Below are 115,343 nucleotides of genomic sequence, written 5' to 3'. Positions count from 1 at the left end.
TGGTTGCCAATTGTTTATGGAACTAGAGGTAATTAATCCGGAACATGAAGTACACGGTAAATTATTGCATAACGAAAGTAACAAACACGAAAGTATCTTTACATCTGTAAAAGTACAAGAAAACAACTCAGTGATGTTATCATCTCTTGCAGGAAGTACTCTTGGAGTTTGGGTTTCTCATGGTGAAGGAAAATTTAATTTACCACTAGCAGAAGAAAATTACAATATCGTATCTAAATATGCTTACGAAGGATATCCTGCAAACCCAAATGGTTCTGATTATAACACAGCAATGATGTGTGATAAAACAGGAAGACATTTAGTTATGATGCCACACATTGAGCGTTCTACTTTCCAATGGAACTGGGCGCACTATCCAAAAGACAGAAACGATGAAGTTTCTCCTTGGCATGAAGCGTTTGTAAATGCTAGAAAATGGATTGAGAAAATCTAATTTTTATACTCATACTAAAAAAAAGGTTGTCCGAAAAGTTATTTTCAGACAACCTTTTTTTTATTGAAATAATGTCATTTTTTTTTAATTATTGATAAAGAAAGTCCCAGCGGGACGTTATATTTATAGTAATTTTAATTGTAATCAAAAGAAACCCCATCGGGGTGGTATTTCATTAATTAGATGATTTCTATGCTTGTGCCAAAACCCATTGGACGTATATAGCAATCTAAAGAAAAACCAATATATCGCTACGCTGTAGCTTTTACCCAAACCCTCTTTAATTTACTATAAATATGATGCTCCGCTGGAGCAATTACCTATCATTCTTCTAAAACTTACAAAATAAACAAAGAGGTTGTCTGAAAAATTTAGACTCTTCTTTTTATTAAGTAAGACTACTCTCATACACAAAATTGAGCACTAAAAACACAACGAGTTAATTCTCAATACATCCCATTTTTGGTATAAAAAAGATAAAATTAGTACGCTGATTTTGTCTTTTTTTTTGACCTGATTTTATTAGTTTTGCCCTCCCGCATAAAAAATAGACTTATTTATTGTGCCCCGAAAACAAATAAAATTAATCCCTAAATACCATATTAATGAAAGTTAAAAACCTACTTTTTATCACACTTTTTCTTTGTTTAACAAACGTATATTCTCAAATTAAAACTGAAAAAATTACAGCTAAAAATCAAGAACGTTTCATTACTACTACAATCTCTTATCCTGTAAACGGAATTTATTTATATGATGGAAAAACGGAACCAATTGTTCAGTTAAATGCAAATGGAACTGGAATTTATCAATATGAAGATCTTACCAAGAAAAACATTACTTGGGGATTTGAATGTTCTGAAATTGGAATCCCTATATTTAAAGAAGGATTTGATAGTGCTTCATATTCTCTTTGGTACAAAACAAATGATAAAGAAGACAGCGAATGGATTTACGCGCAATTCTCTATTCATTTTAAGAAAAAGAAAATGTATATTTCTGGAGAGAGAGTAAAAGAATATGCTGAAGAAGTAAAGAAATAAATATTTCTGAATCATTAAAAAAATTAAGAAAGATTAAGCGATTTTAGATTGTAGATTTACGATTGTAGGTTTATGATTTATGATTTGGTGTTGGTAAAAAAGATTGTCATTTTTTGGAGGCTTCATATAACCGCAATCAAAAATCGTTACCCGAACCTGATCCTGAAATTTTGGGACAAAACAGGCGAAGCAATCTAAAATCCGTAATCTTTTTTTCTTAATTTAATTGCATTATTCTAAAAACAAGAAGCAATCTGGGGAAAACTTTAATCATAACTAACACAAAGGCGGTACTTTAAATCTGATGTCTAAATTTAGTTTTTTAAACAAATAATATCATTATCCTATTGTTAATTAGCAATATAAATAAAATAAAATATATCGCATAAAGAAATCGATTTCGTAATTTATATTAATTAGAATTAAAGTTTTCATATTTAATTTATTAAAAATAAAAATTAACGATAAATTTTATTAATTTGCGGTAAAATTCAATCTAAACGCCATGGTTACAATTACGAGACTTTTTGATTTTCCTTATTATCAGAAAGAAAAATATAATAAAAAAGATGCTTTAGTAACCAAACGTAATGGTGTTTGGGAAAAAACCTCTACTGAAGAATATATTGCAAAAGCCAATGCCGTTTCTCGCGCGTTATTACGTATGGGAGTTCAAAAAAATGATAAAATTGCTTTAATCACTTCTACTAATAGAACGGAATGGCATATCATGGACATTGGAGTTTTACAAACTGGAGCGCAAACCGTTCCTATTTACCCTACTATATCTGAGGAAGATTACGAATATGTTTTAAACCATAGTGGTAGTAGTTATTGTTTTGTATCTGATAAAGAAGTATTAGACAAAGTATTAGCTATTAAACAAAATGTACCTACATTAAAAGATGTTTTTACTTTTGATGAAATCGCTGGAGCCAAAAACTGGACTATTGTATTAGGCGAAGGTGCAGATGAAAGCAATCAGAATGAAGTTGAAGCAAGAAAAGACAGTATCGATACTGAAGATCTTGCTACGATAATATATACATCTGGAACAACTGGACGTCCTAAAGGTGTTATGCTTTCGCATAAAAACATCGTTTCGAATGTTCTGGACAGTGCTCCAAGAATTCCGTTTGACCCAGGAAATAGTGTAGCATTAAGCTTCCTTCCTATTTGTCATATTTTCGAAAGAATGATATTGTACATTTATCAATATTATGGTATTTCGGTATACTTTGGAGAATCAATTGATAAATTAAGCGATAACTTAAAAGAAGTTAGACCAAATGTAATTACAGCTGTTCCTAGACTTCTTGAAAAAGTATATGATAAAATTTATGCTAAAGGAGCTGAATTAACGGGAATCAAAAAGAAATTATTTTTCTGGGCTATCGATTTAGGTTTAAGATATGAGCCTTACGGAGCAAATGGTTTTTGGTATGAATTTCAATTAAAAATAGCACGTAAATTAATTTTCAGTAAATGGAAAGAAGGTTTAGGTGGTAATATAGATTTAATGGTTTCTGGAAGTGCCGCTTTACAAACAAGATTAACTCGCGTTTTTGCAGCAGCAGGAATACCTGTTATGGAAGGTTACGGTTTATCTGAAACTTCTCCTGTAATATCTGTAAACGATACTAGAAACAGAGGTTTTAAAATTGGAACTGTTGGAAAAGTAATTCGTAATGTAGAAGTTAAAATTGCCGAAGATGGAGAAATCCTTTGTAAAGGACCTAACGTTATGATGGGATACTACAAAGATGAAGAAAAAACTGCCGAAGCATTACAAAATGGATATTTCCATACAGGAGATATTGGTGAAATCGACAGCGAAGGTTTCCTTAAAATCACTGATCGTAAAAAAGAAATGTTCAAAACTTCGGGAGGAAAATATATTGCTCCTCAAATGATTGAGAACATGATGAAACAATCTCGTTTTATCGAACAAATAATGGTTATTGGTGAAGGCGAAAAAATGCCAGCTGCTTTTATCCAACCAAACTTTGAATTTGTAAAAGAATGGGCTAAAATTCACAAAATAGTTTTAGGAGATTCTAACAACGATATCATTACAAATGTTCAGGTAATTAAGCGTATTGATGAAGAAGTTGAAGCTGTAAATGAAAAATTTGGTCATTGGGAAAAAATCAAACGTTTTGAGCTTACTCCAGATGTTTGGTCTATCGATGGCGGACAATTAACTCCAACTTTAAAACTAAAACGTAAAATAATCAAAGAAATTTACGCGCCACTTTATAAGAAAATCTACGGCGAATAAAACATATTACCTAAAGAAGTAACGCGGATAACGCTGATTTACTAAAGTAAAGACGCTGATAAATACTGATTTTTAAAACTTGTAAAAAGAAAAAATCCGTTTTTATCAGCGTTTTCGCGTTAGCGAATCCGTATCATCCGCGTTCTATTTTTTAGACAATGCTAGCAATTTCAATAAATTTATCTATTTTTAAGATTCCGAATAATCCTAAAATAAAAATCATGAAAGTAAAAATCATCATTTGTTTCTTAAGCATTATGTTATTTTCTAATTGTAAAGAAATCAAAGAGGAAAATAAAGTAGACACAGTTAAAGCAAATTATTTAGATTTTTCTAAACGTGATAACCAACTTACCGGTGGAATTAAGATGATTCCGATTACTACTCCCAAAGGAAAATTTAAAGTATGGACAAAAACTGTTGGTAACAATCCTACGATAAAAGTTTTATTATTGCATGGTGGTCCAGGACTTACACATGAATTATACGAATGTTTTGATGGTTATTTTCCTAACGAAAGTATCGAATACATATATTACGATCAATTAGGCTCTTACTATAGCGACCAGCCTACCGATAGTAGTTTATGGACAAATGAACGTTTTGTAGAAGAGGTAGAACAAGTACGCATTGCATTAGGCTTGGACAATTCTAACTTTTATATTTTGGGTCAATCTTGGGGCGGAATCCTTGCTATGGAATATGCGCTAAAGTATCAAAAAAACTTAAAAGGTCTTATTATCTCTAACATGATGGCAAGTGTTCCTGAATATAATAAATATGCCAAAGATGTTCTGGCTCCGCAAATGGATCCAAAAGTATTAAAAGAGTTACAGGATATTGAAGCAAAGAATGATTTTGAAAATCCTAAATACAGCGAACTGCTTTTTAAAAATTATTACACACAACATATTTTAAGAATGCCTCTAGAGGAATGGCCAGAATCTATAAACAGATGTTTCAAACACATTAATCCAAGCGTATATGTGTATATGCAAGGTCCGAGTGAATTTGGGATAACTGGAAATGCTACATTAAAAAACTGGGATATAAAATCAAGATTAAAAACGATTACAGTTCCTACTTTATCTATTGGTTCTAAATACGATACTATGGATCCGGAACACATGAAATGGATTGCAAACGAAGTACAAAACGGGCGCTTTTTATTCTGTCCTAACGGAAGCCATCTTTCTCAATATGATGACCCTAAACATTATTTTCCTGGTGTAATCCAGTTCCTTAAAGATGTGGATAATGGGAGTTTTAAAAAAGGATAATCTATTTTAATTTTATTAGTATTCAATTAAAAGTTTTTTAGTATGTTTGTTTTGAGTTTAAGAAATACCTTGCTTTTCTTGTATAAAGAAAATGATGATGTTTCGTCATCGATGTAAGATTATTTAACATTCAGCACTACTTCTATCTTATGGATGAGAAAGGGTACTATACGTACAGTTTCGGTTCCACCTCCTCGAGATTAACTGTACGTATAGTACCCTTTCTCGGGAGTTGATAGACATAGTCCTTAGAAAATACGAAGGTTTTAAACTTTAAGCCCTATTGCTACAATAGGGCTTTTTAATGTAAAATAGCGATTGTAATATGTCTGAACAGCTTAGTAAACAACAAATTTATGATAGAATAAAAGCTACCTCAAAGGATAGCTACATATTAGAAGAAATGCAACGTTTAGGATTTTGGCAATCAGGATCTGAACCTACTCTATCTGAAATTCTAATTAATCAGGAAGCAAAGATTGAGAAGGAATTAAATGATCTTTTAGCACAAGACAGAAAGTTTAGCAATAAAGAAGCTATGGTTCTTGAAATGCGTAAAGCACGTATGAAAATTGCTAAAGAAAAAAGAGCAGAAACCAAATTAAACCAAGAGAAGAAAAGACTGGATAAAGCTGAAAATTGGAAATTATTGCAACAGCAACAAATTTTATATTTAGGGGAATCCGTATCTAGAGGTTTAAATGCTAAAGAAACCGATTCTACACTTTTAGAAAAATATAGTCTGCCTATTTATGAAGATGCATTAGCATTGGCCAAAAGCATGCAGATAGATTTAAAAGCATTACAATATCTTGCTTATAACAGAAAAGTTTCTAAAATCAATCATTACCATACATTTGAACTTGAAAAAAAATCAGGTGGTAAGCGCAAGATATCTGCTCCAAAACCAAAGCTAAAAGAAGTTCAAACCTGGATTTTAGAAAACATACTCCACAAAATACCTTATACTATAGAGGCGCATGGTTTTATAAAAGAGCGCTCTATTGTTACCAATGCAGAACCACACATTAACAAAGACATTGTTGTTAATGTAGATTTAAAAGATTTTTTCCCTACTGTAACTTATAAACGAGTAAAAGGATTGTTCCATAAAATGGGCTACTCTGAAGAACTCGCTACAATTTTAGGTTTATTATGCACCTACTCCGAGATTAATGAAACTACACTAGACGGAGTTACTTATTATGTACAATCTGGTGAACGCAAATTACCTCAGGGTTCTCCTGCAAGTCCTGCAATAAGTAATATGATTGTTTATAAAATGGATAAAAAAATTAATGGGTTAGCCAAAAAATTAAATTTTAGCTATACCCGTTATGCAGATGATATGAGTTTTTCGACTACTGAAAAAAATAGTCAAAATGTTTCCCGATTATTATATTATACTAAAAAAATTATTGAATCAGAAGGTTTTATAATTCATCCCGACAAAGTGCACGTAATGCGAAAAGGGATGCAACAAAAAGTTACTGGAGTTGTTGTAAATAAAAAACTAAATATAGATAGAATTCAATTACGAAAATTCCGTGCCCTACTACATAATATTGAAAAAAATGGATGGAAAGACCAACAATGGGGAAAAGCTATTCATCTAATTAATGCCATAGAAGGTTATATTAATTATGTATACATGGTGAATCCTGAAAAAGGAACGGCATTTAAACAAAATTTAAAAACCATTATAAAGAAACACGGTCAACCCAATATAGCAAAAACAAGTATTCCTGAAAAAGTAACCCCAATACCTGTTCCTGTTCTTGATGAAATAGAAGAAACAGTAACGGATCAAAAGCCAGAAAACTGGTGGAATATTTTTTAATTAATACCCTTTTCAATTATGAAATTAATTAAGCAGATTAAACTTTTCTATAAAGAAGGGAATTCAGATAAAGTATACGAAATAGACTTGTGTAGTATTGATGATACTAATTATGTAGTCAATTTTAGATATGGAAGAAGAGGTAGCGTTTTAAAAGATGGGACTAAAACTCCCGAATATGTTTCGGCCGATAAAGCACAAATCATTTTTGATAAACTTGAAAATGAGAAAAAAGTTAAAGGATACGCTTCAGAAATAGAAACATTAATCGACCTTCCTTCGTTAAAAAGTGTAGAACCTGATTCTATAAACGGTGTTATTCTTCAGCGTTTAGAAGATGCTGTAATGGGAAAACAAACTTTTAGTACAACTTGGAAAACCAGTCGCGTAATTTGGAAAGCGGGTTTATTAGATACTAAAGAAGCGATTCCTTATATCATTAAATTAGCCTCAAAAGGGGATGATTTACAAACCTATTCGGCTATTTGGGCTTTAATAAAGCTTAAATCAGATACTGCAGAAGAAGTTTTTAAATCGTATGCTTTACAAAACAAACAAAAAGAATATATAAGAAATCTGGCTCATGAGGGATTACTAGGAATCTTAAAAGAGGAGGAATTACAAAAACATATCTCAACAATTCTAGAGGCAATACCTCAAGAAGCTCGATATCATATTGATAAAAAAGATTTCGATTCGTTAATAATTTTTCTAAAAGAGGAACTAGAGAATAATTCTATCAATTATCTAACAGCTTTATACTTAGTTGCAAAATTTGATAGCAAATTACATGAAATTGTTATTTTTTTACTAGAAGCAGTTCCATTTAGACCTCCTTATTTTAAGCACATTAGAGCTATTTACAAACTAGCTCATATAAGAAACGATGCAGATGCAATTGCAGTTCTTGCTTATCGTTTTGAGAATGAGAACCCTATGTTCACAAGAACCGTTTCATTAGAAAGTGAATATGACAACTCTCAATTTATTACTGCTATAAATGAAAGAGTAAACATTGGGAAAGAACTTCGAGGGAAAAACAGTAAAATTGCATTCTCTAATTTTACCAAATTCTATTTTCAGAAAAATAGTCTTCGATTTTTAAAAGAAATGGATTCTGAAATGGATTCAAAAAAATACCTCAAGTTTGCTGTATCCATTTTATTAAAATACTCAGAAGATGATTATAGCAAAGCCGAAAAATCGCCTATAAACATCTATGGACAATACAATTATAATGATCAGAAATATTATTACACAGTAGTAGATTACCCTGAGTGTTCTAACTTGGCATTGTTATCTACAATCTTATTTGGGAATGACGAAAAACGAATTTTAACTTCAAAGATGAAATTCATTTTAAATCAGGAAGTATTCTCAAGCAAAAACTATTATTACGATTCAAATCAAGTAACTAAAGTAAGTAGTAAAGTAACTACTGAAAATAAAAATACTGCTGCAGACCAAAGTTCTAGCTCAGTATTAGATGTTGCCAAAAAGGCATTTTCAACTTTTTTTGGAAAGAAAGAAACAGAGAAAAAAACTCAAAGTCTTATCGTTCCTGAAGAACAAAAAACTATTGTAGAAAGTTCTACAAGCCGTTTAGAATTATTTCCAGAACATTGGGATGCTTTTCCTGAAGCTTATATTCAGCTTATAATGGAAGGGCAAATGAATATTATTCATGAGTTTGCTTATCATAATTTAAAGGCAAGAAATGACTATAATACTTTAATCAATCGTTTTGACGAAACAAGTATTTTAAATTTATTAAATAGTGATTTTACTATACCAAACAATTTAGGATTTGAAACAATTGTCCTGAAAAATGATGTTCTTTCTACTCAGGTTAGTTTTATTGCTGATGTGCTGAACTCTAAAACCGAGTCTGCAAGAAATTGGTCTAAAAACCATATTTTATCAAACACGGCACTATTTCTTAATGATATTGAATGTGTTGTAAAACTAATTTTTAATGAAGTTTCTGATTTAAAAACATGGATAACGAGCACTTTAGAGAACTTTGCATTTACGGAAGATAAAGCCAAAGTAATTACTGGAAAAGTAATCGTTGAACTACTTACGTTTGAAGAGTCTGATGCAAACAATGCATTAGCAACTCTTGCAATCGACAGACTTAAAAAAATTGCTACACCTCAACTCGAACAATTGAGTTGGGACATTGTAGCTCGCTTAATTTCATCGGATTTAAAAACTAATAATTTACTTGCCAGCAATATTTTAATTCTAAAATCCAAAAAAGTAGATTCTAAAGAAATTCCATTTTCATTAATTACTCTCTTTTTAGAAGATGAAAGTGCTGAAATTAGAAAAAATGGTATTCAGTTATTAAACAACTATCAGGAAGATTACTTATTAGCAAATAGTGACTCTTTGTTAGATTTATTTCATAATGAATACTCAGATGTTATTGAGTCAGTTCTAGAGCGTATTACACAATTAGGCAAATCAAATTCAGGTATAATCGGGGTTGCTCTTCCTAATGCGGTTTATGCAATGATTCGAAAAGAAAAGTTTGAAGATGCTCATTTAATCTTCAAAAAATTCATTCTTGAAGAAACAACCAATCATTGGGATACAGCATTACAACCACGAGATGTTATAAAATTGATTCATGCTAATTATAGAGAAAGTCAATTAACTGGTTATGAAATTTTGAAGAAATATTCTCGTAAAGATGATTTTACAATCCGCCAGATTATCTCTTTAGGAAACCATGAAATCTTAGCTATAAGACAATGGTGTTGGAATTATTTTGTGGATAAAAAAGAACGAATTCGAGCCGAAAGAAATAATGCTTTAGTAATACTAGATACAACTCGGGATGATACCAGAGCATTTGCATTTAATTTTTTCAAAACTGAATTTGATGAAACTGATTGGGATTTAGAATGTCTGATAAGCATTGTCGATTCTGTATTGCCAGCTGTAGAACAATTTGGAAAAGAAATAATTACCCGATATTTTAATCCAGATGATGGTGTAACTTATCTAACCAAATTAAGCCAGCATCCTAGCGTAAATATTCAGTTTTTTGTAACAAATTATCTAAACACGTATGCCACAGATAATCTTCCAAAGTTAAAAGAACTCGATTTCTATTTCCGTTCCGTATTAACCCGAGTACATAAAGCCAGAATTGCTAAACAGCGTATTTTTCAGTTTTTACATCAGGAAGGAAAAAAAAGCGAAGAAGCTGCAGTTTTTGTAACCCAAATTATCGACGAAGTTTCGGCTACAGTTGCCATACAAGATAAAGCAAATTGCATCTCTATTTTGACCGATTTAAAAATGCTTTATCCGCAATTGCATACCCATTTAATCCTTAAAAACTAAGTTATGTTATTTGATTATAAATATAGCGGAAGCACCATTGTAAATAACACCTCTACTAGTACTGGCATGAGTTTTTCGCCAGATACTTTGCGAGAACCTACTTTTTTTGTTGGAAAACTAAACCAAAAAATAGCTTTTAGAGAAGCTATTTCTGCGTTGCATGACGTAGTAATTTCTGATTTACGTTTTTTTCCAAAGGATAAGGAAGAATACAAATTATGGGCAGCAGAGCAAGAAAAGATATGGCTAAGTGAATATATGGCCGATTTTCAGATTGAAAATGTCCGTGCCCGTATTCAGGAATTAAAAGAAGAATTAAGTATCGTTCAAAAAGAAAAAAGAACAGTAATGGGACCTTTTAACAAAGCCAAAACTGCCTATTTTGATTATTTATATAAAAATGATAAAGATGCCTGGTACGTATTAGATCCAGTAATCACGGTACATCCTGATGAAGTCTTTTTTGAATGTTTCAGTAAAGACGAATCGTCTTATGGAAAATTAAGCTGTAATTATAATATATTCACAGAGATTAGTGACTTTAAATGTGGTACAACAAATATTGATTATTCAGAAGGATTATATAATGAATTCCAGAAAATAAGAAATTATAAAGAAACCGAATTTAAGATTGACCCTTCTGGTTTTGAAGCTAAAACAACAAATGAACAAGTCTATAAAGAGGTAAAAATAGATTTGCCTGATTCGTGGGTTAGAGGATTTTTACAAGTAAGTTCAGCAATGACTTTACCTGCAACAGTACTCAATTTACATCCTATGGATATTTTTAGCTTGTGCCAATATTTACGACGCTTCAAAGAAAAGAAAGGACCTAGAGCTTTACGATTTGTGCTAGAACCAGACAAACCTATTAAAGCAATATTCGAACCTTTGCATGACGAAATTACATTTCATCGTTCTATTTATCAAGGAAACGAATCTAAAACAATTCGTATCTGGGGAAGACGCCGTTTACTTATTTTAGAAAGACTAATTCCTGTAGCCCGAAACTTTAAAGTAGTTTTATTAGGATCTGGTTTACCTTCTTTTTTTATCGCCGACTTAGGCGATATGTCCTATACTTTAGGCTTGTCTGGATGGACTAAAAATGATTGGAGCACCGCAGGTAATTTTGATTTAATGGCACCAAGAAGTAATGTAGATTTATTTACTCAGGAAAAAGTTTTCAATGCATTAAAAGAAAATTGGCTTGATACATCTGATAATTTAGCTAAAAAGCTAAATCTTGATCCGTCTGTAGTTTCGGCATCATTAACCGCGTATACTCAGGCTGGACGAGTAATTTATGATTTAAACTTAGGAGTATATCGCGTGAGGGAATTGACTCAAGAACCTCTAAACATGAAGTCATTACGTTTTGCAAGCCCACAAGAAGAGATTGCCAATAATTACATAACCGAAAATAGAGTAAAAATAACTTCGGCTGCAAGTGCTGATCAATTACAAATTAAAGGAAAAGTAAGCGATAAAAACTTTACTTACAGTACTCTTGCAGTATTAGACAAAGATAACCGTCTTATTGAAGGGTTTTGTGAATGTTCTTTTTACAAATCAAATCAATTACGAAAAGGACCTTGTGAACATATTCTAGCAACCCGAATGGCATTGCAAACTAAAAAAGCTATATAATATAAAAACCACGAATATTACATTCGTGGTTTTCGTTTTTTAGATAATGAAGGTTTAGAAAAACTATCTAATCTTTTTCTTTGCTCCAAGCTTATACTTCATTACATCTTTTAGCACCAATTTATTATTTTTATTAAAATGTACTAATTCTGAAGCAACATCTGGATTTTTATCAATTCTATCTGCAACAATCTCATAGGCTATGTTTTTTATCATTCCTTGATTTTCCTCGTGTTTTGTAAATTCATGTTTTAACAAATGAAGAAATACTGGCGCATTTTCTGGAATAACTGTATTTTTATAAACATCATTTATTGCAATTGATAAGTCTTCAGCCGAATCAATGTTTACAAAATAATTATTTAGACATTTTCCAGCATCTTTATTCGTCTTCCAACCCTCCAAAAGGATTTCCTGAGCTTCAGTTACATCACCAATCTTATTTTTATAAACCAGCGAAGCTTTTATATATTGAAAATTCGTTTTGTAATTTTCTATAACTCTATTAAAATATTTATCGGCTTCTTTTTTGTCTTTAAGAATCACATATAAATCCCCAACTTTCTCATTGTCGTTTAGCTCTTTATAGATTTCAATTGCTTCTTTGTACGCATGACCTTTTTCATAACATGCCGCAGCTTTTTGTTTGTTCTTGCAATACTTTAAATAGATTGCCGCTGCTTCGGAATACAATTCTCCTTTTTCAAGAACTTCGGCTGCTTTTGGATAATTCTTTAATAATTTTAAATAAATGTGAGCCGCTTTCTGATACTCTCCTTTCTCAATAAATTCCTCAGCCAGTTTTTCATATTTACTTTGCAAAGTGCTGAATCGTTGAGAATCGACCATAAAAGATCCACCTGAAGCTGAATCTGAACCGCTTCCACTGGATGTTCCTTTTGACAAAAGTGCAATAATCAAAACGATTATAATTATGACAACTACACAGACAAAAAAAGTCTGAGCACTAAAACTCGATTTTCCAGAGCTGCAACTGCGAATACTAGATAGAAAGAACAAAAGAAAAATCAATCTAAAGATCATAGTTAAACCGTGACTTTGATTTGAGCTACCACTCTTTCTATCAAAAAAATCTCCAATTTTAGCAAAACCAGTCTGAAAAACATTTCCACCGGAACCAAACGAAAACTTCCCGTAATTATCGCCTCTCGAAGTTCCTAATGTATCAAGCGGAATCGCATATTGTAAAGCTAATTTTGGGTTCTTATCCAGAAAAGCCATAAACTTATCCATTTCTTTTTGGTTTCCTTTCATTACTTTTTGCATATCAAAAGGCATTTTCCCAATTATTTCTTCTTCTGAAGGTGGATTTTCAATGGTCTCTAAAATCTTTTCCTGATCTATCTCGACACGCATCGAAGTTATGAATTGCGGAATCGAAACCGTTTTTGACGGTTCTGTTATTTCGATTTCTTTTTGAATTGGCAACCGAAGTAAATCTACCCAGTTTACTTCTTCTTTTAATTCAACTAAACCAATTTCAGGATGCAAAAAATGATATTCTTCTGAAAACAAATTAGACCATTCATCTTCTGTTAATTCAGGTGTAATTAAAGTGTTTTCTGGAATAAATAACTTGTTTGCTGCCAATTGGTAAAAGTTATTTTTTCCAATCTCTGTAATTTTTATATTACTCTGATTAAAAACTAATAAGCAACCCAGTAATTCATTTGCGCGTATACTTGGAACTGGAAAAACAGCAATAGAATCAAGCGATAATCCGATGTTTTGCATTTCATGAAGCCATACTTCCGCTGAGGCACTTTTAATAAAAATGCCTCCTTTCGGAAAGGTGTTTTTTGTATTTATTCTTAATTTAAGCTCCATGAAGTGTGATATTCAAAATAAAAGGTTGAAAATATATTTCCAAAAACTGGTCAATTGCTATATTCTTTTGTTTAAATTCATTTGAAATAAAATATGGATTTCCTGTACATTCGTCCATCGAAACAATAGCAGTCTGTGTATTTAAAATAAAAGGAATATAAAACTTCTCGAGTCGCGTATCGCTACTATCAAAAATCAAAATTCCATCTTGATTGGTAATTTTACTACCATCCTTAGACTGAAAATATTGGGTTTCTATATAACAAACTGCTCCATTCATTTCGATTTCCATTTTCAATTTCTCCGCAGTCTCTTTTGTTGCATCTTTCAAAATAACACTAAATTGTCCATCGATAATTTCTTTAGCTTCTTTTAATGTTTTATCAGTATTCGTTTTTATTATTTGTACAACAGCCAAAGGAGATGTTCCTTTGTTTTTTAAAATAAGATTAACTTTTTCTTCAAATTTTATAGATAAATTTTCTAACTCTCTATATGAAAATCTATGCTCTTTTTTGAACTGCAAATCCTCAATACTATACCCATTAATTATCAAGCAATTACCATAAACTACAACACTTTCTACTTTTTTAATTACACTATATTTAACTCTACTATTTTTATAATTATTAATGAAAGAAGAATTTTCTTCAAGATTATTCCTAAAAGCTTGTCTTAGTTTTTCATCTCTCAATGCTGCTGAACGAAAATCGTTAGCAATCTGGTAAAAAACTGGCAAAAGGTCTATAACACCTCCTGCTAAATAAAAATCCTGATTATATTCAAATACTTTGAGAGATGTATCATTAATTTTTTTATCAAAATCTTTATAACTTTTTAATTCTTTAGTATTAAGATTTATGGTGCTAGCATAATGCATTAAATCATAATAATGATACCAAAGTATTTTCTCTCCTTCACTATTTGTTTTCATCGCAAAATTGCCATTCTTAAACGGAAGGTTAGAAGCTATTTTCACAAATCCCTTATCAAATCTATCATTAGAAAACATAAATAAATTACCATTTATGTACATATAAAACTCATTGTTATGAGTAAATATATTTTGGTAAGATCGCTCAACAGGATAAAGCAACGGCATACTTTCATCTCTTATTTCTTTAACTCTTTGCTTTTTGTTTGTATTATCTTTTTGCCATAACTCCTCCAACGGCATAATAATATGCTGCAACAGTTTCTTGCCTTTATTCTGATTTTTAAAAACATTAATATCCTGCATGCCTATTGCAAAAACATATTTTATATCATCAAAATACGTACTCATAGCATTTTGCATCGGAGCAAGCTTTAAACTTTCTTCTGATGAAAAAAGAAATACTTCCTGGTTTTTACTATTAATTTTATTTTCTGCAAAAAAAGAATCTAATCCTGCTGAACAGCTTAATTTACTACTAAGTTCAGTTAGAGAATTAATGACTTCGCTAACATTTTCAACTGAAACTTCCTTGTAATCTTCTCCAACTACATAAACCTGACATTCAATATCAGTTTTAGGATGTCTGGCAATTGCGATAGCCGAAGCAAAAGCTAAAACTTTAGGATTTCCCCAGTTTTTTAAGGTATTATCTATTAATAAAATACGTCTGAATTTATCTGCTTCTGGCGGCACTTCACGTTGAATATACAAGGCTTCGTTATTGGCAATTCTGGACATAAAAACATCATCATCATACGCAAATTCAGAAATTACGAGTTTATCAAAATCTCCTTTATTCGTTAAATCCGAAATCCCTCCAAGTGGTTGCTCACTCGGATGATTATGATGAAGCGGAATATTTAATCCTGACCAAAGTCGTTTAATAAGGCTTCCTACATGAAATGTTTTGTCTTCCTCAATAAGTTGGTCTACATAATCAGTTACGTTATCAGATAGATTTTTTTCTTCTAAAATTCCCTCATTCAACGCATCATTTAAATCGTCATGAGGAATGCTTTCCATCGCATCTAATATCGATTGAAGCGTTGGAAACTTAGCTTTTAGCAAAGCCAATGCCCTGAAATCTTTTCTAAAATTAGCCTCGTTGAATGGAATCTTTTCAGCTGTTTTTAATAAATAATGTTTATGATTATTATATTCTTCTAGAAGGTTTTTTGCTTTTTCTGATGAAACTCTGTTATGGCATTCATGAAAAATAGTCTGAAATAACCTCATCCTTTTTTCGCCAACTTTATATTCATTTGGTAAACTAGACAGTATTTTTAAAAAATCTATACTGGCACCCATTCTAAAGGATTGAGACTGCGGAAAAGCAGTTACTATATTCTTACTTTTTACCAAATTATGAATCATCTCAATTGCTTGCTCATTTTCTGGATTTGTAGCTACAATGGCCAACAGTAAAGTGCCAAATGGTGGAATACTATCATCTGAAAGGTATTCTAAAATTTCAAAAACAAATTTCTCGTAACCAATAGTTTGTCCATTAGGGATTGTTATTGTTTCAAAGACACTATCTTCAGATAATATTTTATTCTCCCATTCCCAGAAATAGTCTTCGTATGATTGAAAGTAGTTTAGAAATTCCATTTTTAATTTATGAAAAAGTTAAGCGAAATGAACTTATTGAAAGTTGTTTTATATGTGTTTTTGAAATAATTGAATAGCTATTATCTGTATTCCAGAGTATTATATTTTCTTCTGATGGATTTAATTTTTCCTGAAGTATTTTGATCAAAGCAAACCATTCAAAATTATACCCAGTTGGAATTAAAAAATTATTATCAATCCAATACGTAGTGCCTTTTATAGGCAATAAAGGACTCCCTATAATTAAGGCGCTTTTATCTATAACTACCCATTGTAAAGGTTCTAATCTATATTTTGGAGCCGACTCTATATACAGCTTCAACTCCTCGTAATCTACAAGCAAAGCAATAGCTTCTTTTATATCTTCCGAATGCTTTAAAACTATTTTGAGCTTTTGGTCTACGCCAAAAAAATTATGATTGAACTTAGGCAAAGAAACTGGTAATGCACGTAAAATTGGAGTCCACAATAATCCTGAAGGCAATTTTCTTGTAGGCAAAAGCTTTCCTTTTTCAAACAACAAATTGTCCTTTAATTCATATATCGTTTTATATGGAATTTGCTGGATTTCGGTTGTATCTATTTGCTCCAAAGAAAAGTCTTTAATCCAGATAGTATCTGTTTCAAAAGCCACTTTTAGATTATCCCAATGCCTAATTGATCCAAAAAAATCTTTGTGTTCTTTTTTAATTTCTAAAAAATACATATTAGATAGTTTGAAGTATTTTTTGCCACAACGATTCTATATGATCCTGAATATATTTTTTCTTTTCTGCATCTTTAATCCAATCGCAACGCGTTTGAATATATCGTAGTTTATCTTTAATTACATTTTGCTCTTCAAAAGAAAGATTTTCATCTTGCCATTTTTCAGTTAAGTAATTAACTTCTTTCATCACACTTTCGGCATCTGGAGTTTTGTTATACAAAGCTTGGGGATGTGACGAATCTGAATTATCTTTTTCGATAATCTGATTGATTATTCCTTCCAGAATTTCAATCTGTTCTTCGTTATCCCAAATGTATTTTAAAACCCATAAATCAGACAAAACTGCCTCGCTTCTACCACACATTAAAGCACTTGCGGCTATAAGATTCTGTAGTTTTACCGCACGTCTGTCTGATACTTTTATACCTGTATTTCTAAGGCTATGAATAATATCTACGTATTCATTTCTAATTGGAGTTAAATCTACCTTGCGACAAAGTTGTTGCAGTTCTCTAATTTCGTCGGCTGAAATTGTTGGTACTTCTCTAGTAGCATCACCTTCTAATTTCCATCCTGCCAATAATACTTCGTGCAATAAGTCTGGGGCAACATAATCACATTTTATACGAATTAAAAAACGGTCTAATAACGCATTTAATGATTCGTCTTCTGGCAAAACATTACTTGCACCCACAAACATAAGTGCTGGAAGCTTCTTAGTTTCTTTACCACGACGAAATATCTTTTCATTCAACGCCATTAATAAACTATTCAGAATTGCCGAGTTTGCATTAAAAATCTCATCGAGAAATACCATCGAAGCCTCTGGCATCATACCTTCGGTATTTGTAATCAATTCTCCCTCTTTAAGTTTACGAATATCAAAAGGTCCGAAAATTTCATTCGGTTCTGTAAAACGAGTCAAAAGATATTCGAAGTTTTTCCCGCCTTCAATCCCGTTAGACAATGCCCTGATGATAGCACTTTTTGCCGTTCCCGGAGGTCCTAACAAAAAGGCATTTTCTCTTGCCAATAATCCAATTCCTAACAAATCTATAATTTCATTCTTTCCAACAAAAGTGTCTTTAATATGCTTTAAAACAATATTTAATTTATCGGTAGTTTTCATTTACTTACTTCTATTTTTATTTTATTCGTATAATTTTATAATTGTGCCCAAAAGATTTTTCTATAATCTCCAAACCCTATTTCTAATTGTTTTTTTATAAAGTCAGATTCGGTAAATTTTATTGCTTTTCGTTGTACAATTCGGTCAATATAAAGCTGATGTAAACAGTCATTAGTATCAAGAATCTCAAAATCTATTTTTTGTATATCAACTTCAAATCCTATAGCCGAATAATGAAATCGAAATAAATGTTTTTCAAGAATAGGAATAACCAAATCCTCTGGATCAATCCTTTGCATTTCCATGATAATTTGCGGCAAAAAACGCAAACAAATATCTGCTGAAAGTATTGCTGATGCATCTAGTTTCCCGTTATAATCAGGTAAAAGCACTGCCAAATCATTACTATTATGTTCTCTATATAATAATAGTTGCGCTGCTAAATATACCGTTTTGGCTGCCCATAAAGCTGCTGCAGAATTAAATCTTGGAGCAATACCCGGATAATCTAAAATTTCCCTCTCATATTCGGTTTCCAAAAATGAAATAACATCTATCTCTTCTTCTTTGGAAATGGTAATTACTTTATCATACAAAATAACCTGTTCAATTGTTCTGAGATGATAAATAGTATCTAAAAAAGGTGTTTTCGTAGTATTCATTCTATTAAGTTAGTTTCTTTCTTTTTAAACTAATTATGACGTAAAATCTTAAGTCGGTAAATATATAATTAAATCCTCTCACTTATAAAAACAAAAGTAAAAACCACGAACTTTACATTCGTGGTTTCGTTTTTTAATCTATTAATAATTGGGTAACTGCAGCCGAATTAATCGCCCAATTTGTATCGTAAACCTCATCGGCATCTCGTGTTTCTACAATTTCCAAACCTTGCGCTTCGGCTTTAAGAACTAACAAACTTCCTATGTTCAATTTACTGTTCAGCTTAGATAATAGTGCTTTCACACCTTTATAATCTAATCCTTGTACTACCTGACCTCCAAAAGTCATCTCTAACCAAATGATTTCTCTTTTGGCTACATCCAAAACTCCAAAAACTAAACCTTTCGCAACATTTTGTGTCACTCGTACCTGATGATCTACACAAGATGGATCATAAGCAACTCCGGTTCTCTCGGATATTTTCATCGGGTGTTTACTATTCATCCAACCCACAATTAAATTTGGAGTTATACTTCCGTTACTATACGCATTACAAGTAAAGGTTACATATTTAGCTTTGGCTTTAGCCAATTCATCGATATTAATGTTGATATATTCTGCTGTACCTATTTTATTCGGAATACTTCTTATATCTCCACTATGCTTACAACCTGTAGTTACTAATCGGCTAAAAGAACAAATATCGGCACTATCTGCATAAGCAATATGACAGCTTAAATCCATATCCAGATGTTGGGCAGGTAAATCTTGACCCCATTGCATAAACAATCGTACTTCGTTACCCTCAATCGGGAAACGTGTCCCCATTAAAGCTACTGGTAAATCCTGAACGTTTTCACTTCTATCCCCTATCGCAACAGGAATATTAAACAATTGTGGATCTATATACATTGTCTTATTCTCATTTGCTACAGTAGCAAATCTCTTCTTCATTGCCAAGATACAAACATCCTCTATTTGCTTTTTCATCGCATTCAATTGCTCATCGGTATACAATGACAACAAACGATTTGGTTCGATTCTTTTATTAGTTCCTCCCAATGGTTTCACACTTCTTTGGATCGTTTTATCAAAATAATTTTGAGCATACATATTTAAAGTAAAAACCAAACGTGCTGGTACTTTATCTATAATTTCATTAAAATGTGCAATCGTTTCATCGGCTCCAAACCAAAGCATATTCGAAAATAACGAACGTGCAAATAATCCTGGTCGTTGTTTTAGCAAAGCAAAAGTTTTATCTGCATCTAATTTCAATCGAAAATGATTCAGATTTCCTTGCCAAACTTCGTAAGTCTGGTTATAGAAAGTATCCAATAAAACAGTCAATTTTTCGAAACCTTTTCTTTTGCTATATTCTGGTAAACGCAATGCTCGTATAAAACGAACCCACATTCCTCTTTTTGGATGCATGATTTCGCAAGCAGCATCGGCACTCATTTCAAGATTATTCAACCAATTGGCAACCATCAAACATTCTTTTCTGGAATATTTAAGTTTTAAATTCTCTTTGGCAGTTAGCTTAGACTGGGCACTATTATCCAAAAAATGAACCAAATGTTGGTTGTTTTTCTCCACTCTTTGTACAATAGTTTTTGGATCAATAATTTGCAATAAATTAGTTTTCTTGTACCATAAATATCTCAAAATATCTGTCGGCGTTTTAAAATATTGTGTTGCTTTTTCGGCTTGGCCTTGTTCAATTAATGCGTCTATAACAAGCATCAAAGTTTCTTTCATTGCAATAGCAACTTCTGGCAATGGCAAATACGTAATCGAAGTTTTTAAGCTTTCAACCTGAGTAGCGTCCAAAGCTGTTTTTGATGTTAATAACGAAGTAAAGAAATCATTCAGTTCTTTTTCCGACCATAATTCTAAAACTTTTAGTTTACTCCCTTGTCCGTAATTTTCAATTTTTCCAAATTCAAAAGGAGTTCCACAAAATGGACAACCATTATATCTCTCTAAAGGAAAAGTACCATTAGGAATAATATGTCCGCATTGCAAAGTGATTCCGTTACTAGATTTAAAAAGATTAGCAAACAAAGTCGCAACATGATCCATAACTGATTCTCCGGTAGGAACATTCCATTCTTTAACCAAAGGAGTCCAGTTTTTATTGGTTCCTAAAACTTCTTTTAAAATATCTAAAACATCAATTTTATAATTTGGATTTACATTATTTAAAGCATGTAATAACGATTCAGAAAAAGTGAATCCGAGTTTTGAAACATTAGCTACTAAAGCCAATGTAGTTCCTGATATTTTTTTAACATCATTCGCAATTAATTCTGTTGGAATAAAAATTGCGTTTTGACGTAAACTGATTTTTAATAATTCTTGTGTTTTCATTTTTTTCATTTTTAAAAATTTAGATAATTGTGTTTCTGGTTCTACCTAAAAGATTTTTGAAGTAAGAAACACTTGACCTTAAATTCGAGGATAATGGATTAACTAGTTCAAAGTGACAGTTTGGTGGGTTTCCCCAGAAGTAAGTTAATCTTGACCCTCAGTTGCATTAATGATAATTTTAAAACTTGTTCGGATTCGAGCCGAAATTGGCTGTCTTCTGAAGTAAGTTTTTATTAACCATAATTGTGGAGCAGGTGGGATTCGAACCCACGACACGGGCGTTAAAAATGCGAGAAGTAAGTTATGATTGACCTTTTAAGGATAATTTCAAAACTACCTGCTCTACCGCTGAGCTACTGCCCCATATTTTTATAAATGTATTAATCGATAATTGCCAAAGTATATCTTAAATGGTTATTGAAGTAACTTTAGACTTGACCTGATTAATGTATTTGTTTTATTTAAAAGAACGTGTTTTTATTTCTTGAGCAAATATTCAAATTATAGTGCGCAGTTATTCTGCGTAGCTAAAATATTTTTTTTCAAATATGTATTAATTTCTTATTCCTGATAAGATATTTTATCTCATAAATCTGATTTTTATTTGCGGAAGCATCTTTTTATTTATTGAAAACTAGTAAAATTCCTCATTCAATTACTTTATTACATTTCTTATTAAAAATTTACACTTGCTTAAAAATCAAGTATTTATACCTGATTATTTTTTAATTAAATTAACTATTTTTATTCGCTTTAAAAAAAAACTTCTGTAAATAAATGGTATACTCAAAAAAACAGAAAGTTGAATTATTAAAGTAAATCTATTTAATAACCTTTTAAAACTAGAAAATTATGAAAATGAAACCAACGTTATTTTACGAGTTTACAGGAGTAATTAATGACAAAAGTCCGCCCCTATTCTGTTCATGAATACAATAGAATATAAAAAAGTGATTAACCCCCAAATCAAACTATATGAAAAATTTATACAAAATTGCTCTATTTTGTGTATGCGGAATTACCTACTCGCAAACGCAAAAAGACATAGAAGTAATTCGATCTAACTCGAATGTAACTGAATTAGAATCGTTAAGTCAAAAATTTAGATCTGAAGCTGAGCAAAAAAAACAAAGAATCTTAAGCACAGCAAGAACCAATGGTTGGAGCACCTCTTTTACCAACAAAGACGGAACAACTAGCGAATTGATGGATATTAGTCCGGATGGAAAATCTCCAATTTATTATACTCCCGACAACGTAAATGCTGCCAAATCTACCCGAGCCAACTTTTTGAACTCTGGAGGCGGTTTAGGACTTAATCTTAACGGACAAACCATGACTGCTTATGTTTGGGATGGAGGAGCTACGCTTCCTACGCACAATGAGTTTGGAGGAAGAGTTACTATTGCCGATGGAGTTACAGTTATTGGTGGAGGTAACAATAGTCAACATGCAAATCATGTTACAGGTACTATTGTCGCTGCTGGATCTGTCGCTGCTGCAAAAGGAATGGCAAATCAGGCAAATGCAAGAACCAATGAATGGAATAATGATTTACCCGAAGCAACTACAGCTTCAACAAACGGAATGTTATTATCTAATCATTCATACGGATGGGGATTAAGAGATGCTTTCGGAAATGTTGTTATGGCTGCATGGCGATTTGGTACGTATGAAACAACTGCAAGAGATTGGGATAATGTAATGTACAATGCTCCATATTACTTACAGATAAAATCTGCTGGTAATGATGGGACTGATAACACTGCAAACACAAGCCCGTTAGGAGGTCCTGGCTATGATAAACTTACAGGTTTTTCGACCGCCAAAAATAATCTGGTTATTGCCAATGCAAATGATGCCGTTATAAGTACAACAGGAGTATTAACGAGTGTAACTATTAATACCTCTAGCAGTCAAGGTCCTACAGATGATTTAAGAATAAAACCTGACTTAACAGGAAACGGAACTGCAGTATATTCCACAGCTACACTTACTGCTACACCAACACCTTTAACGAATAGTAGTTATGGTAATGCCACAGGAACTTCTATGGCAGCTCCAAACGTTACAGGAACTTTACTCTTGTTGCAGCAACATTACAAAAACATTACAAACAATTTTATGCGTGCAGCAACGTTAAAAGGTTTGGCACTACATACGGCTGATGATGCCGGAACTACAGGTCCCGATGCTATTTTTGGCTGGGGTTTACTAAACGCAAAGTTTGCTGCCGAGACAATTACCAAAAACGGAACTAACTCTATTATTCAGGAGCATACTTTACCTACAGGATCTAGTTATAGTTTTAAAGTAGTTTCTGATGGTATAAATCCTCTTGTAGCTTCTATATCATGGACAGATCCTGCGGGTATAGCCTACTCTGGTAGCACGCCAAATATTGCTACAGCAAGATTAGTTAATGACTTAGATATACGAGTTACTAATGGATCTGGTACTTTTTTTCCTTACAGACTTACGTCGGCTACAACAAATGGATTAGGTGATAATACCAAAGATCCTTTTGAGCGCATTAGTATTAATGGAGCGGCTGGTATTTATACTGTTACTATTACGCATAAAGGAACATTGGTAAACGCGCTGCAAAAATATTCGGTAATCGTAACCGGAATTGCATTGCCTACTACCGATTTATACATAAAAGACAGACCTTACGATACTGGTGTACAACCAAACCCAGATCTAGGTCCTATGTGGATAAGCGATGATATCTGGGTAAGACAAAACATCGATGCCGGACTTGTACATCAAAATCCGGAATTTAAATTATCTTCTCCAAACGGAGTTTATATAAGAGTTTATAATAGAAGTACAAATACAAGTGCATCTGCAAAAGTAAGATTGTATTTTGCCAAAGCTTCTTCAGGATTAACGTGGCCTACTAATTTTGTGAACTTTAATATTGGCCCTATTAAATATGGAGATGAAATAGGAGAAGTAAGCATTCCGTCTATTCCTGCCGGAGGTAATACTATTGTAATGATTCCTTGGTATCCGCCAAATCCAGCAATATATCCTACTGACCAACATCATTTTTGTCTGGCTGCAAGAATAGAATCTCCTAATGATCCTATGGTTGGTGAATTAACAGGTGTAGGTATTGGTGTAAATACTAAAAGTAACAATAATATTGCCTGGAAAAATTTAAGTGTTTACAACTTAAATACAACCGATATTGTTCCTCCAACAACCGTATTTGTTAGAGGTATAAGATCTAAAACTGTAAATCTTAGATTTGTAGATAAAGGTTATAATGAGCAATTAAAAAATAACTTCTTTGATTTAGGCGGAGTAATAGAAGCTACTCTAGATGATAAGTTATTTGAAAGAGCTCAGGCAAATAATTCTTTTAAAGCTGTTGAGATTATTGGTAAAAATAAAATTCTGATAAGATCCAGAGAATCAGCAATTGCAAATTTACCTATTGATTTAGAAGAAACATTTGCAATAGCATTTGATTTTAGAGTTGCAACTGTCTTGCCTGCCGATGAACAAATCACAGTAGATTTTATTCAGGAAGATGCTCTAAAAGGGGAACTTGAAGGAGGAGAACGTTTTGCACTTGTAAGAGAAGGCAAACCAAACACTAAAGCAAATACGGCTCTAGCAACTGAAACTGCCGAATCCCGAATAATTACAATTTATCCTAATCCTACTAATGGAATATTTAAAATAAGTATTAATAGTGAGGAACAAGGAACTTTAAGAATAACTAACATTCATAACGTTGCTGTTTTCCAAGAAAAAACAAGCAAGAAAAAAGAATTTAGTGTGAATATAGCCAATCAAATTCCTGGAATTTATGTTGTTCAGTTTGTATCAAACAACGGAACTGTAACGACCAAGAAAATAATTAAAAACTAATTTCATATCAATTCATAAACCTAGATTAACTCAATTAAACGGAAAAACCACGAATGTACTATTCGTGGTTTTTTTATTTAATGTATAACATTGCATCTTTTTAATTATGCAAACACCAATGCAAAATTTTAGCGATATTCTTTGCATCATCAATACCTCGGTGATGTGTTCCTTCTAACGGAATATTCAATAACTGCAAAGCACCATTCATTCCGGTTGGCTTTTGTAAACCAAATTTCTCCGCAAAATGAACTTTTACATTAATATGCTCCTCTCCCATAGGATATGAAATACCAAAGGATTTACATTGTTTCATAAGCATATTAAGATCGTACTGACCGTAACTTGCCCAAGTATATAAATCAGGTTGATATTCGTCTGCTAATTTTTCAATCGCTTCTTCAAAGCTTACTCCATTTTTATCTAGTAAATTCTGAGTAATAGTGGTTAATTCTGTACAAAACGGACTCACACTGGAGCGTTGTGGTTTTATTAAAATACCCTGATTTTTAGTAATCGTCCCTGTTTGGGAATCCAAGACTGCTAATCCAATTTCAATAATTTCATTTTGCTGTCCTTTAGGGACTTCGCCTTGCCAACACGTGGCTTCTAAATCTATGATAATAATTTTATCTGTAGTTTTCATTTTTTCTTTTTTTAAATATTGCATTTAATTTTTCTAACACATAGAAACATGACTTTGCTTTACACTGCAAAAAAGACGTTTCACTTATTTTAAATAAACATAGTTACTATGCGAAAGAAATGTATTTATCTTAGACTCTCTTCTTTAAAAATAAAATTCTATGTCTCTATGTGATAGAAAAATTATCTGCTTTTTTATATTAATTAAATTTCTCTTTCATTTAAAAGAGTCTTTATTTCACGAAGATTTCCTTCAATTGACCAATAACGTTTCCGCTACCAGAAATGGTAATTTCTCCAATCTTATCAGCGATTTTTTCAACATATTCCATTTCTTTCAATTTCCACAACATCTCGTTTTCCTCCATCAACTTTGCTGTGTTTAACAAACTTCTTGTTGCGGCAGTTTCTTCTCTTCGCATAATGCTATTAGCTTGCGCTTTTTTCTCGGCAACCAAAACCTGGTTCATGATTTCTTTCATATCTCCTGGTAAGATTACATCTCGGATTCCAGCATCAGAAATCACCAATCCCAACTCATTGATTTTAGTTGTTACTTCATCCAAAATTGCATCGGCAATCGTATCTTTTTTGGCTAACAATTCGTCTAAGGTTAAACCTCCTACGAATGCTCTCAAAGCAAGTTGCATGGCAACATACAATTGTTTTTCAAAGTCTTTGTTATCGACCAAAGCTTTCATGATATCAACAACCTGGTATCTTACAAAGAAATTAATCCTCAATCCTGCTTTGTCTCTTGTCAATAATTCCTGTCCTGAAATTTCAACATGTTGTTGTCTTGCATCAACCGTTTTTACTTCGATAGTAATTGCATTATTCCAAAAATAATGAGTTCCTGCTCTTAATTCGGTTGTAAAAGTTCCGTTTACAAACAACAATGCTTTATCATTGCTGGCAACAATAAATTTTCTTGCGTACAACCTCAATTTAGCGTTCTCCAATAAATTCATTGGAATATTTTCGGTGATATAAATTTTAGATAAATCTACTTTAGTAAATTCATTTTTTACAACACCTTTCCAGAAAGCATATCTACCTGCGGTTAAAACTTCTTTAAAGTTACCGTTTACAAATTGCAATACAATTTCGTTATCGGCAACCTCAACTATTTCTAACATAGAAGCCAATACTTCATTTTGCAACAATATATTCAACTCGTATGGCGCTTGAAATGACAAGCCCATATCATAAATCATAACATTTTTATTGCCGAAAATCCAGTGAGAACCATCTTCTAATACTGCTCTCAATTTTCTATTTTCGAATACCAAACCTACTTGGTACGCATTAATTTTAATTCTATCTATCATTTTTATTTTTGTTTAAAGTTTTTTTGGTTTCATGTTTTCCAACCAGTAAAAAACTTAGTTATATTTTCTGTTTTCTTAAATCTATTCTCTTGCTTCTATTCTTTTCAAAATAAAAAAACTTCATTGTCTCTCTCCTCCGAGAAAAACGGACGAATAGTTTGTTATTTGCTAACTCCAATTGTTTTGCGATTCTATTTTGTGAAAGCGATTCTAAATTCTAAAAAAATCACTTAAACAATCAAACCGAAAAGAAAATGAGTCTTTCAAAACACATTACTATTCGCGCTGGTTTTATCATGAGCGTGAAATTTTGGACTTTACAATCCTAGTTTCACAGACAAAGACAAATCAGTTTTCTTTGGTTATGCATCTTTTTAAGAGTGATGCCCTCTAAACACAGATTTTCAGTCTGTTGACTACCAATTGTCTATCCGAATCTGAATTCGGCGCAGGATTCGAACCTGCAACTTTCTATTGTTCTACCTAACTGAACTATCGCATTACTGCGAATGGGATTCGAACCCATGACTGATAGAGTGAGATAGTTTTTTGGAAAACCATCAAAACCTCCAAATCAAGTTGCATAGAAAAACATAATACGCTTTCGCGAAAAGTTCTCTACAATGGTGCTATACAGAAACACACAACAAGACCTGTTTGATATTTTTAAAACCATAAACAATCTAGTCTATGGTTTTCATTATTTTTATTTAAAAGAACGTGTTTTTATTTCCTGAGCAAATATTCAAATCAGACTACGCAATTATTCTGCGTAGTACAAAATCTTATTTTATCCATTCAATTATAGTCGATAAATAGACTTGTCTTACTTCCTCAAATCGTGCTATATTAGGAATATGATTTACTTCTAACAAATATTTAGAACCATCTTTTGCAACGATATAATCATTCCCAATCATATCCATTTGCAAAGTATTTTTAATATGCAAAGTATCTGCAAGCAAATCAGGATCTACAGTCATAAAACCAGCATGATCAGGATGAATAGATTTTAACCAAGTATCACCTTCTAATTTAATTTGCCAATACGTATCACCTATCATCATTATACGAACAGCTTCTCCATCATAATAAGGTTCAGTAGTTGCTGTAAACTCACTTTCCCATTCTCCAGTAAAACGATGTTTGTTTTCGCCACAATGCCAATTTCCCCATTTAGCAACAGTATCTTCTGTAACATTTATAGAAGCTCCTGCACTTATAAATCCTCGAGGTGCGCTAAATCTTGAAAGAGATAAAGCTTTAACCAAACAAGGAATTTTAAATCGACAGTCGAGCATGGCAGCAGCATTAGGATAACAAGCACCTTTCCAGATGGCTAAACCGGAAATAAAATCAAAATCATTATCATAAATACCATAATAGACTACTTTATCTACTGGCAACATTCCTATACCATTTGCCTTTTCCATATAAAGGACTTCCTCTTTTACTATAATTTTTGGTATAGACTGATGCCAGATAATATGTCCTGAGTAACTTGCTTTTATAGTATCATATTCTTCTTGTTCAATACCTACTAAAGCAATTCTATTGTAATTTTGTTTCATGATTTTAATAATTTAATGTTGTTTATATTTTATTTTTTTAATCTGCCACGAGCCCACTAAGCCACTAAGTCTATTCTATTTTCTCTTGGCGACTTCGCGTCTTTGTGTGAAAATAATTTTGCGCATTATACTTTGTCAATCTCTCGCAAAGTCGCAGAGCCGCAAAGTTTTAAACTCTTTGAACCTTTGAACCTCTGCTCCTTTGAGAACCTTTGTGCCTTCGTGACAAAACTCTTTAAACTTCTTCTAATTTTAATCGTTTAATTCCAAAATCAGATTTTCTTAATTTACACATTCTACCATCTGAAATATGGTGAAAAACAATACCTTCAATATCATTCTCTGATAAGAACTCTCTTAAATCATCAAATGCTAAACTTGAAAAGTCAATCACTTCACTACCATGTTTAATTAAAGTATGTCTCTCTAAATTTTCAGGGTTACCTTGAACTTTGGGACCACATAATTCGTAAGTACCATCAGTTTTAGTTTCCAAATTATCAAAACCTTCAAAGAAAAATTTATCTTCAGATTTTGAGCGGTTACATTTTAACCAATGCGGATGATGTCCTGAAATTAAATCTGCATCTTGACAAGGAATAGCATCTACAGGAATTGCTCTACCTTTTTTCGCATCAAATCTTTTAAACAATTCTCCATTTATAATGGCGACTGCTGTACCGTCAAATTTTCTTGTCGCAATGGCATCTCCATTTATAACCCATATATTTTCGGCGTTAATCTTATCAATTACCCGTCCTAAATCATTCGAGTCTTTAGTAAATAGTGTACTTATCTTTTTCATCTTATATTAATTTAATTTGCCCTAAAGGCATTTAGTTTAAACAGTATCAATTCTTTTATTTGTACAGGAAGAGAGATTCGAACTCTCAGAATACTGATTCTAAGTCAGCCGCGTATACCATTCCGCCATTCCTGCATAATTGTTTTTATCTTAATGTAACCAAGGTTAAAAACTTAATTTTATTCTTTTCACTTTGCGTCTCTGCGTCTTTTCGAGAAAATAATTTTATACTTTGTCAATCTCTCGCAAAGACGCCAAGTCGCTAAGTTTAAAATCTTTGTCCCTTTGTTCCTTTGCTACTCTGTCCCTTTGAACCTTAAAAAAACTGTCTGAGAAGTAGGATTCGAACCTACGACCTCCCGCGTCCAAGGCGGGTAAACAACCACCGTTATCTTCTCAGTTATTTTGGGTGTTTTCGGGAATCGAACCCTGTTCTTCGGATTCACAGTCCGATATTTTACCAAATAAACTAAAAACACCATTTTTTATATTCTGCCTCGAAGCCACTAAGCTTTGATTCATTTTCTTTGCGACTTCGCGTCTTTGCGTGAAAATAATTTTGCGCATTATACTTTGTCAATCTCTCGCAAAGTCTCAGAGCGGCAAAGTTTTAAAACCTTTATTCCTTTGTACCTTTGCAACTCTCTGTACCTTTGAACCTCTGCACCTTCGAGAACCTTTAAAAAAATAGCGGCTCATACGGGAGTCGAACCCGTTTCTCCCGAGAGACAGTCGGGAAGGTTAGCCAGTAACCCCAATGAGCCAGTTCCTTCTAGAGAACACTTGTGATTTTGGAAGGGCTCGAACCTTCATTCAAGGTTAATCAACCTCCCTTCTACCAATTGAAATACAAAATCATTTAATTTTTGGGCATAAAAAAAGCACCCGATCAAAGGTGCTTCATAAGATTCAATAAGATATACCTATCCTATTGCCAGTATCTATGCACCTGTATTGTAATAAAACCAAGATCGAAACTCGGGTTTAGCAGTTGTACGTTATATGTGTGATGTTTGAAATCCATTTTATGTATTGTATTATATATTGAAATCATTGTTCTGGTTTGAAATTCGTTTTCCAGATTTTCTTCGGCAAAGATAAAGTCTAAAAAATCAATTATCCAAATCATTTTTTAATTTATTTTACTAACAATCAAATAGTTAAACCTAAATAAAATCCATAAAAATCCCTGTCCGCATACTTAGGCAGATTCTTAATTATATCAAATGACTGTCTCTCATTAGATTACTTTTCAAGATTATATTTCGCAATTAGGTTTAATCATTAAACATTTGATCCTTTATTTTTTTAATTATTTTTATTTAAAAGTCTATTTTCAATCCAATTATTAGCAAATTGAGCTGCATTTTTATCACATTAAGCTACCCTAATTGTCACATTGAGCGAAGTCGAAATGCTTTAAAACAAAAAAAGCGTCCCGATATCAGGACGCTTTTATATTTTTATGTTGAATTTGAAACTACAATTTACACTTCAATTCTATAAAATACATACCACATCCATAGCCTTTAGTAGGGTAAAATCCCTCTAAACGGTCGCTATTTTGTCTTAAAGACAGATTAATATGTAGATTTTTTATTTTCATTTCGAGGGCAAATGTAGGTCTTTTATTAATATAATTATATTTTAACACATAGAAACATAATTTTCAAAGTGTAAAAAAGACGTTTCACTCAAAATAAAGCGCATAGAACTATGCGGAAAAACCATGATTTTCTAAAAAACATCTTAAGTTTTAAATTTAAATCTATGTTTCTATGTGTTAAATATTACGCTAGGAATTACATTAAACGAATCATATCTATATAATTAGTCCTGAAATAATTATCATTCAGCTAACAATTTTAACCAAAATTTTCATTTAAAAACACCCTTTATGCTTTATTAATTTTATATTTTTGAGAGTATACAAATACAAGAATCTATAAATACAAGTCAATAAAATAGCATGAAAAAACACCTAAAATACATAGATGGAAATTCCGATAAGTTTTGGCAAATAGAAGTTACAGGATTTGAATTTGCAGTAACTTATGGTAAAAACGGAACTTCCGGAACATCCCAAACAAAGAGCTTCGCTACAGATGAAGAATGCCTGAGAGTTGCAAAAAAATTATTGGAAGAAAAAATAAAAAAAGGATATTCAGAAAATGGTGACGTTACCGTAGCTCCAAAACCAAAAACAGCTAAAAGCTCCAATTCTGATGAAGTTTTACAGGAATACGACAATATTATAAAATCTAAAAACATTGATTTAGTATTGCCATTTTTAAAGGAAAAATCAAAAGGTTATATTGAAGCTCTAAAAAAACATATCAAGAAAAATAGAAGGTTTTGGACACAATATGTAGATTTATCTAAAGAACCTGAATATCTCAAGAAAAATAAAACCAATAACAGTTGGGGATCTTCTTGGGGAACTCGCGGAGATCAAAAACAAAAAGAAATCATTACACTAAGCGCCATCGCATTATTCGATAAAGCAGATATTAATTCCTGGGATGAGGCTTTAAATCTACTTGACGAAATAGACGAAAAAAAACAGGTTTTGGATGTTTTGTTATGGGCAAAGCCAAATTGGTTGGGAGCTTTTATTTTGGATAAAATAAAAAAACAAGACTGGGTTGGTTTTAATTATCATACGCTACGTAAACTTGAGGAACACGATTTATTATCATTTAATCCTGAATTGTACGCTTTGACTCTGGCGGCGACTAATGAATGGCGCTCAAAGATGAAGTCTCGAAAATTCATTGAAAATTCATTAAATGACAAATTAACCTATCAAAGGGATATTCCAGAGTTGTTTAATTATGAAACAACTCTTCATAATAATTTCTTTAGAGATAATGATACTCAAAAACATGATGAATTCCAGACATGGGCAGTTATTTATAAATCTTTATTAGATGATAAAAAGATGGATCGCGCGTTTTTTATCGAAAATGCTATCCTGATTCAAACCAAAGAATGGAACAATAACCTAAAATCTTTTTTCAGAAAAAGAATAGAAGAATTTAATGTAACCGCTGATGAGCTTATTATCCATCAGGAGAATATATTCTCTTATTTGCATAATGCCTATCCACCTATAACAAGTTACGGAATTGAGCTTGTTAAGAAAATATATGAGCATCCGAAATTTAAAACAAAATCTTTTTTTGAATGGTTGGAACCTTTAATGATGCGTAGTGATTGCAAAGCTGCCATAAAAAGTGTGTTGCCTATTTTGGAAAAATTAAATAAATCGAATCCTAAATTAAACAAAAACATAACTTCGATTATTGCCGATGTTTTTGTAATCTCAGATTTGGCTTTACAAGAACGAGCGAGTAAGATAATTGTAAAAATTGCAACCGAAAAAGATGCAGTTCTTAAAGAAAAATTATCTTCTTACACTACCTTGATGCAAGGTAATATTAAATCGGGATTGAGTAAATTTATTGATGATGATGCTTTAATTATTGATGATTCAGCACTTGAAGAATATACATTTAATCCTAAAAAAGAAGATGTACTTATCGACGAAGTTCAGCTTCCTAATGATTGGAATGATATCGTATTTCAGTTTGGGAACTTCATCGGATCCGAAGAAGTTCTGGACACCGAAATTCTATTGAACGTATATATCACGCAAAGGGATTTATTCCCATCTGATTATTCGGCACAATTGCAACCATACTTTAAACAACTACAAAAAAGCTATTTTGAAAGTGTAAACAAAGATTTTGTGAAAACCTTTTTGATGGAAAAAATTTTAAACATCGAAAGCAAATTCAATGGTAAGCATAAACATTATTCCAAAATAAATACGCTGTTATTAATGCAATCCTTGCTGATTAAAGTACAGCAAAAAATAAACGAGAACTCTGCTTTACCTCTAATTTCTTTTCCTAGTCATAAACCGTATTGGGTTGCACCAAAGGTTTTATTAGAAAGAGTTATTGCATACCAAAATACAAACGAAGAAATTGATTTACTGGATTTAAGTATTGCTATTTCGCGAATGCCAAGAGAAAATGTCGAAAGCGCCATTCCTTTATTAGATAAAGTAGAAGGAGAACTGAAACAGTTACTATCCTTTTGTTTGGGAGTAAACGAAAAATTAAACTTAAGTTCCGAATCTCTTTTTTCAAAGGTATTGGCAACAATGGGAAAAACGACCAAAGAAACGGGATTTTTATCTCTTTGGGCTGTAGCAGCAAGAACTTTTTATCCTAATGAATCTTTTACCGAATTTGAAAATACCTATCTAAAAGATGTTCCGTTTGTAGCTGCTCCATTTGTACCTGAAGTTAGATTTAAAGAAAAATGGAACGAATGGACTAATTATCAAACCAAAGAAAAAGAAAGAACGCCATCTTGGTACGAACTACGATTTGACTTGCCTAGTTACTTCAAAATTCCAAATTATTTACTGTACAGTCTGGATATATATCAGCGACCTAATAGTTGGGATTATTTACTCAATTCGGCTGGGAATACTTATTATTGGCATAGCCTAACGCCACAAAATGGGGATGCTCTCGCTATAACATTATTGCATAATTGTGGAACGGGAGATGGTGCAAAACCAGATTTAAAAGGTTTTCTGGATATTATAAATCGTCCTGAGTTTCAATTTTCCGATACTACATTGCTTTTATATGCTTGTAGTTTCTTTCAGGAAAAGAAAGATATCCGATTAATGGCTTCTGAAGTTTTGATTAATTTGGTCGAAAAACAAGCTATAGATATGGAATTATTTGCTCAGAAACTGGCGTTCCTGGCATCTGGAAAATATGGTGTATTCTTGCGATTAGTAGATGGATTAATTGCTATAAAAGATGTTTCGCCATTGCATAACGATGCTTTACTGAAGTTGTTTAATTCCTTTTTTGAGAATCTCGATCTAAAAGATAAGTTACCTACAAACTTCAAGAAAATAATTGAAAACTTTCTTGATGTTTTAACCAAAACAAACCAAAATCCATCGCCTAAAGCAATTGTTTTCTTTGAGCAATGGAAAGATAATGCTTCGCTTAAATCATTGATTAAGCAAATTTTAAAATAAAGAAAAATGACAGATTTAGAATATAATTATAAAGGAATTTCGACTTACAGTAAAACCAAAGGAATCAATAATTTGGTTTTGGCACATCAAACCGAAATTGAAGAAGTTAATAATATACCGTGTTTCTTTTGGGGAAGTTTGACTGATCCTTATGTTACCGCAAAATGCTGGAGCACGATTGCCAAAGTCGTTCGTTCTAGTTTTGGTCCAGTTCCGCCAAGTCTTCGGGATCCTATTGTATCGGCGGGAGCAGAAAGATTGCGTTTTGAAGGTTTCTCGTCCTGCAATGGAGTTTATGTAAGACTAGATATGAAACCCGAAGCTATAGATGGAGAGTTTATTGCCAACGGAACTACCAATGTCGACTTTAATGATCCGATGCTGAATGCGCTTAACGCCATCCAAAAAAATGAAAAAGTCACTCTTGCCGTTGGTCAGCAAGAAGTACAGGTTATTACCACCAAAGCAAAAGTTACCGAAAAGAAAGTAACCTTACCTATGCGATGGATAAAAGGCTTAACAAGTGTACAGCTTTATCTTGCCGATATGGATGTAAAATATGAATTGAATAAAATCCAGACCATTCAGTTATTCCAAAGTTTACCAAAAGGAAGTGTAAAAGGAGATTTTTTTATTACCAAAAGAGCAGGAAAATTTATGTTCTCGACTCTGGCTACAAATGATAGTGTACGAATTGGCGGAGTGCAACGACTACGATTATTAGAAGGTATTCTGGCTATTGTAGATAAAATTTATATCTATGAATCCTCAGATAAACAAACTTGTGCAATAGTTTCAGAATTTGGAAAAATGCAGTTATTAATGGCATTCTCTCCCGATTCTTACCGCGGATTTTCGGGTGAAGGAAATGTATTAGAAACCATGACCGAAAACTTACCTATAGAATGGGTTTATGGTTTAAATAGTTTGCTAAAATCGAATGAAACTTTTGACCCAACTATGCTTTCTATCGAAAATGATATCGATTTTGGTACTATGGACAATCTTACTTCAAATTTATCGTCGATGGGATTATTGGGTTATGATTTAAGCGAAAAAGCGCATTTTTACCGACGTCTTCCTTTTAAAACCGAGCGTATTTTATCTTTAAATCCAAGGCTGAAAAATGCCAAAAAATTAATTGATAATGAGGATATCGAAATCGTAGAACGCAGAGCCGATTATATCGAAGCCAAAGTAAAAGGTTCCGGCGTAATACACAAAGTAATTATCGAAGGAGCTAACCAAAGATGCACCTGCGATTGGTTTACTGCTTATCAAGGCAAAAGAGGAATTTGCAAACACATTTTGGGTGTAAAAATGACTATTTCTTAAGAAATTAGATTTTTACTCTTATAAAAAAAATCGCCCTTATAAAACTACCATTTGGATACAAATATTAGTAATCAATTTTGAACACGAATTTCACGAATTTGCACAAATCTTAATAGATTGATTTAGTTTTTGAAATTAATTTCACAAACTAATTAGTGTTAATTAGTGAAATTCGTGTTTGTTTTGTACTTGTGTCCATACGATAGCTGATTCGGGCGATTTTTTATTTTTTAGCTTCTGTCTTAGTTTGCTTTTACTACACTAATTTTTTCTAGTGTTACTTTAGCATCTCCGCCTCCACTCTTTTTTATAATAACTTCAAAATCTTTATCAGAATCTAATAAATTGTCTGAAATATAATAGGCGAAATTAAGTTTTATCCCGCTTTCTGCTGTCGCATGATTCTTATTCATTCCGTGATCATGAGCAACTCCAAAGAAAGTCATTGTCCCAACATATATATCCGGCTTTCCGGCATAACGAAGATAAACCGTGTAATAATCTTTAGGTTCTTTGTAAACTACTACATCCAGATTTAATAGTATCTTAGAATTAATACTTTTAAAAGCTTTATTTGTGTTTTTTGCTAATGTACTAGTTACTTTCTGAGTAAAACCAGTTGCTCCAAGTACCTTTCCTACTTTCTGTTCCCAAATAACTTCTTCTTTAGCATCCTGAAATGCAATTTTATTTTTTCCTTTAGCCTCATTGGCGGCTAGAACTGGAGTTTTAGATCCGTAAAGTAAATTATCATATTTATAATCCAGATTAAAAACGATATCGTAAACTTCCTTCATCGTATAGGTAATGCGATCTCCATTGGGAGCTATAAACTCATAAGGCCAAGAATTAGCTTCTAACTGTTCTAATGTCGGGCGTTGACCATATTCTGAAACATCCCAAGATTCCCAAACGCGATCAACCATACTATGATGTAGCCAAAAAACTGGATCAAACCCTGCTGATTCTACATTTGCCATTAAACCTGAAGTATTTGTCTGGAATATTTCATTATAATAGGTTTCACTATTAGGTATTGCATATACCCCTCCTATAAGATTGTGCATATAGCCATGCGGAGCACGTTCCATATTTTTACTAAATCCACCCGTTCCGCTAAAAGAAGGATTTTTTTGTAATTCCGCAAGTGCCAATTGAATATCCTTAAGCTGATTAGGAAGTATTGGTTTACCATTGTTAAGAATAGTATACCTTGCTTTTGCATACAAAGAAGTCGATGGATCTCTTACTTCTTCCGCCAGAATGTTATCTACCGTTTGTGTACTTCCGTAATTCCAATATGGGAGCGCAAAATCAGCTTTTCCGGATAATTCGCGAACAATTTTTTCTAAATACCAAATGTACATTCTATGCCATAACAGAAAATTTAAAGCAGCACTTTCAGATCCATTATGTGTGCAATCTGCCCATGCCCATAATTTATTTTCAATAGTTTGATACTCTGGGCAAAGTTTGTTTTTTCCATTAATTGTATCTGGAACATTATGTATCGCTCCCTGATAATACCAGGAAATACCTTTCTCACAACCCATTTCCCTCATTTTTTTGAAGGCTACATTCATTGCTTCAAGATTTGCTTTTCCATTGGGCGTATTAACATTCCAACGCGTATATTTCGCATTGGCCTTACTCTGACCATAGGATAAACCTGTAATCAGGATAATTAAAAATAAGTTAGTAATTTTTTTCATTTTATTAGATTTAGGGTTAATTATTCAATTGTTTATTTACATTAAAGTACTTCGACTTCAAAAGTTAAAATCTTAGAATAGGCAGGATTTGCTTTGTCATAAATTTTAAATTTTACTGTCCCATTTCCTATTTTGTTCACAGGAATTACATGAATAGCAATAAATCCTTGCTGATCTGGATTTAGCTTACTAAAAACCGATCCTTTTGGTATTCCTATCTGGCAAGCTCCATGCTGACACATCGAGCAATCCCATTCTTTAGGAAATGTATTAGAGACCGTTTCCCAAACAAGGAAAATGGGTTTATTAGAAATGTTTTCGACTTTAATTTTTGAAACATCAAGTCGTTTATTTTTCAATAAACTTTCCTTATTTATTGCATTACCAACCACAGAAAAAGTGGGTTTATTTTGCGCAAACGTGAAGGAAAAAGAAAGAAGAATAAGATAGCAGCATATTTTTTTCATAACTAACATTTTAAATTTTAATAGAAAACTGGAACAGTAGCCTTGTAATATTCCTTATTAGAAATCGGGTCTATAAAATGATACATAATAGATTCCTTCTCCCCTACGTTTTCCAATGAAATGAGTAATTCAAGACATTCACCCGGCTGAACCTGCACTTTATATCCATCAGAAAACACCTTTACATTAGTCTCATTTCCAAATACTAACTGAAGTTTTGTATTAGGTGGAAACACTATTTCATGAAGGTATAATCCAGCATTAACCAAACGAAGAAACACTGCTTCTTTTTTATGTATAACCGATTGTAATCCTTTATTTTTAAGAACTGTTTCACCATTAATAAAAAAGTAATTGGGCTTATAAATGGGAAGAATTATTGGCTTATTTGTATAATCGTATTCCGTTCCCATAATAGCATCAGTATGCCATTTTGTATCTATTTCGTAACTGCACCAGAGTACTTCGCTCGATGGTTTAACCGCTGCGACATCATTCTCATTTGGGCGTATAACTACAACTCCAAACATTCCTGCCTGAAGATTAAAAGGGTAATTCTCGGGACTATAATAAAGATAGGTTCCTGCTTTTTGGGCCTGAAAAGAATAAAAACCATGTTCCATATGATGAACCGGTTCTTTTATCTTCATTACCTCTTTTTCCTTATTCCGTTGCAAGAATTCAATTTCCTTACAATACAAAGAGACAGGATTTCCTTGAGAAATATTCCAAAAATTAATATTTACACTATTTCCTACCTTCACATCAATATAAGATCCTGGTAAAGTAACTTGTCCCGAAAGCGAGTTAACAAAGCCAAAGGTTCTTATTTGTAAATTGCTATTAATAGTCAATTTCCCTGTTGTTCTCCCAATAATTAATCTTTCATTTTGAGCAACCAAAAATGAACTAACTAATAAAAAAGAAAATACTAATATGATTTTATTGCGTCTTTCCATTTCTAAACTCAAATTAGTATCCTCACATCAATTATTTGATATCGTAATTCAAATTTAGAGCTATTTAAAAGCAGAAAATAGCGTATAAACACCTGATTTTGTAGTTAAAATCAAGTTAATTTAAAGTAGATTTAGGAAAGAAAAAGAAGGATTTAGATTCTTTATTATAAAACAAAATCGCCCTGATATTGGGCGATTTTGTTTTTATTTATACAATTGTTGTCTGATTTTGAGTAACTTTTTTCTACTGCACTATTTAGAAAATATTACCATTTAATTTTAATTTTAGGTACTGCTTTTCGTACTGCTTTGCTCACATCATCTGAAACATTATTTATTTCATTACTTAAGTTTCGAATGGCTTTAACCGCATCATGATTATATCCAGGACCATTTGTGATATCATTTACCGTAGTGTTCCATAATTTTGTAAAATCATTGTTAGGGCCAAATTTTACATTAAGAGCATCTCCTATAGCTTTTAATCCCTTAACAATATCGTTATTTTTTCCAAAGCAACCACTATCCCCACCAACACCATTTGTAAAGCATTTATCTAATTCACGGGCAAGCAGCTGCCCTCCTGCACAACCTGCAAAAGTATACGGTTCTCCTCCCGAAGTTACGGCACATTCTATAATAATTTGAGTTTCAGCATTCATCTGAAATTTATCTACTCCGTAGCATAATGCTGTTCCCATAAAACTTACCTCCCCTGACTTACTTTGTTGCTCCATACAAGCTAATATTTTAGAAATTGTTGGGTCATTTACAGAAGACGACATACATAAAGGATAACGACTCCAATCGCTGCCATAAGTTGCATAACATTCTGAAATTTTTTGAGCAATTTCCTTTTCTTTTTGTCCACCTAATTTACTAAAAAGGCAAAGAGTACGTTCTTCGGGCGTTTTAGAATTTCGGACACAATCCAAGATTTCTAGTTCTTTCTTACCCGCCATATTTTGAATCATACACATGGTAAACTTTTCTCTATTGAGACCTGTTGCTGGTGAATATGCGTTTTGATAACATTCTTGTGCTTTCATTTCATTGGTAATCATAATATCACCAAAAGGTTTGTTTTGATCAACAATTCCATCGGGAATTGGAATAAAATTACCTTGAGCAGTTTCAATTCCGTAATTATTACTATAAGTAGGCTGCTGATAAACTGTTTGATATGGATTGTTAGGTATATAGCCGTCATAAAACCCTATAACTCTTGCTCCTTGAAATCGATCAATTTCTACAAAACTTTTGTCCCATGCAATAAAATAAGCATTAACCATAGGATTAGCAGCTGGCACCATAAGATACATAAATCCCGAAGGATCTCGTTGTACATATCCTCTATTCATAGGATTTCCATCCTGTATAAGAAATCCATTATCGTAAAGTAGAAAGCTTTGTGCTCTAGATTGATCATAAATTCGTCCTACTGTTTGTTGGCTAATTCCATTATAGGAAATAGTTAACAAAAAAATAAATACAAAAATCTTATTTATCGAATAACTTTTATAATTTTTCATGACATTGTTGTTTAAAAGTTGCTTTTTCAAAACTTAAAGGTGTTAAAATAGTAGCTGTTTTTTATTAGCTATGGTGTATTTCATAAAATTGATTTTAATGATTATAATTATCCGTGTTATTTTCAAAGCTTATTTACAACGGCCTACTTAGCAGTATTTTTAAATCGTTACCGAATATTTGTAGCATCTAATTTTCTTCGATTCCTTTATCCAAACTTATTTTTTTTACTTTAGATAAATTGTATGTTATCCCGAAAAAACTACCGAATTTGAACTGGCTTTGTGTAGGTATAGTTCCAGAATCTCCCAAGTTATAGGAACTACCAACTTGATAATCATCTGCAATTCGATCTACTTTTCCCATAGAAACACCTGCTGAAAAAATAATACGTTCCTGTTTTCCTAATATAGCTCCAACACCTAAAAGCACTTGCAGCTTTTCATCTTGAGTTATTACCGCACCAAAATTAAGAGTTGGCACAATCCAGGAATTCATGCGGATATACGTATTTATAGTAGAGCCAAAAGCCATATCATAATCTCCACTATTTTTTAAAGTAATGATTTTATTACCAGCAGTAGCCGGATCGTCTCTTTTATCATACTCTTCATCATAAAGTGACGTGAAAAATATTCCAGCACTAACATCTATTTTTAAACCATTTCTAATCCATATATTGTAAGGAGTGGATGCGAAACTAAGATCTTCATCTTTTGTTTCTCTATCAAAACGGCGCAGTTTAAATTCTACTACATCAATGTTTTTACCTTGTAGATCAATTGGCAATGTGTAAATTTCTAAATCGACCGAGAAGAATTTTTCTATAATTGTTGCGATACTTTTTTCAGCTTTTATCTTAGTTACAAGTAAGCTTTCCTTAACCTGTATATATTTAGATTTTTCTTCAACATTTTCAAAACTATTTAATAATTCATAATTTTTTTTCAACTGCTCTTTTGCCCTATCGAGGAATTCTTTTCTTTCAGAATAATCAGCTTCAACAAGCGCATTTTTTTGTTTTAAAATTTCATATAAACTTTCTACTTCAATGTTTAAATTGTCAATGTTTTGAATTAATTCTTCATTTTTCTTTATAATGTCTTTTATAGGTTCTTTATGATTATCAACAGATGATTTATTATCTGCTTCTGTTCTTGCTTGTTCCTTAACTTTGTCAGCAGTTATATTTTGATCATTAAAAAAAGAAATGTTTTTAGTATCAATTTTATAGTTATACTTAAAAGGATTGCCATTTACTAATTTAACAGAAACCATTTCTCTAGATTTTACAGAAAGCCATTTGCTTTTGCATACACATTCATTTATAATTGTGCCTTTACTTTCCTCTTTGCATTTGCAACTATCTACATCGTTACATAATAATGGATCTCCACAAATTCGAATACTATTTTTATGTGGCTTACTCAAATCGACTTCTATAATTTTGGTAGTGACCTGACCATAGCCTATTATTCCGAAGAATAAAAAGCAAAGGATAAATAATGTTGTTTTCATGATTCGGAGTGTTTTTAGTTATGTTTCAAATATATTTAGATAACAGTATACCAATCAATTACCCTTTAGGGTGATATTTTATTTTATTACTTTCTTATGTTTTTTTTGTAAGTTTATTAGATATTTACATTTGTCTTTCCATGTTAATTTCAAATATCACCCGAATGGGTAATTGCGCTCAATGGGCTTATATCCCAACTTTGTAAAAGAAAATGTAACGCCATGAAAATAAGAGTAGCCATAGTAGAAGATGATAAAAATTACAATCAGGCATTGAAGAATATCATCGATTTTCAGGAAGACATGGAATGTGTCGCTCAATTTTTTAATGGTAAAAATGCTTTACAAAAATTAGAAGCTATAGAACCAGACGTGGTTTTAATGGACATACAATTGCAGGATTTATCAGGTATCGATATTGTTTTTAAACTAACGGAATTAATGCCAGGTACCACTTTCGTAATGTGTACAAGTTTTGAAAATGACGAAAAAATATTTTCAGCCTTACGTGCAGGTGCGAGTGGTTATCTTGTAAAAGGAGATCCTTTGGCTAAAATTATCCAGGCCATTCAAGAAGCACATAAAGGAGGTGCTCCAATGAGTTTTGCTATTGCTAAGCGTGTTTTACAACATTTTCAGGAAACAAAAGTACAAGTACAAAGTTTATCATTACTTACCGTAACTGAAAAAGAGGTTCTTGAATTGCTAGCACAAGGGCTTCTCTATAAAGAAATTGCTGACAGAAAAAATGTCACGATTGATACTATCAAAAAACACATTGGTAATATCTATAGAAAGTTACAAGTAAGTAATAAAATTGAAGCAATTAATAAATTTAACCACAAAAACTAAGAAATCATGGAATTAGAAAAATTACAAGAAAAAGGAATAAATCAAAAAGACTTTTTTATAAAAAAAATTGACAAAAAGATTGAGGATCTTTTTGTTGAAAGATACCGAAATCTAAGCACCAATATTAAAGAATTAACTGAAAGTTTCTTTATAGATCTAGAAATATTTAAAAAGCTACTTAAAGATAATCAAAGCAAAAAATATTGCAAATTTTATTACATTCATAAAGATACTTATTTGAATATCGGCATATGTTTCTCTGATAACGACCAATGTGTTATTATAGAAAAGGAAGATAAATTATTTGACTTATTTGGTGAAACCATAGGAGATGAAAATTTCATAAACATGAAAAATGATTTTGAGAATATCATAGGAGCTAAATTATCTCCTCACACTAACGAAATTAAAGACATTTTGACTTTTTACACTTTGGATAATATTAAAGGTTACCTAGAAAAAATGAAGGATTCACATCCTTCTATTTATGGTTTAAAATTTAATATGTGGCAGTATTGTCCGACTAATATAGATCCTGAACTTGCAGAAGAGTTTACAAAAAGAAACAATAGAATTTCTTTTTGTGTACATGCATTATTTAACAAGAAAAACAACTTATATAGTGAAGGTGATGCATATGACTTAGGTAATCTAAGACCTTAAATGAATAATATTTATGAAATAGTATTATTAATCACACTATTAAAATCAATGGTTTTGGTTCGAAAATTTAATCTTTCTAGCCAAAACTATTTATTTATTTATCTCCTTGTTACTTTTCTTGTAGAATTATTTTCAGAGGTAATTATTTTATTAGAAAAAAAATGGAGTTTTCAGTATACTTTATATTGTATATTCTGCATACTCTTTTTTTGGTTTTATTATTCCAGACAATTCAATGAAAATTTAAAAAAGAAACTCAATTTACTTTCTGTTATTCTTGTGATTTCTATTTTGATATTCCCTAACTTTTTGGGAGAAAACTTAAATTCAAAATTAATTAGTGTTTTACCCTTCTTTTATATTTTGTACAGTATGTTATGGTTTTACCAAAAAATAGCTTTTCCATCCAAAGACAAAATTACAGACGATCCTAATTTTTGGATTTCATCTGCCTTACTTTTCTGGAGTTGTTTCTTTATTTTTAGAGAAATTCCTAGAGATTTTTTTAATAAGACAGATAAAGACTTTTTAAATTTATTATGGCAATTCTTATATTTTATTAGTAGTATTATGTATATCTTATTTTTTAAGGGCTTAATGAAATATGAAACAATAAGCAAAAGATCTAAATAAATGAACGAACTGCCCCACGAAATAAAACTTACCTACATTATTGCCATTATCATAATGCTGTTATTTGTGTGCTTTATAATTATGATGGTGTTCATTTACAATAAAAAGCAATTAATTCAGCAGCAAGAAGATCAAATAAAAGAAAGTGAATTCAAAAATCAATTATTGCAGAAAGAATTAGAACGTCAAAAAGCGATTCAGTTAGAAAGAGAACGAATTTCGCAAGATATGCATGATGATTTAGGTGCCGGAATTTCGGCTATAAAACTTCAGGCTGAGTTTTTAAAATATAAAATGCCAGAGGAAAGTTATTCAGAAGATTTAGAAGCAATCATAAATACTTCTGAAGATATGAATTTAGCCATGCGAGAAATCCTTTGGAGTTTGAATTCTCAAAATGATACTATCGACAATTTTATAGAATACACCAGTATATATGTGAAACGTTTTTTGGATAAGACTACGATTGATTCACAGTTGGATTTGAATATTCTTGAAAAAGAAACTAATTTATCGGTAAAAGCAAGACGAAATCTTTTTTTAGTTATTAAAGAAGCCGTTCATAATGTATACAAACACAGTCAGGCAAAGAACATCCTTATACAATTTGAACAAACCGATACTTCCTTTAAAATTACTGTCATTGATGATGGTATCGGATTATCAGACACTATCCAAAAAGGAAATGGTTTGACCAATATGTCTTTGCGAATGGAAGCTATAAATGGAACTTTTCAGATCGTTCCTGTACAAAAAGGCTCCTATTTGTTGTTTGTATATCCATTACAAGATTCTAATTTCCCACTTTCTAGCTGAGGAAACCTTAAATACTAAAAACTCTATAGCATTTCTAGTAGTCTTTTCAACAACTTTAACTCTTGAAATTCTTTTAAATTGTGTAATAGTTACTTCTAAAAAGGTAGAGAATCTAATCCTTAAATATATTAGTTTCTTTATACCTAAAAAAAAGGTGTGCAGGGACTCGAACCCGCAACCACTTGCTTGCAGGGCAAGAGCTCTTCCAATTGAGCTAACACCTTTGTATGATTTGCCATGAAGACATTATCTCGGAGCGTCAGAAGCAAAAAATTTTAAATCTTTAAACCTTTTCTCTGTATCTCTCAACCTCTAAGTAAGCCTTTGAATCTAAAAAAAGTAAAGGTGTGCGAGGACTCGAACCTGCATCCATCTGTTTAGCAAACAGACGCTCTTCCAATTGAGCTAACACCTTTGTGGGACAGTCGGGACTCGAACCCAAAACTACTACAGTGGCAGCAATTGTTTTTCCAGTTAAACTACCATCCCATATTTTACCATTGAGAAACTTTGTAATTTTTCAATAAGACCCCAAATATACTTTTTCCTTTGATACCTTGAACCATTGGATCAAAAATTCTGCTTGCGCCATCAACAGAATCTAATGGCGGAATATACCCTTCTTCAAATTGTTTTTTTCTCAAACTTTCTTTGGCTCCAGTCGAAATCCAACCGACATCAACACTTGTCATAAAAATCGAATCGGCAGCAAATTCTTTGGCAGAAGTTAGCGTCATCATATTCAGCGCTGCCTTGGTCATATTGGTGTGTGGATGAAAAATGGTTTTGTTAGTATAGCTAAAAATTCCTTCTGATGATGTAACGTTTACAATAAAACGTTCTTTAAAATCTGAATTTAAGAACAATGGTTTTAATTCTTTTATTAAAAGGTAAGGCGCAATCTGATTAATCAAATTGACCTCAACTAATTCATACATACTAATTTCCTCCAAAGTCGAATTCCAACTTGTTTTTTCGCGATTATCAACAGGTTGTCCAAAGCGTGTGAGTGCTATTTCGGTTTTTTCTTCCAAACCGTATTCTAAAGCTTTTATCTCTTTCCCAATCGCTGTTTGATTTGAAATTAAATTTATATTTGATTTAGATACTTCTAATAATTTATCTTCTTTTTTAATTAAAGGCAAATAATATTCATCTGGATATTTTATTGTTTGTGCTGCGTTGTTAATCAAAATATCTAAACTTTTAAATTTAGATTTATAAAAAGATACAAACTCATTTATAGCATTCAGATTTCTCAAATCTAAACCATAAATAATTAGATTTTCTTTCCATTGTTCGAAATCATTTTCCTGACTAAATTGTTCTAAAGCCAAAGCTGGAAAACGTGTTGTAAGCACCACATTGGCATTGTTACGTAATAATCTTAGAGCCGTTGCAAATCCCACTTTTACCCGACCACCAGTCAAGATTACATTCCGACCTTTTAAATCTATATTCTGAAAACGTTTTTCATAATTTTCTTCTGCACATTCTGGACAAAGTCTTGTGTAAAAACTATGCGCTAATTTATAAGGCTGATTACAGCAGTAACAGTTTTTAGGCAAATTTAGTTCCGTAAACTGCTGCTCGTTTGGCTTTTCTCTTTCCGAAAATAATGTTTCTCCATTTAAAGCTTTTGATACCAATTCTGCATTTAGACTTGTTAGAAGATCTTCCTGTTTTTTAGAACTATAACTCGCACCTCGGATATTCTTTTTAGCATTTTTGTGAACCTTAGTAATCAACCCTGAAAACAAATCGTTATCTGGATTTTCAAACGGAGCATCTTTTAATGTCTGCAAAACCTTAATACAAGCTTTCCATTCTTCTTCGCTAAAATTATAATTATTATTTTCTTTCATTTTTATTCTTCTAAAAAATCTTCTAAAAACCCAATGAATTGTTTTCCATCTGCTGACCAACGCATTCCTTGTCCATTTTCTATTCTAATTTCGTATACCAAATCATGCTTGTAATGATAAAATATATTCCACCACGTTTTATGGCTCATGATATAGTTTATCAATTCTTCTACGACATGTCGTTTTTGGCTACTATTTCCTTTTATTGTTCCAAATATGCTTTCTTTTTTTCTGCCTACATGTTTTTCCCAAGCTCTTGTAGCAATAGAAATTTCGCTGTTAAAAGGTAAAAAACAACTTTCTAAAAGAATCTCTTTCGCAGGTGGAATTCCCTTTTCATCACGTCTGCTTGCCGAAGTCAACCGCTGTCCCAAAATAAGCAAAATAATTTCAAAAGGAGTATTTTCAATAGCATATATAATACTTGATTTTAAAGAATCAGAATTATTTACAAAAGCTTCAATAACAATCTTTAAATAACTTAATGAATCTTGTAATGGAATTATAATTTCATCTTTAAAATAAGGCAATCTCGAAATCTCAGTTTTTTGATGGTAAAAAGAAACAAGGTTTTCTGAAAAAAGAAGCAGATTTTCGTCTATTAAAAATAATTTGTACTTCTCTTTCCATTCTTCGTTTAAATCAGGAATTGCTCCTTTTAATTCTTTAAAAAACTCAACTATATGCATCTTTTATTGGTTGTAAATTAACCTGATAATTATTATTTTGGATTTAGAAAATATATTATTACAAATCCTAACAGTGCAATATTCCTTCTTACTATCATTCCAAAAGACTTGCAATCTTTACCACTCTGACAGAATTTTATTAACTATCGTATAATAATTCTATTCTTCACTTATTCGTTTTTTATTGCGTGTTGCAATTTCCCAATTCTCTTTTTGATAGGGGTTATCTATTTTATCAATTTGAACTAAAAACCTTAATTCTCCTTTGCGGTCCTCGTCTTTATCAATTAAAACTCTAAATCCGTATCCTTTTATTTTTTCGATATATTCGTTGTCTAAAGGATTGTTTTGATAATAGTTTATTGCAACATTAATTTCTTTTGAAAACTGCGTATTCTTAGCTAAAAATTCTAATAATTGTAAAGCAGTTTCTTTTTTAAATTCAGTATTATCTATTTTATCTGGTTCTACTTTATAAAACGTATTAAACTCTAATATTAAATTATCACAACCTCCTACACTTGCATTAATTAGAGTATCATTCTTTTTATATATTTCTTCGATAGTTTCGGTATAATTATGCATTTCGATACTTCTGGTACGTTTTTCTACTCCCGGAATATCATTAAAAATAGTTTTCGATTTTAATTTTGCCAATTTGCAACTTGACAAATACGATTCTTCATATAGATTACCATTCTTGTATATAAATGATAATGAAGCCGATTTTAAATCTTCTACCGCACTAGAATACGTTCTGAAATTTTGTGTAATCTTAATTTTAAATTTATTTCCAACAAAATTTGCTTCGTCAATTATATTGTATGAAAAAGGTGCATATCCCAGAATACTATGGGATTCTTTCTCCTTAATTTCATCTTTCATAATATAGAAAACAAAATCTTGATTTGTGTTTGCATTTCCTCCCAACATTCCTTCAGATGATCTGTTAACTACATAATCAATGATTCCATCATTATTAAAATCTCCTTTTTCGAAAATTGAAAATGAAACTGTATAAGGATCGCCATCATTTGCAAACGAAACGTAATAAGGCGATTCGGATATTTGCATCTCCTTGTATTTTTGTTCGCCAATTTCTACGTTTATAAGTCTTTTTAAAAATTTACTTTCTATTTCGGTCGGAATTACTTTTTCCTCTTCTGGTTCTACAGCAGAAACTGTGTCTTTAATACTCTTTTTATGTACTGCTTTTACCTCTTTTTTACATGAAAATGCTAAGACGATAAATACTAGAAGAATTATTTTATTACTTTGAAAGTATACTGATTTACAAGTCATTAATGAATTTGTTTTTTACCTGTTAAAATTTTTAAATTTAATTGATTTTTTGGCAATTATTATTCGCAACACAGTTTCAAATTAACAAATAAAAAACCACAAACTCACATGATAAATTTGCAAATTTGTGGTTAAAATAAATTAAATTTCAATTCTAAATTCCAAAAAAGCTTTTTGCATTCCTGGTAGTTTCTTCTGCAACTATAATCCCCGAAACTCCTTTAAACTGTGCAACTGTTGCTGCAACAAAAGGTAGAAAAGCAGGTTCGCATCGACGTTCGTGGTATTTTTTCAAAAGAGAAACAGACGTGTTTTTTGGCAACATAAATGGCGCATCGGTTTCTATCATCATTCTATCCAGCGGAACGTATTGTATCACTTCTTTTAAATGATTAAAACGTTTACTGTCTGATATTGCGCCTGTAAAGCCAAGATACAATCCGTTATCGAGATAGGTTTTGGCTTCTTGCAAACTCCCTGTAAAACAATGTACCACTACTTTTGGCAATTGTGGTAAATACTCATTTGTAATACCCATAAATCGAGTAAAAGCAGCTCTTTCATGTAAAAACAAAGGTTTCTGAACTTCGATTGCCAATTCTAATTGGGCTTTATAGCATAATTCCTGTACATTTCTTGGCGAAAAATCACGGTCAAAATCGAGTCCGCACTCGCCTACCGAAACAACATGTTTCTGCTTTAATAAATTTCTTAGCCTTGAAATGCTTTGTGCATCAAAACTCTTCGCATCATGTGGGTGAATTCCTGCTGTAGAATATAATATTCCTGGATATTCTTTTGCTATTTCAGCCGAAGCTTCACTATTTTTTACGCTTGTGCCTGTAAGTATCATTAGCGATACATCGGCATCTAATGCATTTTGTACGACATCGTCTATGTCGTTATGGAATTGTTTATTGGTTAAATTAATTCCGATATCTATATATGTATTCATTTTTATTTAAGTTGTAAAGATTCTAAGAAACTAAGGTTCTGAGTTTTTAGTTCTTTGAGTCTTTCTATTATTATTTTTGTTTTTTGTCATGTAGACACTAAGTTTTTTTCTTTAGTTTATTTTAATCTCGCAAAGCCGCGGAATCGCAGAGTTTTTATTTTTGCCACAGATTAATAAGATTAAAAGGATTTTAAAAATCCGTAGAATCTGCAAAATCTGCGTGAAATAATTCTTTGCGTACTTCGCGTAAATCTTAGCGAACTTTGTGGTTAAAAGTCTTTGAACCTTTGCCACTCAGAACCTTTGAACCTTAAAAAAACCAACTGTTTTCCCATACTAAACTACCGCGACTTATTGGTTGCGTGAGGAGGATTTGAACCTCCGTCTGTTGATTGTTTTTTTATTATTTTGTACAAAGTTTATTTGTTTCGTTTTGTATCTCATGTTGCGTTAGACGCACTGCTGTGCGTCTCTACACAGCTACACAGGAAGAACTTGAACCTTTTGGATTATCATTTATCGACAGAGCGAAACCTCTACACCTTTGCATCTTTAAACCTCTGCACCTTTAGAAATCCCCATAATATACCTGGAAGCATGGTAATTTCAGGTCGTTTCTCCAGGTATCTACTACTTGGTTTCTATCATCGAGAGCAAACTCTACAAAGTATTTATCTTTGATAAAATCATTATAGATTTCGGTTTTTATGATAGAATCTTTTCGGCTATCCTGACTTTTTCGCATGATTAAATCATCGAATTCTATTGTGTGTTTTTCAAGGAAACGCAACGTCGGTTCTTTGTATCTATCTTCTCTTCCTGAAACTAACAATATTTTATAACCCAGTTTCTTATAATTCCTTAACACGTTTGCTACTGGTTCATTTAATAAATCCTGATCACACTTACTTGCATCAAAAGGATTTCTCCCGTTCATCAATGCCAATGTTCCATCTAGATCACAGATAATTGCTTTTGGTAATTCTGGATTTTGGATTGTGTATTCGGGTGAGTCTTTAAAAAATTGTCGATGCATTTTTTTAATTACTTTTTCACCAACTGGTTTTTCTCTTAAAGCATCTCTCTCAATACAAACCGCAACATCTGTATTTACTTCGAGAACCTCAACAATTACCTTTTCGCTAAATTTTGCATTGTATTCCTGAACCAATTGTGTAACTCGTCTCAAATTGGTCTCTGATAAATTAGTATCATCTACCACAACACTTTTTCCTTCTTCCAAGCATTTTACGATTAATAAATCACGAACTTTTTTTACAAACTTTTCGTTATTTTGGCTCGTTGTTCCGTTATCGAACATTGCTCGTAAATCGTCTCTATTAATTCTTTTATATGTTTCTGGATTTTCTGAGATTATCTTTTTTGCCAAAGTCGATTTTCCACTTCCTGGCAATCCTTTCATTAAAATTACTTTTCTCATTTTATTTTTCTCCTTTATTAAATGGTTTTTCGAATGTTGGCTTAATCATTCTCCAAATTATTTCTGAATAATCTCTGTTTTTAAGCATTGCAAATAATACTCCCTGATGTTTACATGTCTGGAAATACAAGGCTGTTTCCTTTACCGTTTCGAATACTTTAAAATCTTTCTTACATTGATTTTCGATTACTGCATATTGATTCTCTAAATCGGCTTTAGTTTCTTTCACCCAATCAAAGAATTCATCAGGAACTCGTTCTAAAACTTCTTCTATAGATTGGTTAGTTTTTAAATATTCCCAAATGTTCAAATTAGAAACCTGCGTAAGGATTCGGTGCAAACGAAGGTATTCTTCAAATTTAATTTTTAATCTAAAGTTATTCGAATATTTAATAATAAAACCTTCTTTATTCACAATATCCATTTCTTTTAAAGTCTGAATATCTTTGATTCCGTTATATCTTTCAACTATAGGAAATCCAATATCTTCCAGCGGAAATTCGTCTCCCGATTGTGTATCGATAATTGCCAGTAAAACCAATTCTTCCGCAGCTCCATAATCTAAAACAATTCGGTTTTCGGGATAAATAATCTCAAATAAATAAGTTTTGCTTTTATCCAATAATGTCCACGAATCTTTATATTTCCCATGCAACATTTCGTTCGCCTTATCGGATTGATCGCTTGCAAATGAACCTCTGCTTGCTATAAACGGAATCTCATCAATCCAATATAAAATCCCCATCGAACCATCTGCTTTATCATACACTTCAAAAGTTGTACTAGGGATTTCTTGATTTTCCATTTCTCCTAAATTAAAAAACTTAGGAAATGGTCTTGCAACAACTTCAAAGTTTTCATCCAGGATCAATCCTCTACAACTTAATGTAATCTCATTCCATATTCTTTCAAATTGAGCACTTTGAGTATAATTATAAATATATAAATCATAATCAGGGTGTTTATTCACTCTGATATAATTTTTGGATATCATCTCTTTTAAAAGTACTGTATTCATTTCTTCTTTTATTTAAACAAAGATTCAAAAGTTAGTACGCAGTTATTTTGCGTGGTGAAAAAGAATACAAAAATAAATACATTTTTTTGACATAATAAGATTCATAGCGATTAGTTCTCTTTTTTATTATTTAGTTTTTTTTCTCACCCTAATAACAACAAAAGCAACCTCCAGATGGGCTGCTTTTGTTGTTTAATTATGTGTTAACTAGTTTCATCTGATGCGAAATCAGGAGACATTTGTTAGTTCATACAATAAGTTTATTCATTTAATTAGTTAGTTTTTCTACATATACTTACATCGTATTCACTAACAATTCTTCTTGCCAATATTGGGGTGCAAGGGTTACCTCCGACTGAACTTCTTTTCAATGTGATAGTTCTTATACCTCCATAACTATCAACATAAGTAACTGTACTCTCCCTAAAACTAGTTTGAAGTTGCTTTGGAGTGTACCAAAATGTATATGTTATTGCTGTACAGGTTCCATTAGAGTTTGCATATGTCTGCCCATTAATATTTACGGCAGTTTGCGCTTGCGCATCTGCATCTGCTTGTGAAAAATTAGAAGTATACGTATTAGCAGGTATGGTATAAGTTACTGCAGATCCTGTAAAATCAGCCCCACAATTGTTTCTGGTAAACGAACCGCTTTTGGCACTATTTCCGAACCAGTATGAGCAAGTTCCGTTAGCATTAGCATATGTTTGCCCATTGGCATTTACTGCATTTTGAGCCTGTGCATCGGCATCAGCTTGAGATGAAGTAGAGGAATATGTATTAGCAGGTATGGTATAAGTTACTGTAGCTCCAGTTCCGCCTGTTCCACAATTGTTTCTAACAAAAGATCCGCTTTTGGCACTATTTCCGAACCAGTATGAGCAAGTTCCGTTGGCATTAGCATATGTTTGCCCATTGGCATTTACTGCATTTTGCGCCTGTGCATCGGCATCAGCTTGAGATGAAGTAGAAGAATACGTATTAGCAGGTACGGTATAAGTTACTGTAGCTCCAGTTCCGCCTGCTCCACAATCGTTTCGAACAAAAGACCCACTTTTGGCACTATTTGCGAACCAGTATGAACAAGTTCCGTTGGTGTTAGCATATGTTTGTCCATTGGCATTTACTGCATTTTGCGCTTGAGCATCTGCATCGGCCTGTGAAGAAGTAGAAGAATACGTATTAGCAGGTATGGTATAAGTTACCGCAGATCCAGTTCCTCCTGCTCCACAATTGTTTCTGGTAAATGAACCGCTTTTAGCACTATTTCCGAACCAGTATGAGCAAGTTCCGTTAGCATCAGCATATGTTTGTCCATTGGCATTTACTGCATTTTGAGCTTGAGCATCGGCATCAGCCTGTGAAGAAGTAGAAGCATACGTATTAGCAGGCACCGTATAAGTTACTGTAGCTCCTGTCCCTCCTGCTCCACAATTGTTTCTGGTAAATGAACCGCTTTTAACACTATTTCCAAACCAGTATGAACAAGTTCCGTTAGCATCAGCATATGTTTGTCCATTGGCATTTACTGCATTTTGAGCTTGAGCATCGGCATCAGCCTGTGAAGAAGTGGAAGAATACGTATTAGCAGGTACAGTATAAGTTACTGTAGCTCCTGTTCCGCCTGCTCCACAATTATTTCTGGTAAACGAACCACTTTTAGCAACATTTTTAAATAAGTATGAACAAGTTCCGTTGGTGTTAGCATATGTTTGTCCATTAGCATTCACTACATTTTGAGCTTGTGCATCTGCATCGGCCTGTGAAGAAGTGGAAGAATACGTATTAGCAGGCACCGTATAAGTTACTGTAGCTCCTGTTCCGCCTGCTCCACAATTATTTCTGGTAAACGAACCACTTTTAGCAACATTTTTAAATAAGTATGAACAAGTTCCGTTGGTGTTAGCATATGTTTGTCCATTGGCATTTACTGCATTTTGAGCTTGGGCATCGGCATCTGCTTGAGATGTGGCAGAAGTATACGTATTGGCTGCTATAGTAAAGGTTACTACAGAACCTGTCCCTCCTGATCCACAATTGTTTCTGGTAAATGATCCGCTTTTATCACTATTTTTATAATTTTCTACATTAATCATAAGTTTAATAGGAGGCCCTAAACAAGTACCCAATTTTGGAGTTATTCTATAAATTGCATTACCGGATGTAACTCCTGTATTTGTTAATGTTTGATTTATTGTATTTCCTGTTCCTATGCTTGCACCCGTTAGGTTCGTTTGTATAACTGTCCAACTAAATGTTGTACCAACAGCTGTGCTAGTTAATATTATAGATGTCGTTTGTCCCGTAGAAATAGTTTGTGCAGCAGGTGTTGCTATAACATTAGCTTTGCATACTGGAGGTATTGTAGTCACTGGTTTTATAATACCAATAATTGGTGGGCAATCCTGAGCAAATAAAGTAATAGAGCAAACCATCATGAATACTGTAAGAATCCTAGATTGTTTTATTATAGAAGCGTTAATCATTTTTATTAATGTGTATTTTATAATTTTGATGGATTCTGTTCCAGCTGTAGAGATTAAAATAGCATAAACTATTTTTCGTTGTTTATGCTATTTAGATAGATTTTCATAGGGTTTCTCATCGTTGTGGCCCCGAAGTCAGGAGACATTCGTACAGCAATACGATAAAATTTATTTTTTGATAAGAACTCTTAGCAGAGTGATTGAGTAGTTTTGAGCAAATAAAGCAATAGAGCAAACCATCATGAATATCGTAAGAATCCAAGATTGCTTTATTGTAAAAGCGTTAATCATTTTTATTAATGTGTATTTTATAATTTTGATGGATTCTGTTCCATCTGTTGAGATTAAAATAGTATAAAGCTATTTTTCGTTGTTTATACTATTCTAGATAGATTTTCATAGGTTTTCTCATCGTTGTGGCTGCGAAGTCAGGAGACATTCGCTATCAACCATACGGCAATTTTTTTATTCATTAGAACTCTTCTAAGAGCAGAGAAAAAAAAACCTCACCATTTTACTGATGAGGTTTGATTTTCTATTCTTTATCGATTCTCTTTGCGTTCACGAGCGAGAGAAAAACCTCGTCAGTAATGACGAGGCTTAATTTTCTATTTTATATTCATTCCTTTGCGTTCACGAGCGAGACGCTCGCGCCAACAGGGGGACAAATTAGTAAATTTTATTCTAAATAATAAACTGCATCATAACTTCCATATTTTTTTTTATTTAACATATATGATTTAGTAACAAAATAAATTGTTTTGCCATTTCGAATTGAATCGTAATCAATATTCTCGAAAAAATAAGTATTTTTTTTATCTTTAATATTAATAATTAGTTTATAATCGTGTTTTTGTACAAAATTTTTTTTAAGTTGAAAATAATACTTTGCTTCCTTATATAAAGTATATGCTGTATCTACTTTATTTTTATATCGAAAACTAACCCATTTTGATGATATTTTTTTATTCTTATAAAAATCTTCCAATATAATACTGTCAGTATTAATCAAATCCAATTTAGTAATTAAATGGGGATTAAATTCTAATAATATTTTATCTTTTTTTACGTCATTATAGTTTTTTTTTTCTAAGTTTCCATCTCTTTTTCTGCAACTTATCAAAATAAAAAAAATTGCTAATAATATAACACTATGTATTTTCATATATTTCTTATTTTGTAGATTTACCTTGTACATAATTCATAATTGCACCATTTTCTATTTGACCTTCTGTTACCGTGATTGTGTATTCACTTCTTCCCCATGTTTGAACATTAAATCTATATAATTGTTGATCAAATATATTTTTTCCCGCTTGTTCTAGACCTCCTAAATAATTTACAGCATGACGGCCATCTTGAATGCCTGGGATACCAGAAGCTACTGCTGGATCGTACATAATTGCTGCTCTAACATTTAAAATTATAGAATAACCTGCACGAAATTTTGTGTCAATATTTTTCAAAGTTTGCGAACCTGAATTTTTTTCATTAGGACTAATAGCTTTTACATCCTTAAAATTTAATAATTTTTTCATTAAAAACATTTCTTCGGTTGCTGAATTTTCAGTTGGTCCAATATCCGCACCTTTGCTATTAACTTTACCTGAGTAGTCAGGTTTATTCCTTTGAGTATTCAAAGTTTGTTGAAGACTAGCTAATATAAGCCAATCAGCACTGTAATTTTTTTCGTGAGTAATTTTTGTGCTTTTAGGGTCAATGTTTTGAAGATCCTCTCCTGGATGAAAAACAAACTGATTATACCTAGCTTCACCAGTATCATTTAATTTCATTATCGTTTGACTGAAACCTTGACAATCTTCTTTAATCCACAAATAAGTAATAGCAGCTAGGACGCATGTATCAGAATCTTGTTGATTAATAGCCATTGGTTTATCCTCTAAATAGTTTAATCGGGCAGCAACTAATGACTTGTTGAGTTTTGTAAATTCAAGTCCTTCAAGTTCAACCCCATCGATGACTCTATTTTCGGAGAAAGCATATGGGCTATTCCATGAGTACTTTTGTGCCAGCGGGTCAACAGCAAAGAATCTACCAATCCTCGGATCATGCATTCTAAAAGTATAGTTAATAGAATTTCCTTCGCCTTTTAACTCATCATCCATTTCCTGCCCTTGGAAACCATAACGATACTCTCCACGATCTGCGTTAGATTTAGGCACAAGCATCCCAAATGGGTAATAATCAGAATAACTAAGAACGTCTGGACTGAATGTTCCGTTTGTGTCAAAAATAGAACGGTCGGTAATTACCGAAAGTACGTTACCTAAATGGTTGGATAACGCATATTCTTTATCTCCAACAAAGCGATATGCCATTTTGGGAGCGCCTGCAGTAACCTCTTTTCCTATTCCTTGGTCCTCACCTTCACAAACATCACCAATTCCATTTTTATTTACATCTTCTTGCAATGGGTTAGGAGTCATTCTGCAATTGTCGCAAACATCTCCAATACCATCTCCATCACTATCTATCTGGTCAAAGTTAGGTGTTTCTTGTAATTATCACAACCTAAATTTTCGAGTTTATCTCCATTGTATCTACCATCCTCGTTTTGGGTTAAAATGTATCTGATTCAAATTTTGTGACCTTGATGAGATTCGAACTCATATTCCCTCTCGGGCATTGCGGCTCTAAATACGCTTCCCTACTTTCCCTAACGATTTCGGTGCTTCTGTAAATTCTACCCATTAGTCCGCGCGGGTCTAACCGGAATATCCGCAAACTCTACAGCTAGTAATTTTTCTGTAGGCTTTTCCTTTTAAGCTACAAGGCCTTTCTTTTTTTGATGATACAAAGGTTTATAGTTGGTGCGCAATTATTTTGCGTACTAACAAAGATTTCTATTTTTATGTAAATTAGCCCTATGAATCTAAAAGAAAAATATACTGAGCTGCTTATAAATATTGGTTTTGAAGAAAAACAGATTCAGCGTAATTGGTTGGATTTAGAAAAGACATATTCCAATAAATCCAGATATTACCATAATCTTACTCATATTGCTGATATGGTTAAATGTTATGATACTTACTTGCAGAAATTAGAATTCCCTAATGAAGTTTTGTTCGCTATCTTTTATCATGATTATATCTATAAAAGCTCTAAAAAAGATAATGAACTCAAAAGTGCCGAATACGTGTTGTCTATTTTACCTGAAAATATATCATTTGATAAACAATTAGTTTTTGATGCTATTTGTGCGACTCAACAACATCAGCACAATATAATTGAGGATATTAATTGGCTAATAGATTTTGATTTAAAAATTCTAGCCCGAGATTGGGATGAATATCAAATATACTTTGAGCAAATAAGAAAGGAATATAGTATTTATCCTGATTTTCTATATAAACCCGGACGTGCAAAAGCGTTGAAACATTTTCTGGAGAATGAATTTATCTACCAGACAGAGGAATTCAGAAATTTATATGAGGAAAAAGCGAGAATTAATATTGAAAAAGAAATTGCATTATTATCGTAATGCGTGAGGGATGGGAGCGGCATCCTTTTTTGGGCTTTTCGCCCAAAAAAGATACAGCGTACAGCCCGACCCGCCTTTTTCGGCGGGACACGCCCATATTAGGCTAAAACTGTTGATTAGATAATAACTTCTGTTTATCTTCCTGTATAATTAGGACAGCCAAAGCATTTTACGCTTAAGTTAAATTGGTACGTTAATAAAACTTCGTAAACGCCTCCTGTTCTACCCATACTTGATGTATTTAAATCGTAAGAAAGCCCTAATTTTAGGTTCTGATATTGTAATCCTGTAAAAAGGTTTATTGAGGTAAGTAATTCTCTGTTTATTCCGTTTTTTGATGGATTGGTAACTGCTGTTGCTCCAAAAAATATTTTTTCGAACTGGATTGATGTTCCTAAATCAAATCGATTGTAGTGTCCTTGTTGCATATAATTTGAGGTTATAAGCAATTTGGTTTCATACGGTAAGAATAACACATCGACATAATCTGCCAGAAGGAATTCGTAACCTGAACTTAGTGAGAAAAAGGTATCCAAAGGCACATTTCCGTTTGCTGCAAAGGAAATATTAGGTCTGTTAAGGTGTTTCATCGATAAACCAATCCAAAGACTTTCGGTATTAAAAACCATTCCTGCCGAGAAATCGAAAAAACTGACTTTGTCATTTTTTAACATCGGATCTATCGAACTTGAATTTATAACTCCTGTTCGTATATTAATTTGATCCTCGAGCAATAAGTTTTGAAATGCAAATGACTTTAATCCGAAACCAGCTTCGATGGCTGGTCTAAAATACCAAGTATCATTCAGCTTTACTCTATAAGCATAATTGGCATTTATTTGCGTGTAATTATACTTGGTTAGATTCTCTCTTTGGTTTAAAACACTTATACCATAACCGCTATTAATATTTTCGTTCCAAGTATTTACAAACGCATAATCGGTATCTATTTTTAAATCCAGATCTGGCCATTGTTCGCGGTGAACGATACCTGCATATGTTGTTTCCATAAATCCAGAAAAACCTGGATTTAATGTTTCGGGAATTAAAAAGTATTGTGTAAAAATTGGGTCTTGCGCTCTTGTTTCTGAAAAAAAGCAACAGGTAATAATTATTGTAATATATAGTTTTAATCTCATTGTAATCTGTTGCTTTTATTTAAGTAATGTGAATGCTCCTTTTTCGGTTACGGTATGATTGTAAAAGGTTTTTGCCGTGATTTTAAAATAATAGTTTCCGTTTTCGGCTGGATGATTTTTAATTTGTCCGTTCCATCCACTTATATTTTTTCCTGTTTCGGAATATACAATTCCTCCCCAGGTATCATAAACATCGAGTGTGATGTTTTCAAGACCTAAAAATACGGGTGCAAACGTGTCGTTATAACCGTCATTATTTGGTGTAAAAGCATTTGGCATTACTAAACTATATCCTTTTTCGACTACTATTGTAGATGTGTAACTATATTGGCAACCAAACGGATATGTTACAGTTTGTTTTATGGTATAGGTTCCTTCTCTGGTATAGATATGTTTAGGATTTTCTTCGTTTGAAAAATTTCCATCTCCAAAATCCCAAGATATGTTTGTAAAATCGCCTGTTGCTAAGTTTGTAAATAAAATTGGATCGTAAATAGAATACAAATCATAAACATCTTTAGCATATGAACCTGTAGAATAATTGGCTATTCCTAAAACTGGTTTATTAACATTATATGGGAAATTTGCTGTACAACCAAAACTATCGGTGACACTAAATATAATTAAACCATTGTTTTCGGTATTCATAATCTCGTTATTAGGACCTGAAACAACTCCATCGGACCAGCTTAAAGTATAAGGCGGAATCCCTCCTTTTACGTGTCCTACATAAGTTTGATGTACATATTTAGTATTACAATCAAAATCTGTTAGGACTTCTATCGTTGGCGTAAGTTGGTCGAATCGGGTAATTTTCCATTCTTCTGATTTTTTACAACCATTGGCATCTGTAACAGTAACTGCATAAGTACCTGGTGGAATTTTAGTCAAATCTTCGGTTTTTGCTCCATTAGACCAAGTGTAGGTAAATGGTGGTAGTCCCCCGGTAACAACTAAGTTTATTTCTCCTGTATTTGCATCAACACAATCTAATGGATTTAAAACATCGGCTCTTATTTCTAGCAACAAAGGTTCTATTATAATAAAGGTTTCTTTTATTACACATGCTTTACCATCGGTAATTGTTACGCTATATTTTCCTGGGCCTATATTATTACGTTCAATTCCTGCTGTAGAGTTATCATCCCAAACTAAAGAAACTGGCGCTTTTCCTCCTACAAGGTTTAATCGGATATGACCATCATTTGCTCCAAAACAAGAAACGTTCTTTACATCTGGGTTTATTGTAAATACTGGTGCATTATCTATAACTATAGGAAACACTTTTGGACAACCTAATGCATCTGTAATCGTAATGATATAGGTTCCTGCTGACAAGTTATTTTGTACTAAACCTGTTCCTAAATTGCTCCATTTTATGATATATGGATCTCCTGTTGTAAAGGGAACTCCTCCTGTAATACTATTAATGGTTATAGATGCATTGGCATAATTATAACATGCTATTTCAGTTTTACTGTAATTTAAACGTATTTCGTCGTTCTGAAGTAATACAACTTGCAATTTATCGGTACAATTAGAATTATCTGTAACGGTCAAATCATAAGTACCTGCTGCAAGATTTTTTAAATTCTGAAGATTACTTCTAAATCCGTTTGGTCCTGTCCAGCTATATCGGTAATTAAAAACTCCTGGAGATGTTTCGGTAAATCGACCTCCTGTTGTACTTACATTAATTTCACCTGTATAATATCCGTAACATAAAATATCAACTTGACTCTCCAATTTTACCTTTAATAATGGCGGTTCGATGATTTCATAACTTCCTGTAAGTATATTACAATTATTAACTTCGGTTATTGTAACTCCATAAACTCCAGGTCCTAGATTATTAGGGCTTCCTGTAGTTGCTGTGTAAGGATTTCCGTCTTTTGTCCATACATATGTATATGGCTGTGTTCCTCCTGATGTTGATAGATAAATACTTCCGTTATTAGATCCGAAACAAGTTATATCGTTTTTACTTCCTGAAAATTGAAATAATCCTGGTTCACTAACATAATACGTCTTTGTAAATGGGCAATTGCCATTATCAATAACTCTTAAAGTATACCCTCCAGGTTTTAAATTAGAAATATCCTTATCAGTACTTGTAAATCCGTTAGGACCTGTCCATGAAAAAGTATAAGGGGTTGCTGTTGCAAAAGGAATTCCTCCTGTTACATTTATTGTAATAGAAGCATCGTTTGCTCCAAAACAAGTACTGTTTTTTGTTGTTTCGATTACCTTTATTAATGGATCTACTGTTACTGTAATTGTAAAATTAGGTCCGGGACACACCTTGGATATTGGCGATACAGTGTAGGTTACTGTAGCAGGATTGGCAGTATTATTTATTAAATACTGACTAATATTTGTTCTTGGAGAAAATTCTGCACTTGCTCCAGTTACTGCTCCTGCAGGAGAAATTACTGGCGTTGACCAAACATAGGTTGTTCCTGCTGGCACATTATCTATTCCGTTAGTAACTGGCGTAACCTGAAAACTATTACCGCTGCATATTTTTACTGTTTTATCCTTTATAACTGGAGATAACACTAGATCTACAGAAAAAGGGGCTGTTTTTGTTGTAGTTCCACAACTATTACTAACACTAAAGATAGCTTCATACTTACCACTAACAGTATAATTTATCGGTCCTGGATTAAGTAATGTAGATGATGAAGGTGTTCCTCCTACAAAAGTCCACAGATACGTAATTTCCGAACTTGGTGAGCAAGTTTCTTCTACTGTTCCAACAGGGTTAATTGTTGCTGAATTACAAAAATCTGAAATTGGTTTTAGGGTTGTAACTGGCGGCTTTTTTACTGGAATTGCTTTTATAATCTCTCGCACTATTCCGCATGAATTTCTGGTTGTTAACCTTACATAATAAGTTCCTGGCATTGTAAAATTAAAAACAGGATCCTTCGATGAAGAATAAGTCCCATTTGCAAAATTCCATTGTCCTCTTCCTAATCCTGGTACTGATTCTTTACCACAATATCCTTCGTAATAACTAGTAACATCCCAATAATAACTTTCGGTTCCGCAGCTAAAACTTGTGTCTGTGGTATTCGTCATCTGAATATTGGTTGAAGCACACGCATTACCAAAAGTAAAGTCTGGCTGCAATACAGGCTCAACACATATAGTTCTTGTTGTCTCAGTACCAACTCCGCAAGGCGTTGTTGCATTTAGTTTGATTGTGTAGGTTCCTGGTGCTGAATATACATGATAAGGATTAACTTCTCTAGAAGTAGTTCCGTCTCCAAAATCCCATGTGTAAACATTAACTGTACTACAATTATTGGTATATCCCGCATAAGTATAATTGCTAAAACTAACAGCTGAATTAACACATGCTATGCTTTGTACGCTAAAATTTGGTTGGGGTACGTCTAATATTTTTATTGGCCCTGCCTTAAGATCTGTGGTTCCACAAGATGTCATTATTGTTAAGCTAACTGTGCTTCCGTTAGTATCACAATTTGCTCTTGTATATTTATGTGGTATAGGAAAATTTCGAGATGCCTCTGGATTTGCTGCATTATAATATGGAGAACTTTCTAATTGTCCTTGCGAATAAGTATCGTTTGTTCCGTCGCCATAGTTAACATAATATTGAGTATCTGAAGGATTTAAGCCCCATGAACCAATAGCAAATGGCATTGGATCAACAGGAATACATAAATTGATTGTATTACCCGGAGCTATAAGTGCTCCTATTGGGTTATTGGAATTTTTAACAACATAGGTAATAGAATTGCTACAACTATTATTGCCTATAGCAGTTATTACCATATTAAAAGAACCTAATTTTTGGTACTCATGTGTTTTAGGAAAAGTAACGTTAGTTTCGGAGTTACCATCACCCCAATCTACGTTATAAGATGTAATACATCCTATAGAAGCCGAATTATTTGCAACGCTAATACTATATTTAGGATTTGAGTTATTGTCTCCACATCGCTCAAAAGGTTTTAGTGAACCTGGGGCATTTGCATTCCCAAATTTTAAATCTGGTTTTTGCTTTACCGAAATAACTTTTGTTACTGTATTAGAGTCTCCATTAGCATCTGTAACGGTTAAGCTTACGCTAAAGTTCTGAAATGCACAACCAACTGCATTAAATAAGTGACTTGGATTACTATTGGTAGAAGTGCTTCCGTCTCCAAAATCCCATTTATAGGTATAAGGAGCATTACCGCTTACAACTGGATTAAATGTTACTGGAGTTCCAGAACAAGTTCCGTCATTGGTAAAATTAAAATCGACATTGGGTGGTAAAACTAGACTTTTATAATCTTTATTGGTGGAAAAATTACTTTTATCGGTTGTGCTAAATCCATAAACTGAACTTGTAATTATAAAAAAAAAATGTAGGTGTAATAAGTAAAGTTTCCCCATATAGTGTAAATCAAATTTTTAAGGTCGCAAAAGTAGGTGCGTTTTTCTTGGAATCAAAATTAACACTAGTAATAATCTCTTCTTTTTTTAATTTTTAAAATGAAAAATATTCAAAATATTAGCATTATTTCTTATAATTCTGAACATCAATAGGATTTCTTTTTTAAAGTATAATTTCATTTTATTATAAAAACTATCTTTTTTGTGCGCAAACCACTTGCGCAGTAAAATCATTAAGCTTATTTTTATCACAAAAGTTGATTTGCGTGAGGGATAGAGGCGATATCCTTTTGTGAAGTGGAACGGAACAAAAGATAAAGCCGAAAGCCCGACCCGCTTTTTCAGCGGGACACGCCCAAATAATTATTAAACAAATTAATCACGCAATATCAGGAGCGAAGTCGCAAAGTTTTTTAAGCTACAGATTAAAGGATTAAAAGGATTCAAAAAAAATCTGCAAAATCTGCGAGAAAAAAACTTAGTGCTTTCGGGTCTTTGCAGCAAAACACATAGTATGTCACAAAACAAAAATGCATTAATTCGCTATAAAACAATCGATAAGTGTCTGCAGAATCAATACAGAACTTGGACTCTTGATGATTTAATCGAAGCATGTTCGGATGCTTTATTTGAATATGAAGGCCGCGAAAACCGTATAAGTAAGCGTACGATACAAATGGATATTCAGCTTATGCGAAGTGAGAAATTAGGATACAATGCTCCTATTGTCGTTTATGATAAGAAGTTTTATAAGTATGATGAGGAAGATTTCTCGATTACTGATATTCCGCTAACGGAAACGGATATGAATGTTTTGACTGAAACGGTATCGATGCTAAAACAGTTTAAGGATTTTTCTTTGTTTAGCGATGTCTCGGATATTTTGCAGCGTTTGGAAGATAAAATCTATTCGGAGAAATCGCATACTAATTCGGTTATTTATCTGGATAAAAACGAGAACTTGAAAGGTTTGCATTATCTGGACGAAATTTATCAGGCTATTGTAAAGAAGATCGTTCTGGTTATTACTTATAAATCTTTTAAATCGAGAGAGGAACAAAAATTCAATTTCCATCCTTTTATTTTAAAGGAGTTTAATAATCGTTGGTTTTTGATTGGGAAGAAAAAAGGTTCACAGCCTATTACCAATTTGGCTCTTGACAGAATCACCAATATCGATTTTGATTTTAACCTACCTTATATAGAGGAAAATTTTGATGCCGAAGAATTTTATAAAGATGTGGTTGGAGTTACTGTAAACCAAGGCATGAATGCAAGAAAAATAGAACTTTGGATTGATAAAGAAAATGCGCCTTATGTTTTGACAAAGCCTTTTCATGCTTCGCAAAAACTAGAAAAAGAAAATGAAGACGGAAGTATTATTATTACGCTAAAACTTAAAACTAATTATGAATTTGAGCGTTTGCTTTTGGGTTTTGGTGACGGATTGGAAGTTATTAGCCCCAATGGATTGCGATTGAGAATAAAAGATAAACTTAAGAAGGCTTTACTTAAATATGAGGATTGATTATTCTTGTTTTTAAATCGAAGAATTATCTTTCAATAACAATAATCTAAATTCCTAATTTACTGGCCTGATGTTGTTTTTAGAATATTGGAATAATAAAAATTTCAAAAAAAAACATTATATTTCATTCAAAAAAGAACTTAACAGACTCTATTTCAGAGCAAATTTTTAATTAACAAAAAAATATTTTTAGAAATACTATGCATGCATAATATTTTTTTATTATATTTGAAATCGATATAGTTGCCAACAAGACGAATTCGATTTTAATTAATGTATAAGATATTATCTAAGTATTTCACATTAAAATTAAATAATCAAATACAATCTACCAAATGAAAGAAAAAACTATAGATTATATTTTACGAGCAACATGGCAAGCTGTATCAAGGATGTACAATGAGGAGGCTGCAAAATATGATGCGACAATGGCAACTGGTTTTGCGTTATTGAGTATCGATAAAGAGGAAGGTACTCCATCGACGGCATTGGGTCCCAGAATGGGAATGGAAGCTACTAGCTTAACCAGAACGCTTAAATCTATGGAAGACAAAGGATTGATTGTTCGCAAGAAAAATCCAACCGATGGACGAGGAGTTTTGATTTATCTAACTGATTTTGGAAAAGAAAAAAGAGACTTATCTAAAAATACTGTCTTGAAGTTTAATGAAACAGTTAGAAATCACGTTTCTGAAGAAAAATTAAAACATTTTATTGAGGTGGCAGAAATCATAAATGAATTAATACAAGATAAAAATATATTTAATCAAACAGAAAAAATAGAAAATGAAACGCACAATTAAAAAAGTTGCCGTAATTGGATCCGGAATTATGGGTTCAGGAATAGCTTGTCATTTTGCTAACATTGGTGTGGAAGTTTTACTCCTAGACATCATTCCCCGTGAGTTAACAGAGGCCGAAACTAAAAAAGGCTTAACTCTGGAAAGCAAAGCAGTAAGAAACAGAGTTGTAAACGAACATCTTGCTAACTCATTAAAATCTAAACCCTCTCCTATTTACAGTCAGAAATTCGCAAACAGAATTACGACTGGAAATACGACTGATGATATGGCAAAAATTGCCAATGTTGATTGGATTATAGAAGTTGTTGTAGAACGTCTTGATATTAAAAAACTAGTTTTTGAACAAATCGAGAAATTCCGTAAACCAGGAACTTTAGTAACATCTAACACTTCTGGTATTCCGATTCATTTTATGAGCGAAGGAAGAAGCGAAGACTTCCAACAACACTTCTGCGGAACTCACTTTTTTAACCCTGCGCGTTACTTAAAATTATTTGAAATTATTCCTGGTCCAAAAACTTCTACTGAAGTATTGGATTTCTTAAACGAATATGGTTCTAAATTTTTAGGAAAAACTTCGGTTGTTGCTAAAGATACTCCGGCGTTTATAGGAAACAGAATTGGTATTTACGGTATCCAAAGTTTATTCCACTTGGTTAAAGAAATGGGATTAACTATCGAAGAAGTTGATAAATTGACTGGTCCGGTAATTGGTCGTCCAAAATCGGCTACTTTCCGTACTGTTGATGTTGTTGGTCTTGATACTTTGGTGCACGTTGCCAACGGTATTTATGAAAACTGCCCAACAGATGAGCAACACGAATTGTTTAAACTTCCTGATTTCATCACAAAAATGATGGAGAATAATTGGTTGGGAAGCAAAACAGGACAAGGTTTCTACAAAAAAGAAGGTAGAGATATCCTTACTCTTGACTTAGATACATTAGAATATCGTGCTACTAAAAAAGCAAATTTTGCTACGCTTGAGCTAACTAAAACTATCGATAAACCTATCAACCGTTTTAAAGTTCTTGTAAAAGGAAAAGACAAAGCTGGAGAATTTTACCGTAAGAGTTTCGCTGGAATGTTTGCTTATGTATCAAACAGAATTCCTGAAATCTCAGACGAATTATATAAAATTGACGATGCAATGAAAGCTGGTTTCGGATGGGAAAATGGTCCTTTCGAAATTTGGGATGCTATTGGTGTCGAAAACGGAATCGAAATCATGAAAGCTGAGGGGTTAGCTCCTGCTGCATGGGTAAACGATATGTTGGCATCTGGAAGCAAAAGCTTCTACTCTGTAAAAGAAGGTGCTACTTATTTTTACAATATTCCAACAAAATCACAAACTAAAGTTCCTGGACAAGATTCATTTATTATCCTGAACAACATTCGCGAAAGCAAAAAAGTTTGGAGCAATAGTGGAGCAATTATCCAAGACCTTGGAGATGGAATTTTAAACTTAGAATTCCAATCTAAAATGAATACTATTGGTGGCGATGTACTTCAGGCTATCAATAAAGCAATCGACTTATCTGAAAAAGAATATCAAGGTTTAGTTATTGGTAACCAAGCAGCAAATTTCTCTGTAGGTGCTAATATCGGAATGATTTTCATGATGGCTGTTGAGCAAGAATATGATGAGTTAAACATGGCTATCAAAATGTTCCAGGACACTATGATGCGCGTTCGTTACTCAGGAATTCCCGTTGTTGTAGCACCTCACGGAATGACTTTTGGTGGTGGATGCGAAATGAGCTTACATGCTGATAAAGTTGTAGCTGCTGCTGAAACGTATATGGGATTAGTTGAGTTTGGTGTTGGTGTACTTCCTGGTGGTGGTGGATCTAAAGAAATGGCTTTAAGAGCTTCTGATTTATTCCGTAAAAACGATGTGGAATTAAACGTTCTTCAAGAATATTTCTTAACTATTGCTATGGCAAAAGTATCGACTTCTGGTTACGAAGCTTTTGACACTGGTCTTTTACAACATGGTAAAGATATTATTGTAGTAAACAAAGACCGTCAGATTGCAGAAGCTAAAAAACATGCATTGTTAATGGCTGAAGCTGGTTATACACAACCTATCAGAAGAACTGATGTTAAGGTTCTTGGTAAACAAGCATTAGGAATGTTCTTAGTAGGAACAGATCAAATGGAAGCTGGAAAATACATCTCTGAGCACGATAAAAAAATCGCTAACAAACTGGCTTACGTTATGGCTGGTGGTGATTTATCTGAAGCGACTTTAGTATCTGAGCAATATTTATTGGATATCGAACGTGAAGCTTTCTTATCTCTTTGTACTGAGAGAAAAACATTAGAAAGAATTCAATATATGTTAACTAAAGGAAAACCACTTCGTAATTAGAAAATAGAATAAAGAAGCTAGAAAAAGAATAAAGAACCAAGAAGCAAGATTTCAAAATTAAAATTTTGTCTTGTTTCTTGCCTCTTGCCTCTCCTTGATCTTCTATACTCTTAAAAAAACAAAAACAAATGAAAACAGCATATATAGTAAAAGCATACCGTACTGCGGTAGGAAAAGCACCAAAAGGAGTTTTTAGATTTAAAAGACCTGATGAATTAGCAGCAGAAACCATTCAGTATATGATGGCTGAACTACCTGATTTTGACAAAAAACGTATTGATGATGTTATGGTAGGAAATGCCATGCCAGAAGCTGAACAAGGTTTGAACGTTGGTCGTTTAATCTCTCTTATGGGATTAAAAGTAGAAGATGTTCCTGGTGTAACTGTAAACCGTTACTGCGCATCTGGACTTGAAACTATCGGAATGGCAACTGCAAAAATCCAATCGGGAATGGCAGATTGTATCATCGCTGGTGGTGCCGAAAGTATGAGTTTTATTCCGATGGGAGGTTACAAACCAACTCCGGATTATAAACTTGCTGCCGAAGGTCATGAAGATTATTACTGGGGAATGGGTTTAACTGCTGAAGCGGTTGCCAACCAATACAAAATCTCTAGAGAAGATCAAGATGAGTTTGCTTATAACTCTCACATTAAAGCATTGAAAGCGCAAGCTGAAGGTAAATTCGACAAACAAATCGTTCCGATTACTGTTGAGCAAACTTTTATCAATGAAAATGGTAAAAAAGAAACTAAATCATACGTTGTAAATAAAGATGAAGGTCCACGTGCTGGAACGTCTAAAGAAGCTTTAGCTGGCATAAGACCTGTTTTTGCTGCTGACGGAAGTGTAACTGCAGGTAACTCTTCTCAAATGAGTGATGGTGCTGCTTTTGTTTTGATTATGAGCGAAGACATGGTTAAAGAATTAAACCTTGAGCCAATTGCAAGATTAGTAAACTTTGCTTCATCTGGTGTTGAACCAAGAATAATGGGTATCGGACCTGTAAAAGCAATTCCGAAAGCCTTAAAACAAGCAGGATTACAATTAAAAGATATTGATTTAGTAGAGTTAAACGAGGCTTTTGCTTCTCAATCATTAGCAGTTGTTCGCGAATTAGGTTTAAACCCTGATATCGTAAACGTAAACGGTGGTGCAATTGCTTTAGGTCACCCTCTGGGTTGTACCGGTGCAAAACTTTCTGTTCAATTATTCGACGAAATGAAACGCAGAGGTAGTAAATACGGAATCGTTTCTATGTGTGTAGGAACTGGACAAGGTAGCGCTGGGATTTACGAGGTTCTTTAAAAAAAGAGAATAGAGCAAAGAAGCAAGAGGAAAGAAGTTTTTTTGAGAAGTAAGAAGTAAGAGTGAAGATTCTTTAAAGTAATAAAAAACCTACTTTTTAAATTCATAGTTTCTTATCTTGGCTCAAAAAAACATGAGACATAATTTTAAGAATTTGAAAATTTGGATTTTAGCAATGAATATTACAAATGATATTTATAAACTAACATTAACTTTTCCAAAATTCGAGATCTATAGCTTGACAAGTCAGATGAATAGATGCTCCGTTTCAATGCCATCTAATATTGCAGAAGGCTCAAACAGAGGGAATAAACATTTTCAACATTATTTGAATATTAGTTTAGGATCTTCATTTGAATTACAAACACAATTATTGATAGCATGTCAAAACGACTATTTATCAAAAGAAAAAACTGAAGAAATAGAAAACAAAATAATTGAATTTCAAAAGATGACAACAGGTTTCATTAACAAGTTAGACAACAATCTTTCTTCTTGACTCTTGCATCTTAATTTAAAAAAATAAAAAAAACATAGCCATGTCAGACAAAACAAGAGGAGGTCAATTCCTAGTAAAAGAAACAAAGTGCGAAGACATCTTTACACCAGAAGATTTTTCGGAAGAGCAATTAATGATGCGTGACTCTGTAAAAGAGTTTGTAGACAAAGAAATTTGGCCTAACAAAAATCGTTTCGAGAAAAAAGATTACGCATTTACAGAAGAAAGTATGCGTAAAGCTGGAGAACTTGGACTTTTAGGAGTTGCAGTTCCAGAAGAATATGGTGGATTAGGAATGGGATTTGTATCGACTATGTTAGTTTGTGATTACATCTCGGGAGCTACAGGTTCGTTCTCTACTGCTTTTGGTGCTCATACAGGTATCGGAACTATGCCAATTACTTTATATGGTACTGAAGAACAAAAGAAAAAATACGTTCCTAAATTAGCGTCAGGCGAATGGTTTGGAGCTTATTGCTTAACTGAACCAGGAGCTGGATCTGATGCAAACTCAGGAAAAACTAAAGCAGTTTTATCTGAAGATGGAAAATACTACTCTATTACAGGACAAAAAATGTGGATTTCGAATGCAGGTTTCTGTAGCGTTTTCATCGTTTTTGCTCGTATTGGTGATGATAAAAATATTACAGGTTTCATCGTAGAAAACGATCCGTCTAATGGAATTTCTATGAATGAAGAAGAGCACAAATTAGGAATCCGTGCTTCTTCTACACGTCAGGTTTTCTTCAACGATACAAAAGTTCCTGTTGAAAACATGTTGTCTGAAAGAGGAAACGGTTTCAAGATTGCAATGAACGCATTAAATGTTGGTCGTATCAAATTGGCTGCTGCTTGTCTTGATGCTCAAAGAAGAGTAACTACTGGAGCTGTTAAATATGCTAACGAAAGAATCCAATTTAACACTGCGATTTCAAGTTTTGGTGCTATTCGTTATAAACTAGCTGAAATGGCAACTAGCGCTTACGCTGGTGAAAGTGCTTCTTACCGTGCAGCAAAAGACATCGAAGATAGAATTATTGCTCGTGAAGCAGAAGGTTCTACACATCAAGAAGCTGAATTAAAAGGTGTTGAAGAATACGCAATTGAGTGTTCTATCCTTAAAGTTGCAGTTTCTGAGGATGTTCAGAATTGTGCTGACGAGGGAATTCAGATTTTTGGTGGTATGGGATTCTCTGAAGATACTCCAATGGAAAGTGCTTGGAGAGATGCTCGTATTGCTCGTATTTATGAAGGTACAAACGAAATCAACAGAATGCTTTCTGTAGGTATGTTGATCAAAAAAGCGATGAAAGGTCATGTTGATTTATTAGGACCAGCAATGAAGGTATCTGAAGAATTAATGGGTATTCCATCTTTTGACACTCCTGATTTCTCTGAATTATTTGCTGAAGAAAAAGGAATCGTTGCAAACCTGAAAAAAGTTTTCTTAATGGTTGCTGGAAGTGCTGTACAAAAATATGGCCCAGACTTAGATGCTCACCAACAATTATTAATGGCTGCATCTGATATCTTAATCGAAATCTATATGGCTGAAAGTACTATTCTTAGAACTGAAAAATTAGCCAAAAAAGAAGGAGAAGCTAAAGTACAAGAGCAAATTGCTATGGCAAAATTATACTTGTATAAAGCTGTAGATATTGTAACTCAAAAAGGAAAAGAAGGAATTATTTCTTTTGCTGAAGGAGATGAACAACGTATGATGTTAATGGGATTACGTCGTTTTACAAAATACACTAATATGCCAAATGTAGTGGCACTTAGAGAAACGATTACGTCAAAATTAGTTGCAGAAAACGAATACTGCTTCTAAAATCAAAATAGTTTTTAGTCAATTTTAATTTGTTTAAACCGCACCTGTCCCGAAAACAGTGCGGTTTTTTTTATTATCACAAACAGTAGAAGCTCACAGTAGTGTCTACGCAAAAAAAAGAGACGCACTGCTGTACGTCTCTACATTATCAACTAATATCCTTAATTATTTTCTTGTCACAGATTACAGGACTAAAATGATTAAAAAAATCAAGTACAGATTTTTCACAATTTACAATCAATAATTAACTATTAGGCTTCATAATCAAATCATGATCACCTTCTGAACTTAAATTTAAAAAGCGTTCATATTCCCTCAAAACATCGGAGATGATTCCATCTTTACTCAAATATTGAATATCATATCCTTTACGATGATCTCCAAAATAAGTAATTGGCTGAAAAATGATTTCCAAATCCATATCGGGAGTATTTTTTTCTTTTAGTAATGTTTCAGAAACAGTTTGCCCCTGAGCCATAACACCATATTTAAAGTTTCGCAATTCATCATATTCTATTTCTAACTCAATAGCTTGTTGGGGCGAAGAAAAATAATTTATATGTGCTTCAATATTGTTTTTAGCCAATTCAATTACTAATTCTTCAAAAGCTTTTTTTACAGTTCCATTCAAAAATTCATGAATATCTTTCTTTTTAGAGACCGTCACAATCTTTTCTAAATGTTCCTTCCAGTTAGTGTTATTCCAATTTAAGCTTCCATGCGAATATTTCTTGGCACTGTATTCACTATCTACAACCAATGCTTTCCACAAATTATAACATAACAGCAACATAATAATTCCGAAAGGTAAAGCAGTAATTAATGTCATTGTCTGAAGAGAAGCCAATCCTCCAGAATGTAATAAACTCAAGGACAGAAGTGATAATAAAACACCCCAAAAGATACTTTGCCATTTTGGTGAACTTACAGCTCCTTTTGATGCTATACCATTCATTATAAAAATTCCCGAATCTGCAGACGTGATAAAAAACACACAAATAATCAGAATTGATAAAATATTCAAAAAGGTAGTGAACGGGAAATAAGTAAAGAAACTAAACAAAAGCGTGTCTGGATTTTTAGCAAATTCGCTTAAAGCGCCATGTGCTATATGTTCATCTATCCATACGGCACTGCTTCCGAAAACAGTCATCCACAGAAAATTAAAAAAGGCAGGAATAAATAATACTGCCAAAATAAATTCTCGTATAGTTCTTCCTTTAGAAATTTTAGCAATAAACAATCCTACATAAGGTGCCCAGGAAATCCACCATGCCCAATACAAAATTGTCCACTTTGAAAACCATTCCTGACTTCCTTTCTCGTAAGCATAAGTATTAAAAGTTAGCGATATAAAATGACTTATATAATGTCCTAAACCTTCAGTAAACGTACTTAGAATATAAATAGTTGGCCCGAAAACAAGTATAAACAACATTAATAAAACAGCCATAAGAATATTTAGCTCACTAAGTTTTTTAACGCCTTTTCCTAAACCTGAAATAGCCGAAGAAACAGCAATTATCATCACAACCAAAACAATAATGATTTGATAATTAAAACTAGATTCTGGAATTATATGAAGACTTACTAATCCAGCACTTAACTGCACTACACCGAAACCTAGAGTTGTCGCAATCCCGAAAAAAGTACTGCACAGACCAAAAACATCTACAATATTTCCAAACTTTCCGTGAATTCTACTTTTTAAAATCGGATAAAATCCACTTCGGATTGCAAGAGGTAAATTGTGTCTATAAGCAAAATACGCTAGTGAGAGTCCTACAACACCATATATAGACCATGCGTGAAAACCCCAATGGAAAAAAGTATATAATTGTGCTTCTTTCGCTCGTAAATTTTCCGCCAAATTAGCATTGGCTGGCGTTGCGTAATGTGCCATAGTTTCACCTACTCCAAAATACATTAACCCAATTCCCATTCCGGCGGCAAAAAGCATTGCTATCCAGGAAAAGAAAGAATATTCAGGTTCTGAATCATCTGCTCCTAATTTGATTTTACCAAATTTACTAATGGCTAGTGTGACTAAAAACAAAACAAAAATCGTCACCAACAATACATAAAGCCAACTTAAGTTTTTAAATATTATGTCTTTTGCAAAATTAAGTGCCTGCTCAGCATCTTTTGAAAAGAAAATGCAAAACAATGAAATTGCAATAATTATGGTTAAACTTGGTAATGCAACTGATTTTGTAAAATTGGTTTTAAAGACACTTGAGCTTGTAGATTTATTCATGGTAAATTTTTTTTTTCACTGTTATTATCTAAAGTAAATCCAAATTTTAAATTCGGATTGAGGAAGTTTTTATAAGTATAACTTTGATAATTTGTATACAGAAGAATTGTAAATTTAAGGAAAAAGAAATAATTTCTCCCTTAAAACACTATAAAACTTCCTTTGCAAAGCAAAAACTGTAACAAATAAGCCTAATACTGTGTATCTATTTGATTAATATTTTGTTTGAAATGTTCTATATTTAGCATTCAAAAACCTATTAAAAACTAAAAATTCTTAAAAAATGAAAAGATTAAAACCGATTATTTTCTTTTTCTTGTGCTGTTTTACCACAAACTCTTTTGCACAATCAGGAAAAAAAATTGACGTTATTGCTTATTATACTGGTGATGACAAACTTATTGATCAATATGATGTAAGCAAACTTACTCACATAATCTTTAGCTTCTGTCACCTAAAAGATGGAAAACTAAGCGTAGATACTCCTAAAGATTCTCTTTCAATAAAACACTTAGTTGGATTAAAAAAAACTCATCCTAAACTTAAAATCATGCTTTCATTAGGAGGTTGGGCAGGATGCGAGCCTTGTTCTGAAGTTTTCTCGACTGCACAAGGAAGAAATGTTTTTGCTAAATCGGTAAAAGAAATAAATGATTATTTTAAAACTGATGGTTTAGATTTAGATTGGGAATATCCAGCGATTGAAGGTCTTCCAGGTCATTTGTATCAAGCTGCAGACAAACCAAACTTTACTGAACTTGTAAAAGCATTACGTACAAGTTTAGGTAAAAAACATGAACTTAGTTTTGCTGCCGGAGGTTTCCAAAAATTCTTAGACGAGTCTATAGAATGGAAAATTGTTATGCCATTAGTAGATCGCGTAAACATAATGAGTTATGATTTAGTAAACGGATATGCAACTGTAACTGGTCATCATGCTCCTTTATATGGTGGAACTCCAGACGCTCAATCTACAGACAGAGCCGTGTCTTATTTATTAAAACTAGGAATTCCAGCTAATAAACTAGTAATTGGTGGTGCTTTTTATACTAGAATATGGAAAGATGTTGCTAATGTAAATAATGGTTTATACCAACCGGGAGTACATATCGAAGGCGTACCTTTTAGAAACTATGCAACTACTTTTACAGAAGCTAATGGATGGAAATATTTCTGGGACAATAAAGCAAAAGCAGGTTATTGGTATAATGAAAAAGAACAAAAATTTGCAACTGGAGATGATATTCCTTCAATAAAAGAAAAAACAGAATATGCTGTATCTAAGAAATTAGGCGGAATCATGTTTTGGGAATTACCTTTAGATACTTTTAAAGACGGAATGGTTGATGCCATTTATGAAGTAAAAACTAAAAAGTAAGAATTACAATAAAACAAAAATGCGTTAACAGTTTCTTCAATTGTTAACGCATTTTTTTTGGACTAAAATTACCCTTTTTAGTTCACTTTAGATTTTTCAATTTCTCCAATGAAAGGAATAGAATCCAAAATTTGGCTACGAATCGCAGTTTGTAAGTAAACCTCTAATTGTATAAATTTAGCTGCATTAATAGCTCCTATTGCCTTTTTGGCCTTCGTATATGTTTTATCATATAATTTTTCATACCCAAGATTACTTTTTAATGTTCCTTTTGCTAATTCATCAGCTTTTGCATCCGTAAGAGTAGCATAATTTGTAGCATAATCATCAACTACCTTAATTATATTTTGCCCCAAAACTTTACGTTCTACTTCATAATCATCATATATTTTTTGAAAAGCTGCAGTTTGTTCATCCGACAAATTCATATATTGTTTTACAAGATCTGATTTTGATTTTCCGTAAATACTCTGAATAACATCTACATCTTCTTTCGCCAAAGACTGAGCAAAAGAATTTGCTGAAACTACCAATAACAATGCGATAAGGAACTTTTTCATAATTTAAGATTTAAAATTTATAATAATTATTTGATTTATTGCGAATTAGCTTTATTACATCACAAGGTTTTAGATTCAAAAAAATATTGAATGCAAAAATAAAAGCATGATTAATTTATTTTTTCACGAAACGCATCATTGCAATATCACCTGAAATAAAATTCAACGTTTTACCATCATCGGTAACATCGTAAGAAGTTATTTTTTGCAAAGTGGTCATAAAAACCTGCTCTCCTTGATTATCCTGACACATCATTTTGGTAGTAGCTAATCCATCTCTAAAATTAATGCTATAACCATCTACATTTAATTTTCCTGTAAAAGAGTTGCAGCTATTATTTCCAGATACTCTATTTTCTTTTGTATCAAAAGTTATCGTTGGTTTTTTATTAGGATATAAACCATCAAAGGCAATTCTAGGTCCTGTTACGTAATTTAACTCCCAAGTACCATTAAGTTTTGATGTAGAATCTGTTGTTGTAGTTTTATTTTGAGCAGAATTACATGAAAATAAAACAATCCCAAATGCAGCGAACATTGCTATTTTTTTTATCATAATTTAAAGTTTTAAGTTTTATAAACAATTATCAATGAATAAGTTTAGCATTATTTACTATTAAATACACATACACGAATTTAAGCAATATTTCATCTCCTTTTGTAAATTTAAACTTATTTTTCATTTAATACAGAAACGTATTTTAACTTTCAGATCATTTTCATTCAATAATTTTAAACTAACTTTACTTTAGATTTAAACAAAAACACATAATTATGAAAAAAATAATTCTATCTCTTGTAGTAATTGCTGCAGTTATTATTGGATGTAAAACCAAAAATAATACTGATGATGCTAAGAAATTAACCATCGCACTAGAACCTAAAAGTAACAGTTCGGTATCTGGTACAGCAACTTTCGTAGAGAAAAAAGGAGAAGTAACTTTCGTAGCAAAAATCAGTGGTTTAAAACCAGGAGTTCATGCAATACACATTCATGAAAAATCAGATTGTTCGGCTGCCGATGGAACTTCTGCTGGAGGACACTGGAACCCAACATTTAAAAAACATGGAAAATGGGGTGTTGGAGAATATCATAAAGGAGATATCGGAAACTTTACTGCAGATGATAAAGGAAACGGTACAATTACACTAACAACAAACGAATGGTGTATTGGTTGTGGAGATCCAAGTAAAGATATTTTAGGAAAAGGATTAATTGTACACCAAGATCCAGACGATTTTACAACTCAACCTACAGGAAATGCAGGGGCGAGAGTAGCTTGCTCAGCAATTATAAAATAATTATATAGATTTTAAAAAACCATTTTATTCACAAAGTAAAATGGTTTTTTTATTTTAATCAATCACCAAATCATAAAAAAAAGATAGCTTTGTAGCTTCAAATTAAAGTAATGATTAACCCTTCGGCAACAGGTTGGATAGATAAATTTTTTAGTGAACAAAAGTTCCCCGAACAAGTAGTAACTGAAACTAGCAATTCCTTTTATCAAAAAGTCAGAGCGACAGGATTTATTTATGGACACATAATAACAATAGAAACTCCTGTTCCTATTAAAATAAAAGGCTGGTTTAAAACCGAAATTTCCAAAGTAGCTTTATTAAATACTTTATACGGGATTTATTCTCTTACCAAAAACGACAATAATTCGGAACGTTTTATTAAAGAAGCATTAGCTTTTTATAATCAGATGAATCCAGAAGGTTTTAACCTCTTCAAGATATTACTCCCAAAAAGTAGTGATTCTCTAACATTAGAGAATATAATCGATGAACGAGTTCAGACTAACGATAGTATTATTAGCAAAAACTTCTCTCATTTAGTTACAAATGCGCTCCTATTTATAGATGTTTTGGCATTTCGCCAATATTTAATTCATGGATCAATTCCAGAAAAATATCTCAAGAAAATAGAAGAAACTGTAATGAGTATTGTGGCATTGGCTTTAAAAACCAAAACCAATAAATCTCAATACGATGATTTATTGATTAAACTTTTTGAGGCATCAATACGCTACAGCAAATTTTCGAAGGTTACGGTTGGAACTTTAGAAACATTACAATTACATCATTTTTCCAACGAATTAGAAAGATATTATTTAATAGATATGGCCGGAATGGCTCTGTGGAGCGATGGCGTTGTAGAAAATGAAGAAGCTTATTTTTTACATACATTAGCCCATATTTTAAATGTATCTGATGATTTTGTTTCCGAAAGTATCAAAAGCACCGATGCTTTTATCAACGAACATAAAAAAGAGATTCCATATTTTAATTACTCTAATCCTGTCAAACATTTTTATGATCAAATGACTATGGGGGTTATTACACTTATAAAGCGTAATAAAAACAGATTAATTAAGGAAATTATACAAAGTAAGGAATTAATGCTTCTTCTGGCCTATTCAACCCGTAGAGATTTAGATGCTAGCGAAAAGAAGAAAGTAAAGAAACAATTATTGGATATTTGTAAAACGATTCCATCACTAACAATATTCTTACTCCCGGGCGGAAGTTTGTTATTACCAATATTAATTAAGTTCATCCCTACTCTATTGCCATCGGCATTTAATGAGAACTTAGATGAAAACGAATAAAAAAAATCGCCCTTTTGAGGCGATTTTTTTTATTTTATAGATTACTCAGTTGATAAACTTCATCAAGCTCATCATTTGAACTAATATTCACATTTAGATCTGTTACAAATCCTGAGTTTAAACCGTAAACCCAACCGTGTAACATTAAGTCTTGTCCATTTTTCCAAGCTCCTTGTACAATCGAAGTTTTTGCTAAATTATAAACTTGCTCTTTAGCATTTACCTCAACAAAAGCATTAAAACGCTCCGTTTCATTTTCAATTGAGTTTAAGTATTTGTCATGTAAACGGTACTCATCTTTAATATGACGAATCCAGTTATCAATAATCCCCACAGATTGGTTACCCATTGCAGCTTTTACACCACCACAACCATAATGTCCACAAACAATTACGTGCTTAACTTTTAAAACATTTACTGCATAATCTAAAACACTTAACATGTTCATATCTGAGTGAACAACCATGTTGGCAATGTTTCTGTGTACAAAAACTTCTCCTGGTTTTGCACCAATAATTTCGTTTGCTGGAACACGACTATCAGAACAACCTATCCACAATAATGGTGGAGTTTGCCCTTTCGCTAAATCTGCGAAAAAATTAGGATCTTTAGCTAACGAATCTTCAACCCACTTTTTATTATTATCTAATATTTGTTTATAAAACTCTTTCATTTTTTTTAATTTTTGTTGCTGAGTAATTAAGCGTTTAGAGGACTCCAAAAAGGCTCTCGTAAAGTTACTTATTTTTAATCCTCAATAAACACTTCACTACAGCTTTATTTAACCAACTTATTTAAAACTTTTCTTTTTCTGTTCTTTTAACCATAGCTCTTTTTGCAACATCATAATAATGTTCTATAGATACATGGTTCGGTAAATCTGGAGTATTTTCTAGCTCGTAAGCTTTCTTAAATCCTTTAAGTTTTACCTTAATGTTTTGATCAACTGCTCTGGTTTCTTTAAACTCTTTTATCAGATCTAGAATATCATGAGCAATATACACCGTGTCATGCGCATTGATAATTACTTTTGAATTTTCTGGAACAGAGTTTAAAGTAAGTTTGATAGCTGCTTTATTCAAGAAAGAAACTTCCTGAGCAAGATCGATATGGATTACATCTCCATCTTCATATTCTTCTTTTTTGAAACTGTAAGCTCTTTTTAAGTTTCCTCTTAAAACGAAAATTACACTAATTACAATTCCAATTGCAACACCTTTAAGTAAATCTGTCGCTACAACAAATACTAAAGTTGCAACAAATGGTACGAATTGATATTTTCCTTTTTCCCAGAAATGAATAAAAGTTGCAGGCTTAGCTAGTTTATAACCTACTAATATTAGTATCGTAGCCAAAGTAGCCAATGGAATTTTATTTAATATTACCGGAATTGCCAATACACTTATCAATAATAAAACACCATGGATAATTGCAGACATTTTTGATTTTGCTCCAGCATTATTATTTGCCGAAGATCTTACAACAACAGATGTCATTGGCAAACCTCCTAAAAGAGAACTTACAATGTTTCCAATTCCTTGTGCTTTAAGCTCAACATTCGTATTTGTATATCTTTTTTGTGCATCCATTCTGTCTGCAGCTTCGATACACAATAATGTCTCGATAGAAGCTACGATTGCAATTGTTAAACCTACAACCCAAACCTGAGGATTTGTTATTCCTGCAAAATTAGGAGTTACAATAATTGCTTTAAATTCATCAAATGAAGTTGGGATTGGCAATGACACTAAGTGTTCGCTACCAATAGCCAATGAACTTCCTGTAGAAACAAAAATTTCATTTATAATTATTCCCGAAATTACAGCTATAAGCGCACCAGGAATTAATTTAAGTTTTTTCAAGAAAGGAACTTTATCCCAAGCAATTAATATAACAAAAGAGATTAGTGTAATAATAACTGCACCCATATGAATATGGTTGAAGATTTCAAACAAAGATGAAATTGAGTTATTTCCATCACTTTGAACAAACGCCTGATCTCCTTCAAAATCAGCATCATATCCAAATGCATGCGGCAATTGTTTCAGAATAATAATAATTCCGATACCTGCTAGCATACCTTCAATAACATTGGTAGGAAAGTAATTAGATATACTTCCTGCTTTTAAGAAACCTAACCCTAACTGGATTAATCCAGCAATAAAAACGGCGGTTAAGAAGACATCAAAAGCTCCCAAATCGGTAATTGCTGTAAGGATAATTGCTGTTAAACCAGCAGCTGGTCCAGATACACTAATGTGTGACTGACTCAAATATCCTACAACTATTCCTCCAATAATTCCAGAAATAATTCCAGAAAACAATGGTGCTCCTGAAGCCATTGCAATACCTAAACACAACGGGAGAGCCACCAAAAAAACTACTAAACCTGAAGCAAAATCTGACTTAAGGTTAGCAAAAAGATTTACTTTTCTTTTCATAATACAATAGTAAAAAGTTCATAAAAGGCCTACTGCATTACTTAAAACACAGCAAACGTTTAAAAAATTAACCGGATGTACTATACGAAGTTAGGTGGAGGGGCAAAAATGCTTGCAGAAATCTTATCATGTTTAGATAATTTTTCTGACAATATAGGATTTGACTTATCAAACATTGGTAAAACAAACTCACCTTGAAATACAGGATGATATACATAAACCTTAATTTCTTTATGCGAATGCTCTTCTTCTGATAAGCTATAAAATGCAGACACATCGCTCTTTTTCTCGATCATCGTCACGATAGGTGGCGTCGATAAGAAAGCGATAAATACAATTAATAATATGTATGCAATTTTTTTCATTAGTGCAAAAATAGAGCTAAACTGATAAAATCAAAACTGTAAGTCCAAAATTTTAAACAAATTTAACATTAACCAAAAAAAAAACCAGACTAGCTATTTAATGCTACTCTGGTTTTTATAGTTATACTATTTTTCTAAATCCTCTTCTAACCACGCTTTCATCATCCAAATCGTTTTTTCTTGTTCTGAGATAAAATCACTCATCATAGAGTTTGTTCCTTCATCACTGATTTCATCCGATTGTTTTAAAATTTCTCTTTCAATCTTCAGTAAATCAGTTAATGAACTTACAATTAAATGAACCGCTTTCTCATCATTCGAGATATTTTTTCCAACTACAATTTTATTATTCTTAATATAATCTTCGAAAGTGTGTAGTGGTGTACCTCCTATTGTGAGAACTCTTTCGGCGATTAAATCTATTTTTAATTGAGCGTCTGTATATAATTCTTCAAATTTTACATGCAAATCAAAAAAACGTTTTCCACGAATGTTCCAGTGAATCCCTCGCAAGTTTTGGTAATAAACCTGAAAATTTGATAGTAAGACATTCAATTCTTTTACAATTAATTCTGACTCTTTTACTGGTAATCCTAAAATATTAGTTTTCATACTTATTAATTTTTAATTCTATTAATTGTAAATTTAAAATAAGTTTTTCGAAAAAGCCATAAAAAAAAATTATATTTTATTATTTTTGTATCAGAAAATACTATTAAAAAAATGACGATAACTCAACTCCAATATGTTCTTGCTGTAGCTGAACACAAAAACTTTACCCTTGCTGCCGAAAAATGTTTTGTAACGCAGCCTACTCTTAGTATGCAAATACAAAAGATAGAAGAAGAACTTAGCATCTTGATATTCGACAGAAGCAAGAAACCAATACAACTAACAGAAATTGGTCAGAAAATTGTAAATCAGGCAAAGAATATTGTAAACGAAGCCGATAGAATAAAAGACATTGTAGAACAACAAAAAGGTTTTATTGGTGGCGAATTCAAACTTGGAATCATCCCAACGGTTATGCCTACTCTTTTGCCTATGTTCTTAAATAACTTCATCAAAAAATACCCAAAGGTTAAACTATTAATCGAGGAGCTTAATACAGATGAAATTATTACCAAATTAAAAAACGGACATCTTGATGCTGCAATTGCCGTGACACCATTAGAAGACGAAAAAATAAAAGAAATCGTTTTATACTTTGAGCCTTTTGTAGCTTATATACCAGAACAACATTCTATTTTCCAGAAAGAAGAAATCGAAGTATCAGATTTAAACATTAATGAAATTTTGCTTTTGCAAGATGGGCATTGTTTTAGAGATGGTATTTTAAATCTTTGCAAAAATGGTAGTGATATAGAAAATAATGCTTTCCAGATACAAAGCGGAAGTTTTGAAACACTTATAAAATTAGCCGACGAAGGCTTGGGCACAACTTTGTTGCCTTATTTACATACATTAGATTTAAAAGAAACAGACAAATTAAAGCTTCGTCACTTTAAGGAACCTAAACCTGCCAGAGAGGTAAGTTTAATTTACCCAAAAAGCGAATTAAAAATTCAAATCATCGATGCCTTACGAAACACAATTGCTGGTGTTGTAAAAGGAGCTATTGTTTTTCAAAACGTTCAGATAATAAGTCCAATTCAAAAGAAATAAAAAAAGGAACCAATTGGTTCCTTTTTTGTTTATCTATACTTTAGCTATTAGTAGACATTCTTTTAATTCGGGTTTTCCGATTGTAAAATTCAATAACCACTCTTGCAATTGTTCCATTTCGTATGGTAATAGTGTTTTGATAGCTTTCTCTAATTCTTTTAAGAAAAGTACCGGGTCGAAACTTACTCTTTCAAGTATTGATTTCGTGTAATCAAACATCATTTTTGACATAATAAATTAAGATTATGGGGTTATCTCATTATTTTTTAACTCGATGTAAAAATAGGTATTTTACATACAACTACTCAGCTTTTAACTTATTTTTTTGTTTTATTTAGCACGAAAACGTTTTTTTAAATACAGATATAGCAATTTAAAATTAATCTAAATAGCGTGATTTACATCACTTTACGCGCTCTAAACATCTCTCTTTTTCCTGGAGGTCCAGCAAGTTTTTCAACAGTAAATCCTACCTCAATCATACTCCTTTTAACGACTCCTCTAGCGGCATAAGTTACAAGAACTCCATTAGGTTTTAAAGAATCATACATTCTTTTGAATATTTCGGTACTCCAAAGCTCTGGTTGCACCCGATATCCAAAAGCATCAAAATAAATCAAATCAAAAGTTTCGACATCATCAATTTCCTGAAAGAACTGTTTTCTCTTAGTTAATGTAAACGCATCACTAAGTTCGATTATTTCATCCCAATTGCTTTCATGCATTTTTTTGAACACCTCTTTATAATTATCCGCTCCCAATTCGGCAACATAATTCATCATAAGCACTTCATTTGCAGCAACAGGATAAGCTTCTACTCCAACATAATTTATACTTTGCTTTTTTTCATTGGATTCTAAAAAAGTAATAAAAGCATTCAACCCTGTTCCAAAACCAATTTCTAATATCGAAATAGGTTTATCTTCAAATAAAGAAAACCCATTTTGTATAAATACATGTTTAGCTTCCTGGATTGCTCCATGTTTAGAATGATAACACTCGTCCCATTCTTCCAAATGAATTGTAGTTGAGCCATCTAGGGTTTGAATTATTTCTCTTTTCACAATTTATAAATCAGATTAATGCTGTTTTTGTCTTATTTAGAAGTCAAATTTAATCAAAACAAATGCGTAAAGCCTTAAAAAACCATAGTTTTTTCATAAATTCTATATAAAAAGAAGCTCTTTATTTAACTTTTTTATAAAATAAATAAATCACAGCAAAACCCTATAATTAATATCTTTTTAGCATCCAAATTATATATTTTTACTTAATTTTGCAATTGTTAAAATTTATTTCACATCTATTCAGGGTTTTAGATTACAGTCTTAAAACAATGAATTTTAGTTCATAAAAACCATACTTTATCATGAGTACAACTCAAACAAACAAAATTGAAATCATCAAAGCAACTTCGTCAAAAATAAACGATGTAGACTTTGATAACTTAAGCTTTGGTGCTGTATTTACAGACCATTTATTCGAATGTGATTTTAAAAATGGAGAATGGCAAACACCGGTCATTAAGCCTTACGCTCCAATTTTAATGGATCCATCTTCAAAAGTCTTCCATTACGGACAAGCTATTTTTGAAGGAATGAAAGCTTACAAAGATGATAAAGACGCTATTTGGCTTTTTAGACCTGAAGAAAACCACAAACGTTTTAATGCTTCTGCAGTAAGAATGGCAATGCCAGAAATACCTGAAGCTATTTTTCTAGATGGATTAAATGAATTATTAAAATTAGACGCAGAATGGGTTAAAAGAGGAAACGGAAGCAGTATGTATATCCGTCCTTTTATGATTGCAACTGGCGCTGGAGTTGTTGCAAATCCTTCTGATGAATATAAATTCATGATTTTACTTTCACCTGCAAAATCATACTATGCTGGAGAAGTAAAAGTTATTATTGCTGAGCACTATAGTAGAGCTGCAAATGGTGGTATCGGAGCTGCAAAAGCTGCTGGTAACTACGGAGCACAGTTTTACCCAACAAATTTGGCAAATAAAGACGGATTCCAACAAGTAATCTGGACTGATGATGCAACACATACCAAACTTGAAGAAGCAGGTACAATGAATGTATTTTTCAGAATAAACGATACTTTACTAACTGCACCAACAAGTGAAAGAATCCTAGACGGAATTACTCGTAAAAGTTTATTAGCAATTGCAGAAAAAGAAGGCTTAAAAATTGAAGTTCGTTCTGTATTAGCTTCTGAATTAGTTGAAGCTGCTAAAGACGGATCATTAAAAGAAATTTTTGGTGCTGGTACTGCTGCAGTAATAAGCGTTATTAAAGGATTCTCATACAAAGATGAATATTTCGAATTACCTAAAGCAGATGATTCTTATGCTTCTCTTTTAAAAGAAAAATTAACTGGTATACAAAACAAACTAGCTGAAGATACTTTTGGCTGGACTGTTCAAGTAAAATAATTCCTTACATTATATAATTAAAGGCGATTTTCTTAACGAAAATCGCCTTTTTTATTAAACCAAACTAACCCAAACCAATGATAACCTATACGTTTAAAAAGAAAACAATACTTCTTTTAACTACAATTCTTGCCTGTATCAATCTGTATTCTCAAGATAATTATGCCTTCTTTGGATCGTATAATTGGGATAAAACCACCAATGGAATTTATGTATACCAACTAGACACCATAACTGGAAGATTAAAAAAAATTACTACTGTAAAAAATATTGCAAATCCTTCTTTTCTCACTGTATCTCCAAACGGGAAGTATGTATATGCTTGCACCGAAAGTAAAACGCCAAATGCCGGAAGCGTAAGTAGTTTTGAATTTAATCCTGAAAAGAAAACGCTGTCTTTTATGAATAGTCAAAAAAGCGGAGGCGAAAACCCAGTTTATGTAACCGTGCATAAAAACGGGAAATGGCTTATTAATGGTAATTATACTGAAGGAAGTGTTTCAGTTTACCCAATTGCCCAAGATGGAAAAATAGAACCATTTGTACAGAACTTTCAATATACAGAAGGAAGCGTAGATCCCAAAAGACAAGATCGCTCGCACATTCATTCTACAGTATTCTCTCCTAATTATGATTATATCTTTTTACCAGATTTAGGCGCTGATAAAATACGCTGTTATCAATTTGACTCTAGTCAAAGTCAACCTTTACAAACTGCCGAAAACCCTTTTGCGAAAGCACCTCTAGAAAGTGGCCCAAGACATTTTACTTTTCATCCCAACGGAAAATTTGGATATTGTATCGAAGAACTTTCAGGAACTATTAGCGTGTATAAATACGAAAACGGAAAATTAGATTCTATCCAAAGAATAAACACACATCCTGAAACATTAAAAACTGGATTCGAAAGTTCAGACATTCATATTTCGCCTGACGGAAAATTTCTGTATGCTTCAAACAGAGGACAAGAAAACAATATTGCCATTTTCTCTATTGCCGAAGATGGAACATTAAAAACTATTGGTTATCAATCGACTCTTGGAGAACATCCCAGGATATTTGCATTGAATCCATCAGGAAATTTTTTAATCGCAACAAATACTGGCAACGGAAATGTTATTGTATTTAAAAGAGATAAAGAAACTGGATTATTAAAAGAAACTGGCAAAAAGATTAAAATCAAAAATGTTTCCTGCGTACAAATAAAACAATACTAAAAAGCAGAATGTATTTAATATAAAACACGAATTTTACTAATTTACACCAATTAAAAGAGGTTTATTTAAACAGCTCAAGTTAGTGCTAATTCGTAAAATTCGTGTTAACCTTATTCACCACAAAGTGGTAGTTATTATTTTAAAATCTTAGAGAAATCTGGTTTAAAATAATTTGGACCTTTCATTACTTTTCCATCTTCACGATAAATCGGTTGTCCATCTTCCCCAAGTTTACTCATATTACTTTGCTGGATTTCATCAAAAACTGCTTCAATTTTATCCTGCAAACCGTGCTCGATAATTGTCCCGCATAAAATATACATCATATCTCCCAGCGCATCAGCAATCTCTACTAAATCATTATTTTTTACTGCTTCAAGATATTCTTCATTTTCTTCTTTCATCAAGTTGTAACGAAGTACATTTTTTATTTCTCCCAAATCGGCAATTGGCGATTCGCTATGTCCAATTTTAAAAGCAGTATGAAATTCTTTCACTGCATCAATTTGTTTTTGCATAATTATATTTGATTAAATGATATACCAAATTAACAACTATTCTTAAACTATTGCCTAAATTTGCCACAAAAAATTTAAACATATGTTTAGTCAGGGACAATTAATATTTGCATTGTGTTTTTTTATCGCTTTTGTTATCGCAATGATATTTGCCTACAGAAAAGATGTAGGACTTCACAAAATATTCTACAAAGGAAATTATAAGGTTTTGCTAGTTTTTATAGCTTTTATAATCATTTTATTTCTGATAAAAATATTCTTCAAACGATAATTTATTTCATAAAAAATGCCCGCTAAACTAGCGGGCATTTTCATTATTAGTATCTATTACTTATTAGTTTTCTAAAGGTAAAAAACCAAAGTTTTTAGAATAATCCAGCATTTGTTCTGCAAATGTTTTAGGTTGTTTTACTTCTATCGAAATAATTTTTCCTTTAGCATCTACTTTTGGCTCAAGAATAGGATTTACAAATCCGCTGTAAGGCGCAGATGGAAATTGCTTGTTACGCTCTAAAACCTCAGCATGTAATTTCTGATCAACTTTTACACCGTAATTTTCTACCAAAGCTTTTCCTGCGTTGTAATCTCCTTCAGATTTTATACGTTGTACTTCACGTAATAACTGTCCGAATAAATCATGTAATTTATCATAATCAGTAATATTAAAATACGTTTTACCGTTACGAGTAATTTTCTCGATTACATTATCTTTCTTTCCTTTTTCAAAAACCCAAGCACTCACCCACTGACGGTTTCTCATGTGCGCTTCTTCGATATTAGCCCCTAAGTCTAAACGAACCAATTGCGTCATTAATCCGTTACGGATATAACTATCGTATGATTCCATTCCCACTTTTTTCCAATCATCAACCAATCCAAGTTCTTGTAATTTAGGATTGTATAAATAGTATAAACCAACTAAATCAGCTCTACCTTCTTCCAGAGTCGAAGCATAACTTTTTAAAGTTTCTTTTGGAGTACCAACACCTTCATTTATTTGTCCAGAAGCATGACCTACAACTTCGTGTAAAGCAGTGTGTAATTTATCTCCTATTTCACCATATTGTTTTGCCAAAGCAATTTCTTCTTCGTCATTAGCAAATTCTTTTAATTTACCACTTCCAGACGATTTAGAATAAGCATCGATAATATTACCTAATGAAACCGATTTAGAACCGTGTTCTGCACGAATCCAGTCAGCATTAGGAAGATTCACTCCAATTGGTGTACTTGGTGAAGCATCTCCAGACTCTCCTGCTACGATAACAGTTTTGTATGAAACCCCAACAACATTTTTCTTTTTGTGTTCTGGCATTAACGGAGAATTATCTTCAAACCATTGTGCACTTTTTGATACTACTTCCATTTTGGCCGACATATCAAAATCTTTAATTTGCACAACACCTTCATAAGACCCTCTGTATCCTAATGGATCATTATATACTTCGATAAAACCACTTATGTAGTCAATATTTCCTTCGGTAGCATGCAACCAGGCAATATTATAATCATCCCAGGTTTTTAAACTTCCTGTTCTATAATACTCAATCAATAATCCTATTGCATCACCTTGTTTTTTATTTTCGGCAACTGTTTTAGCTTTTTCTAACCAAAAGATAATTTTGTCAATCGCAGCTCCATACATTCCACCGCTTTTCCAAACTTTTTCTTCTAATTGTCCTTTGGCATTTTTAACCAACTTAGAATTTAAGCCATAAGAAACAGGTTTCTTAGGATCTGGGCTTGTTTGTTTTTTATAAAAATCTTCTGCTTCTTGTAATGTAATCCCCTTGTCATAAAAATTGATTGCAGAACCTGCTAACAATCCTTTAGACTCATCAAGATTTACTTTTTTACTATCTTCATTATTAAATAAAATAGCTGTAACCTCTGGAGATAATTTAGCTTTTGTAGCTTTTAGCAAACCTGCAAAATATTCTTTTGAGAAATCAGGTTTAATTTTTTCGTTAGAATAATGATGATGAATACCATTAGAGAACCAAACACGTTTAAGGTAAATTTCGAAATTTTTCCAATCTGTACTTTTTTTATCTCCTTTATAACTTACATAAATCTGCTCAAGAGCTTTTCTGATTTTTAAATTATTCTTGTAGTTCTGGTCCCACATTATATCACGTCCAGCAGTTCCTGCCTGTGTAAGATAATATACTAATTCTTGTTCTTTGAGCGTTAAATTCTCCCAACCAGGTATTTGATAGCGCAATACTTTAATGTCGGCAAATTGCTCTACTGTAAAATCAAAAGTTTTCTCATTATTTGTTTTCGATACAGTTGTGTTAGCAACCTGAGCGTTGCAAAGAACTGAAACTCCAACAGTCATAAAAAATCCTGCAGCTTTGAGTAATTTCATTATTAATGATATTTAGTTTATAAAAAAATTATTATCTACCAAAGATACGTTTTCTTTAAAAAAAACATAAAAAACAACGTTAATATTACCTCAGGGCTATTTTTAAAAGCCAAATTTCTTTATCTTGCTCTTACCATTTTTCTTGCAAAACTTTTTTTATAAAACTACACGAAAAGTGGAAAAATTAACAAAAAAGGCCTAGTTTTGACTTTTTATTATCTCCTGTCGGATATTAATAAAATTTATAACTTTACATCAGAAAACAACCGAGATACTATGAGAATTTTAAAATATATATTCCTTTTATTACTATTAAGTTTTGTCTCATTAACTGTATTTGTTGCCACTCAAAAAGGTGATTTTACGGTAGAGAGAAGCAAGGTTATAAAGACACAACGTGTTTCTTTGTTCAACTTTGTAAACGATTATAGAAACTGGGAAGATTTTAGTTCTTGGGTTACTGAAGATCCTAGTATTCATGTTGTTTTCCCTGCAAAAACCTCTGGTGTAAACGCTTCTTTTTCCTGGACAGGAAATGATGGCAATGGAGATGTGAGAACTACTGCTGTAACTGATGCACAAAATATTACTCAGAAAATGAATTTTGACGGAACCCTGACTGATGTTTCATGGGTTTTTAAAGATACTCTTGGAGGAACAAAAGTTACCTGGAAATCTAAAGGAACAATGAGTTTTCTTTTCAAAATATATTCGGCGCTTAATGGCGGAGCCGACAAAGTTATCGGTACTATCTACGAGAAAAGTTTGGCTAACTTAGATAAGATATTAGTTTATGAAACTAACACATTTGACGTAAAAGTAGATGGTGTTGTAAAAAAATTAGAGACATTTTATATCAACCAATCGTTTACTAGCGAAATAGGGAAAATCGCCAAAAATGTTCGAGTTGTTGTCCCTCAGTTAACTTCTTTTTGTGAAGCCAACGGCATAGAGACCAACGGAAAACCTTTTGTTATATACCATACTTATGACACCACAAGCGGATTAGCAAAAATATCTATTTGTGTACCTATCAAAAAAGAAATCTTTACAAGCTCAGGAAGTGACATCTTAACTGGTAAACTAGAACCATTTGAAGCTGTAAAAACAACTTTAAAAGGGGACTACTCACATACTAAACAAGCGATAGAAAAATCGACAGCTTATATTAATAGCCAAAAAATATTCCCTGATCTTACTTGGTCACATCTTGAAATTTATACGATAAGTAAAGCTGAAATTGCAAATCCATCTAAGTGGGTAACAGAGCTTTATTATCCTATAAAACCAAAGGTAGTTCCTGTAGAGAGAACTGTCATTCGTACTCCGAAAGCAGAAGTAACTCCAACACATACTCCTGTACATACCCCTCCTCCTGCAAAAGAAGAGGAGTCAGAATTTTAAAAAATCTGAAATGCAGATTAAACCTTTTCGGATAATGCTATTCTAACTTATATAAAAAGTAAAGTTGACAGACGAAAAGGTATTTATACAAGAGTTATTAAACCCGAAGATGCAAAATATTGCGTTTCAAAAACTTGTATCTACTTACCAAAAACCGTTGTACAATCATATTCGGAACATTGTTTTGAATCATGATGATGCACACGATGTTTTGCAAAATACATTTGTGAAAGTATTTCGATATCTCAATAAATTTAAAGGAGATAGCAAACTATTTTCATGGATATATCGCATTGCAACCAATGAAGCTTTGACTTTTTTAAGTCAGAAAGCAAAACTAAGCGGAATAACCTCTGAAGCTTTACAAAATAAAACCATTGAGAATCTTGAAGCCGATGCTTTTTTTGACGGAAACGAAATTCAGTTGAAACTACAAAAAGCTATTGTTACGCTCCCAGAGAAACAACAACTGGTTTTTAAAATGAAATATTTTGAAGAATTAAAATATGAAGAAATAGCCGAGATATTAGGCACTTCTGTTGGTGCATTAAAAGCATCATATCATCATGCCGTAAAAAAAATCGAAGCTCATGTTACATCCAATTAAACCTTTTACAACTAATAAAGTCTTACATACATCATGAAAGCATTTAAATTAGATAACGAACCGAAAATTGAAACTGGATTTAAAACTCCAGAAGATTATTTTGAAAATTTCTCTGCAAGTTTACAGGAGAAGTTGCCACAAAATGAACCTAAAACAATTTCTTTATTTGCAAGAAATAGAAAAACATTCATGGCTGTAGCTGCCGTACTTGTAATTGCATTAACGGTTCCTATAGTATATAAGTACACAACAAAATCTAAGGAACTTGATGAAGCTACTCTAGAAACGTACTTATCTTATCAATCAAATTTAAATCAGTACGATTTAATTCATGAGTTAGATACAAACGACATTAACAATTTAGATAAAAATATTGCTTTAGGTGATGATGCTATAGAAGATGTTCTGGCTTCGAATCCTAATATCGAACATCTTATTTTAGAATAAAAGAACAATTACATAAAAATGATGCAGATGAAAATCAAAAACATACTTCCGATATTACTATTCCTGATTACATTTCCTTTTTACGCTCAAAGCGAGAAAATGGACGAAAAAAGGGAGAAAATAAAAGCATATAAAGTTTCTTTCCTAACAACCGAGTTAGAATTAACTTCGGCTGAATCAGAAAAATTCTGGCCTATATATAACACTTATGATGATAAGCAATATGAATTAAGACATCAGAAGATGAAATCATATACCAGAAAATTAAGCGAAGAAACCTTAAAGAATATGTCTGAAAAAGAAGCTGCAGCTCTTCTTTCTCAAATGGAAAGTACCGATGAAGAATTATACCTTTTGCGTAAAAAATATATTGCAAGTTTAAAGAAAATACTTCCTGCGAAAAAAATCATAATCCTTCGAAAATCCGAAGATGATTTTAATCGCAAACTATTACACCAATATCGAGACAAAGCAGGTAAAAACTAAATCCTGTTTAAAAATAACAACAGCCGAGAGCCCTTATAATAATTACTTTATTATCTAGGGCTCTTTTATTTTTTAAAACGAATCTGAACCATTTTATTATGACCTGCAGCAATTGCAGTTGTTGAATTCATGAAACGAATCGTAAAAAAGCTTGAATCTGTCGATAATTGTTTCCATGTAGCGCCACCATCTGCCGAATAATGTAATCCTAAAGTCCCAACTACAACTATTTCTTTCCCTCCGCTTTTAGGTACATATTGCACACAAGATGCATAACCAAAACCTGAATTCTGAGCTATTAAATTCCAGGTTTTTCCACCATCGGTAGTAATTGCTTTATTATCTGAATTTTGTTCTGGAAATTCGTAATCACCTCCAGCAATAATTCCGTTTTTAGAATCATAAAAGTCAGCCGTAAAAATTCCAGTCATTGTTTTTCCTTGTACAATAGGCGTTTCATAAACTTTCCATGTTTTCCCTTTATCAGATGAATGAAAAACCCTTGCCCTTTTCCCGCCAGAAACCAACCAGGCATCTTTACCTTTTATAACAATATTAGTATTGCTTGCTGCAAATGCTGCCTCTCCTTTGCCCATTGTAGGCAATTGATCCGAAAGTAATTTTACCCACGTATTACCTCCATCACGAGTTATTAATATCGAAAAACTATCTTCGGTAGGATCACCTACTGCAATTCCCTCGCTATCATTCCAGAATTGCATACTATCATAAAACACTTTATCATTAATTTCTTTATAAACCAATTTTGTTTTTTTGGTTGCTTTAGAAACCTGATAAAGCAAAGCTGGATTTGCTACACTTAATAAATAAATATTTTTTGAAGTTTCAGCAATACTTCTAAACTCTAACTTTAAGGTATCCTTATAAATATGCTCTACATATTTTTCTTTATCCTTTAAATCGTAATATCCAAATCGCGAATTATCAGCTCCAAACCATATCTTATTTTTATCAATTACTAGCGCTCTAATACTTATTTTATCTTTAAACAGTGTATCGATTTCAATAGACTGAAAACCTTTGCTATTTATTTTGTAATCTACTGTTTGACAATACATAGCGAAACTAAAAAAACTTAAAAAGAGTGCTAATTTTTTCATGGTATTTTAAATTATTTTATGCTAAAATACAATTATTTACATAAAATCAAAACGCAATATATTTTTTATGGCACAGTAATTGGATAATTCAAAATAACAATCTTAATACGATACGTCATGAAAACGAAAATACTTTTAATAAGCCTACTATCTTTAGGGTTTGCTACAATGCAAGCTCAAGCTGGAGCTACTGTATATGCTAAAAACTCTGATATTAGTGATAATTTAGATTTAAGAGCCGTAGCTTCTATTTTTGGGGAATCTGCAAATCTTCAGGATTTTGAAAGAAGATTAAATGAACCAAAATATCAAATATCAAATCTAGATTTAAACGATGATAATCAAGTTGATTATTTACGTGTAATCGAAAGCGTAGAAAACAGAACTCACGTAGTTATCATACAAGCTGTACTAGATCGTGATGTTTACCAAGATGTTGCAACAATTGATTTAGAGAGAGATTCTTTTAACAAAGTTCACATACAAGTTGTTGGAAACGATTTTATTTATGGTCCAAATTACATCTATGAGCCAGTTTATACTATTGCTCCTGTAATATATACATCATTTTGGGTAACTAACTATCGTCCTTATTATTCAAGCTGGACATGGAACTACTATCCAACTTATTATACTGCATGGAGACCTTACCCAGTTTATAGATATAGAAACAATGTTAATATTTGCATTAATGTAAACAATCATTACAACTATGTAAGTTCTAGAAGAAGTAATACAGCTGTTGTAATATATAACTCTAATCGTACTTACGGATACGAAAGACGTAATCCTAACAACGGGTTTGCTCAACGTAATAGTAATGTAAGCAACAGATACGAGCTAGATCAAAGACGTGTTGCTAGTAGAGAAACAAACAGAAGAGGAAACACCTATTCTAATACTAACAGAACTACTGATAGAACTGCAACACCTAATAGAGATTATTCTCAAAACAGAACAAGTACATCTAGAGATAACAGCTCTACAGCAAGACCAAGTCGTGATTATTCTCAAAACAGAACAAACTCAACAGGAACAACTGTAGATAGAACAAATACTACTAGAGATTACAATAGAGGAAATACCACTACTCCAAGAACAGAAACTACAAGAGATTATTCTCAAAACAGAACAAGTTCTACTGCAGTAACGCCAACCCCAAGAACACAAACTACTAGAGATTATACTCAAAACAGACCAAGTTCTACTACGGTAACGCCTACGCAAAGAACAGAAACTGCAAGAGATTATACTCAAAATAGAGGAAGTGCTACAAGAGATTATTCGACTCAAAGAACGGAATCATCAAGAGGGAATTCTGAAAGCAGAACTAGTTCAGCTAGGCAATCAAGTCCTCAAAGCTCTGGAAACGAAAGATCAAGTTCCGTTTCCAGAGGTGATTCAAGCCCAAGACAAAGTGGCTCTTCTGAAAGAAGTAGCAATCGAAGAGGCTAATTTTAATACACTTATCAGACGAAAATAAAAACACGATTTAACGATCGTGTTTTTTTTATCTTTATTCTTCATAATTTGATGTTAATTTGTTTTAAAACAGTAAATTTGACGCGACTTTTATAAAATTAAAAAATTAAATGAGCGCATCACACAAGAACTTACATAGTAAGTTAACGTTAGGAGGTTTGTTAATCACATTAGGTATTATTTATGGTGATATAGGAACCTCTCCTTTATATGTAATGAAAGCCATTCTTGGCAAACATATAATCGAAGCTGATATTGTTTTGGGTGGTATTTCATGTGTTTTCTGGACATTAACGCTCCAAACAACCATCAAATATGTGCTTATTACACTCAGTGCCGATAATCATGGCGAAGGAGGAATTTTTGCCTTATACGCACTGGTTAAAAAAACAAAGATTAAATGGTTGATTGTTCCCGCCATTATAGGGGGAAGTGCCTTACTCGCAGATGGTATTATTACACCACCAATATCCGTTTCATCGGCAATTGAAGGTATTAAAACCTATTATCCTAGTATCAATACTGTTCCTATTGTTATTGCAATCTTATTTGTTTTATTTGCGATTCAGCAATTCGGGACAAAATTAGTAGGTAAGTTTTTTGCTCCAATGATGCTTATCTGGTTTACCATGTTAGGTACTTTGGGTGTGATACAAATTGTACATCATCCAGAAGTTTTTAAAGCAATAAACCCTTACTACGCTTATCACTTATTATCAATCCATCCTGATGGCTTCTTCGTTTTAGGTTTTGTATTTTTATGTACAACCGGAGCCGAAGCTTTGTACTCGGACATGGGACACTGCGGAAGAAAAAACATTCGCATAAGCTGGATATTTGTTAAGTCAACATTAGTATTAAACTATTTTGGACAGGCAGCTTATCTTATTCATCATGAAGGACGTACTTTACAAGAATTAGGAGGTAACGGAAATCCTTTTTACTTAATCATGGCAAGTTGGTTCCAACCAATTGGTATTGTTATCGCAACACTTGCTGCAGTAATTGCATCTCAAGCCCTTATTAGTGGTTCATTTACATTGATAAATGAAGCCATGCGATTAAATTTTTGGCCAAAAGTAAAAATAAAATATCCTACTGAATTAAAAGGTCAACTATACATCCCATCTATAAACTGGTTATTGTTTTTTGGTTGTGTGGGTATCGTATTGCACTTTGAAGAATCAGGAAAAATGGAACATGCCTATGGTCTTGCAATTATTTTGTGTATGATTATGACCACTATTTTACTTAATTTCTACTTGATCATGAAACGAGTAAAATTATATTTCATGGTTCCATTAATCACTATATATCTAGCAATCGAGATTAGTTTTTTAATTGCCAATGTAACTAAGTTTGCCGAAGGTGGCTATGTAACATTAATTATTGCTGCAGTTCTTATCTCTATTATGACGATTTGGTTCCTGGCTAAGAAAATCAATAAAAACTACACCAAGGTTATCAAGATTGAAGATTATAAAAAGGTATTGATGGAATTGAGCGAAGATTTATCTATTCCTAAATATGCAACACATTTGGTTTATATGACCAATGCTAGCCGTGTAGATGAATTGGAGGAAAAAGTAATTTATTCCATTTTGCAAAAGCGTCCGAAAAGAGCCGATATATATTGGTTTGTACACGTAAATATTTTAACTGAGCCTTATAAAACGCAATATAAAGTAACCGAAATTGCAAAAGACGATATTTATAGAGTCGATTTTAATTTAGGATTTAGAGAACCTACCAAGATCAACTTAATGTTTAGAGAAGTTATTCGTGATATGGTAAAAAAAGGGGAAGTTGATATTACGAGCCGATACGAATCATTGAATAAAAATAATATTATTGGAGATTTCAAATTTGTGTTATCTGAGAAATTCCTTTCTAACGATAATGACTTAAGATGGCATGAAAATATTATCATGAATTCTTATTTCTTTATCAAAAAACTAAGTTTATCCGAAGAACGCGCTTTTGGTTTAGACAGCAGTTCTGTGAAAATAGAAAAATTCCCAATGGTGCTTCATGCTCCAGAAAACATAGGTTTAACAAGAGTTCATTAAGCCTTGATAAACATTTACAAAACACTCTTTTAATTCTTAAAAGAGTGTTTTTTTTGGTCGAAAAATATAAAAAGAACATTCAAAATTAAAAATTTAACTTTCAACCAATTAATAGTACCTTTGCAGCTCAATTATTTAAAATGAGATTACACAGAAATTTAGTTTATACGACCATCGATTCTTTAAACGCCATATTCAATGAAGGTGAATATGCTGATAAAGTGGTTGCAAGAGCATTAAAAAAAGACAAGCGTTGGGGAAGTTCTGACAGGAAATTTGTCGCAGAAACGATATACGAAATAGTTCGTTGGAAAAGATTATACAGTGAAATTGCTGAAGTTAAAGAACCGTTTGACAGAGATAACCTTTGGAGAATGTTCTCAGTATGGGCAGTTTTAAGAGGTTACCCAATCCCTGATTGGCGCCAGCTGGAAGGAGTTCCTGAAAGAAAAATAAAAGGTCGTTTTGACGAGCTTTCTAAAACTAGAGCTATTAAAGAATCTATTCCTGATTGGATGGATGAATTAGGAGTTAAAGAATTAGGTGAAAAACTTTGGGCTACAGAAATTGCTGCTCAAAACCAACCGGCTAAAGTTATACTTAGAGTAAATACGCTAAAAACTACCAAAGAACAGTTAAGAGCAATCTTAATGGATTTGAATATTGAAACCGAATTCTTAAAAAATCAGCCAGATGCTTTGGTCTTAAAAGAAAGAGCCAACGTATTCTTAACAGATGCTTTTAAACAAGGTTTCTTTGAGGTTCAAGATGCTAACTCGCAACTTGTAGCTGCATTTCTTGATGTAAAACCAGGAATGCGTGTAGTTGATACTTGTGCTGGTGCTGGAGGAAAAACATTGCATATTGCTTCTTTGATGGAAAACAAAGGACAATTAATTGCAATGGATTTATACGAAAGTAAATTAAAGCAATTAAAATTAAGAGCGAAACGTAATGGTGCTTTTAATATCGAATACCGCATTATCGACACTACTAAGGTAATTAAGAAATTACACGAAAAAGCCGATAGAGTTTTAATCGATGCTCCATGTAGTGGTTTAGGTGTTCTAAAAAGAAACCCTGATGCTAAATGGAAATTAAAGCCTGAGTTTATCGATAACATTCGTAAAGTTCAAGCCGAAGTTTTAGAGAACTACTCTAAGATTGTAAAACCAGGAGGAAAACTAGTTTACGCTACGTGTTCTATATTACCTTCTGAAAATCAAGAGCAAGTAGAGAAATTCTTAAAAACAGAAATCGGTAAACAGTTTACTTTTGTAAAAGACCAAAAAATATTGGCTTCTGAGTCTGGTTTTGATGGTTTTTATATGGCATTATTAGAGCGTAAAGATGCTCCAGTTGTAGCTTCGTAAAACAAATTATACTTATATATTTAAAAGGTTTAACATTGGTTTCAATGTTAAACCTTTTTTTATTCAGCCTTTATGGAGTCCAAAACGTTATTTCCTCTGATAAGCATTTTAGGTTCAGTATTCTCTTTGATTTTTGTTAGAATACTAATAATATCTAAATCTGTGCCTTTCAAATTTTCAATTGTATCAGAACTAACAACATCTGTTTTAAATATATATTTTTCGTCAATTTTATAAGTTCCTACATCTTTAAGAATAACTACCCCGTTTAATACAAACAGAAATTTTTTACTTTTACTTTTCGTGAATTTATTTTTAATATCATTCAGAGTCATCAAATTAACCTCTTTTGGATTTTTTGAAGTAATCATTATTCTCCCTATATAATTAACTGCTTCAATCGTGATTGTATCTTTTATCACATTAATATCTTTAATTTCGTTTACATCAAAATTTGCAATGGCGTTTTTGTGTACAAAATTTCCATCTAAAAAAAAGGCAGGTTCATTCGTTTGTGAATGCACTCCTATAAACATAAATAGTGAGAAAAAAACAAATAGTACTTTCATAATTATTATAGGTCGAGAATTAATTATTTAAATATACTATTATTTCTCTTACCCCAACCAACCATCACGATCTAAACTACGATACTGGATTGCTTCGGCAATATGAGAAGAAACAATATCTGGAGCTGCTTCTAAATCAGCAATAGTTCTGGCTACTTTCAAAATTCTATCGTAAGCCCTAGCTGAAAGATTAAGTCGTTCCATTGCAGTTTTTAATAATAACTTTGATTGTTCGTCAAGCGCACAAAACTCACGGATTTGTTTCGTATTCATTTGAGCATTATAATTTATATTCTCGAATGTTTCAAATCTTTTAGCTTGAATTTCGCGTCCAGCCGTAACACGTTCGCGAATATGCACACTACTTTCGGCTTTATTATCATCCGCTAATTTTTCAAAAGGAACTGGCGTAACTTCTATATGAATATCTATTCTGTCTAATAAAGGCCCTGAAATCTTGCTTAAATAACGTTGCATTTCGTGTGGAGATGATTTTTGTGGCGCATCAGGATCATTAAAAAATCCGCTTGGACTTGGGTTCATACTCGCTACAAGCATAAAAGAGGATGGGTATGTTACGGTAAACTTAGCTCGCGAAATTGTTACTTCTCTATCTTCCAGAGGTTGGCGCATCACTTCGAGAACATCTCTTTTAAACTCAGGTAATTCATCTAGAAATAAAACCCCATTATGCGCCATCGAAATTTCTCCTGGTTGTGGATAACTCCCTCCTCCTACTAATGCAACATTCGAAATAGTGTGATGCGGACTCCTAAAAGGCCTTTGATTCATTAACCCAACTTCTTTTAATTTTCCTGCAACACTATGAATTTTGGTCGTTTCTAATGCTTCTTTTAATGTCATTGGTGGCAGAATACTTGGTAATCGTTTGGCAAGCATTGTTTTTCCAGCTCCCGGAGGTCCTACCAGAATTATATTGTGTCCGCCCGCAGCAGCAATTTCCATACAACGCTTGATACTCTCCTGTCCTCTTACATCCGAGAAATCAAATTCAGGAAAATCTAACGTTTTATAAAACTCAGCCCTAGTATCTATAACAGTAGTTTCTAACGTTCCTTTGCCTTCCAGAAAATCAATTACTTCCTGTACATTCTCAACTCCATATACATCTAGACCTGCTACAATTGCAGCTTCTTTTGCATTTTGCTTTGGCAGAAAAAATCCTTTATATCCTTCTTCCTTTGCTTTTATAGCAATAGGCAGAGCGCCACGAATGGGTTGTAAGCTTCCGTCAAGCGAAAGTTCTCCCATAATAATATACTTATCTAGTTCGGGTGCTTTTATTTGATCTGAAGCCACTAAAATACCAATTGCCAAAGTTAGGTCGTATGCCGAACCTTCTTTACGCAAATCGGCTGGCGCCATATTTATAGTTATTTTTTTTCCAGGCATTTTATACCCGTTATTTTTTAATGCTGCTGCAATCCTGAAACAACTTTCTTTGATGGCGCTATCAGGCAAACCTACCAAATGATACCCAATTCCTGTATCCATATTTACCTCAACAGTAATAGTTGTAGCTTCTACACCAAAAACTGCACTTCCGTATACTTTAACTAACATATCTGCTTTTATTTATAAAAGTAAAAGTATTTAAATATAAATTGAAAAAGTGATATTTTGTAGTAAAAAAATTACTTTTTGCTTAATTACATAAATAGAATCAATTAATTCAAAATAATTTGAACTTTTTGAAAAAGCTACTTAGATTTTAATTCTATGAATTCTAATTCTACCATATCATCTCAATACAATTAATCCTATTTTCTAATGCATCATAAAGGTTTTCTTGAATTACCATTAACTCTTGGTAACCTGCATCACTATTATAATCTACCGTACGCCTACTAGCTTTAAGTAATTTCCTTAAAGCTTTTCTTTCCATCGCATTAAAATCATAAGCAGCTTTTAAATCTGCGATGCTTAAATCTTCCATTTTTACTATATTCATCTTGATTTTTTATTTATGGTTACGTAAATGTAAAATGAAATTATTCTTGTAGCATTCAACTTAATTTGTTTTAACAGTATAATTTGTTGAATAATCCGTTCATAAAAAACTTTAACTTGTAAAAATCAAACCCTACAAAAATTATAATAGTCCCTTTGTTGTAACATAAACAGCTTAAGTATGACTACTATAAAAAGACAAAAGATGAATCGGTTATATAAAATACTTTTACTACTGCTTGCTTCCATAAATATATGTTCTGCTCAAACAATTGAAAAAGCTTCTGATAATACTCCAAAAGTTATTGAATGTCCGCTTTTAAAACAAGATTTTGTGATTTTCAGGACTCAACTACAAAAATCATATCCTTCATTATATCGCTTTAACAGCAAAAAAAATATAGATCGATTATTTGATAATTATTTTTTATCTATAAATAAAAATACCACTCAAATTGATTTTTTAGCAGAGATAAAACTCGTATTGAGTTATTTACAAGACGGTCACTTTTATGCAGGAGCATCGCCAGAGTTGAAACAATATTTTGATGAAAATGCAAAAGTCTTTCCGCTACAAATCAGGTTCATAAACGATAATGCTTATGTTGTTTGTAGCAAAAAAGAAAGTCTATTACCCGAAACTGAAATTTTAAGCATAAACGGTATTCAAATAAACGAAATCAAGGAAAAACTTTTTCAATATATTGTATCTGATGGTAAAATCGAAACCAAAAAATATGTGATACTAAATAATAATTTCTGGTTTTATTATCGATTAGTTTATGGCGAACAATCTGATTTTAAAATTGAATATAAATCTAAGGATAACAAAATCAAAACGATTAATCTCAGTTCTGAACTATATAAAAATACCGAATGCAAAAATCAGAAACCTGATCCAGATAAATATTTATCGATCGATTATAAAAAAGGTGGTATTGCTTTACTCACCATCAAAACTTTTAATGGAGAAATATTCGACCAAACAAAAGAAAATTACATTCTGTTTTTAGAGCAAACATTCAAAGAAATAAAAGATAAGAAAATAGACAACCTAATAATCGATTTAAGAGGAAACGGTGGAGGAAGAGATACTTATGGTTCTTTATTATATTCTTACCTTACAAATACTCCATTTGAATATTATACTTCTCTAGAAAGCACTTCGCAAAAATTAACCAAAAATGATCTAAGTAGTTATAAACCGAAGGAAAACCCATCTGAAGATTACTTTAGAGGCCGAAATAATTTGGCTACTCAAAAACCAAGTCTGAATAATTTCGCAGGTAAAGTTTATATTTTAATTGATGGAATGAGTTTTTCGACAACAGCCGAATTTTGTGCTATAGCAAAAAGTAACAATAGAGCCTTATTTATCGGGGAAGAAACTGGCGGAGGATATTTCGGAAATACTTCTGGTAATGCTGTAGAATTGGTTTTGCCAAACACTCAAATTTATGTTTCGATACCTACAACCAAATATGTTTTATCAGTCAAAAAAGACAAATATAGTAACCGAGGTATTTTACCCGATTATAAAATAACTCCAACTATAAACGAGTACATTCAGGACAAAGATGTTCAGCTAGAATTTGCATTAAAACTTGCAGACCAAAAAACAAAAAAATAATTCAATCTAATTCCAAAACAAAAAAAGATGTCGAATAAAATCCTTGTTCTTTTACTACTTTCCATTCTTTCTATAAGTTCAACTTTTGCTCAAAAAGTCAAAAAATTAAAAAAGAATACTCCTGAATTGAAAAGTGAGTTATATTACGAAATTAAAAAAGCCGATAGTACTTTATTTGCAGCTTTTAATAGATGTGATACTGTAGCTTACAAAAAGTTTTTTGTAGATGATTTAGAATTTTACCATGATCTTGGAGGTTTAACAACTTCGTTTAAAAGCGAATTAGCCTCATTTAAGGAAATGTGTGCAAGAGGAAGTAATATTAGAAGAGAACTTGTAGAAAGTAGCTTAGAAGTTTATCCAATTAAAAATTATGGTGCTGTCGAAATAGCCGTTCATCATTTTTATCATACAAATAAAGGTGAAAAGGAAAAACCAAGCGGAACTTATAAATTTATTCATGTTTGGCAGCATAAAGATGGAGAATGGAGAATCTCGAGGATCATTAGTTACGGACATGACAGCATGAAAAATGACTAGACCTAAATAGTTAACACGGTCCTATCGCTGATTTTAATAACTTTGTTATCATTACACAACTTAAAAAACACCAAGATGCAAACTGATAGTTTATTAAAACAAATAGATTTCATTAAAGAGATTGATAAGGTAAAATACATTCAGCGCAAAACTAAATTATTCAATAGCGACAGAAATGAAAATGATGCTGAGCATAGCTGGCATTTGGCTATGATGACAATTGTATTAGCAGAACATTCGAACGTACCTATAGATGTTCTTAAAGTCCTTAAAATGGTTTTAATACACGACATTGTAGAGATTGATGCTGGTGATACTTTTATTTATGACACCACAAAAAGTCACGATAATACCGATGAAGAACGTATTGCTGCTGAACGAATTTTTGGTCTTTTGCCAAAAGAACAAGCTCAGGAGTTTATTGCAATTTGGGAAGAATTTGAGGCTGGCTTAACCAATGAAGCAAAATTTGCAAAATCTATGGACAGGCTAGAACCTCTTTTGCAAAACACATCTAATAATGGTGGAACCTGGAGAGAATTTAATGTAGATTACGAGAAAGTTCACGAAAAGAAAAAAGTGATTCAAGAAGGCTCTGATACAATCTGGAATTATGCCGAAAATTTAATTAACGAAAGTGTAGAAAAAGGAATTCTCACGAAGAAAAATAACTAAATAAACTTTATTTTATTTCTCGGATTTAAAAAAATTAAAAGGATTTCTTTACCATTAAGAGATTAAGAAAAATTAAGTATTGTTTTGATAAAGTTTAATGTTTTTTTAGCCACAGATTAAAAAGATTCAAACTTTGCGACCTTTGCGAAAATCTTTGCGAACTCTGCGGTTAATTTACTGCCACAGATTAAAAGGATTAAAAGATTTCAAAAAAAACAACCACAAATTTCACTAATTTCCACAAATTCATTTCTTACTTAAAAAGCGTTTTTACCACGAACTTAAAAATTTAAGAGGATTCTTAAACTTTGCGGTCTTTGCGTAATCCTTTGCCAACTCTACGGTTAATTTAATGCCACAGATTATATTTTTCACCCTCCAAAAACAACAAAATCGACCCGCTTACTATTTGTCCAAAACAAAATAAGCGGGTTCTTTTTGCCAATTTTCGGTTATTTTTCCTTAAATTGCAAAAATATCTATCATTTTTTAGTCAAAAAACACATTTGCACATTTTATCAAATGCGATTTTACCAATCAGGAATCTGACTAAAAAACATACCAATTTGCAATTCATATTGCATCTTTTGCCTATCGAAAAAATTTCATAATCGGGCACAATAATCTAAAAAGAATAACAAAATGGAATTCAAAATAATTACTCCTGAACAAGGAGAGGATAAAACATTTACTAATGAATTAATCGCTAAATTTCTTCATACTCATCTGGAACAATATGGCGATACAATCGAAGATATATTAAAAGCTATCGCATATGTAATGAACCCTGCAAAAGGCGGAAAAATTGTTCTTGCAATAGAAGAAGAAAATATTGTAGGTGCTTGTGTCCTAAACCATACAGGAATGAAAGATTATATTCCCGAAAATATATTGGTATATATAGCAGTCGACAAAAGCCAGAGAGGAAAAGGCTACGGAAAGAAATTAATGCAAAAAGTAATTGATACTGCCGAAGGAAATATTGCATTGCATGTTGAGCCAGACAATCCTGCTAAAATTCTATACGAGAAACTAGGCTTTACAAATAAATACCTAGAAATGCGTTTAATTAAATAAACCTCAACTAGTATTTCAATTAAAAAAAAGAAAAGAACGCAATGGCATTCATCAAATTATACCGCAAAAAACTAGAGGAGAATTATACTTTTCTGAACAACATTTTTATTTCCAAAAATATTAAGTGGGGTGTTGTATCTAAGCTTTTATGCGGTAATAAAATATATCTTAAAGAAATAATTGCTTTGGGTGTTACCGAAATTCATGATTCGAGGGTTAGTAATCTAAGAAAAATTAAATCATTAGACCCAAATATTCAAACCGTATATATTAAACCTCCTGCAAAGCGAAGTATCGCAAGCATTGTAAAATATGCCGATGTTAGTTTTAACACTGAGATTTATACGATACAAATGCTTTCTAACGAAGCGCAGAAACAAAATAAAATCCATAAAATCATTATTATGATTGAAATGGGAGATTTACGCGAGGGCGTAATGGGCGAAGATTTAGTTGAATTTTACGGACAAGTTTTTAGTCTGCCTAATATTGAAGTTCTTGGTATTGGTACAAACCTTAATTGCTTGAGTGGCGTAATGCCTACTCAGGACAAACTGATTCAGTTAAGTTTATACAAACAACTTATCGAAGCTAAATTTGATATTAGCATCCCGTGGGTTTCTGGCGGAACTTCAGTAGCATTGCCTTTAATAATAAAGAATGCAAGACCTATGGAGGTTAACCATTTCAGGATTGGTGAAGCATTATTCTTTGGGAAAGATTTGTTTACTGGAGAAACTATTGAAGGAATGCACAACGATGTATTCAAACTTTATACGGAAATTATCGAAATAACCGAAAAACCAGATATCCCAACGGGGGAATTAGGCGAAAATGTAGCAGGAAATACTTTTTCTATGAATGATACCGAAGATTTTGGCGGCACTTCTTTACGTGCAATTCTGGATATTGGTTTACTCGATATGCAACCTCAATATTTAGAATCTGATGATGCCGAAATAAGCATTGTCGATGCCAGCTCGGATATGTTGGTTATCGATATTTCTAAGTCTAAAAAGAAATATAAAGTAGGCGACTTAGTATCGTTTAACATTAAATATATGGGTGCACTGTATCTTTTAAACTCCGATTATATCGAAAAAACTATAGAGTAGATAATTCTTTGTAAAATAATTATGTATAAAATTATATAATAGTAATCGCAATTTAATAATATTATAATGCTATCTGTAAATAACTCGATTCTATCAAATGGTGCAAAATATTCGTTAGTAAATACTTTTATTTACAATCTTATATAAAATATAATTTTAGCACAACAATATGAAAAACTTTGATACTGAAACAATCGATTTTATTGAGAACAACAATCTTATTGGGATAAAAGCGGGAAATGAAAGACCAAACTTCCTTAATATTTGGATGGTTACCGTTGATAATAGAATATTTGCAAGATCATGGGGTTTTGCTGAAAGAAGTTGGTACAATACATTCCTAAAAGATGCTGATGGAGAAATAAAATGCGGAGAAAGAGTTATTAAAATATCTGCTGTTATACCAAAAGATATCGCCTTGCTCAACAAAAAAATAAACGAAGCCTACTTAAAAAAGTACGATTCAGGTGATAATTCTTTTTACGCTCACGGAATAATTAAAGAGGAACATATTGCAAAAACTATGGAATTTATAGTTTTGTAAATATCAATTATGAGTATAATAATGAATACTATCTAATTAAAATAAATAAAAAACGAGATGATAATCATCTCGTTTTTTATTTATTTCTGCCTCAGTATCTCTATTTTGCAGCCCAGATTTCGATTTCTAATTTAATCTCTGGTAATCCCAAAGCAGTAATATATCCAACAGTCATTGACGGATATACTTCTCCAAAAAATGCATTCCATACAGCATAAAAAGCATCCCAATCTATTTCTTGAGTTGCCCAGATATTTACCTTGATAACATCATCGGCTACCAATTCCTGACTTTCCAGGACAGCTTTTATATTCTGAAAAGTATTAACTACTTGTTCGTTAAAATTATCTGGCAAATCTCCTTCTTTACTTGTACCTATCTGACCAGAAAAAGTATAAATATCTGCATTACCTGATATCTTCGTAACATGAGAATAATTACCAACTGGAGCTGATAATGTACTTGGATTTGACCTTGTTACTGCTTTTATCTTATTGTTTTCACTCATTTTTGCTTCTAATAATGATTAAATTTTGACAACTTTTGTTTCTCAAATAATTTCGAGCTTAACAAATTTAAAAGATGCAATTATAAATCTACTTCCCATTTTGAAATATTTAACTTGTGACATTACCATAAAAATTAATACTTCGCATTGATTCATCACTAATAAAAAAGTCCTATTCTTTATTATAACTTCAATTATATTAAAAAAACAGAGTAACTTATTATTTATAAATGATTTACAATAAAATTATATATTAGCGGTAATATATTCTCACAGAAACTTTAACAAAAGTCTAAAATAACAATGAAAATTATAACTTGGAATTGTAATATGGCTTTTCGAAAAAAAATTGATTTTATTCTAGAATATAATCCAGATCTTTTAATCATCCCCGAATGTGAAAATCCAAAAAAAATAAATTTTACGGAGCAAATAGCTCCAACAGATATTATTTGGTATGGAAAAAATCAGCATAAAGGGCTTGGAGTCTTTTCTTATAGGGAATACAAAATTAAATTACTAAAATGTCATAATCAGGATTTCAAAAATGTTTTACCAATATCTGTTACAGGTGGAAAAACAGATTTTATTTTGTTTGCCATTTGGGCAAATAATCCAGAAGATAAAGATGGACAATATGTGACTCAGGTTTGGAAAGCAATAAATTATTATGAAGAACTTTTATTAAACCCTAAAATTATTTTAATTGGAGATTTTAATAGTAATACAATTTGGGATAAACCACGTCGGGAGGGGAATCACTCAACTGTTGTAAGTATGCTGGAATCTAAAAATATTTTTAGTACTTATCATAAATTCCACAACCAAATACAAGGAAAAGAAGATCATCCTACTTTATATTTATATCGCCATGAAAACAAACCTTATCATGTAGATTATTGCTTCGCATCATCCTATTTTATTGACACTCTAAAAAATGTTGAAATTGGAAATTACAAAGATTGGACTAAGTATAGCGATCACAAACCTTTGATAATTGAATTTTCTATTTAATTCTTATATTCGTATAACAAACTATAAATCAACAATCAAACCAACCTAATCATGAAAAACAAATTCCCCCCTTCAAAAAGCAAGATTTCTTATTTTAATCACAGACATATTTTTCTTCTAATACTGTTCTTTGTTTTCACAATAAATGCAAGCGCTCAACAAAAAACAATTACGGAGAAATTCAAGAAAGAAACTGTTTTAAAAATCGATTCTTTATTACAAGTAAATTATATATTTCCTGATAAAGCCAAATTAATTGGAAATCATTTAAAAGCCGCATATAAAGAAGGTAAATTTAAAAAGTATGATTTATTAGACTCTTTTGCAGTAGCATTAACAAAAGAAGTACGATTTATTAATAATGATAAGCATCTTGGGATTTGGCCTAAATTTATTCCTCCTGTTGAGGAGAAGAAAGACTTAAATAAAGATTCTTATGAAATTTACCTACACAATTACACCGACAATCGCAAACTAGCAAATGGCTTTAGAGAAGCCAAACTAATTGATAGCAATGTAGGATATATTAAATATAATAATTTCATACACGAAACCGATCAAACAATCGATTCTTATATGCGCTTACTAGAAAATGCCGATGCTATTATTATTGATTTAAGAAATAATGGAGGTGGTAGTCCAAAAACTGTTCAATATTTATGTAGTTATTTTTTCAAAGATCCTATATTACTAAACACCTTATATTTTAGAAAAGATAATTTTACTGAGGAATTTTGGGTAAAAGAAGTAAACGGAAAAAAATTGATTGATGTTCCATTATTCATTATTACTAGTCCAAAAACTTTTTCGGGAGCCGAAGAATTCAGCTATAATATGCAAACCCAAAAAAGAGCAACACTAGTTGGAGAAACAACTGGTGGAGGAGCTAATCCTGGCGAACCCTATGAAATTAACAGTCGATTAGAAATATTCGTTCCTACTGGAACTGGAATAAACCCAATTACAAAAACAAACTGGGAAGGTATTGGTGTAATTCCAGAATACAAAACTACTCCAGATATGGCTTATGATAAAGCTGTAGAACTGGCGCAAAAAACTGCTTTTGATTACAGAAATAAAAAGGCTGCTGAATCTAAGAATCTTTATTTGGAACTACAAAAAACTGTGGATCAACAAACGAAACCTCTTAACGAAGGTGATTATGCTAAAATGGATCAGCAAATATTTAATGCTGTAAAAAAATTAACTGAATCGAACTTATACAAAGAAGATGATATTGATGCATTAGCTTCACAATACACAAAGACAAAGCCTTTTATTACCGAATCCATCTTAAAGAGCAATACCGAGTTGTATCCAAAATCGCCTATTGCCTTTTTAAAATACGGTGATCTTCTGGAACAAAACGGAAAGAAAAGTAACGCCATAATAGCTTTAAAAAAATCTGTAGAAATTGCTACAGAAATTAAAGCTCCTTATCTGGAAGGATTAACAAAACGCTATGAAAGTGTTTTAAAAGGAAAATAATTTTTATACCGTAATACAAAGGGACTAAATGTACACTTCATTTAGTCCCTTTTTTATTTAGAATACCTTACATAAAATAATAAACTCTTAGAATCAGATAATGTTTTTTGATGTCATAAAACAAAACTGACAATTTTAATTAAATCTTAATCTTCAAACTCAGCATTCATAAATTTTGCCATTCATAAAATTCAATTTTAGCATAGTTTTTAATTACTACCATCAAAATTAAGGGGGTCAAAATGAAAATTTAACAAAAATTAAACAGTAAATACTATTTTTTAATGGGGTATTAAATCATTTTATACTTTTATCGAAATTTAAAACTAACCAACTATGCGAAAAATTATTTTAACTGTGATTCTAATCACGATTTTGGTATTAACCTTTCTCTCTAATTTTATCCTGTCCGATAGCCCTATTCCAAACGAAGCTGTAAAGTTTGATACTGGCGATACTGCCTGGATGATTGTTGCAACTGCATTTGTATTATTAATGACTCCAGGATTAGGTTTCTTTTACGGAGGTATGGTTGGCAAGAAAAACGTAATTAGTACCATGCTGCAAAGTTTTATGGCAATGGTAATTGTAACCATTTTATGGGTTGTCGTTGCCTTCGGGCTAGCCTTTGGTCCAACAATAGGAGGAGTTATAGGCGATCCAACTTCTAATTTATTTTTTCAAGGTGTAGGCACCAATACTGCATGGAGTCTTGCCCCTACTATTCCGTTTATGCTATTTGCATTATTTCAGGCAAAATTTGCCATTATAACTCCCGCTTTAATAACAGGCGCGTTTGCAGAACGTGTTCGTTTTTGGGCATATTTATTATTCATGGTTTTATTTATACTAGTTATATACTCTCCTTTGGCACATATGACATGGCATCCTGAAGGTATTTTCTTTAAGATGGGTGTGCTTGATTTTGCAGGAGGAACAGTTGTACATATGAGCGCTGGTTGGGCTGCATTGGCAGGAGCTATATTTTTAGGAAAAAGAAAAGTACAAAAAGTAAATCCTGCTCGTATTACATATGTGTTACTAGGAACAGCATTATTATGGTTTGGATGGTTTGGCTTTAATGCAGGTTCAGCCTTAGGAGCAAATGGTTTAGCTGTTCAGGCATTAGGTACAACTACAGTTGCAGCAGCAGCCGCAGCAATGGCTTGGGTATTTCTTGATAAAATTTTAGGACATAAACTATCAGCACTTGGCGCTTGTATTGGTGCAGTTGTAGGTCTTGTTGCCATTACTCCTGCAGCAGGTTTCGTAAGTATTCCTCATGCAATCTTTATTGGAGCATTTGCTGCTATTGTAAGTAACATTGTAGTAAGCAAATTCCCTAAAGGAAAAATCGATGATGCTCTGGATGTTTTTGCTTGTCACGGTGTTGGTGGTATGGTAGGAATGTTATTAACTGGTGTTTTTGCTTCTAAAGCCATAAACCCACTTGTTGGAGATAATCAAGGTCTTATTTTCGGAACCTCAACATTATTCACAAACCAATTAATAGCAATGGTAATTGTATCTGTTTTTGCTTTTGTAGGTTCTTATATCCTTTTCTTTATTGTAAATAAAATTACGCCTCTAAGAGTTACTGAAGAAAAAGAAGAACTAGGATTAGACATTTCTCAACATGGAGAATTTTTATAAAAAAATGCCTTAAAAATTATTTTAAAGCATCTTTATATACCGAGTAACATAAAAACAAAAAGACCAATCTTAGATTGGTCTTTTTTATTATTTACTTAAATTTTGAAATTCCTTCTTTTAGCCATTTCAAGTATTCATCTGCTCCAACATAACTAATTGTTGGTTTAGAAGTATTTAAATTCTTACCCTCTAAATCGGTTATGATATATAAAGGCTGTGTATTGGTTTTATATTTAGAAATCATAAAATCAGTCCATTTATCACCAACTGTAATAATCTTATCTCCTGTAGCTGTTACGTATTGTTCTTCTGCAGGCAATTCGCGTTTATCATCAACATATAAAGAAATAAGCACCACATCATTTTTTAAGATTGGTAATATTCTTTCGTCAGACCAAACATTGTTTTCCATTTTTCTACAATTCACACAAGCATAACCTGTAAAATCGAGCATAATTGGTTTATTGATTGATTTAGCAAAAGCTACTCCATCTTCATAATCATGAAAAACCATGATTCCGTGTGGGCCTAATTCTGCTCCATCAGGTAATCCTTTATCCGAACCAAGACCTGAATTACTTGACCCTCCTACTCCAAACGGACTTTCGCTATATTGTGGTGGTGGTGGGAAAGCGCTAATTAATTTTAATGGCGCTCCCCAAAGTCCAGGAATTAAATACACCGTAAATACAAGTGTAAGTAATCCTAAATATAAACGTCCAACTGATATATGTGGCAAAGGACTATCGTGTGGCAATGTAATTTTACCGAATAAGTATAATGTTAAAGCTCCAAAAATCGCAATCCATATTGCTATAAAAACTTCTCTTTCAAGAAAATGCAATTGTAAAACTAAATCGGCATTTGATAAAAATTTGAATGCCAAAGCTAATTCCAGGAATCCTAAAACAACTTTTACAGTGTTTAACCATCCACCCGATTTTGGCAATGAATTTAACCATCCCGGGAACATTGCAAATAACATAAATGGTAAGGCTAAAGCCAATGAGAAACCAAACATTCCAATAACCGGAGCAATTCCACCGTTTGAAGCAGCTTCAACTAATAAAGTTCCTACGATTGGTCCTGTACAAGAAAATGATACAATTGCCAAAGCCAAAGCCATGAATAATATTCCGATTAATCCTCCTCTATCTGCTTGTTGATCTGCTTTATTTGCCCATGAATTTGGCAACATAATTTCAAAAGCTCCCAAAAATGAAGTTGCAAAAACAACTAATATAACAAAGAAGATTAAATTAAACCAAACATCTGTAGACAAAGCATTGAGCGCATCTGCTCCAAAAATCCAAGTTACTAACCAACCTAGTGCAACATAAATTACAATAATAGAAATTCCATAAATAATAGCATTTCTAATTCCTTTGGCTCTACTCTTGCTTTGTTTTGTAAAGAAACTAACCGTCATAGGAATCATTGGGAATACACATGGTGTAAGCAATGCTGCAAAACCAGATAAAAATGCGATAAAGAATATAGACCACAAACTTCTTTGCGGAGCTGGTCCAGATGTGTCTGAAGTAGATGAATCTACATCAGCATTATCTTTTGTTGTTTCTAAAGCCTTAGTTCCTACACTATTTTTTGTAGTATCAACCGCCAAAGCATCTACAGGATCTACTACAACCTCATCTGCTTTTACAATAGCAGTTGCTGCAGCATCAGCATTCATTTTAAAATTAGCTGGAATTGCAATAGAAAACTTCTTATTTAAATTGATACAAACTTCTTTACAAACCTGAAAATCAAATTCAATATCGATTGTTTTCACACTAGCATTTGTAATTGTTATCTCTTGTTCGATATGCGCTTTTCCTTCAAAGAAAGTTTCATTAACACCAAAAACATCATTAAATGCTGTCCTAGTTTTTCCTTCTTTGGCTTTACCAACTAAGTTATAGTTTCCTTTTTGATTTTTAAATGAAATCTCTAATGGAAGCGGCCCTCCATCTGGAGTAAATTGCGAATACAAATGCCAGTCTTTTTCAATAACTCCATCAAAAATCAATACAAAATTGTTTCCAGATTTCTTTTCAATTTTAGATGTCCACTTTACTGGTTCTAAGATTTGTGCATTTCCTTTTGCAAAAGCAAAAAAGAAAAGCAACAAAAACACAATCGAATTATTCCAGATTTTTTTTGATAGTAAAGCTTGCGGGTAATAGTTTGATTTCATTATTGTAATTCTATTTTAAGTATCTTATTTGTAGTATTTTCTATTTTAAAACGCTCATCTTGCCTGATTCCTACAACCCAAACAATTTGATTATCCGAACACAAAATCCATGTGTTTTCTTTTTCAATCAAGGATAATTTCTCATCTTTAAAAAGTTTACTCACTTTTTTAGATTTTCCATTCATTCCAAATGGATGAAAAACATCACCTTCATTCCACTTTCGTAAAAGCAAAGGAAACTTTATTTTATCGGCGTCCACAAATATAGCTTTATTTGAATCTATAGTTATGTGACCTACGTTACAAAGCCTCAATTTTAAGGGAAAATTAACTTCTTTATCGTTGATTTCTATGTAAAATTCCTCTTGTTGAATTTCAGGAATTGGGCTTAAAATTAATGTTGTTCTATCTTTCAGTAATCGATATTCTGAAGAAAAAATTTGCTTTCCCGACTGGCTTTCAACTAATTCATAAATATCTTCCCAAGCCGAAAATTCATATTCTTTAAGCCATTGGTATAAATACGATTTATAATTTGCTAATCGCTTTAACTGTTCTAAATCAAAATGAATTTCATCATCAATTTCTTTTGCAACTTGCTGATAAATCATAATCGAAGCATCTTCGACCATAATTTGTGCTTCTTGCAAGAACTCTTGTGTTTTCTGGAAAGCAGCTAAGAAATTAGGATTTATTTCTTTTAAAACTGGAACTAAATCGTGACGGATTTTATTTCGTAAATATTTATTAGATGCATTGCTACTATCCTCTCGCCATTTGATAGCATTATCCTCGGCATATTGTTTTATTTCTTCTCTCGAAAATGGCAATAGCGGACGAATAAGGGATTCATTTTGCTCTGGAATTCCAATTAATCCATCTAATCCTGTTCCTCTACTTAAATTAATTATAAAGGTTTCCAGATTATCATCAGCATGATGTGCCGTTAAAATATAATCATAACCTTCGGTATCTAAAAGTTCATAAAACCAATTATACCGTAGTTCACGAGCTGCAACCTGAGTCGAAAGTTTGTAATCTTTAGCAAAAGCTTCGGTATCAAACTGCGTGATAAAAAATTGGCATTTTAAATTATCAGCAGCATTACTCACAAATTCCTGATCGCCAAAACTTTCTAATCCTCGTAACTGAAAATTACAATGCGCAATTGCAAAATCATAATCTAACTGAGCAAATAAATGTGCCATAACCATACTATCCAAACCTCCGCTTGTAGCTAGTAGTAATTTCTTTTTCTCCAGAAAAGGAAATGTTTGTGTAATATGATTTTTAAATTTTTGAAGCATATTTTAATTTACGTCTTTTATTATGATTTGGTTTTGCAAATCAACTGGTTAAAAATACAAAAAATAGATTTGTTTATTATTGTAATACTTGCTGCATGGCTTTTGCCTTGAGCAAA

General features: G+C 32.3%; 89 protein-coding genes and 9 tRNA genes (2 of these 98 cut by a window edge). 43 read left to right on the top strand and 55 right to left on the bottom strand.

The genetic code is table 11. The features are described from left to right. From purL to OA93_RS14030, 7 genes are all read left to right on the top strand, one after another. A protein-coding gene (purL, locus tag OA93_RS14060) for a phosphoribosylformylglycinamidine synthase (RefSeq protein WP_276203407.1) crosses the window boundary here: on the top strand, positions 1–454 show its end. The gene continues 3,260 nt to the left of window position 1, outside the view; only the last 454 of its 3,714 coding nucleotides appear in the window; the start codon falls outside the window, past its left edge; its stop codon occupies positions 452–454. Between the two features lie 605 nt (positions 455–1,059). Further along, positions 1,060–1,497, top strand: a complete 438-nt coding sequence (locus tag OA93_RS14055) for a hypothetical protein (RefSeq protein WP_039113981.1) — start codon at positions 1,060–1,062, stop codon at positions 1,495–1,497. Between the two features lie 505 nt (positions 1,498–2,002). Continuing rightward, positions 2,003–3,778: an AMP-dependent synthetase/ligase gene (locus tag OA93_RS14050; protein WP_039113980.1), complete on the top strand. Its 1,776-nt coding sequence runs from the start codon at positions 2,003–2,005 to the stop codon at positions 3,776–3,778. Between the two features lie 221 nt (positions 3,779–3,999). Then, the gene (locus tag OA93_RS14045) at positions 4,000–5,058 is read left to right on the top strand and encodes a proline iminopeptidase-family hydrolase (protein WP_039114006.1); all 1,059 of its coding nucleotides are present in this window, start codon (positions 4,000–4,002) and stop codon (positions 5,056–5,058) included. Between the two features lie 325 nt (positions 5,059–5,383). Continuing rightward, positions 5,384–6,898, top strand: a complete 1,515-nt coding sequence (locus OA93_RS14040) for a reverse transcriptase family protein (protein WP_039113979.1) — start codon at positions 5,384–5,386, stop codon at positions 6,896–6,898. 18 nt (positions 6,899–6,916) lie between these two features. After that, complete coding sequence (locus OA93_RS14035) at positions 6,917–10,255, top strand: WGR domain-containing protein (RefSeq protein ID WP_039113978.1); 3,339 nt, start codon at positions 6,917–6,919, stop codon at positions 10,253–10,255. Between the two features lie 3 nt (positions 10,256–10,258). Continuing rightward, positions 10,259–11,905 carry an SWIM zinc finger-containing protein gene (locus OA93_RS14030; protein ID WP_039113977.1) on the top strand — a complete coding sequence of 549 codons (1,647 nt, stop codon included), beginning with the start codon at positions 10,259–10,261 and terminating at the stop codon, positions 11,903–11,905. Positions 11,906–11,968: 63 nt separating this feature from the next. Here the strand turns inward: OA93_RS14030 and OA93_RS24150 are convergent, their stop codons facing one another. From OA93_RS24150 to OA93_RS25115, 7 genes are all read right to left on the bottom strand, one after another. Next, on the bottom strand, positions 11,969–13,753 hold the full coding sequence (locus OA93_RS24150; protein ID WP_052259453.1) for a tetratricopeptide repeat protein: 1,785 nt from the start codon (positions 13,751–13,753) through the stop codon (positions 11,969–11,971). Beyond that, positions 13,743–16,301 (bottom strand): ribosomal protein L7/L12, encoded by a 2,559-nt coding sequence (locus tag OA93_RS25265; protein WP_052259452.1) that lies wholly within the window; start codon positions 16,299–16,301, stop codon positions 13,743–13,745. The genes OA93_RS24150 and OA93_RS25265 overlap by 11 nt, the downstream gene beginning before the upstream one ends. 7 nt (positions 16,302–16,308) lie before the next feature. Then, positions 16,309–17,007, bottom strand: a complete 699-nt coding sequence (locus tag OA93_RS14010; RefSeq protein ID WP_039113976.1) for a hypothetical protein — start codon at positions 17,005–17,007, stop codon at positions 16,309–16,311. Between the two features lies 1 nt (position 17,008). Beyond that, on the bottom strand, positions 17,009–18,139 hold the full coding sequence (locus tag OA93_RS14005; protein WP_039113975.1) for an AAA family ATPase: 1,131 nt from the start codon (positions 18,137–18,139) through the stop codon (positions 17,009–17,011). Positions 18,140–18,174: 35 nt separating this feature from the next. Continuing rightward, complete coding sequence (locus tag OA93_RS14000; protein ID WP_039113974.1) at positions 18,175–18,801, bottom strand: hypothetical protein; 627 nt, start codon at positions 18,799–18,801, stop codon at positions 18,175–18,177. Positions 18,802–18,934: 133 nt separating this feature from the next. Next, a complete protein-coding gene (locus OA93_RS13995) occupies positions 18,935–21,175 on the bottom strand; it encodes a prokaryotic RING finger family 4 (protein ID WP_039114001.1) in 2,241 nt (746 codons plus the stop codon). A 246-nt stretch (positions 21,176–21,421) separates the two neighbouring features. Further along, positions 21,422–21,538 (bottom strand) — tRNA-OTHER (locus tag OA93_RS25115). A gap of 612 nt (positions 21,539–22,150) precedes the next feature. Here OA93_RS25115 and OA93_RS24140 point away from each other — a divergent pair. After that, on the top strand, positions 22,151–25,060 hold the full coding sequence (locus OA93_RS24140) for a S8 family serine peptidase (protein ID WP_052259451.1): 2,910 nt from the start codon (positions 22,151–22,153) through the stop codon (positions 25,058–25,060). A 100-nt stretch (positions 25,061–25,160) separates the two neighbouring features. On the opposite strand, the gene OA93_RS13985 is transcribed toward OA93_RS24140, so the two are convergent. The 10 genes from OA93_RS13985 to OA93_RS13955 all read right to left on the bottom strand — a co-directional run bounded on the left by OA93_RS13985 (position 25,161) and on the right by OA93_RS13955 (position 30,541). Then, positions 25,161–25,706: a 3'-5' exonuclease gene (locus OA93_RS13985; protein WP_039113999.1), complete on the bottom strand. Its 546-nt coding sequence runs from the start codon at positions 25,704–25,706 to the stop codon at positions 25,161–25,163. 232 nt (positions 25,707–25,938) lie between these two features. After that, positions 25,939–27,036, bottom strand: coding sequence for a slipin family protein (locus OA93_RS13980; RefSeq protein ID WP_039113973.1), 1,098 nt, complete (start codon positions 27,034–27,036; stop codon positions 25,939–25,941). 785 nt (positions 27,037–27,821) lie between these two features. Beyond that, on the bottom strand, positions 27,822–28,607 hold the full coding sequence (locus OA93_RS13975; RefSeq protein WP_039113972.1) for a hypothetical protein: 786 nt from the start codon (positions 28,605–28,607) through the stop codon (positions 27,822–27,824). A gap of 235 nt (positions 28,608–28,842) precedes the next feature. After that, positions 28,843–29,412, bottom strand: coding sequence for a DUF5565 family protein (locus OA93_RS13970; protein WP_039113971.1), 570 nt, complete (start codon positions 29,410–29,412; stop codon positions 28,843–28,845). A 62-nt stretch (positions 29,413–29,474) separates the two neighbouring features. Continuing rightward, positions 29,475–29,547 (bottom strand) — tRNA-Leu (locus OA93_RS13965). Positions 29,548–29,740: 193 nt separating this feature from the next. Beyond that, a tRNA-Pro gene (locus OA93_RS25110) sits at positions 29,741–29,812 on the bottom strand. An 8-nt stretch (positions 29,813–29,820) separates the two neighbouring features. After that, positions 29,821–29,891: transfer RNA gene (locus tag OA93_RS13960), tRNA-His, on the bottom strand. A gap of 212 nt (positions 29,892–30,103) precedes the next feature. After that, positions 30,104–30,176: transfer RNA gene (locus OA93_RS25105), tRNA-Asp, on the bottom strand. A gap of 22 nt (positions 30,177–30,198) precedes the next feature. Beyond that, a tRNA-OTHER gene (locus tag OA93_RS25100) sits at positions 30,199–30,269 on the bottom strand. Positions 30,270–30,340: 71 nt separating this feature from the next. After that, a complete protein-coding gene (locus tag OA93_RS13955; protein WP_039113970.1) occupies positions 30,341–30,541 on the bottom strand; it encodes a hypothetical protein in 201 nt (66 codons plus the stop codon). A gap of 840 nt (positions 30,542–31,381) precedes the next feature. On the opposite strand from OA93_RS13955, the gene OA93_RS13950 reads away from it, so the two are divergent. Together OA93_RS13950 and OA93_RS13945 are read left to right on the top strand one after the other, a co-directional pair. Then, positions 31,382–34,486, top strand: a complete 3,105-nt coding sequence (locus OA93_RS13950) for a DUF6493 family protein (protein ID WP_039113969.1) — start codon at positions 31,382–31,384, stop codon at positions 34,484–34,486. 6 nt (positions 34,487–34,492) lie between these two features. Beyond that, positions 34,493–35,821 (top strand): hypothetical protein, encoded by a 1,329-nt coding sequence (locus OA93_RS13945; protein WP_039113968.1) that lies wholly within the window; start codon positions 34,493–34,495, stop codon positions 35,819–35,821. A gap of 242 nt (positions 35,822–36,063) precedes the next feature. On the opposite strand, the gene OA93_RS13940 is transcribed toward OA93_RS13945, so the two are convergent. The 5 genes from OA93_RS13940 to OA93_RS13920 all read right to left on the bottom strand — a co-directional run bounded on the left by OA93_RS13940 (position 36,064) and on the right by OA93_RS13920 (position 42,007). Then, positions 36,064–37,533 (bottom strand): tyrosinase family protein, encoded by a 1,470-nt coding sequence (locus tag OA93_RS13940; RefSeq protein ID WP_039113967.1) that lies wholly within the window; start codon positions 37,531–37,533, stop codon positions 36,064–36,066. Positions 37,534–37,574: 41 nt separating this feature from the next. Next, a complete protein-coding gene (locus OA93_RS13935; RefSeq protein ID WP_039113998.1) occupies positions 37,575–38,000 on the bottom strand; it encodes a hypothetical protein in 426 nt (141 codons plus the stop codon). 17 nt (positions 38,001–38,017) lie between these two features. Continuing rightward, positions 38,018–38,959, bottom strand: a complete 942-nt coding sequence (locus tag OA93_RS13930) for a multicopper oxidase domain-containing protein (RefSeq protein WP_240474730.1) — start codon at positions 38,957–38,959, stop codon at positions 38,018–38,020. A 266-nt stretch (positions 38,960–39,225) separates the two neighbouring features. Next, complete coding sequence (locus tag OA93_RS13925; protein WP_039113966.1) at positions 39,226–40,491, bottom strand: hypothetical protein; 1,266 nt, start codon at positions 40,489–40,491, stop codon at positions 39,226–39,228. A gap of 187 nt (positions 40,492–40,678) precedes the next feature. Further along, positions 40,679–42,007 (bottom strand): hypothetical protein, encoded by a 1,329-nt coding sequence (locus OA93_RS13920; RefSeq protein WP_039113965.1) that lies wholly within the window; start codon positions 42,005–42,007, stop codon positions 40,679–40,681. Positions 42,008–42,229: 222 nt separating this feature from the next. Here OA93_RS13920 and OA93_RS13915 point away from each other — a divergent pair, with 222 nt between their 5' ends. The 3 genes from OA93_RS13915 (at position 42,230) to OA93_RS13900 (ending at position 44,971) form a co-directional block, all read left to right on the top strand. Then, positions 42,230–42,859, top strand: a complete 630-nt coding sequence (locus tag OA93_RS13915; protein WP_039113964.1) for a response regulator transcription factor — start codon at positions 42,230–42,232, stop codon at positions 42,857–42,859. Between the two features lie 6 nt (positions 42,860–42,865). Then, positions 42,866–43,522, top strand: coding sequence for a hypothetical protein (locus OA93_RS13910; RefSeq protein ID WP_039113963.1), 657 nt, complete (start codon positions 42,866–42,868; stop codon positions 43,520–43,522). A gap of 633 nt (positions 43,523–44,155) precedes the next feature. Further along, a complete protein-coding gene (locus OA93_RS13900; protein ID WP_039113961.1) occupies positions 44,156–44,971 on the top strand; it encodes a histidine kinase in 816 nt (271 codons plus the stop codon). 150 nt (positions 44,972–45,121) lie between these two features. On the opposite strand, the gene OA93_RS13895 is transcribed toward OA93_RS13900, so the two are convergent. From OA93_RS13895 to OA93_RS25395, 12 genes are all read right to left on the bottom strand, one after another. Then, positions 45,122–45,195, bottom strand: a tRNA-Ala gene (locus tag OA93_RS13895). Positions 45,196–45,312: 117 nt separating this feature from the next. After that, positions 45,313–45,386 (bottom strand) — tRNA-Ser (locus OA93_RS13890). A gap of 2 nt (positions 45,387–45,388) precedes the next feature. Beyond that, a tRNA-Trp gene (locus OA93_RS13885) sits at positions 45,389–45,460 on the bottom strand. 5 nt (positions 45,461–45,465) lie between these two features. Beyond that, a complete protein-coding gene (locus OA93_RS13880; protein WP_039113960.1) occupies positions 45,466–46,836 on the bottom strand; it encodes an SDR family oxidoreductase in 1,371 nt (456 codons plus the stop codon). Between the two features lie 2 nt (positions 46,837–46,838). After that, a complete protein-coding gene (locus tag OA93_RS13875) occupies positions 46,839–47,525 on the bottom strand; it encodes a hypothetical protein (RefSeq protein WP_039113958.1) in 687 nt (228 codons plus the stop codon). 159 nt (positions 47,526–47,684) lie between these two features. Beyond that, a complete protein-coding gene (locus tag OA93_RS13870) occupies positions 47,685–48,827 on the bottom strand; it encodes a hypothetical protein (RefSeq protein ID WP_039113957.1) in 1,143 nt (380 codons plus the stop codon). Positions 48,828–48,981: 154 nt separating this feature from the next. Continuing rightward, positions 48,982–49,782: a TatD family hydrolase gene (locus tag OA93_RS13865; RefSeq protein WP_039113956.1), complete on the bottom strand. Its 801-nt coding sequence runs from the start codon at positions 49,780–49,782 to the stop codon at positions 48,982–48,984. Between the two features lie 568 nt (positions 49,783–50,350). Further along, entirely contained in the window at positions 50,351–51,223 is an 873-nt protein-coding gene (locus OA93_RS13860) for an AAA family ATPase (RefSeq protein WP_039113955.1), read from the bottom strand. 1 nt (position 51,224) lies between these two features. Further along, complete coding sequence (locus OA93_RS13855; RefSeq protein WP_039113954.1) at positions 51,225–52,241, bottom strand: T4 RnlA family RNA ligase; 1,017 nt, start codon at positions 52,239–52,241, stop codon at positions 51,225–51,227. A 272-nt stretch (positions 52,242–52,513) separates the two neighbouring features. Next, a complete protein-coding gene (locus OA93_RS13850) occupies positions 52,514–54,727 on the bottom strand; it encodes a DUF5977 domain-containing protein (protein WP_131474479.1) in 2,214 nt (737 codons plus the stop codon). Positions 54,728–55,406: 679 nt separating this feature from the next. Next, a complete protein-coding gene (locus OA93_RS13845) occupies positions 55,407–55,892 on the bottom strand; it encodes a hypothetical protein (RefSeq protein WP_131474478.1) in 486 nt (161 codons plus the stop codon). 7 nt (positions 55,893–55,899) lie between these two features. After that, on the bottom strand, positions 55,900–57,222 hold the full coding sequence (locus tag OA93_RS25395; protein WP_276203406.1) for an RHS repeat-associated core domain-containing protein: 1,323 nt from the start codon (positions 57,220–57,222) through the stop codon (positions 55,900–55,902). A gap of 392 nt (positions 57,223–57,614) precedes the next feature. On the opposite strand from OA93_RS25395, the gene OA93_RS13835 reads away from it, so the two are divergent. Further along, positions 57,615–58,229 carry a hypothetical protein gene (locus tag OA93_RS13835; protein ID WP_039113950.1) on the top strand — a complete coding sequence of 205 codons (615 nt, stop codon included), beginning with the start codon at positions 57,615–57,617 and terminating at the stop codon, positions 58,227–58,229. Positions 58,230–58,363: 134 nt separating this feature from the next. Here the strand turns inward: OA93_RS13835 and OA93_RS13830 are convergent, their stop codons facing one another. Together OA93_RS13830 and OA93_RS13825 are read right to left on the bottom strand one after the other, a co-directional pair. Then, complete coding sequence (locus OA93_RS13830; RefSeq protein ID WP_039113949.1) at positions 58,364–59,368, bottom strand: PorP/SprF family type IX secretion system membrane protein; 1,005 nt, start codon at positions 59,366–59,368, stop codon at positions 58,364–58,366. A 15-nt stretch (positions 59,369–59,383) separates the two neighbouring features. After that, positions 59,384–63,778: a T9SS C-terminal target domain-containing protein gene (locus tag OA93_RS13825; protein ID WP_039113948.1), complete on the bottom strand. Its 4,395-nt coding sequence runs from the start codon at positions 63,776–63,778 to the stop codon at positions 59,384–59,386. A 514-nt stretch (positions 63,779–64,292) separates the two neighbouring features. On the opposite strand from OA93_RS13825, the gene OA93_RS13820 reads away from it, so the two are divergent. The 6 genes from OA93_RS13820 (at position 64,293) to OA93_RS13795 (ending at position 72,123) form a co-directional block, all read left to right on the top strand. Further along, positions 64,293–65,306 carry a WYL domain-containing protein gene (locus tag OA93_RS13820; protein WP_039113947.1) on the top strand — a complete coding sequence of 338 codons (1,014 nt, stop codon included), beginning with the start codon at positions 64,293–64,295 and terminating at the stop codon, positions 65,304–65,306. A gap of 335 nt (positions 65,307–65,641) precedes the next feature. Further along, positions 65,642–66,109 (top strand): MarR family transcriptional regulator, encoded by a 468-nt coding sequence (locus OA93_RS13815; protein ID WP_039113946.1) that lies wholly within the window; start codon positions 65,642–65,644, stop codon positions 66,107–66,109. After that, on the top strand, positions 66,093–68,483 hold the full coding sequence (locus OA93_RS13810; RefSeq protein ID WP_039113945.1) for a 3-hydroxyacyl-CoA dehydrogenase/enoyl-CoA hydratase family protein: 2,391 nt from the start codon (positions 66,093–66,095) through the stop codon (positions 68,481–68,483). Before OA93_RS13815 ends, OA93_RS13810 begins: the two co-directional genes overlap by 17 nt. A gap of 128 nt (positions 68,484–68,611) precedes the next feature. Continuing rightward, positions 68,612–69,793 carry an acetyl-CoA C-acyltransferase gene (locus OA93_RS13805; RefSeq protein WP_039113944.1) on the top strand — a complete coding sequence of 394 codons (1,182 nt, stop codon included), beginning with the start codon at positions 68,612–68,614 and terminating at the stop codon, positions 69,791–69,793. Between the two features lie 133 nt (positions 69,794–69,926). Next, a complete protein-coding gene (locus OA93_RS13800) occupies positions 69,927–70,292 on the top strand; it encodes a four helix bundle protein (RefSeq protein ID WP_039113942.1) in 366 nt (121 codons plus the stop codon). A gap of 40 nt (positions 70,293–70,332) precedes the next feature. Then, on the top strand, positions 70,333–72,123 hold the full coding sequence (locus OA93_RS13795) for an acyl-CoA dehydrogenase family protein (RefSeq protein ID WP_039113940.1): 1,791 nt from the start codon (positions 70,333–70,335) through the stop codon (positions 72,121–72,123). Positions 72,124–72,367: 244 nt separating this feature from the next. On the opposite strand, the gene OA93_RS13790 is transcribed toward OA93_RS13795, so the two are convergent. Next, positions 72,368–74,380: a BCCT family transporter gene (locus tag OA93_RS13790; RefSeq protein ID WP_039113939.1), complete on the bottom strand. Its 2,013-nt coding sequence runs from the start codon at positions 74,378–74,380 to the stop codon at positions 72,368–72,370. Between the two features lie 283 nt (positions 74,381–74,663). Between OA93_RS13790 and OA93_RS13785 the strand changes: the two genes are divergently transcribed. Then, positions 74,664–75,758, top strand: coding sequence for a glycoside hydrolase family 18 protein (locus OA93_RS13785; RefSeq protein ID WP_039113938.1), 1,095 nt, complete (start codon positions 74,664–74,666; stop codon positions 75,756–75,758). Between the two features lie 77 nt (positions 75,759–75,835). Here the strand turns inward: OA93_RS13785 and OA93_RS13780 are convergent, their stop codons facing one another. Continuing rightward, positions 75,836–76,318 (bottom strand): hypothetical protein, encoded by a 483-nt coding sequence (locus OA93_RS13780; RefSeq protein ID WP_039113937.1) that lies wholly within the window; start codon positions 76,316–76,318, stop codon positions 75,836–75,838. 115 nt (positions 76,319–76,433) lie between these two features. After that, entirely contained in the window at positions 76,434–76,874 is a 441-nt protein-coding gene (locus OA93_RS13775) for an META domain-containing protein (protein WP_039113936.1), read from the bottom strand. 218 nt (positions 76,875–77,092) lie between these two features. Between OA93_RS13775 and OA93_RS13770 the strand changes: the two genes are divergently transcribed. Beyond that, entirely contained in the window at positions 77,093–77,620 is a 528-nt protein-coding gene (locus OA93_RS13770; RefSeq protein WP_039113935.1) for a superoxide dismutase family protein, read from the top strand. A 110-nt stretch (positions 77,621–77,730) separates the two neighbouring features. Beyond that, a complete protein-coding gene (locus OA93_RS13765) occupies positions 77,731–78,933 on the top strand; it encodes an LETM1-related biofilm-associated protein (RefSeq protein ID WP_039113934.1) in 1,203 nt (400 codons plus the stop codon). Positions 78,934–78,967: 34 nt separating this feature from the next. Here the strand turns inward: OA93_RS13765 and can are convergent, their stop codons facing one another. The 4 genes from can to OA93_RS13745 form a co-directional block, all read right to left on the bottom strand. Then, positions 78,968–79,606, bottom strand: coding sequence for a carbonate dehydratase (gene can / locus OA93_RS13760; protein WP_039113994.1), 639 nt, complete (start codon positions 79,604–79,606; stop codon positions 78,968–78,970). 121 nt (positions 79,607–79,727) lie between these two features. Beyond that, complete coding sequence (locus OA93_RS13755) at positions 79,728–81,374, bottom strand: SulP family inorganic anion transporter (RefSeq protein WP_039113932.1); 1,647 nt, start codon at positions 81,372–81,374, stop codon at positions 79,728–79,730. A gap of 80 nt (positions 81,375–81,454) precedes the next feature. Continuing rightward, positions 81,455–81,739: a hypothetical protein gene (locus OA93_RS13750; RefSeq protein WP_039113931.1), complete on the bottom strand. Its 285-nt coding sequence runs from the start codon at positions 81,737–81,739 to the stop codon at positions 81,455–81,457. Positions 81,740–81,865: 126 nt separating this feature from the next. Continuing rightward, positions 81,866–82,351: a Dps family protein gene (locus OA93_RS13745; RefSeq protein ID WP_039113930.1), complete on the bottom strand. Its 486-nt coding sequence runs from the start codon at positions 82,349–82,351 to the stop codon at positions 81,866–81,868. A 111-nt stretch (positions 82,352–82,462) separates the two neighbouring features. Here OA93_RS13745 and OA93_RS13740 point away from each other — a divergent pair, with 111 nt between their 5' ends. Next, positions 82,463–83,404: a LysR substrate-binding domain-containing protein gene (locus OA93_RS13740; RefSeq protein WP_039113929.1), complete on the top strand. Its 942-nt coding sequence runs from the start codon at positions 82,463–82,465 to the stop codon at positions 83,402–83,404. Positions 83,405–83,437: 33 nt separating this feature from the next. Here OA93_RS13740 and OA93_RS13735 read toward each other — a convergent pair whose 3' ends face one another. Beyond that, entirely contained in the window at positions 83,438–83,635 is a 198-nt protein-coding gene (locus tag OA93_RS13735; protein ID WP_039113928.1) for a hypothetical protein, read from the bottom strand. 167 nt (positions 83,636–83,802) lie between these two features. Next, positions 83,803–84,468: a tRNA (5-methylaminomethyl-2-thiouridine)(34)-methyltransferase MnmD gene (mnmD, locus tag OA93_RS13730; protein ID WP_039113927.1), complete on the bottom strand. Its 666-nt coding sequence runs from the start codon at positions 84,466–84,468 to the stop codon at positions 83,803–83,805. Positions 84,469–84,773: 305 nt separating this feature from the next. Here mnmD and OA93_RS13725 point away from each other — a divergent pair, with 305 nt between their 5' ends. Both OA93_RS13725 and OA93_RS13720 read left to right on the top strand, forming a co-directional pair. Next, on the top strand, positions 84,774–85,844 hold the full coding sequence (locus OA93_RS13725) for a branched-chain amino acid aminotransferase (protein ID WP_039113926.1): 1,071 nt from the start codon (positions 84,774–84,776) through the stop codon (positions 85,842–85,844). 77 nt (positions 85,845–85,921) lie between these two features. After that, the gene (locus tag OA93_RS13720) at positions 85,922–87,061 is read left to right on the top strand and encodes a lactonase family protein (protein ID WP_039113925.1); all 1,140 of its coding nucleotides are present in this window, start codon (positions 85,922–85,924) and stop codon (positions 87,059–87,061) included. 134 nt (positions 87,062–87,195) lie between these two features. On the opposite strand, the gene OA93_RS13715 is transcribed toward OA93_RS13720, so the two are convergent. Continuing rightward, the gene (locus tag OA93_RS13715) at positions 87,196–87,579 is read right to left on the bottom strand and encodes a nucleoside triphosphate pyrophosphohydrolase family protein (RefSeq protein ID WP_039113924.1); all 384 of its coding nucleotides are present in this window, start codon (positions 87,577–87,579) and stop codon (positions 87,196–87,198) included. Positions 87,580–87,661: 82 nt separating this feature from the next. Between OA93_RS13715 and OA93_RS25375 the strand changes: the two genes are divergently transcribed. Next, positions 87,662–87,850: a hypothetical protein gene (locus OA93_RS25375; RefSeq protein WP_035624553.1), complete on the top strand. Its 189-nt coding sequence runs from the start codon at positions 87,662–87,664 to the stop codon at positions 87,848–87,850. A 63-nt stretch (positions 87,851–87,913) separates the two neighbouring features. Here the strand turns inward: OA93_RS25375 and OA93_RS13705 are convergent, their stop codons facing one another. After that, complete coding sequence (locus OA93_RS13705) at positions 87,914–89,950, bottom strand: dihydrofolate reductase (protein WP_039113923.1); 2,037 nt, start codon at positions 89,948–89,950, stop codon at positions 87,914–87,916. A gap of 276 nt (positions 89,951–90,226) precedes the next feature. Between OA93_RS13705 and OA93_RS13700 the strand changes: the two genes are divergently transcribed. From OA93_RS13700 to OA93_RS13685, 4 genes are all read left to right on the top strand, one after another. Then, positions 90,227–91,354, top strand: a complete 1,128-nt coding sequence (locus tag OA93_RS13700; protein ID WP_039113922.1) for a transcriptional regulator — start codon at positions 90,227–90,229, stop codon at positions 91,352–91,354. Between the two features lie 64 nt (positions 91,355–91,418). Continuing rightward, positions 91,419–91,961: a sigma-70 family RNA polymerase sigma factor gene (locus OA93_RS13695; protein WP_039113921.1), complete on the top strand. Its 543-nt coding sequence runs from the start codon at positions 91,419–91,421 to the stop codon at positions 91,959–91,961. Between the two features lie 33 nt (positions 91,962–91,994). Beyond that, entirely contained in the window at positions 91,995–92,408 is a 414-nt protein-coding gene (locus OA93_RS13690) for a hypothetical protein (protein WP_039113920.1), read from the top strand. Positions 92,409–92,435: 27 nt separating this feature from the next. Then, on the top strand, positions 92,436–92,894 hold the full coding sequence (locus tag OA93_RS13685) for a hypothetical protein (RefSeq protein ID WP_039113993.1): 459 nt from the start codon (positions 92,436–92,438) through the stop codon (positions 92,892–92,894). A gap of 65 nt (positions 92,895–92,959) precedes the next feature. Here OA93_RS13685 and OA93_RS13680 read toward each other — a convergent pair whose 3' ends face one another. Continuing rightward, entirely contained in the window at positions 92,960–94,015 is a 1,056-nt protein-coding gene (locus OA93_RS13680) for an oxidoreductase (protein ID WP_039113919.1), read from the bottom strand. 117 nt (positions 94,016–94,132) lie between these two features. On the opposite strand from OA93_RS13680, the gene OA93_RS13675 reads away from it, so the two are divergent. The 3 genes from OA93_RS13675 (at position 94,133) to OA93_RS13665 (ending at position 98,939) form a co-directional block, all read left to right on the top strand. Beyond that, the gene (locus OA93_RS13675; RefSeq protein ID WP_039113918.1) at positions 94,133–95,470 is read left to right on the top strand and encodes a hypothetical protein; all 1,338 of its coding nucleotides are present in this window, start codon (positions 94,133–94,135) and stop codon (positions 95,468–95,470) included. 137 nt (positions 95,471–95,607) lie between these two features. After that, positions 95,608–97,566, top strand: a complete 1,959-nt coding sequence (locus tag OA93_RS13670) for a KUP/HAK/KT family potassium transporter (protein ID WP_039113917.1) — start codon at positions 95,608–95,610, stop codon at positions 97,564–97,566. A gap of 140 nt (positions 97,567–97,706) precedes the next feature. Continuing rightward, positions 97,707–98,939: a methyltransferase domain-containing protein gene (locus tag OA93_RS13665; protein WP_039113916.1), complete on the top strand. Its 1,233-nt coding sequence runs from the start codon at positions 97,707–97,709 to the stop codon at positions 98,937–98,939. A 59-nt stretch (positions 98,940–98,998) separates the two neighbouring features. Here OA93_RS13665 and OA93_RS13660 read toward each other — a convergent pair whose 3' ends face one another. From OA93_RS13660 to OA93_RS13650, 3 genes are all read right to left on the bottom strand, one after another. Then, on the bottom strand, positions 98,999–99,508 hold the full coding sequence (locus OA93_RS13660) for a hypothetical protein (protein WP_131474477.1): 510 nt from the start codon (positions 99,506–99,508) through the stop codon (positions 98,999–99,001). Between the two features lie 48 nt (positions 99,509–99,556). After that, positions 99,557–101,092: a YifB family Mg chelatase-like AAA ATPase gene (locus tag OA93_RS13655; RefSeq protein ID WP_039113914.1), complete on the bottom strand. Its 1,536-nt coding sequence runs from the start codon at positions 101,090–101,092 to the stop codon at positions 99,557–99,559. 169 nt (positions 101,093–101,261) lie between these two features. Continuing rightward, positions 101,262–101,480 (bottom strand): hypothetical protein, encoded by a 219-nt coding sequence (locus OA93_RS13650; protein ID WP_039113913.1) that lies wholly within the window; start codon positions 101,478–101,480, stop codon positions 101,262–101,264. A gap of 180 nt (positions 101,481–101,660) precedes the next feature. Here OA93_RS13650 and OA93_RS13645 point away from each other — a divergent pair, with 180 nt between their 5' ends. The 6 genes from OA93_RS13645 to OA93_RS13620 all read left to right on the top strand — a co-directional run bounded on the left by OA93_RS13645 (position 101,661) and on the right by OA93_RS13620 (position 107,060). Continuing rightward, a complete protein-coding gene (locus tag OA93_RS13645) occupies positions 101,661–103,109 on the top strand; it encodes a S41 family peptidase (RefSeq protein ID WP_039113912.1) in 1,449 nt (482 codons plus the stop codon). Between the two features lie 27 nt (positions 103,110–103,136). Further along, on the top strand, positions 103,137–103,649 hold the full coding sequence (locus OA93_RS13640) for a nuclear transport factor 2 family protein (RefSeq protein ID WP_039113911.1): 513 nt from the start codon (positions 103,137–103,139) through the stop codon (positions 103,647–103,649). A 75-nt stretch (positions 103,650–103,724) separates the two neighbouring features. Continuing rightward, complete coding sequence (locus tag OA93_RS13635; protein ID WP_039113910.1) at positions 103,725–104,324, top strand: HD domain-containing protein; 600 nt, start codon at positions 103,725–103,727, stop codon at positions 104,322–104,324. 642 nt (positions 104,325–104,966) lie between these two features. Next, entirely contained in the window at positions 104,967–105,401 is a 435-nt protein-coding gene (locus OA93_RS13630; RefSeq protein ID WP_039113909.1) for a GNAT family N-acetyltransferase, read from the top strand. A gap of 41 nt (positions 105,402–105,442) precedes the next feature. Beyond that, on the top strand, positions 105,443–106,516 hold the full coding sequence (locus OA93_RS13625) for an alanine/ornithine racemase family PLP-dependent enzyme (RefSeq protein ID WP_039113908.1): 1,074 nt from the start codon (positions 105,443–105,445) through the stop codon (positions 106,514–106,516). A gap of 169 nt (positions 106,517–106,685) precedes the next feature. Next, a complete protein-coding gene (locus tag OA93_RS13620; RefSeq protein WP_039113907.1) occupies positions 106,686–107,060 on the top strand; it encodes a DUF2255 family protein in 375 nt (124 codons plus the stop codon). A gap of 100 nt (positions 107,061–107,160) precedes the next feature. Here the strand turns inward: OA93_RS13620 and OA93_RS13615 are convergent, their stop codons facing one another. Continuing rightward, entirely contained in the window at positions 107,161–107,568 is a 408-nt protein-coding gene (locus OA93_RS13615; protein ID WP_039113906.1) for a RidA family protein, read from the bottom strand. Between the two features lie 303 nt (positions 107,569–107,871). Here OA93_RS13615 and OA93_RS13610 point away from each other — a divergent pair, with 303 nt between their 5' ends. The 3 genes from OA93_RS13610 (at position 107,872) to OA93_RS13600 (ending at position 111,723) form a co-directional block, all read left to right on the top strand. Next, entirely contained in the window at positions 107,872–108,582 is a 711-nt protein-coding gene (locus tag OA93_RS13610; RefSeq protein ID WP_039113905.1) for an endonuclease/exonuclease/phosphatase family protein, read from the top strand. Positions 108,583–108,633: 51 nt separating this feature from the next. Further along, a complete protein-coding gene (locus OA93_RS24130) occupies positions 108,634–110,070 on the top strand; it encodes a S41 family peptidase (protein WP_052259449.1) in 1,437 nt (478 codons plus the stop codon). 336 nt (positions 110,071–110,406) lie between these two features. Next, on the top strand, positions 110,407–111,723 hold the full coding sequence (locus tag OA93_RS13600; protein ID WP_039113904.1) for an ammonium transporter: 1,317 nt from the start codon (positions 110,407–110,409) through the stop codon (positions 111,721–111,723). 91 nt (positions 111,724–111,814) lie between these two features. Here the strand turns inward: OA93_RS13600 and OA93_RS13595 are convergent, their stop codons facing one another. The 3 genes from OA93_RS13595 to OA93_RS13585 form a co-directional block, all read right to left on the bottom strand. Next, a complete protein-coding gene (locus OA93_RS13595) occupies positions 111,815–113,920 on the bottom strand; it encodes a thioredoxin family protein (RefSeq protein ID WP_052259448.1) in 2,106 nt (701 codons plus the stop codon). Beyond that, positions 113,920–115,227, bottom strand: a complete 1,308-nt coding sequence (gene tilS, locus OA93_RS13590) for a tRNA lysidine(34) synthetase TilS (RefSeq protein ID WP_039113903.1) — start codon at positions 115,225–115,227, stop codon at positions 113,920–113,922. The genes OA93_RS13595 and tilS overlap by 1 nt, the downstream gene beginning before the upstream one ends. Positions 115,228–115,303: 76 nt before the next feature. After that, positions 115,304–115,343, bottom strand: partial view of an anthranilate synthase component I family protein gene (locus OA93_RS13585; protein WP_039113990.1) — the 3' portion only. 1,247 nt of this gene lie beyond the right edge of the window; the window shows 40 of its 1,287 coding nt (coding positions 1,248–1,287); the start codon falls outside the window, past its right edge; the stop codon is at positions 115,304–115,306.

The organism is Flavobacterium sp. KMS, assembly GCF_000813005.1.
Classification (GTDB): Bacteria; Bacteroidota; Bacteroidia; order Flavobacteriales; family Flavobacteriaceae; genus Flavobacterium.
The sequence above is the reverse complement of the archived record's forward strand: the minus strand, read 5'-3'. Positions and strand labels throughout refer to the sequence as shown.

What these genes read in the sequence shown, in the direction of transcription:
- OA93_RS14055 (WP_039113981.1), top strand. Translation starts at nt 1,060, where the DNA reads ATGAAAGTTAAAAACCTACTTTTTATCACACTTTTTCTTTGTTTAACA.
- OA93_RS14050 (WP_039113980.1), top strand. Translation starts at nt 2,003, where the DNA reads ATGGTTACAATTACGAGACTTTTTGATTTTCCTTATTATCAGAAAGAA.
- OA93_RS14045 (WP_039114006.1), top strand. Translation starts at nt 4,000, where the DNA reads ATGAAAGTAAAAATCATCATTTGTTTCTTAAGCATTATGTTATTTTCT.
- OA93_RS14040 (WP_039113979.1), top strand. Translation starts at nt 5,384, where the DNA reads ATGTCTGAACAGCTTAGTAAACAACAAATTTATGATAGAATAAAAGCT.
- OA93_RS14035 (WP_039113978.1), top strand. Translation starts at nt 6,917, where the DNA reads ATGAAATTAATTAAGCAGATTAAACTTTTCTATAAAGAAGGGAATTCA.
- OA93_RS14030 (WP_039113977.1), top strand. Translation starts at nt 10,259, where the DNA reads ATGTTATTTGATTATAAATATAGCGGAAGCACCATTGTAAATAACACC.
- OA93_RS24150 (WP_052259453.1), bottom strand. Translation starts at nt 13,753, where the DNA reads ATGGAGCTTAAATTAAGAATAAATACAAAAAACACCTTTCCGAAAGGA.
- OA93_RS25265 (WP_052259452.1), bottom strand. Translation starts at nt 16,301, where the DNA reads ATGGAATTTCTAAACTACTTTCAATCATACGAAGACTATTTCTGGGAA.
- OA93_RS14010 (WP_039113976.1), bottom strand. Translation starts at nt 17,007, where the DNA reads ATGTATTTTTTAGAAATTAAAAAAGAACACAAAGATTTTTTTGGATCA.
- OA93_RS14005 (WP_039113975.1), bottom strand. Translation starts at nt 18,139, where the DNA reads ATGAAAACTACCGATAAATTAAATATTGTTTTAAAGCATATTAAAGAC.
- OA93_RS14000 (WP_039113974.1), bottom strand. Translation starts at nt 18,801, where the DNA reads ATGAATACTACGAAAACACCTTTTTTAGATACTATTTATCATCTCAGA.
- OA93_RS13995 (WP_039114001.1), bottom strand. Translation starts at nt 21,175, where the DNA reads ATGAAAACACAAGAATTATTAAAAATCAGTTTACGTCAAAACGCAATT.
- OA93_RS24140 (WP_052259451.1), top strand. Translation starts at nt 22,151, where the DNA reads ATGAAAAATTTATACAAAATTGCTCTATTTTGTGTATGCGGAATTACC.
- OA93_RS13985 (WP_039113999.1), bottom strand. Translation starts at nt 25,706, where the DNA reads ATGAAAACTACAGATAAAATTATTATCATAGATTTAGAAGCCACGTGT.
- OA93_RS13980 (WP_039113973.1), bottom strand. Translation starts at nt 27,036, where the DNA reads ATGATAGATAGAATTAAAATTAATGCGTACCAAGTAGGTTTGGTATTC.
- OA93_RS13975 (WP_039113972.1), bottom strand. Translation starts at nt 28,607, where the DNA reads ATGAAACAAAATTACAATAGAATTGCTTTAGTAGGTATTGAACAAGAA.
- OA93_RS13970 (WP_039113971.1), bottom strand. Translation starts at nt 29,412, where the DNA reads ATGAAAAAGATAAGTACACTATTTACTAAAGACTCGAATGATTTAGGA.
- OA93_RS13955 (WP_039113970.1), bottom strand. Translation starts at nt 30,541, where the DNA reads ATGATTTGGATAATTGATTTTTTAGACTTTATCTTTGCCGAAGAAAAT.
- OA93_RS13950 (WP_039113969.1), top strand. Translation starts at nt 31,382, where the DNA reads ATGAAAAAACACCTAAAATACATAGATGGAAATTCCGATAAGTTTTGG.
- OA93_RS13945 (WP_039113968.1), top strand. Translation starts at nt 34,493, where the DNA reads ATGACAGATTTAGAATATAATTATAAAGGAATTTCGACTTACAGTAAA.
- OA93_RS13940 (WP_039113967.1), bottom strand. Translation starts at nt 37,533, where the DNA reads ATGAAAAAAATTACTAACTTATTTTTAATTATCCTGATTACAGGTTTA.
- OA93_RS13935 (WP_039113998.1), bottom strand. Translation starts at nt 38,000, where the DNA reads ATGAAAAAAATATGCTGCTATCTTATTCTTCTTTCTTTTTCCTTCACG.
- OA93_RS13930 (WP_240474730.1), bottom strand. Translation starts at nt 38,959, where the DNA reads ATGGAAAGACGCAATAAAATCATATTAGTATTTTCTTTTTTATTAGTT.
- OA93_RS13925 (WP_039113966.1), bottom strand. Translation starts at nt 40,491, where the DNA reads ATGAAAAATTATAAAAGTTATTCGATAAATAAGATTTTTGTATTTATT.
- OA93_RS13920 (WP_039113965.1), bottom strand. Translation starts at nt 42,007, where the DNA reads ATGAAAACAACATTATTTATCCTTTGCTTTTTATTCTTCGGAATAATA.
- OA93_RS13915 (WP_039113964.1), top strand. Translation starts at nt 42,230, where the DNA reads ATGAAAATAAGAGTAGCCATAGTAGAAGATGATAAAAATTACAATCAG.
- OA93_RS13910 (WP_039113963.1), top strand. Translation starts at nt 42,866, where the DNA reads ATGGAATTAGAAAAATTACAAGAAAAAGGAATAAATCAAAAAGACTTT.
- OA93_RS13900 (WP_039113961.1), top strand. Translation starts at nt 44,156, where the DNA reads ATGAACGAACTGCCCCACGAAATAAAACTTACCTACATTATTGCCATT.
- OA93_RS13880 (WP_039113960.1), bottom strand. Translation starts at nt 46,836, where the DNA reads ATGAAAGAAAATAATAATTATAATTTTAGCGAAGAAGAATGGAAAGCT.
- OA93_RS13875 (WP_039113958.1), bottom strand. Translation starts at nt 47,525, where the DNA reads ATGCATATAGTTGAGTTTTTTAAAGAATTAAAAGGAGCAATTCCTGAT.
- OA93_RS13870 (WP_039113957.1), bottom strand. Translation starts at nt 48,827, where the DNA reads ATGACTTGTAAATCAGTATACTTTCAAAGTAATAAAATAATTCTTCTA.
- OA93_RS13865 (WP_039113956.1), bottom strand. Translation starts at nt 49,782, where the DNA reads ATGAATACATATATAGATATCGGAATTAATTTAACCAATAAACAATTC.
- OA93_RS13860 (WP_039113955.1), bottom strand. Translation starts at nt 51,223, where the DNA reads ATGAGAAAAGTAATTTTAATGAAAGGATTGCCAGGAAGTGGAAAATCG.
- OA93_RS13855 (WP_039113954.1), bottom strand. Translation starts at nt 52,241, where the DNA reads ATGAATACAGTACTTTTAAAAGAGATGATATCCAAAAATTATATCAGA.
- OA93_RS13850 (WP_131474479.1), bottom strand. Translation starts at nt 54,727, where the DNA reads ATGATTAACGCTTCTATAATAAAACAATCTAGGATTCTTACAGTATTC.
- OA93_RS13845 (WP_131474478.1), bottom strand. Translation starts at nt 55,892, where the DNA reads ATGAAAATACATAGTGTTATATTATTAGCAATTTTTTTTATTTTGATA.
- OA93_RS13835 (WP_039113950.1), top strand. Translation starts at nt 57,615, where the DNA reads ATGAATCTAAAAGAAAAATATACTGAGCTGCTTATAAATATTGGTTTT.
- OA93_RS13830 (WP_039113949.1), bottom strand. Translation starts at nt 59,368, where the DNA reads ATGAGATTAAAACTATATATTACAATAATTATTACCTGTTGCTTTTTT.
- OA93_RS13825 (WP_039113948.1), bottom strand. Translation starts at nt 63,778, where the DNA reads ATGGGGAAACTTTACTTATTACACCTACATTTTTTTTTTATAATTACA.
- OA93_RS13820 (WP_039113947.1), top strand. Translation starts at nt 64,293, where the DNA reads ATGTCACAAAACAAAAATGCATTAATTCGCTATAAAACAATCGATAAG.
- OA93_RS13815 (WP_039113946.1), top strand. Translation starts at nt 65,642, where the DNA reads ATGAAAGAAAAAACTATAGATTATATTTTACGAGCAACATGGCAAGCT.
- OA93_RS13810 (WP_039113945.1), top strand. Translation starts at nt 66,093, where the DNA reads ATGAAACGCACAATTAAAAAAGTTGCCGTAATTGGATCCGGAATTATG.
- OA93_RS13805 (WP_039113944.1), top strand. Translation starts at nt 68,612, where the DNA reads ATGAAAACAGCATATATAGTAAAAGCATACCGTACTGCGGTAGGAAAA.
- OA93_RS13800 (WP_039113942.1), top strand. Translation starts at nt 69,927, where the DNA reads ATGAGACATAATTTTAAGAATTTGAAAATTTGGATTTTAGCAATGAAT.
- OA93_RS13795 (WP_039113940.1), top strand. Translation starts at nt 70,333, where the DNA reads ATGTCAGACAAAACAAGAGGAGGTCAATTCCTAGTAAAAGAAACAAAG.
- OA93_RS13790 (WP_039113939.1), bottom strand. Translation starts at nt 74,380, where the DNA reads ATGAATAAATCTACAAGCTCAAGTGTCTTTAAAACCAATTTTACAAAA.
- OA93_RS13785 (WP_039113938.1), top strand. Translation starts at nt 74,664, where the DNA reads ATGAAAAGATTAAAACCGATTATTTTCTTTTTCTTGTGCTGTTTTACC.
- OA93_RS13780 (WP_039113937.1), bottom strand. Translation starts at nt 76,318, where the DNA reads ATGAAAAAGTTCCTTATCGCATTGTTATTGGTAGTTTCAGCAAATTCT.
- OA93_RS13775 (WP_039113936.1), bottom strand. Translation starts at nt 76,874, where the DNA reads ATGATAAAAAAAATAGCAATGTTCGCTGCATTTGGGATTGTTTTATTT.
- OA93_RS13770 (WP_039113935.1), top strand. Translation starts at nt 77,093, where the DNA reads ATGAAAAAAATAATTCTATCTCTTGTAGTAATTGCTGCAGTTATTATT.
- OA93_RS13765 (WP_039113934.1), top strand. Translation starts at nt 77,731, where the DNA reads ATGATTAACCCTTCGGCAACAGGTTGGATAGATAAATTTTTTAGTGAA.
- can (WP_039113994.1), bottom strand. Translation starts at nt 79,606, where the DNA reads ATGAAAGAGTTTTATAAACAAATATTAGATAATAATAAAAAGTGGGTT.
- OA93_RS13755 (WP_039113932.1), bottom strand. Translation starts at nt 81,374, where the DNA reads ATGAAAAGAAAAGTAAATCTTTTTGCTAACCTTAAGTCAGATTTTGCT.
- OA93_RS13750 (WP_039113931.1), bottom strand. Translation starts at nt 81,739, where the DNA reads ATGAAAAAAATTGCATACATATTATTAATTGTATTTATCGCTTTCTTA.
- OA93_RS13745 (WP_039113930.1), bottom strand. Translation starts at nt 82,351, where the DNA reads ATGAAAACTAATATTTTAGGATTACCAGTAAAAGAGTCAGAATTAATT.
- OA93_RS13740 (WP_039113929.1), top strand. Translation starts at nt 82,463, where the DNA reads ATGACGATAACTCAACTCCAATATGTTCTTGCTGTAGCTGAACACAAA.
- OA93_RS13735 (WP_039113928.1), bottom strand. Translation starts at nt 83,635, where the DNA reads ATGTCAAAAATGATGTTTGATTACACGAAATCAATACTTGAAAGAGTA.
- OA93_RS13725 (WP_039113926.1), top strand. Translation starts at nt 84,774, where the DNA reads ATGAGTACAACTCAAACAAACAAAATTGAAATCATCAAAGCAACTTCG.
- OA93_RS13720 (WP_039113925.1), top strand. Translation starts at nt 85,922, where the DNA reads ATGATAACCTATACGTTTAAAAAGAAAACAATACTTCTTTTAACTACA.
- OA93_RS13715 (WP_039113924.1), bottom strand. Translation starts at nt 87,579, where the DNA reads ATGCAAAAACAAATTGATGCAGTGAAAGAATTTCATACTGCTTTTAAA.
- OA93_RS25375 (WP_035624553.1), top strand. Translation starts at nt 87,662, where the DNA reads ATGTTTAGTCAGGGACAATTAATATTTGCATTGTGTTTTTTTATCGCT.
- OA93_RS13705 (WP_039113923.1), bottom strand. Translation starts at nt 89,950, where the DNA reads ATGAAATTACTCAAAGCTGCAGGATTTTTTATGACTGTTGGAGTTTCA.
- OA93_RS13700 (WP_039113922.1), top strand. Translation starts at nt 90,227, where the DNA reads ATGAGAATTTTAAAATATATATTCCTTTTATTACTATTAAGTTTTGTC.
- OA93_RS13690 (WP_039113920.1), top strand. Translation starts at nt 91,995, where the DNA reads ATGAAAGCATTTAAATTAGATAACGAACCGAAAATTGAAACTGGATTT.
- OA93_RS13685 (WP_039113993.1), top strand. Translation starts at nt 92,436, where the DNA reads ATGAAAATCAAAAACATACTTCCGATATTACTATTCCTGATTACATTT.
- OA93_RS13680 (WP_039113919.1), bottom strand. Translation starts at nt 94,015, where the DNA reads ATGAAAAAATTAGCACTCTTTTTAAGTTTTTTTAGTTTCGCTATGTAT.
- OA93_RS13675 (WP_039113918.1), top strand. Translation starts at nt 94,133, where the DNA reads ATGAAAACGAAAATACTTTTAATAAGCCTACTATCTTTAGGGTTTGCT.
- OA93_RS13670 (WP_039113917.1), top strand. Translation starts at nt 95,608, where the DNA reads ATGAGCGCATCACACAAGAACTTACATAGTAAGTTAACGTTAGGAGGT.
- OA93_RS13665 (WP_039113916.1), top strand. Translation starts at nt 97,707, where the DNA reads ATGAGATTACACAGAAATTTAGTTTATACGACCATCGATTCTTTAAAC.
- OA93_RS13660 (WP_131474477.1), bottom strand. Translation starts at nt 99,508, where the DNA reads ATGAAAGTACTATTTGTTTTTTTCTCACTATTTATGTTTATAGGAGTG.
- OA93_RS13655 (WP_039113914.1), bottom strand. Translation starts at nt 101,092, where the DNA reads ATGTTAGTTAAAGTATACGGAAGTGCAGTTTTTGGTGTAGAAGCTACA.
- OA93_RS13650 (WP_039113913.1), bottom strand. Translation starts at nt 101,480, where the DNA reads ATGAATATAGTAAAAATGGAAGATTTAAGCATCGCAGATTTAAAAGCT.
- OA93_RS13645 (WP_039113912.1), top strand. Translation starts at nt 101,661, where the DNA reads ATGACTACTATAAAAAGACAAAAGATGAATCGGTTATATAAAATACTT.
- OA93_RS13640 (WP_039113911.1), top strand. Translation starts at nt 103,137, where the DNA reads ATGTCGAATAAAATCCTTGTTCTTTTACTACTTTCCATTCTTTCTATA.
- OA93_RS13635 (WP_039113910.1), top strand. Translation starts at nt 103,725, where the DNA reads ATGCAAACTGATAGTTTATTAAAACAAATAGATTTCATTAAAGAGATT.
- OA93_RS13630 (WP_039113909.1), top strand. Translation starts at nt 104,967, where the DNA reads ATGGAATTCAAAATAATTACTCCTGAACAAGGAGAGGATAAAACATTT.
- OA93_RS13625 (WP_039113908.1), top strand. Translation starts at nt 105,443, where the DNA reads ATGGCATTCATCAAATTATACCGCAAAAAACTAGAGGAGAATTATACT.
- OA93_RS13620 (WP_039113907.1), top strand. Translation starts at nt 106,686, where the DNA reads ATGAAAAACTTTGATACTGAAACAATCGATTTTATTGAGAACAACAAT.
- OA93_RS13615 (WP_039113906.1), bottom strand. Translation starts at nt 107,568, where the DNA reads ATGAGTGAAAACAATAAGATAAAAGCAGTAACAAGGTCAAATCCAAGT.
- OA93_RS13610 (WP_039113905.1), top strand. Translation starts at nt 107,872, where the DNA reads ATGAAAATTATAACTTGGAATTGTAATATGGCTTTTCGAAAAAAAATT.
- OA93_RS24130 (WP_052259449.1), top strand. Translation starts at nt 108,634, where the DNA reads ATGAAAAACAAATTCCCCCCTTCAAAAAGCAAGATTTCTTATTTTAAT.
- OA93_RS13600 (WP_039113904.1), top strand. Translation starts at nt 110,407, where the DNA reads ATGCGAAAAATTATTTTAACTGTGATTCTAATCACGATTTTGGTATTA.
- OA93_RS13595 (WP_052259448.1), bottom strand. Translation starts at nt 113,920, where the DNA reads ATGAAATCAAACTATTACCCGCAAGCTTTACTATCAAAAAAAATCTGG.
- tilS (WP_039113903.1), bottom strand. Translation starts at nt 115,227, where the DNA reads ATGCTTCAAAAATTTAAAAATCATATTACACAAACATTTCCTTTTCTG.